This is a genomic window from Winslowiella sp. 2C04 (assembly GCF_050037805.1).
Lineage (GTDB): Bacteria > Pseudomonadota > Gammaproteobacteria > Enterobacterales > Enterobacteriaceae > Erwinia > Erwinia toletana_A.
In genome coordinates, this window is the sequence record NZ_CP188300.1 from 4,778,180 (window position 1) to 4,893,522 (window position 115,343).

97 protein-coding genes, 1 tRNA gene, 3 rRNA genes and 2 pseudogenes (2 of these 103 running past the window's edge) are annotated in these 115,343 nt (G+C 52.1%); 44 read left to right on the forward strand and 59 right to left on the reverse strand.

Features of this window, described 5'->3' with window-relative positions; genetic code table 11:
• Both ACP3TC_RS21735 and ACP3TC_RS21740 read right to left on the reverse strand, forming a co-directional pair.
• Positions 1 to 612, reverse strand: the 5' end (the start) of a protein-coding gene (locus ACP3TC_RS21735) for an NCS2 family permease (RefSeq protein WP_313854688.1). It extends 702 nt beyond the left edge of the window; only the first 612 of its 1,314 coding nucleotides appear in the window; it begins with the start codon at positions 610 to 612; its stop codon lies off the left edge, out of view.
• Positions 578 to 754: a hypothetical protein gene (locus tag ACP3TC_RS21740; protein WP_313854687.1), complete on the reverse strand. Its 177-nt coding sequence runs from the start codon at positions 752 to 754 to the stop codon at positions 578 to 580. The genes ACP3TC_RS21735 and ACP3TC_RS21740 overlap by 35 nt, the downstream gene beginning before the upstream one ends.
• Positions 755 to 822: 68 nt before the next feature.
• On the opposite strand from ACP3TC_RS21740, the gene yieH reads away from it, so the two are divergent.
• Positions 823 to 1,485 carry a 6-phosphogluconate phosphatase gene (gene yieH, locus ACP3TC_RS21745; RefSeq protein WP_313854685.1) on the forward strand — a complete coding sequence of 221 codons (663 nt, stop codon included), beginning with the start codon at positions 823 to 825 and terminating at the stop codon, positions 1,483 to 1,485.
• 42 nt (positions 1,486 to 1,527) lie between these two features.
• On the opposite strand, the gene ACP3TC_RS21750 is transcribed toward yieH, so the two are convergent.
• The 6 genes from ACP3TC_RS21750 to pstS form a co-directional block, all read right to left on the reverse strand.
• Positions 1,528 to 2,766 (reverse strand): MFS transporter, encoded by a 1,239-nt coding sequence (locus ACP3TC_RS21750; RefSeq protein WP_313854684.1) that lies wholly within the window; start codon positions 2,764 to 2,766, stop codon positions 1,528 to 1,530.
• Positions 2,767 to 2,921: 155 nt separating this feature from the next.
• Complete coding sequence (phoU, locus tag ACP3TC_RS21755; protein ID WP_313854683.1) at positions 2,922 to 3,656, reverse strand: phosphate signaling complex protein PhoU; 735 nt, start codon at positions 3,654 to 3,656, stop codon at positions 2,922 to 2,924.
• 16 nt (positions 3,657 to 3,672) lie between these two features.
• Positions 3,673 to 4,446: a phosphate ABC transporter ATP-binding protein PstB gene (pstB, locus tag ACP3TC_RS21760; protein WP_313854682.1), complete on the reverse strand. Its 774-nt coding sequence runs from the start codon at positions 4,444 to 4,446 to the stop codon at positions 3,673 to 3,675.
• Between the two features lie 44 nt (positions 4,447 to 4,490).
• Positions 4,491 to 5,378, reverse strand: a complete 888-nt coding sequence (gene pstA / locus ACP3TC_RS21765) for a phosphate ABC transporter permease PstA (RefSeq protein ID WP_313854680.1) — start codon at positions 5,376 to 5,378, stop codon at positions 4,491 to 4,493.
• The gene (pstC, locus tag ACP3TC_RS21770) at positions 5,375 to 6,337 is read right to left on the reverse strand and encodes a phosphate ABC transporter permease PstC (protein ID WP_313854679.1); all 963 of its coding nucleotides are present in this window, start codon (positions 6,335 to 6,337) and stop codon (positions 5,375 to 5,377) included. Before pstC ends, pstA begins: the two co-directional genes overlap by 4 nt.
• 91 nt (positions 6,338 to 6,428) lie before the next feature.
• A complete protein-coding gene (pstS, locus tag ACP3TC_RS21775; protein ID WP_313854678.1) occupies positions 6,429 to 7,469 on the reverse strand; it encodes a phosphate ABC transporter substrate-binding protein PstS in 1,041 nt (346 codons plus the stop codon).
• A 449-nt stretch (positions 7,470 to 7,918) separates the two neighbouring features.
• Between pstS and ACP3TC_RS21780 the strand changes: the two genes are divergently transcribed.
• Together ACP3TC_RS21780 and ACP3TC_RS21785 are read left to right on the forward strand one after the other, a co-directional pair.
• Complete coding sequence (locus ACP3TC_RS21780) at positions 7,919 to 9,571, forward strand: lytic polysaccharide monooxygenase (protein ID WP_426817247.1); 1,653 nt, start codon at positions 7,919 to 7,921, stop codon at positions 9,569 to 9,571.
• Positions 9,572 to 9,931: 360 nt separating this feature from the next.
• Positions 9,932 to 11,470, forward strand: coding sequence for a lytic polysaccharide monooxygenase (locus ACP3TC_RS21785; RefSeq protein ID WP_426817248.1), 1,539 nt, complete (start codon positions 9,932 to 9,934; stop codon positions 11,468 to 11,470).
• Between the two features lie 75 nt (positions 11,471 to 11,545).
• Here ACP3TC_RS21785 and glmS read toward each other — a convergent pair whose 3' ends face one another.
• From glmS to mioC, 14 genes are all read right to left on the reverse strand, one after another.
• On the reverse strand, positions 11,546 to 13,375 hold the full coding sequence (glmS, locus tag ACP3TC_RS21790; RefSeq protein ID WP_313854674.1) for a glutamine--fructose-6-phosphate transaminase (isomerizing): 1,830 nt from the start codon (positions 13,373 to 13,375) through the stop codon (positions 11,546 to 11,548).
• A 184-nt stretch (positions 13,376 to 13,559) separates the two neighbouring features.
• Positions 13,560 to 14,930, reverse strand: coding sequence for a bifunctional UDP-N-acetylglucosamine diphosphorylase/glucosamine-1-phosphate N-acetyltransferase GlmU (gene glmU / locus ACP3TC_RS21795; protein ID WP_426817249.1), 1,371 nt, complete (start codon positions 14,928 to 14,930; stop codon positions 13,560 to 13,562).
• 178 nt (positions 14,931 to 15,108) lie between these two features.
• Complete coding sequence (locus tag ACP3TC_RS21800; RefSeq protein WP_313854671.1) at positions 15,109 to 15,528, reverse strand: F0F1 ATP synthase subunit epsilon; 420 nt, start codon at positions 15,526 to 15,528, stop codon at positions 15,109 to 15,111.
• 24 nt (positions 15,529 to 15,552) lie between these two features.
• Complete coding sequence (atpD, locus tag ACP3TC_RS21805) at positions 15,553 to 16,935, reverse strand: F0F1 ATP synthase subunit beta (RefSeq protein WP_313854670.1); 1,383 nt, start codon at positions 16,933 to 16,935, stop codon at positions 15,553 to 15,555.
• Between the two features lie 119 nt (positions 16,936 to 17,054).
• Complete coding sequence (gene atpG, locus ACP3TC_RS21810) at positions 17,055 to 17,921, reverse strand: F0F1 ATP synthase subunit gamma (RefSeq protein WP_313854669.1); 867 nt, start codon at positions 17,919 to 17,921, stop codon at positions 17,055 to 17,057.
• Positions 17,922 to 17,974: 53 nt separating this feature from the next.
• The gene (gene atpA / locus ACP3TC_RS21815; protein ID WP_313854667.1) at positions 17,975 to 19,516 is read right to left on the reverse strand and encodes a F0F1 ATP synthase subunit alpha; all 1,542 of its coding nucleotides are present in this window, start codon (positions 19,514 to 19,516) and stop codon (positions 17,975 to 17,977) included.
• 14 nt (positions 19,517 to 19,530) lie between these two features.
• Positions 19,531 to 20,064 carry a F0F1 ATP synthase subunit delta gene (gene atpH, locus ACP3TC_RS21820; RefSeq protein WP_313854666.1) on the reverse strand — a complete coding sequence of 178 codons (534 nt, stop codon included), beginning with the start codon at positions 20,062 to 20,064 and terminating at the stop codon, positions 19,531 to 19,533.
• 14 nt (positions 20,065 to 20,078) lie between these two features.
• Entirely contained in the window at positions 20,079 to 20,549 is a 471-nt protein-coding gene (gene atpF, locus ACP3TC_RS21825; protein WP_313854665.1) for a F0F1 ATP synthase subunit B, read from the reverse strand.
• 107 nt (positions 20,550 to 20,656) lie between these two features.
• Positions 20,657 to 20,896: a F0F1 ATP synthase subunit C gene (gene atpE / locus ACP3TC_RS21830; protein WP_003849523.1), complete on the reverse strand. Its 240-nt coding sequence runs from the start codon at positions 20,894 to 20,896 to the stop codon at positions 20,657 to 20,659.
• A 49-nt stretch (positions 20,897 to 20,945) separates the two neighbouring features.
• A complete protein-coding gene (gene atpB / locus ACP3TC_RS21835; RefSeq protein WP_313854664.1) occupies positions 20,946 to 21,764 on the reverse strand; it encodes a F0F1 ATP synthase subunit A in 819 nt (272 codons plus the stop codon).
• A gap of 8 nt (positions 21,765 to 21,772) precedes the next feature.
• The gene (gene atpI, locus ACP3TC_RS21840) at positions 21,773 to 22,153 is read right to left on the reverse strand and encodes a F0F1 ATP synthase subunit I (protein ID WP_313854663.1); all 381 of its coding nucleotides are present in this window, start codon (positions 22,151 to 22,153) and stop codon (positions 21,773 to 21,775) included.
• 711 nt (positions 22,154 to 22,864) lie between these two features.
• Entirely contained in the window at positions 22,865 to 23,482 is a 618-nt protein-coding gene (gene rsmG / locus ACP3TC_RS21845; RefSeq protein ID WP_313854662.1) for a 16S rRNA (guanine(527)-N(7))-methyltransferase RsmG, read from the reverse strand.
• Positions 23,483 to 23,560: 78 nt separating this feature from the next.
• Complete coding sequence (gene mnmG, locus ACP3TC_RS21850; RefSeq protein ID WP_313854660.1) at positions 23,561 to 25,450, reverse strand: tRNA uridine-5-carboxymethylaminomethyl(34) synthesis enzyme MnmG; 1,890 nt, start codon at positions 25,448 to 25,450, stop codon at positions 23,561 to 23,563.
• A gap of 461 nt (positions 25,451 to 25,911) precedes the next feature.
• Positions 25,912 to 26,352, reverse strand: a complete 441-nt coding sequence (gene mioC, locus ACP3TC_RS21855; RefSeq protein WP_313854659.1) for an FMN-binding protein MioC — start codon at positions 26,350 to 26,352, stop codon at positions 25,912 to 25,914.
• A gap of 279 nt (positions 26,353 to 26,631) precedes the next feature.
• Here mioC and ACP3TC_RS21860 point away from each other — a divergent pair, with 279 nt between their 5' ends.
• Positions 26,632 to 28,272, forward strand: coding sequence for a glycosyl hydrolase family 18 protein (locus tag ACP3TC_RS21860; RefSeq protein WP_426817250.1), 1,641 nt, complete (start codon positions 26,632 to 26,634; stop codon positions 28,270 to 28,272).
• Positions 28,273 to 28,348: 76 nt separating this feature from the next.
• On the opposite strand, the gene asnC is transcribed toward ACP3TC_RS21860, so the two are convergent.
• The 4 genes from asnC to ravA all read right to left on the reverse strand — a co-directional run bounded on the left by asnC (position 28,349) and on the right by ravA (position 34,101).
• Entirely contained in the window at positions 28,349 to 28,810 is a 462-nt protein-coding gene (gene asnC, locus ACP3TC_RS21865) for a transcriptional regulator AsnC (protein ID WP_313854657.1), read from the reverse strand.
• A 124-nt stretch (positions 28,811 to 28,934) separates the two neighbouring features.
• Positions 28,935 to 31,076 (reverse strand): 5-histidylcysteine sulfoxide synthase, encoded by a 2,142-nt coding sequence (gene ovoA / locus ACP3TC_RS21870; RefSeq protein ID WP_426817251.1) that lies wholly within the window; start codon positions 31,074 to 31,076, stop codon positions 28,935 to 28,937.
• A gap of 74 nt (positions 31,077 to 31,150) precedes the next feature.
• Complete coding sequence (viaA, locus tag ACP3TC_RS21875) at positions 31,151 to 32,611, reverse strand: ATPase RavA stimulator ViaA (RefSeq protein WP_426817252.1); 1,461 nt, start codon at positions 32,609 to 32,611, stop codon at positions 31,151 to 31,153.
• Positions 32,608 to 34,101: an ATPase RavA gene (gene ravA, locus ACP3TC_RS21880; RefSeq protein WP_313854654.1), complete on the reverse strand. Its 1,494-nt coding sequence runs from the start codon at positions 34,099 to 34,101 to the stop codon at positions 32,608 to 32,610. The genes viaA and ravA overlap by 4 nt, the downstream gene beginning before the upstream one ends.
• Before the next feature lie 255 nt (positions 34,102 to 34,356).
• Between ravA and kup the strand changes: the two genes are divergently transcribed.
• Entirely contained in the window at positions 34,357 to 36,225 is a 1,869-nt protein-coding gene (gene kup, locus ACP3TC_RS21885; protein ID WP_313854653.1) for a low affinity potassium transporter Kup, read from the forward strand.
• 43 nt (positions 36,226 to 36,268) lie between these two features.
• Here kup and qseC read toward each other — a convergent pair whose 3' ends face one another.
• Both qseC and qseB read right to left on the reverse strand, forming a co-directional pair.
• Entirely contained in the window at positions 36,269 to 37,621 is a 1,353-nt protein-coding gene (gene qseC, locus ACP3TC_RS21890) for a quorum sensing histidine kinase QseC (RefSeq protein ID WP_426817253.1), read from the reverse strand.
• Positions 37,618 to 38,280: a quorum sensing response regulator transcription factor QseB gene (qseB, locus tag ACP3TC_RS21895; RefSeq protein WP_313854651.1), complete on the reverse strand. Its 663-nt coding sequence runs from the start codon at positions 38,278 to 38,280 to the stop codon at positions 37,618 to 37,620. Before qseB ends, qseC begins: the two co-directional genes overlap by 4 nt.
• 226 nt (positions 38,281 to 38,506) lie before the next feature.
• Between qseB and ACP3TC_RS21900 the strand changes: the two genes are divergently transcribed.
• The gene (locus tag ACP3TC_RS21900; protein WP_313854650.1) at positions 38,507 to 38,902 is read left to right on the forward strand and encodes a YgiW/YdeI family stress tolerance OB fold protein; all 396 of its coding nucleotides are present in this window, start codon (positions 38,507 to 38,509) and stop codon (positions 38,900 to 38,902) included.
• 25 nt (positions 38,903 to 38,927) lie between these two features.
• On the opposite strand, the gene ACP3TC_RS21905 is transcribed toward ACP3TC_RS21900, so the two are convergent.
• Entirely contained in the window at positions 38,928 to 39,821 is an 894-nt protein-coding gene (locus ACP3TC_RS21905) for a LysR family transcriptional regulator (RefSeq protein WP_426817254.1), read from the reverse strand.
• Positions 39,822 to 39,925: 104 nt separating this feature from the next.
• On the opposite strand from ACP3TC_RS21905, the gene budA reads away from it, so the two are divergent.
• The 8 genes from budA (at position 39,926) to rbsR (ending at position 48,386) form a co-directional block, all read left to right on the forward strand.
• Positions 39,926 to 40,708 carry an acetolactate decarboxylase gene (gene budA / locus ACP3TC_RS21910; protein ID WP_426817255.1) on the forward strand — a complete coding sequence of 261 codons (783 nt, stop codon included), beginning with the start codon at positions 39,926 to 39,928 and terminating at the stop codon, positions 40,706 to 40,708.
• 20 nt (positions 40,709 to 40,728) lie between these two features.
• A complete protein-coding gene (alsS, locus tag ACP3TC_RS21915; RefSeq protein WP_426817256.1) occupies positions 40,729 to 42,408 on the forward strand; it encodes an acetolactate synthase AlsS in 1,680 nt (559 codons plus the stop codon).
• Between the two features lie 160 nt (positions 42,409 to 42,568).
• Positions 42,569 to 42,988 (forward strand): D-ribose pyranase, encoded by a 420-nt coding sequence (gene rbsD / locus ACP3TC_RS21920; protein ID WP_313854642.1) that lies wholly within the window; start codon positions 42,569 to 42,571, stop codon positions 42,986 to 42,988.
• Between the two features lie 7 nt (positions 42,989 to 42,995).
• Positions 42,996 to 44,507 (forward strand): ribose ABC transporter ATP-binding protein RbsA, encoded by a 1,512-nt coding sequence (gene rbsA / locus ACP3TC_RS21925; protein WP_426817257.1) that lies wholly within the window; start codon positions 42,996 to 42,998, stop codon positions 44,505 to 44,507.
• Positions 44,504 to 45,475, forward strand: coding sequence for a ribose ABC transporter permease (gene rbsC / locus ACP3TC_RS21930; RefSeq protein ID WP_313854640.1), 972 nt, complete (start codon positions 44,504 to 44,506; stop codon positions 45,473 to 45,475). Before rbsA ends, rbsC begins: the two co-directional genes overlap by 4 nt.
• 29 nt (positions 45,476 to 45,504) lie before the next feature.
• Positions 45,505 to 46,386 carry a ribose ABC transporter substrate-binding protein RbsB gene (gene rbsB, locus ACP3TC_RS21935; RefSeq protein ID WP_313854639.1) on the forward strand — a complete coding sequence of 294 codons (882 nt, stop codon included), beginning with the start codon at positions 45,505 to 45,507 and terminating at the stop codon, positions 46,384 to 46,386.
• 63 nt (positions 46,387 to 46,449) lie between these two features.
• Positions 46,450 to 47,379, forward strand: coding sequence for a ribokinase (gene rbsK, locus ACP3TC_RS21940; protein ID WP_426817258.1), 930 nt, complete (start codon positions 46,450 to 46,452; stop codon positions 47,377 to 47,379).
• A 5-nt stretch (positions 47,380 to 47,384) separates the two neighbouring features.
• Positions 47,385 to 48,386 carry a ribose operon transcriptional repressor RbsR gene (gene rbsR, locus ACP3TC_RS21945; RefSeq protein ID WP_313854636.1) on the forward strand — a complete coding sequence of 334 codons (1,002 nt, stop codon included), beginning with the start codon at positions 47,385 to 47,387 and terminating at the stop codon, positions 48,384 to 48,386.
• Here rbsR and mdtD read toward each other — a convergent pair.
• Positions 48,383 to 49,786 (reverse strand): multidrug transporter subunit MdtD, encoded by a 1,404-nt coding sequence (gene mdtD / locus ACP3TC_RS21950; protein ID WP_313854633.1) that lies wholly within the window; start codon positions 49,784 to 49,786, stop codon positions 48,383 to 48,385. The two genes, rbsR and mdtD, sit on opposite strands and share 4 nt — an antisense overlap.
• Before the next feature lie 548 nt (positions 49,787 to 50,334).
• Here mdtD and ACP3TC_RS21955 point away from each other — a divergent pair.
• The 4 genes from ACP3TC_RS21955 (at position 50,335) to rrf (ending at position 55,385) form a co-directional block, all read left to right on the forward strand.
• A 16S ribosomal RNA gene (locus tag ACP3TC_RS21955) occupies positions 50,335 to 51,877 on the forward strand.
• An 89-nt stretch (positions 51,878 to 51,966) separates the two neighbouring features.
• A tRNA-Glu gene (locus tag ACP3TC_RS21960) sits at positions 51,967 to 52,041 on the forward strand.
• Positions 52,042 to 52,250: 209 nt separating this feature from the next.
• Positions 52,251 to 55,159, forward strand: a 23S ribosomal RNA gene (locus ACP3TC_RS21965).
• A 110-nt stretch (positions 55,160 to 55,269) separates the two neighbouring features.
• Positions 55,270 to 55,385 (forward strand): 5S ribosomal RNA (rrf, locus tag ACP3TC_RS21970).
• The 16S, 23S and 5S rRNA genes sit together here with 1 tRNA gene alongside, the layout of an rRNA operon.
• Positions 55,386 to 55,438: 53 nt before the next feature.
• Here the strand turns inward: rrf and mobB are convergent.
• Entirely contained in the window at positions 55,439 to 55,951 is a 513-nt protein-coding gene (mobB, locus tag ACP3TC_RS21975) for a molybdopterin-guanine dinucleotide biosynthesis protein MobB (RefSeq protein WP_313854631.1), read from the reverse strand.
• Between the two features lie 4 nt (positions 55,952 to 55,955).
• Positions 55,956 to 56,552 carry a molybdenum cofactor guanylyltransferase MobA gene (gene mobA, locus ACP3TC_RS21980; protein ID WP_426817259.1) on the reverse strand — a complete coding sequence of 199 codons (597 nt, stop codon included), beginning with the start codon at positions 56,550 to 56,552 and terminating at the stop codon, positions 55,956 to 55,958.
• 76 nt (positions 56,553 to 56,628) lie between these two features.
• Between mobA and ACP3TC_RS21985 the strand changes: the two genes are divergently transcribed.
• The 4 genes from ACP3TC_RS21985 (at position 56,629) to polA (ending at position 61,845) form a co-directional block, all read left to right on the forward strand.
• Positions 56,629 to 56,898, forward strand: a complete 270-nt coding sequence (locus ACP3TC_RS21985; protein ID WP_313854626.1) for a YihD family protein — start codon at positions 56,629 to 56,631, stop codon at positions 56,896 to 56,898.
• Positions 56,899 to 56,979: 81 nt separating this feature from the next.
• Positions 56,980 to 57,966 (forward strand): serine/threonine protein kinase, encoded by a 987-nt coding sequence (locus ACP3TC_RS21990; RefSeq protein WP_313854624.1) that lies wholly within the window; start codon positions 56,980 to 56,982, stop codon positions 57,964 to 57,966.
• A 26-nt stretch (positions 57,967 to 57,992) separates the two neighbouring features.
• Complete coding sequence (gene dsbA, locus ACP3TC_RS21995) at positions 57,993 to 58,622, forward strand: thiol:disulfide interchange protein DsbA (protein ID WP_313854622.1); 630 nt, start codon at positions 57,993 to 57,995, stop codon at positions 58,620 to 58,622.
• Positions 58,623 to 59,061: 439 nt separating this feature from the next.
• Entirely contained in the window at positions 59,062 to 61,845 is a 2,784-nt protein-coding gene (polA, locus tag ACP3TC_RS22000; protein WP_426817260.1) for a DNA polymerase I, read from the forward strand.
• A 435-nt stretch (positions 61,846 to 62,280) separates the two neighbouring features.
• Here the strand turns inward: polA and yihA are convergent, their stop codons facing one another.
• Complete coding sequence (gene yihA / locus ACP3TC_RS22005) at positions 62,281 to 62,916, reverse strand: ribosome biogenesis GTP-binding protein YihA/YsxC (RefSeq protein WP_313854618.1); 636 nt, start codon at positions 62,914 to 62,916, stop codon at positions 62,281 to 62,283.
• 553 nt (positions 62,917 to 63,469) lie between these two features.
• On the opposite strand from yihA, the gene yihI reads away from it, so the two are divergent.
• Together yihI and hemN are read left to right on the forward strand one after the other, a co-directional pair.
• The gene (gene yihI, locus ACP3TC_RS22010) at positions 63,470 to 63,997 is read left to right on the forward strand and encodes a Der GTPase-activating protein YihI (protein ID WP_313854616.1); all 528 of its coding nucleotides are present in this window, start codon (positions 63,470 to 63,472) and stop codon (positions 63,995 to 63,997) included.
• Positions 63,998 to 64,245: 248 nt separating this feature from the next.
• Complete coding sequence (hemN, locus tag ACP3TC_RS22015) at positions 64,246 to 65,619, forward strand: oxygen-independent coproporphyrinogen III oxidase (RefSeq protein ID WP_313854614.1); 1,374 nt, start codon at positions 64,246 to 64,248, stop codon at positions 65,617 to 65,619.
• A 33-nt stretch (positions 65,620 to 65,652) separates the two neighbouring features.
• Here the strand turns inward: hemN and glnG are convergent, their stop codons facing one another.
• From glnG to glnA, 3 genes are all read right to left on the reverse strand, one after another.
• Positions 65,653 to 67,062, reverse strand: a complete 1,410-nt coding sequence (gene glnG, locus ACP3TC_RS22020; RefSeq protein ID WP_313854612.1) for a nitrogen regulation protein NR(I) — start codon at positions 67,060 to 67,062, stop codon at positions 65,653 to 65,655.
• 7 nt (positions 67,063 to 67,069) lie between these two features.
• Entirely contained in the window at positions 67,070 to 68,119 is a 1,050-nt protein-coding gene (gene glnL, locus ACP3TC_RS22025; RefSeq protein WP_313854610.1) for a nitrogen regulation protein NR(II), read from the reverse strand.
• A 140-nt stretch (positions 68,120 to 68,259) separates the two neighbouring features.
• Positions 68,260 to 69,669, reverse strand: coding sequence for a glutamate--ammonia ligase (glnA, locus tag ACP3TC_RS22030; protein ID WP_052902242.1), 1,410 nt, complete (start codon positions 69,667 to 69,669; stop codon positions 68,260 to 68,262).
• Positions 69,670 to 70,103: 434 nt separating this feature from the next.
• On the opposite strand from glnA, the gene typA reads away from it, so the two are divergent.
• The 5 genes from typA (at position 70,104) to fabY (ending at position 75,031) form a co-directional block, all read left to right on the forward strand.
• Positions 70,104 to 71,927 carry a ribosome-dependent GTPase TypA gene (gene typA / locus ACP3TC_RS22035; RefSeq protein WP_313854606.1) on the forward strand — a complete coding sequence of 608 codons (1,824 nt, stop codon included), beginning with the start codon at positions 70,104 to 70,106 and terminating at the stop codon, positions 71,925 to 71,927.
• Between the two features lie 203 nt (positions 71,928 to 72,130).
• Positions 72,131 to 72,727, forward strand: coding sequence for a glucose-1-phosphatase (gene yihX / locus ACP3TC_RS22040; RefSeq protein ID WP_313854604.1), 597 nt, complete (start codon positions 72,131 to 72,133; stop codon positions 72,725 to 72,727).
• 8 nt (positions 72,728 to 72,735) lie between these two features.
• Positions 72,736 to 73,602 (forward strand): virulence factor BrkB family protein, encoded by an 867-nt coding sequence (locus ACP3TC_RS22045; RefSeq protein ID WP_426817261.1) that lies wholly within the window; start codon positions 72,736 to 72,738, stop codon positions 73,600 to 73,602.
• Positions 73,599 to 74,036, forward strand: a complete 438-nt coding sequence (dtd, locus tag ACP3TC_RS22050) for a D-aminoacyl-tRNA deacylase (RefSeq protein WP_313854603.1) — start codon at positions 73,599 to 73,601, stop codon at positions 74,034 to 74,036. Before ACP3TC_RS22045 ends, dtd begins: the two co-directional genes overlap by 4 nt.
• A gap of 56 nt (positions 74,037 to 74,092) precedes the next feature.
• Positions 74,093 to 75,031, forward strand: coding sequence for a fatty acid biosynthesis protein FabY (gene fabY, locus ACP3TC_RS22055; protein WP_313854602.1), 939 nt, complete (start codon positions 74,093 to 74,095; stop codon positions 75,029 to 75,031).
• A 43-nt stretch (positions 75,032 to 75,074) separates the two neighbouring features.
• On the opposite strand, the gene ACP3TC_RS22060 is transcribed toward fabY, so the two are convergent.
• A complete protein-coding gene (locus tag ACP3TC_RS22060; RefSeq protein WP_426817262.1) occupies positions 75,075 to 76,748 on the reverse strand; it encodes an AsmA family protein in 1,674 nt (557 codons plus the stop codon).
• 142 nt (positions 76,749 to 76,890) lie between these two features.
• A complete protein-coding gene (locus ACP3TC_RS22065) occupies positions 76,891 to 78,279 on the reverse strand; it encodes a nucleobase:cation symporter-2 family protein (RefSeq protein ID WP_313854598.1) in 1,389 nt (462 codons plus the stop codon).
• A 185-nt stretch (positions 78,280 to 78,464) separates the two neighbouring features.
• Between ACP3TC_RS22065 and ACP3TC_RS22070 the strand changes: the two are divergent.
• Positions 78,465 to 79,130, forward strand: a pseudogene (locus ACP3TC_RS22070) (SDR family oxidoreductase).
• Between the two features lie 4 nt (positions 79,131 to 79,134).
• Here the strand turns inward: ACP3TC_RS22070 and recG are convergent.
• From recG to gmk, 5 genes are read right to left on the reverse strand one after another with little or no spacing between them, the layout of a single operon-like run.
• Positions 79,135 to 81,216: an ATP-dependent DNA helicase RecG gene (gene recG / locus ACP3TC_RS22075; RefSeq protein WP_426817263.1), complete on the reverse strand. Its 2,082-nt coding sequence runs from the start codon at positions 81,214 to 81,216 to the stop codon at positions 79,135 to 79,137.
• Positions 81,213 to 81,908 carry a tRNA (guanosine(18)-2'-O)-methyltransferase TrmH gene (gene trmH, locus ACP3TC_RS22080; RefSeq protein ID WP_313854593.1) on the reverse strand — a complete coding sequence of 232 codons (696 nt, stop codon included), beginning with the start codon at positions 81,906 to 81,908 and terminating at the stop codon, positions 81,213 to 81,215. The genes recG and trmH overlap by 4 nt, the downstream gene beginning before the upstream one ends.
• Positions 81,909 to 81,910: 2 nt before the next feature.
• Positions 81,911 to 84,025 carry a bifunctional GTP diphosphokinase/guanosine-3',5'-bis pyrophosphate 3'-pyrophosphohydrolase gene (spoT, locus tag ACP3TC_RS22085; RefSeq protein ID WP_313854591.1) on the reverse strand — a complete coding sequence of 705 codons (2,115 nt, stop codon included), beginning with the start codon at positions 84,023 to 84,025 and terminating at the stop codon, positions 81,911 to 81,913.
• A 21-nt stretch (positions 84,026 to 84,046) separates the two neighbouring features.
• A complete protein-coding gene (rpoZ, locus tag ACP3TC_RS22090; protein ID WP_017801603.1) occupies positions 84,047 to 84,322 on the reverse strand; it encodes a DNA-directed RNA polymerase subunit omega in 276 nt (91 codons plus the stop codon).
• Positions 84,323 to 84,376: 54 nt separating this feature from the next.
• The gene (gene gmk, locus ACP3TC_RS22095) at positions 84,377 to 85,000 is read right to left on the reverse strand and encodes a guanylate kinase (RefSeq protein WP_313854587.1); all 624 of its coding nucleotides are present in this window, start codon (positions 84,998 to 85,000) and stop codon (positions 84,377 to 84,379) included.
• A 252-nt stretch (positions 85,001 to 85,252) separates the two neighbouring features.
• On the opposite strand from gmk, the pseudogene ligB reads away from it, so the two are divergent.
• A pseudogene (ligB, locus tag ACP3TC_RS22100) lies at positions 85,253 to 87,081 on the forward strand (NAD-dependent DNA ligase LigB).
• Here ligB and ACP3TC_RS22105 read toward each other — a convergent pair.
• Positions 86,968 to 87,585, reverse strand: a complete 618-nt coding sequence (locus ACP3TC_RS22105) for a trimeric intracellular cation channel family protein (RefSeq protein WP_313854584.1) — start codon at positions 87,583 to 87,585, stop codon at positions 86,968 to 86,970. The pseudogene ligB and the gene ACP3TC_RS22105 sit on opposite strands and share 114 nt — an antisense overlap.
• Before the next feature lie 480 nt (positions 87,586 to 88,065).
• Between ACP3TC_RS22105 and ACP3TC_RS22110 the strand changes: the two genes are divergently transcribed.
• Positions 88,066 to 88,785 carry a helix-turn-helix transcriptional regulator gene (locus ACP3TC_RS22110; protein WP_313854582.1) on the forward strand — a complete coding sequence of 240 codons (720 nt, stop codon included), beginning with the start codon at positions 88,066 to 88,068 and terminating at the stop codon, positions 88,783 to 88,785.
• A gap of 6 nt (positions 88,786 to 88,791) precedes the next feature.
• On the opposite strand, the gene ACP3TC_RS22115 is transcribed toward ACP3TC_RS22110, so the two are convergent.
• Positions 88,792 to 89,187, reverse strand: a complete 396-nt coding sequence (locus ACP3TC_RS22115) for a polyketide cyclase (protein ID WP_313854580.1) — start codon at positions 89,185 to 89,187, stop codon at positions 88,792 to 88,794.
• Between the two features lie 672 nt (positions 89,188 to 89,859).
• On the opposite strand from ACP3TC_RS22115, the gene ACP3TC_RS22120 reads away from it, so the two are divergent.
• Positions 89,860 to 90,384 (forward strand): hypothetical protein, encoded by a 525-nt coding sequence (locus tag ACP3TC_RS22120; RefSeq protein ID WP_313854579.1) that lies wholly within the window; start codon positions 89,860 to 89,862, stop codon positions 90,382 to 90,384.
• A gap of 54 nt (positions 90,385 to 90,438) precedes the next feature.
• Here ACP3TC_RS22120 and ACP3TC_RS22125 read toward each other — a convergent pair whose 3' ends face one another.
• The 3 genes from ACP3TC_RS22125 to ACP3TC_RS22135 all read right to left on the reverse strand — a co-directional run bounded on the left by ACP3TC_RS22125 (position 90,439) and on the right by ACP3TC_RS22135 (position 95,703).
• Positions 90,439 to 92,718, reverse strand: a complete 2,280-nt coding sequence (locus ACP3TC_RS22125) for an FdhF/YdeP family oxidoreductase (RefSeq protein ID WP_426817264.1) — start codon at positions 92,716 to 92,718, stop codon at positions 90,439 to 90,441.
• Between the two features lie 189 nt (positions 92,719 to 92,907).
• On the reverse strand, positions 92,908 to 94,281 hold the full coding sequence (locus tag ACP3TC_RS22130) for a glycoside hydrolase family 28 protein (protein WP_426817265.1): 1,374 nt from the start codon (positions 94,279 to 94,281) through the stop codon (positions 92,908 to 92,910).
• A 558-nt stretch (positions 94,282 to 94,839) separates the two neighbouring features.
• Positions 94,840 to 95,703, reverse strand: coding sequence for a YicC/YloC family endoribonuclease (locus ACP3TC_RS22135; RefSeq protein ID WP_426817266.1), 864 nt, complete (start codon positions 95,701 to 95,703; stop codon positions 94,840 to 94,842).
• 127 nt (positions 95,704 to 95,830) lie between these two features.
• Here ACP3TC_RS22135 and ACP3TC_RS22140 point away from each other — a divergent pair, with 127 nt between their 5' ends.
• On the forward strand, positions 95,831 to 96,268 hold the full coding sequence (locus ACP3TC_RS22140) for a DUF3574 domain-containing protein (RefSeq protein ID WP_313854569.1): 438 nt from the start codon (positions 95,831 to 95,833) through the stop codon (positions 96,266 to 96,268).
• A 36-nt stretch (positions 96,269 to 96,304) separates the two neighbouring features.
• On the opposite strand, the gene ACP3TC_RS22145 is transcribed toward ACP3TC_RS22140, so the two are convergent.
• Positions 96,305 to 97,489 carry a NupC/NupG family nucleoside CNT transporter gene (locus ACP3TC_RS22145; protein ID WP_313854568.1) on the reverse strand — a complete coding sequence of 395 codons (1,185 nt, stop codon included), beginning with the start codon at positions 97,487 to 97,489 and terminating at the stop codon, positions 96,305 to 96,307.
• A 166-nt stretch (positions 97,490 to 97,655) separates the two neighbouring features.
• Here ACP3TC_RS22145 and rph point away from each other — a divergent pair, with 166 nt between their 5' ends.
• Genes rph through ACP3TC_RS22165 form a run of 4 tightly spaced genes read left to right on the forward strand, consistent with a single transcriptional unit; the run spans position 97,656 to position 101,626 of the window.
• A complete protein-coding gene (rph, locus tag ACP3TC_RS22150) occupies positions 97,656 to 98,372 on the forward strand; it encodes a ribonuclease PH (RefSeq protein ID WP_313854567.1) in 717 nt (238 codons plus the stop codon).
• A 57-nt stretch (positions 98,373 to 98,429) separates the two neighbouring features.
• Entirely contained in the window at positions 98,430 to 99,071 is a 642-nt protein-coding gene (gene pyrE / locus ACP3TC_RS22155; RefSeq protein ID WP_313854565.1) for an orotate phosphoribosyltransferase, read from the forward strand.
• A gap of 31 nt (positions 99,072 to 99,102) precedes the next feature.
• The gene (locus ACP3TC_RS22160) at positions 99,103 to 101,151 is read left to right on the forward strand and encodes a DUF2157 domain-containing protein (RefSeq protein ID WP_426817267.1); all 2,049 of its coding nucleotides are present in this window, start codon (positions 99,103 to 99,105) and stop codon (positions 101,149 to 101,151) included.
• On the forward strand, positions 101,138 to 101,626 hold the full coding sequence (locus ACP3TC_RS22165; protein WP_426817268.1) for a GDYXXLXY domain-containing protein: 489 nt from the start codon (positions 101,138 to 101,140) through the stop codon (positions 101,624 to 101,626). The genes ACP3TC_RS22160 and ACP3TC_RS22165 overlap by 14 nt, the downstream gene beginning before the upstream one ends.
• A gap of 4 nt (positions 101,627 to 101,630) precedes the next feature.
• On the opposite strand, the gene slmA is transcribed toward ACP3TC_RS22165, so the two are convergent.
• The 3 genes from slmA to coaBC all read right to left on the reverse strand — a co-directional run bounded on the left by slmA (position 101,631) and on the right by coaBC (position 103,992).
• On the reverse strand, positions 101,631 to 102,227 hold the full coding sequence (slmA, locus tag ACP3TC_RS22170) for a nucleoid occlusion factor SlmA (protein WP_313854560.1): 597 nt from the start codon (positions 102,225 to 102,227) through the stop codon (positions 101,631 to 101,633).
• Between the two features lie 114 nt (positions 102,228 to 102,341).
• Complete coding sequence (gene dut, locus ACP3TC_RS22175) at positions 102,342 to 102,800, reverse strand: dUTP diphosphatase (RefSeq protein WP_313854558.1); 459 nt, start codon at positions 102,798 to 102,800, stop codon at positions 102,342 to 102,344.
• Entirely contained in the window at positions 102,778 to 103,992 is a 1,215-nt protein-coding gene (gene coaBC / locus ACP3TC_RS22180; RefSeq protein WP_313857838.1) for a bifunctional phosphopantothenoylcysteine decarboxylase/phosphopantothenate--cysteine ligase CoaBC, read from the reverse strand. The genes dut and coaBC overlap by 23 nt, the downstream gene beginning before the upstream one ends.
• Before the next feature lie 190 nt (positions 103,993 to 104,182).
• Between coaBC and radC the strand changes: the two genes are divergently transcribed.
• From radC to mutM, 4 genes are all read left to right on the forward strand, one after another.
• Positions 104,183 to 104,851, forward strand: a complete 669-nt coding sequence (radC, locus tag ACP3TC_RS22185) for a RadC family protein (RefSeq protein WP_313854555.1) — start codon at positions 104,183 to 104,185, stop codon at positions 104,849 to 104,851.
• A gap of 280 nt (positions 104,852 to 105,131) precedes the next feature.
• Positions 105,132 to 105,368, forward strand: coding sequence for a 50S ribosomal protein L28 (rpmB, locus tag ACP3TC_RS22190; RefSeq protein WP_052901820.1), 237 nt, complete (start codon positions 105,132 to 105,134; stop codon positions 105,366 to 105,368).
• 11 nt (positions 105,369 to 105,379) lie between these two features.
• Positions 105,380 to 105,547 carry a 50S ribosomal protein L33 gene (rpmG, locus tag ACP3TC_RS22195; protein ID WP_003024094.1) on the forward strand — a complete coding sequence of 56 codons (168 nt, stop codon included), beginning with the start codon at positions 105,380 to 105,382 and terminating at the stop codon, positions 105,545 to 105,547.
• 78 nt (positions 105,548 to 105,625) lie between these two features.
• Positions 105,626 to 106,435, forward strand: coding sequence for a bifunctional DNA-formamidopyrimidine glycosylase/DNA-(apurinic or apyrimidinic site) lyase (mutM, locus tag ACP3TC_RS22200; RefSeq protein ID WP_426817269.1), 810 nt, complete (start codon positions 105,626 to 105,628; stop codon positions 106,433 to 106,435).
• A gap of 30 nt (positions 106,436 to 106,465) precedes the next feature.
• On the opposite strand, the gene coaD is transcribed toward mutM, so the two are convergent.
• From coaD to ACP3TC_RS22235, 7 genes are all read right to left on the reverse strand, one after another.
• Entirely contained in the window at positions 106,466 to 106,945 is a 480-nt protein-coding gene (coaD, locus tag ACP3TC_RS22205) for a pantetheine-phosphate adenylyltransferase (protein ID WP_313854552.1), read from the reverse strand.
• A complete protein-coding gene (locus tag ACP3TC_RS22210; RefSeq protein ID WP_313854551.1) occupies positions 106,942 to 107,715 on the reverse strand; it encodes a glycosyltransferase family 2 protein in 774 nt (257 codons plus the stop codon). Before ACP3TC_RS22210 ends, coaD begins: the two co-directional genes overlap by 4 nt.
• A complete protein-coding gene (gene waaA / locus ACP3TC_RS22215) occupies positions 107,716 to 108,990 on the reverse strand; it encodes a lipid IV(A) 3-deoxy-D-manno-octulosonic acid transferase (RefSeq protein WP_426817270.1) in 1,275 nt (424 codons plus the stop codon).
• A 90-nt stretch (positions 108,991 to 109,080) separates the two neighbouring features.
• Positions 109,081 to 110,214: a glycosyltransferase family 4 protein gene (locus ACP3TC_RS22220; protein ID WP_426817271.1), complete on the reverse strand. Its 1,134-nt coding sequence runs from the start codon at positions 110,212 to 110,214 to the stop codon at positions 109,081 to 109,083.
• On the reverse strand, positions 110,207 to 111,283 hold the full coding sequence (gene rfaQ / locus ACP3TC_RS22225) for a putative lipopolysaccharide heptosyltransferase III (protein ID WP_313854547.1): 1,077 nt from the start codon (positions 111,281 to 111,283) through the stop codon (positions 110,207 to 110,209). Before rfaQ ends, ACP3TC_RS22220 begins: the two co-directional genes overlap by 8 nt.
• Before the next feature lie 132 nt (positions 111,284 to 111,415).
• A complete protein-coding gene (galE, locus tag ACP3TC_RS22230; protein ID WP_313854545.1) occupies positions 111,416 to 112,432 on the reverse strand; it encodes a UDP-glucose 4-epimerase GalE in 1,017 nt (338 codons plus the stop codon).
• A gap of 30 nt (positions 112,433 to 112,462) precedes the next feature.
• Positions 112,463 to 113,566, reverse strand: a complete 1,104-nt coding sequence (locus ACP3TC_RS22235; RefSeq protein ID WP_313854544.1) for a glycosyltransferase — start codon at positions 113,564 to 113,566, stop codon at positions 112,463 to 112,465.
• Between the two features lie 176 nt (positions 113,567 to 113,742).
• On the opposite strand from ACP3TC_RS22235, the gene ACP3TC_RS22240 reads away from it, so the two are divergent.
• Together ACP3TC_RS22240 and ACP3TC_RS22245 are read left to right on the forward strand one after the other, a co-directional pair.
• Positions 113,743 to 114,705, forward strand: a complete 963-nt coding sequence (locus ACP3TC_RS22240) for a polysaccharide deacetylase family protein (RefSeq protein WP_313854543.1) — start codon at positions 113,743 to 113,745, stop codon at positions 114,703 to 114,705.
• Positions 114,702 to 115,343 carry the 5' portion of a glycosyltransferase family 9 protein gene (locus ACP3TC_RS22245; protein WP_426817272.1) on the forward strand. It continues 459 nt past the right edge of the window, so only the first 642 of its 1,101 coding nucleotides appear in the window; the start codon lies at positions 114,702 to 114,704; the stop codon falls past the right edge of the window. The genes ACP3TC_RS22240 and ACP3TC_RS22245 overlap by 4 nt, the downstream gene beginning before the upstream one ends.

Below are 115,343 nucleotides of genomic sequence, written 5' to 3' on the forward strand. Positions count from 1 at the left end.
CACAATCGAAACCAGCACCGCCACGTGAATGTTACGCGAGGCGAGAATGGCGATGATAAAGAAGCCCAGCGCACCCAGCAGCACGCTGTGTGAAGTCAGATCGCCAACCGCCACCAGCGTATCCGCATTTGGTACCACGATACCGGCATTTTTCAGGCCGATCATCGCAATTAACAGGCCAATACCGCTGCTGATACCGACGCGCAGGCACAGCGGAATATTGGCAATCATCCAGTAGCGCACGCGGAAAATTGTCAGCAGCAACAGGCCAACCGCGCCCCAGAAGATGGCACCCATACCGGTCTGCCATGAAACGCCCATCGCGCCCACCACCACAAAGGCGAAGAAAGCGTTCAGCCCCATCGCCGGTGCCAGCGCCACCGGTAAGTTAGCCACCAGCCCCATCAGAATACTGCCGAACGCGGCAATCAGACAGGTGGTGACAAACACCGCTTGCGTATCCATGCCAGCAACACCAAGGATCTGCGGGTTCACAAAAACGATATACACCATAGTCAGAAAAGTGGTGCATCCCGCGATCACTTCGGTACGTACCGTGGTGCCATGCTCTTGCAGTTTAAACAGGCGCTGCAATATACCTTGTTTGCTCATTATCAGATTCCGAACGAATGGAAAAATGGTCGACGGCTATCCTATACCAAAACGTCGCTTTTTGATGCGGATCGCCGTGATTTTTCGCAACCGATTGCGCTGTTTTTACCGGTTTATCGCCGCCATTAACCGTAATTGACATTTCTGGTCGCATTCCTGACACAGTTAGTTAAAGTGGAGTGACATCTTCTGACAAAAAGGACAGGCGCGATGAGTATTGAATGTGTATTTTTTGATTGTGACGGCACGCTGGTCGACAGTGAGCTGATCTGCACCCAATCTTACGTTAATACCTTTGCGCAGTATGGCGTAACCCTATCCCTACAGACGATGTTTGAGAAATACAAAGGGGTAAAACTGTATGACATTATCGACGATGTCTGTGCTGAACATCAGCTGAATGCGCCGGTCGATGAACTTGAGACTGCCTATCGGCAGGAGGTCGCCAGACTATTTGATGCCGAACTCAAACCGATTACGGGCGCGCAGCAGCTGCTTAAGCAGATAACGGTTCCGATGTGTGTGGTGTCTAATGGTACGGTGAAAAAAATGCAGCATTCACTTGGTCTGACCGGGATGCTGTCGCATTTTGATGACCGGTTGTACAGCGGCTACGATATTGCGCGCTGGAAACCCGATCCTGATCTGATGTTCCACGCCGCAGATAAGATGCAGATACCGATTGAGCGATGCATTCTGGTGGATGATTCTGAAGCGGGTGCAAAAGCGGGAATTGCGGCGGGGATTCCGGTGTTTTATTACTGTGCTGATAGCCATAATCAGCCGCTCGATCATCCGCTGGTTACGGCGTTTGATGATATGGCACAGCTGCCGGCATTATGGCAGGCGCGCGGCTGGTCAATAACCGCATAACGCTGTCAGGGAGGCACAATCACTCCCTGACAATACAGAAAATTAACCAATCGCCCCTAACGCATCATCATTACCCTGACGCTTCGGTATCAAAAACAGCGTGGCGATAATATCCAGCAGATAGATCAGCGCTAACAGCGTTATCGCTGCAACAAATGACCACTGAGAGACCAGCAAGCCAATCACCAGCGGTCCAAAACCGCCGACGCCGCGGCCAAGATTAAATAACACATTTTGCGCCGTGGCGCGTGCCTGGACCGGATAAGTGTCGGAAATCAGCGCGCCGTAGCCGCCAATCATACCGTTAACGAACATTCCCATAATCGCACCGGTGAACAGCATAACCATCGGATCGCGCAGCTGGGCATATACCACCACCATAATCACCGCACCAAACTGGTAAATCAGGAAAATTTTCCAGCGGGCAAAGCGATCGGCCAATACGCCAAACAGCCAGATACCAAACGTCATCCCCACGACGGTAACGGCGGTCCATAAGCCGGATTTGGTCAGTGAAAAACCAAAGTTGGAAGAGAGATAGCTTGGCATCCAGATCATCAGGCCGTAATAACCGAAGTTTTGTACCGAGCAGAGAATCAGAATGCCGAGGCTGGCTTTGGTAGTTTGCGCGTCCCTGAACAGCAACTTAAGCCGCGTGATAAATGACAGCGAAGGGGTGTTATCAACCTGGCGCGTAAAGGCCTCGGGCTCGCCCATACCGCGACGAATGACAAACGACAATAACGCAGGGAGCAGGCCAACAAGAAACATGCCGCGCCAGCCAATAATATTCAGCAGCAGAGGAGTAATAAACGCCGCCAGCAATACGCCAAGCTGCCACCCCATTCCAACCCATGCCGACGCGCGGTTGCGCTTATTTGCTGGCCAGGCCTCAGCAATCAATGCCATACCAATACCAAATTCACCGCCAAGACCGACACCCGCCAACGTTCGGTAGATCAACAGATCCCAGTAACCCTGTGCTATCGCACACAGGCCGGTAAACAGCGAGAACATCAGAATCGTGAAGGTAAGCACGCGAATGCGGCCAAAACGATCGCTGAGATGACCAAAAATAATGCCACCTATCACCGCACCGATTAAGGTCCAGGTGACCAGCGAGCCCGCCTGGGACGGGCTGAGCGCCAGAGAAAAGCTGATAGCAGGTAGCATAAAGCCGAGGATAAGCAGATCAAAACCGTCCATGGCATAGCCACTTACGGCAGCGAGCATCGCTTTGCCAGGTGTGGCGCTGCGCTTCGCCTGAGGATTTGTCGACATCTTTCACAACCAGAAAGGGAAATTATGCGGCGAGTATATCGCACGAAAGAATCTGAAACACCGGGGAAGAGCCGTTTTCGGCCGCGGTGTTTCAACAGGCAGGATGCAAATTATCAGCACGGGCGGCGAGAAGCCGCCCGGACCGGTAGGGCCAATTATGCAGGGTTACTGCCGCCGTCTTCGCCAGCCAGCAGCTGATCAAGCCGATCGCCGCCAACATGACGGAAGTCCTGACCTTTAACGAAATAGAAGATAATTTCGCAAATATTCTGGCAGCGGTCGCCAATACGCTCGATGGCGCGGGCGCAGAACAACGCCGTCAGTACGCTTGGAATCGTGCGGGGATCTTCCATCATATAGGTCATCAGCTGGCGTACGATGCCTTCGTACTCCTGATCGACCTTCTTGTCTTCGCGATAGATCTGAATAGCCGCGTTCAGATCCATACGTGCGAAGGCATCCAGCACGTCATGCAGCATTTGCACGGTATGATGACCCAGTGACTCCAGGCTCACCAGCAGCGGCATATGCTGCTGGCCGAATTTCTCCAGCGCGGTGCGGCTGATTTTTTCCGCTACGTCGCCAATACGCTCCAGCTCAGAGATGGTCTTGATGATGGCCATCACCAGGCGTAAATCTATTGCGGTCGGCTGACGTTTGGCGATGATGCGCACGCAGGCTTCATCAATCTCCACTTCCATCATATTGACCTTGTGATCGCCCTCAATCACCTGTTTCGCCAGTTCGCCATCCTGGTTGTGCATCGCGGTAATGGCATCGGTGAGCTGTTTCTCAACCATGCCACCCATGATCATCACCTGAGTGCGAATATGCTCCAGCTCGGCATTGAACTGGCCGGAGATATGTTTGTTCAGATTTAAGTTATCCATGTTGTCTCCAGTCAAATCAGCCGTAACGCCCGGTAATATAGTCTTCAGTCTGTTTCTGATGCGGCTTCGTAAACAGCGTATCGGTATCACTGAATTCGATCAGCTCGCCGAGATACATAAACGCGGTGTGATCGGAGCAGCGTGCCGCCTGCTGCATATTGTGCGTTACGATCACCACGGTGTAATCCTGCTTCAGCTCAGTGATCAGCTCTTCGATACGTCCGGTTGAAATCGGGTCGAGTGCCGAGCAAGGCTCATCAAGCAGCAGCACTTCCGGACGAATGGCGATGCCACGCGCGATGCACAGACGCTGCTGCTGACCACCAGAGAGGCTGTAGCCACTCTGATGCAGTTTATCTTTGGTTTCATTCCACAGGGCCGCTTTCGTCAGCGCCCATTGTACGCGTTCATCCATGTCGGCACGCGACAGTTTTTCAAACAGGCGCACACCAAAAGCGATGTTGTCGTAAATAGACATCGGAAACGGCGTCGGCTTCTGAAACACCATGCCAACACGAGCACGCAGCAGGGCGATATCCTGATTAGCGGTCAAAATATTCTCGCCATCTAACAGGATTTCGCCTTCGGCGCGCTGCTCAGGATAGAGCGAGTACATCTTATTAAAGGTACGCAGCAGGGTGGATTTACCGCAGCCTGAGGGTCCGATAAATGCCGTTACCTGGTTTTTAGCGATATCCAGATTGATATTCTTCAGGGCATGGAATTTCCCGTAGTAGAAATTCAGATCGCGAACCTGCATTTTCCCGGGAGTGTTATTGACCATACTCATTCTCTTTCTCTCTTATTCAGCACCGCCGAAGCCGTGCTGTTCAATTAATGTTTGCTCTTAGCGAAGATGACACGTGCCAGAATGTTCAGTAACAGCACACAAAGCGTAATAATCAGCACGCCCGCCCAGGCCAGACTTTGCCACTCAGCAAACGGACTCATGGCGAACTTAAAGATGGTGACCGGCAGGTTAGCGATTGGCTGCATCATGTCGGTACTCCAGAACTGGTTCGACAATGAGGTAAACAGCAGCGGCGCGGTTTCACCGGCAATACGCGCAATCGCCAGCAGTACACCGGTAATAATGCCGGAGACTGACGCTTTCAGCGTAATAGCAGAAATCATTTTCCATTTTGGCGTACCGAGGGCATAGGCCGCTTCACGCAGGCTGTCCGGCACCAGCTTCAGCATGTTTTCGGTGGTGCGGATAACAATTGGCACCTGCAACAGCGCCAGCGCCAGCACACCAGCCCAGCCGGAGAAGTGCTGCATCTGGGCGACGACAATGGTGTAAACAAACAGACCGACCACAATCGACGGCGCTGAAAGCAGGATGTCGTTAATAAAGCGAATCACTTCGGCCAGCCACGATTTACGGCCATACTCAGCCAGATAGATACCCGCCATGATTCCTAACGGCGTACCAAACACCGTCGCCCACAGGATTAATAAGCCACTGCCGGCGAGGGCGTTAGCCAGACCGCCGCCCGGGGTGTTCGGTGGTGGCGTCATTTCAGTAAACAGCGCCAGCGACATGCCATCAATACCGCGGGTCACGGTGGAAAACAGAATCCACACCAGCCAGAACAGGCCGAAAGCCATGGTCAGCAAGGATAGCGTCAGCGCAATGCGGTTTTTCATCCGCCGCCACGCCTGCATCTTGCGACGGGAAGCGTCCAGTTCGGCGCGCGACTGCATTTCAAGAGTGGTCATGAGCGCGCTCCTTCACTTTTCGCCAAACGCATAACCATCAGTTTGGAACAGGCCAGTACGATAAAGGTAATCACAAACAGAATCAGTCCCAGCTCCATCAGTGCTGCGGTATGCAGGCCGGACTCAGCTTCAGCAAATTCGTTGGCCAGCGCCGAGGTAATACTGTTACCCGGTGCAAACAGCGAAACACTGTCGAGCTGGTAGGTGTTACCGATAATAAAGGTGACCGCCATGGTTTCACCCAGCGCACGTCCAAGCCCGAGCATCACGCCGCCAATCACGCCGTTTTTGGTGAAGGGCAACACAATGCGCCAGATAACTTCCCAGGTGGTGCAGCCAATACCGTAAGCAGACTCTTTCATCATCACCGGCGTCTGCTCAAACACATCACGCATTACCGAGGCAATATACGGAATAATCATGATGGCGAGGATCACACCGGCGGCAAGAATACCGATACCAAAGGCCGGCCCTTCAAACAGTGCGCCGACGATCGGTACACCCGAGAGCACATTGCCTACTGGCGTCTGGAAATATTCAGCAAACAGCGGAGCAAAGATAAACAGGCCCCACATGCCGTAAACGATGCTGGGGATCGCCGCCAGCAACTCAATCGCCACGCCGAGGGGGCGACGCAGCCAGCCAGGAGCCAGCTCGGTGAGGAACAGTGCGATGCCAAAGCTGACAGGTACGGCAATCAACAAGGCAATAAACGAAGTGACCAGCGTGCCATAAATCGGCACCAGCGCACCAAATTTCTCGTTTGGCGCATCCCACTCTTTTGTCCACAGGAAGGCGAAGCCGAATTTTTCAATGCTTGGCCATGAGGCGATAATCAATGAGACAATAATGCCGCCCAGCATCAATAACACTATCAGCGCAGCCAGTTTTACCAGCGCACTGAAGAGGATATCGCCCTGTTTGCCGGGGGCTTTGAATGTCGGCTTGGTAGCAGCCATAGAATTCTCGACGTTTTAAAATTTCAGGGGCGACAGCACTGCCGCCCGAAGTAAAGAGCGGAATAAATTTATCCGCCCCGGTTACATCTTGTTAGTACAGCGCTTTACCAGAACTGTCTTTAATGTTGGTCTTCCAGGCGGCACGAATCTGATCGGTAACTTCGGTTGGCAGTGGCGCATAATCCAGCGCGCTGGCTTCTTTTCCGCCATCTTTGTATGCCCAGTCAAAGAACTTCAGCACTTCAACTGCCTGTGCAGGCTTAGCCTGAGATTTGTGCAGCAGAATGAAGGTCGTTGAAGAGATTGGCCATGCATCATCACCTTTCTGGTTAGTCAGATCCTGAGCGAAAGTTTTGCTCCAGTCTGCGCCTTTTGCCGCATTGCTGAAACTTTCTTCGGTCGGGCTGACTGGCTTACCGTCGGCGCTAATCAGTTTGGTGTAGGCCAGGTTGTTCTGCTTGGCATAAGCGTACTCAACATAACCAATCGAGCCAGGCAGACGCTGAACAAAGGCGGCAATGCCGTCGTTACCTTTACCACCCAGACCGGTAGGCCAGTTTACGGTTGAACCCGCACCAACTTTCGATTTCCACTCTTCGTTAACTTTAGCCAGATAGCTGGTGAATACAAATGAGGTACCGGAACCATCAGCGCGGCGAACAACCGCAATATTGGTGTCAGGCAGTTTGACATCCGGGTTCAGCTTAACGATGGCGGCATCGTTCCACTTTTTAATTTTACCGAGATAGATATCACCGAGAGTTGCGCCGTCCAGCACCAGCTCGCCAGCTTTCAGACCCGGAATATTAACAGCCATAACCACGCCGCCGATCACCGTCGGAAACTGGAACAGGCCATCAGCATTTAATTTTTCGTCAGACAGCGGGGCATCAGAGGCACCAAAATCAACGGTTTTAGCAATAATCTGTTTTACACCACCCGATGAGCCGATACCTTGATAGTTGATTTTATTACCGGTTTCTTTCTGATAGGTATCTGCCCACTTGGCATACACCGGTGCCGGGAAGGTCGCACCCGCGCCAGTCAGGCTTGCTGCTGCCATGGCGGAAGCTGCACTCAGAGAAACGGTTGCTGCGACAATTCGAGCTAAGGTGCTATGCATCAGTGTCATATTCCCTCCGGGGGAGTAAAAGTCAGGCTTAACGCCGTTTTAATAAGATTATGTATAGCTGCAGGAGGGAAAATAGGACAGTTTGGTGACACTAAAATGTACGAATTATGACAGTTTTATGACAGAGAGCGCAGAAGCGAAAACAATGCCTTAATCAGGCTTTGATACGATTAATTCCCGAACAGACGAGTTTAGATAATGAATATGACATTTATGTTAACCACTTTATGCTAAATAATTATTTTTAATTATCAGGAAGTAACATATACCTACCGACAGATATCACATCGCTATAATAAAAGCCATCACCACAAATCTTAAATAGCGCTTAAACCTGATTTTAAAAAAGAGAACTCTGTAACTGCCCAAGAAATTTCCCATTTATTCTGACATTGATGACATTAAGAATATCCACTCTTCTGTATAATGTTATGGATGACTTAAAAATTATGATGAGTAGAAAGAAAATATTAGCCATTTTGATTAGCGGTTCCGGGCTTTCTGTATCCTCACTGGCCTTTGGTCATGGCGCGTTGGTCGATCCACCCGCTCGCCATGTTTCATGTATTCAGCAAGGTGCACAAAACACCGGAATTTGCGCAGAGGCCAGTAAGAATAGTAATGATGGCGGACACTCTTTTTATACATGGCAAGAGTTAACCGGATTTGTTGGCGGCAACCACAGCGCTGCTGAAGCAAAAAAAGCCATTCCAGGTAACAGGATTTGTAGCGGTACAACCCGGGGCTCTGGCTTTAATATGGCCAGTGACAAATGGAAAACGGCGTTGCTTAAGCCGGATGCCACCGGAAAAGTGAAAGTGCGCTATGGCTATACCCAACCCCATGTTAAATCCTTTACCGAGTTTTATATTACCAGGAAAGGCGTAGACCCTACGAAAAAGGTTATTGGCTGGGATGATGTAGAACTGCTGGGTACCTTTACCGCCTCTGAAAACACCTCACCGACCTCAGGCAAAACACCAGCCTATACCCGATACGAAGATTTTAACCTTGAAATTCCTGCCGACCGTACCGGCCGCGCGGTAATTTTCTCCCGCTGGCAGCGTAATGATGCAGGAAATGAAGGCTTTTATGGCTGCAGCGACGTGATGATCACCGAACGTGGTGGCGATATTATCCCTCCGGCACCGGTTCCCGATCCGATTGAAGATCCGGCCCCCGCAGACTGGTTTAAATACGCTAATTTTGCCGATAAGCATACCCCGATCGTCGGCAGTTCCGTTGAGTTCCGTGTTATGGGCGGCACCCGCGGCAGCGAGCTGGTTCAGATCCGCAAAGCCATTACCGCCGACAATGTTGGCGATAAATGGATTAGCGAACTGGCGGCTGAAATCAACCGCGATTATTCTAATTTGGTGCTAATTGGCCAACAGAGCCAGTCAGGTAATATCACCTTTAATCTGCAACAGCCGCGCGGTAACGGCATCTATCTGAACAACACCGATAATTCCGCAGTGCTGTCGGTGACAGCGCCGGCTAACACTCCTACGGCAGTCGTACCCGCCAACTTTACAGTGGTCAGCAACCCTGATTACTCTTTAGGCTTCACGATGGATGGCTCCAACAGCCTGAACGCAGAGTCTTACAGCTGGAAAGTGGTGAACGGCCAGGATGTTTTCCGGTTGCAGGAGCAGGAAGGTGGTGCATGGCTATCACAAAGCTCTAAACCGGTGGTCCGCGCACTGATTCCAGCCAAAAGCAGTGGCACGGCGATTTATGAACTGACGGTAAAATCTAAGAGCGGTGCAACTCATTCCAATCGCGTTAACATCACCGTTAAGAATCAGGACGATGGCGGCTCTGATGATTATCCTCAGTGGCAACAGGGCAAAACCTATGTCGCTGGCGATAAAGTTACCCGGAATGGGGTTAAGTATATTGCGGGTTACTGGACTCAGTCTCAGCCGGGTAACGGCGATGCCTGGAAACTGGCTGATCCTGGCCAGACTGTTGAATGGAGTGCATCAATGACCTATGTCAGCGGCAATAGCGTGACCTGGAAAGGTAAAAGCTATACCGCTAAACAGTGGACCGTTGGCAACCAGCCGGATCAATCGCCACAGATTTGGACCGTTAAATAAGTCTTATTCTTATATATGACAGAATAAACAATGCCGATCAGCGATCGGCATTGTTTTGTAAATGGAGCCAACAATACAGACAAATCAGAAAGCAGGTTAAACACTGCGTAAAAATAAGTAAGCGATTTTTTGAAAAACTCTATAATCAGACCTCTTTTTTGATTACTATTGAAAATAACCCACACAATGACAGCACGCAGATTTTATAATATAAATCATCAACTCAGAACTTAAACCACGTCTATATCATCATCGAAAACAGTCAAGTCTGTAACTCTCCGGGATTTTTCTCGTTTATTTCAATATCCACTCAATAAATAATGCCGCCATCTTTTATACCTTTTGGGTTATTCTAATATTATGTTTAGCAGAAAATTATTAGCCATCCTGGTTGGCGGTGCGGGGCTTTCAGTCACTTCTCTGGCTTTTGGCCATGGTTCATTAATCGATCCTCCTTCTCGTCAGGCAGCCTGCATACTGGAAGGCACACAAAATAGCGGCATTTGCTCTGAAGCCGATGCGAAAAGTGGGGGAGGTACTTTTGGTGACTGGCAATCCTTCAGTGACAATCTTGAAGGTAATCGCGATGCAGAAGATGCGATGGCAAATATTCCCGGCAATTTAATTTGTAGTGGCAAACATAAAGGCACCGGCTTTAATATGGCCAGTGACAAATGGAAAGTGTCATTAGTTAAGCCCGATGCCATGGGCAAAGTAAAAATGCGTTATGGCTTTACCGCACCACACGATTATTCATTTACTGAATTCTGGATTACTAAAGAAGGCTTCGACCCGACAAAAAAAGCGATTAGCTGGGGCGATCTGCAACTAATTGGTAAAATTGATAATTCCCATAATCCGTCGCCAATTGCGGCCGGTAAACTGGTTAACCTCAGAGCCTATGAGGACTTCAATGTCATCATCCCTGAAGGTCGTACCGGTCGGGCGGTAATTTTTAGCCGCTGGCAACGTATCGGACAGCAAGGGACTTTTGAAACCGAAGGTTTCTATAACTGTAGCGACGTCAATATCACCGCGCGCGGCAGCGATATTATCCCTCCCGTACCAGTACCCGATCCGGACCCCATTGAAGATCCGGCACCCACAGACTGGTATAAATACGCCAATTTCGCCGATCATCAGACTCCAGTGATCGGCAGCACGGTGATGTTCCGTGTGATTGGCGGCGCGCGTGGTATCGAGCTGGTTCAAATCCGTAAAACAATTACCGCTGACAATTTGGGTGATAAATGGATTAGCGAGCTGGCGACGGATATTAACCGCAATCACTCTAATCTGGTGCTGATTGGTCAGCAGAGTCAGTCGGGTAATATTGTATTTAACGAGCAGCAACTGCGCGGTAACAGCATCTTCCTCAATCATAAGAGCAACTCGGCAGTACTGTCGGTAGAAGCGCCGGTGAACGCCCCGATCGCTATCGTGCCAGCCAACTTTGAGGTGGTAAGCCCATCTGGTGCTGCAGCGGCCTATATTATGGATGGCTCCAACAGTCAGAATGCTGAAAGTTACAGCTGGAAAGTTGTCGGGGGTCAGGGGACGTTCTGGTTGCAGGAGCAGGAAGGGAGTCAGTGGGTATCGACGCTGAATAAACCCGTCGTTCACGCCCTGATTCCTGAGAACACCAAAGGTACTGCGATTTATGAACTGACGGTGACATCTAAAAATGGTGTAACCCATTCAAACCGCGTAGCCGTAACGGTAAAAGATAAAGAGAATCACCCGGACCCTTCAGTTAAGGAATGGGAAACCGGCATAGATTATAAAGCCGACGATACCGTGATCTACGAAGGTAAAAAATATCGCTGCCGCCAGGCCCACCCTTCAATGGCTCACTGGAGCCCGGCTGAGGTGCACTCTTTATGGCTTCCGGTTGACTGATCCTTGTTCAGTTACTGTCGCCAGCCAATAAAAAACGCCGGTCTGTGACCGGCGTTTTTTTGTCTGCTGCTTCAGTTACTCGACGGTAACCGATTTCGCCAGATTACGTGGCTGATCGACGTCAGTCCCTTTAATCAACGCGACATGATAAGACAACAGCTGCAACGGTACGGTGTAGAAGATCGGGGCAATCACATCTTCTACATGTGGCAGAGGAATAATCCTCATCCCTTCGCTGTCGCTGAAACCGGCATCCTGGTCGGCAAACACGTAGAGTAAACCACCACGCGCACGCACTTCTTCAATGTTCGACTTCAGTTTTTCCAGCAGCTCGTTATTAGGTGCCACCACGATGACCGGCATATCCGCATCGATCAATGCCAGCGGACCGTGCTTCAGTTCACCCGCCGCATAGGCTTCAGCATGAATATAGGAGATCTCTTTCAGCTTCAGCGCGCCCTCCATCGCGATCGGATACTGGTCGCCACGGCCAAGGAACAGTGCGTGATGCTTATCGGAGAAATCTTCAGCCAGCGATTCGATCAGCTTATCCTGAGACAGCATCTGCTCGATGCGGCTTGGCAATGCCTGCAAACCATGCACGATATCGTGTTCAATCTGCGCATCGACACCTTTCAGACGACCTAACTTCGCCACCAGCATCAGTAATACCGTCAGCTGAGTGGTAAAAGCCTTGGTAGAAGCGACGCCAATTTCGGTACCGGCTTTGGTCATCAATGCGAGGTCAGACTCACGCACCAGCGAAGAGCCAGCGACGTTACAGATGGCCAGTGAACCGAGGTAACCCAACTCTTTTGACAGACGCAGTGCCGCCAGCGTGTCAGCGGTTTCACCCGATTGCGACAGCGTAATCAGCAGGCTGTTTTTACGTACTGCTGATTTGCGGTAGCGGAACTCTGAGGCAATTTCCACATCACAGGGCACGTTAGCCAGCGCTTCGAACCAGTAACGTGACACCATTCCGGAGTTATACGAGGTGCCGCAGGCCACGATCTGGATGTGCTCAACCTGGCTTAACAGCGTATTGGCATTGTCACCCAGTTCGGAGAGATCAACTTCGCCATGGCTGAAACGACCGGCTAAGGTGTTTTTGATCGCCATTGGCTGTTCATAAATCTCTTTCTGCATATAGTGACGGTAGATGCCTTTATCACCGGCGTCATACTGCACTTTGGATTCAATTTCCTGACGCTGCACGGTTTCACCGTTGCGATCGACAATCGTCACATCACGGCGCGTCACTTCGGCAATATCACCTTCTTCGAGGTAGATAAAGCGACGAGTGACCGGCAGCAGTGCCAGCTGGTCAGAAGCAATAAAGTTTTCACCGACGCCACGGCCAATAACCAGTGGGCTTCCGGAGCGAGCGGCAATCACCAGCGACGGATCGCGGCTGTCCATGATGACCATGCCATAAGCGCCACGCAGCTGTGGAATCACTCGCAGCACCACATCACGCAGTGTGCCACCCTGTTTTTGCTCCCAGTGCACCAGATGCGCCACCACTTCGGTGTCGGTTTCTGACGCAAAGCGGTAGCCACGCTCAATCAATAAAGCGCGCAGTGGCTCATGGTTCTCAATAATGCCGTTGTGAACAATGATGATATGTTCTGAAATATGCGGGTGCGCATTGGCCTCGGAAGGTTCACCGTGCGTTGCCCAACGGGTATGAGCGATACCCGTACCGCCCACCAGCTGCGTTTCCTCAGCGGCCTCGGCCAGCTTTTGTACTTTACCCAGGCGACGCAAACGCGTTACATGGCCATGCTGATCGACGACTGCCAGGCCCGCAGAGTCATATCCACGGTATTCCAGGCGACGCAGACCTTCGAGAAGAATTTCTGCGATATCACGTTGCGCTACTGCGCCAACAATTCCACACATAGTTAATTTCCTGACTGGATGGCGTTTCAGCGCCATCTGCGTTGTCTTGTGACCTGATTTTCCGCAGATTTACGTGCTTGCGCATCGAACCTGCGGATTCCCCGAGCCTTGTAGAGTGGGGAGTTTTATATTTTGGTACTGCGGTGTTACGGACGGTGACAGCACCGCCCCGATAAATATGACGCTATTTTTTCTTAACCGGGCGTTGCCAGCCGGCTTTATGATTCTGTTCTTTGCGGTTATAAACCAGTTCGGCGGCGGTAATGTCTTTCATTACCGTCGTACCTGCCGCGATAGTTGCGCCACTGGCTACCGTTACCGGTGCCACCAGTTGGGTATCAGAGCCAACAAATACGTTATCGCCAATCACGGTTTTAAACTTATTCGCACCGTCGTAGTTACAGGTAATAGTTCCGGCACCGATATTAACGCCGGCACCAATTTCAGCGTCGCCAAGATAGCTCAGATGGCCGGCTTTTGAGCCTTTGCCCAGCCGCGCTTTTTTCATCTCAACGAAATTACCGACGTGAGCACCTTCTGCCAGTTCACTACCCGGACGCAAACGGGCAAATGGCCCGATGGTGCAGGCAGCAGCCAGTTCGGCATCTTCCACAACGCTGTAGGGACTGATTTCACAATCATCACCAATCACGCTGTTTTTAATGATGCAGCCCGCACCGATTTTGACGCGATTACCCAGCTGCACCTGACCTTCAATGATCACATTGGTATCAACGATCACATCACGACCGTGTTGCAGATTACCGCGTAAATCAAAGCGCGCCGGATCCAGCAACATAACGCCGGCCAGCAGCAATTTTTCTGCCTGTTCGGCCTGATACACCCGCTCAAGAGTAGAGAGCTGCAGACGATTATTCACGCCTTCGGTTTCGCTGATACGCGCCGGATGTACCGCTTCAATCTTACGGCCTTCCTGATGGGCGAGGGCGATAATATCGGTGATGTAGTACTCACCCTGCGCATTGTTGTTAGTCAGCTTGCCTAACCAGCGTTTCATATCACCACCGTTGGCAATCAGAATGCCGGTGTTGATTTCGTTGATCGCCAGCTGCTCAGCGGTGGCATCCTTCTGCTCGACAATCCCCACTACCGCGCCATTGGTACGCATAATGCGACCATAGCCGGTTGGGTTATCCAGTTTTACCGTCAGTAAACCAATGCCGCCCTGCGGTTTGGCACTGCGCAAACGCTCCAGCGTTTCAACCGAGATTAGCGGTACATCGCCATACAGCATCAGAATATCTTCATCATCAGCAAAGTGCGGCGCTGCCTGCTGCATCGCATGGCCGGTGCCCAGCTGTTCAGCCTGAAGTACCCAGGTCAGTGCATCATCTGACAGCGTGGATTTAAGCAGATCGCCACCATGGCCATAAACCAGGTTTACGTTGCGTGCGCCAAGATGTTTTGCAGCATCAATGACGTGTTGAACCATCGGTTTCCCTGCCAGCGTATGCAGGACTTTAGGAAGATCTGAATACATGCGTGTTCCCTTGCCAGCAGCAAGAATAACCACGCTCATCGCACTGTTTGACATACACATCCTGAGCATTCTTTTGATAGACGAAAGTAAAGCGGTTTAGGGATTAGATTACTACATTTTTCTCGCAACGAAATTAGCTGGCTAACTGAAAGTAACCCGCTAAGTCGCCGGAAGCAGATAAAAAAAATGCCAGTCAGAAAACTGACTGGCATCTTAAGACATAAAGCCTGGGTTACATCGCTTTCTTGGTCAATTCGATAACGCGCAGTTTGGCGATCGCTTTGGCCAGTTCAGCCGATGCCTGAGCGTAGTCGACATCGCCGTGAGAGCTGTTCATATGCTCTTCCGCTTTGCGTTTCGCTTCCAGCGCTCGCGCTTCGTCGAGATCTGTTCCGCGAATCGCCGTGTCAGCCAGCACGGTAGTCGAGCCTGGCTGCACTTCCAGTACGCCGCCGGAGAGGTAAATCACCTCTTCTTCGCCGTTCTGTTTAACGATACGAATCATACCAGGCTTAATGGCGGTGAGCAGCGGGGCGTGTCCCGGGAAAATACCCAGTTCACCTTCGCTACCTGACACCTGGATTTTTTGTACCAGACCAGAGAACATTTTTTCCTCTGCGCTGACCACATCCAGATGATAAGTCATAGCCATATCTAACCTCCTGGGAAACTGTTATTACAGTTTCTTCGCTTTTTCCACGGCTTCTTCGATGGAACCCACCATGTAGAAAGCCTGCTCTGGCAGATGGTCGAATTCACCTTCCATGATGCCTTTAAAGCCACGGATGGTGTCTTTCAGCGACACATACTTACCTGGAGAACCGGTGAAGACTTCTGCCACGAAGAACGGCTGGGACAGGAAGCGCTGCATCTTACGAGAGCGTGCTACCACCAGTTTGTCGTCTTCTGACAGCTCATCCATACCGAGGATGGCGATGATGTCTTTCAGTTCCTGATAACGCTGCAGCAGGGACTGTACGCCACGTGCGGTGTCGTAGTGTTCCTGACCAACAACCAGCGGATCCAGCTGACGGCTGGTGGAGTCCAGCGGGTCAACTGCCGGGTAGATACCCAGAGAAGCGATCTGACGGCTCAGTACCACGGTTGCGTCAAGGTGCGCAAAGGTGGTGGCTGGAGATGGGTCAGTCAAGTCATCCGCAGGAACGTAAACCGCCTGAACGGAAGTGATGGAACCGGTCTTCGTGGAGGTAATACGCTCCTGAAGCACGCCCATCTCTTCTGCCAGAGTCGGCTGGTAACCTACTGCAGATGGCATACGACCCAGCAGTGCAGATACTTCTGTACCGGCCAGGGTGTAACGATAGATGTTGTCGACGAACAGCAGAACGTCACGACCTTCGTCACGGAATTTCTCAGCCATGGTCAGGCCGGTCAGTGCAACGCGCAGACGGTTACCCGGCGGCTCGTTCATCTGGCCATACACCAGGGAAACTTTATCGATAACGTTGGAATCGGTCATTTCGTGGTAGAAGTCGTTACCTTCACGGGTACGCTCGCCCACACCAGCAAATACCGAGAAACCTGAGTGCTCGATCGCGATGTTACGGATCAGCTCCATCATGTTTACGGTTTTACCAACACCCGCACCACCGAACAGACCGACTTTACCGCCCTTAGCGAACGGACACATCAGGTCGATTACTTTGATACCGGTTTCCAGCAGTTCCTGAGAGCTGGACAGCTCTTCGTAGGAAGGAGCCGGACGGTGAATAGCCCAACGCTCTTCTTCACCGATGTCGCCTTTCATATCGATCGGCTCACCCAGCACGTTCATGATACGGCCGAGTGTTGCAGTACCTACTGGTACTTCGATTGGGTGCTCAAGGTCAACCGTTGCCAGACCGCGCTTCAGGCCGTCTGAGGAACCCATGGCGATGGTACGAACCACGCCACCACCCAGCTGCTGCTGAACTTCCAGCACCAGACGAGCATCACCATTTTGAACCTCAAGGGCGCTGTACACTTGTGGTACTGCGTCCTGAGGGAACTCGACGTCCACCACGGCGCCGATAACCTGGACAATCTTTCCAGTAGCCATCTTGAATCCTCTACCTAATTCGTTTATACCCAGCTTCACTTAAGTGACAGCGGCGTAACTCGCTGACTTTCATCAATTTTATAGCTCTGCTGCCACTTCAGCTACTTGGGTATACCTGGTTAAACCGCGGAGGCCCCCGAGACAATCTCGGTAAGTTCCTGGGTGATGCTGGCCTGACGAGCTTTGTTGTATACCAACTGCAGCTCTTTGATCAGGTTACCGCCGTTATCGGTTGCAGCTTTCATCGCCACCATACGCGCGGCCTGCTCGCTGGCCAGGTTTTCTACAACACCCTGGTAAACCTGAGACTCTACATAGCGACGCAGTAAAGTATCCAGCAGCCCTTTCGGATCCGGCTCATACAGGTAATCCCAGGTCTTTTTCTTCAGATCTTCTTCGTCTTCTGCCGGTGGTAATGGCAGCAGCTGAGTGATCTGAGGAGACTGAGACATGGTGTTGACAAATTTGTTGCTGACGATAAACAGCTTATCTAAGCGGCCTTCATCGTAAGCCTGCAGCATGACTTTTACCGGGCCAATCAGTTCAGATACGGAAGGTTTATCTCCCATACCGCTGACCTGAGCAACCACTTTAGTCCCTACAGAGCTGAAGAATGACAGACCTTTGGAACCGATAATCGCCAGATCGCTCTCGACGCCTTTATCAGACCAGGCTTTCATATCAGCCAGCAATTTTTTGAACAGGTTAATGTTCAAACCACCACAAAGCCCGCGGTCGGTAGAAACGACCAGGTAGCCGACGCGCTTAACGTCGCGCTCCTCGAGGTAAGGGTGCTTGTACTCCAGATTACCAAGCGCAATGTGACCAATCACTGTGCGCATAGTCTCTGCATAAGGACGGCTGGCTGCCATGCGTTCCTGCGATTTACGCATTTTGGAGGCGGCGACCATTTCCATCGCTTTGGTGATCTTTTGCGTATTCTGGACGCTTCCGATCTTACTACGTATCTCTTTTGCGCCGGCCATAAGCTTCTCCTCAAAGCCTTGCGGCCTGCCCTAAAAGGACAAGCCGCCAGACGTTACCAGGACTGGGTTGCTTTGAACGTTTCGAGGAGGCCTTTCAGCTTCTCTTCGATTTCGTTGTTATAGTTACCCGACTGGTTGATTTCAGCCATCAGCTCGACGTGATCGCGATCCGCGTAAGCCAGCAGCGCTGCTTCGAAGCTACCGATTTTCGCCAGTTCGACGTCATTCAGGAAGCCACGCTCAGCAGCGAACAGTACCAGACCCTGCTGTGCAACAGACATTGGTGCATACTGTTTCTGCTTCAGCAGCTCGGTCACTTTCTGACCATGGCTCAGCTGTTTACGGGTTGCTTCATCCAGATCGGAAGCGAACTGAGAGAACGCCGCCAGTTCACGATACTGTGCCAGAGCGGTACGGATACCACCGGACAGTTTCTTGATGATCTTGGTCTGAGCAGCACCACCAACACGCGATACCGAGATACCCGGGTTAACTGCCGGACGAATACCGGAGTTAAACAGGTTAGTTTCCAGGAAGATCTGACCATCGGTAATCGAGATTACGTTGGTTGGAACGAACGCAGAAACGTCACCCGCCTGGGTTTCAATGATTGGCAGAGCAGTCAGAGAACCGGTTTTACCTTTCACTTCACCTTTGGTGAATGCTTCAACGTACTCAGCGTTAACGCGTGATGCACGCTCCAGCAGACGGGAGTGGAGGTAGAACACGTCACCAGGGAATGCTTCACGACCCGGTGGACGACGCAGCAGCAGGGAAACCTGACGGTAAGCAACAGCCTGTTTAGACAGGTCATCGTATACGATCAGCGCATCTTCACCGCGGTCACGGAAATATTCGCCCATTGCACAACCGGCATACGGTGCCAGGTACTGCAGTGCAGCAGATTCTGATGCGGTAGCAACCACAACGATGGTGTTAGCCAGCGCGTTGTGTTCTTCCAGCTTACGAACCACGTTAGAAATGGTGGACGCTTTCTGGCCGATAGCCACGTACACGCATTTAATACCGGAATCACGCTGGTTGATGATCGCATCGATCGCCATCGCGGTTTTACCGGTCTGACGGTCACCGATGATCAGCTCACGCTGGCCACGGCCGATTGGAATCATTGCATCGACGGATTTGTAACCAGTCTGTACAGGCTGGTCAACACCCTGGCGCTCGATAACGCCTGGTGCAATCACTTCGATTGGCGAGAAGCCGTCGTTATCAATGGCGCCTTTGCCATCGATTGGCGCACCCAGGGTGTTCACCACGCGGCCCAGCAGGCCACGACCGACAGGAACTTCCAGAATACGGCCAGTACACTTAACCTTCATGCCTTCGGCGAGGTCAGAGTATGGGCCCATAACTACTGCACCTACCGAGTCGCGCTCGAGGTTCAGTGCGATAGCGTAACGGTTACCCGGCAGGGCAATCATCTCACCCTGCATCACATCGGCCAGGCCGTGTACGCGGATGATACCGTCACTTACAGAAACAATAGTACCTTCGTTGTGAGCTTCACTCACGACATTGAACTGAGCAATGCGCTGCTTGATCAGTTCGCTGATTTCGGTGGAATTCAGTTGCATATGCTCCAGTCCCCTTAAGACTGCAAGACGTCTGCCAGACGCTCAAGACGGCCGCGTACGCTGCCATCAATCACCATATCACCCGAGCGGATGATAACGCCTGCCATTACAGACTTATCAATTTTGCATTTCAGCTTAACTTTGCGTGACAGACGTTTTTCCATCGCGGTGCTGATTTTACTCAGCTGTTCGTCACTCAGAGTGCTGGCGGAGATGACTTCAACTTCAGCGGTCGCATCATATGCGGCACGCAGTTGAATATACTGAGCCAGAACATCCGGGAGCGCTTGTAAACGTCCGTTTTCTGCCATCACCTTAATCAGGTTCTGGCCTGCGTCATCGAGTTGATCACCACAGATTGCATTGAAAGATGCAGACGTAGCTTCCGGCGCCAATGCGCCGGAGAGAAGTTCTGTCATCTGTTCATTGCTTGCCACTTCAGCGGCAAACGCCAGCATCTGCTGCCAGCGATCGACACTTTGATGCTCAACAGCAAAGTCAAAAGCTGCTTTGGCGTAGGGGCGAGCTACAGTTACAAATTCAGACATCAGCCCCTCCCTCCTTACAGTTCAGCGACCAGTTTATCTACGATGTCGCTGTTAGCAGCTTCATCCACGGAACGTTCAATGATCTTCTCGGCGCCGGCAACAGCCAGCATCGCGACTTGCTTACGCAACTCTTCACGTGCACGTTTACGCTCAGCATCAATTTCTGCCTGCGCTTGGTTCACGATCTTGCTACGTTCCTGCTCAGCCTCAGCTTTAGCTTCGTCCAGGATCTGTGAACGGCGCTTATTAGCCTGTTCAATGATTACCTGAGCTTCTTCTTTCGCTTTTTTCAGCTGGTCGGTCGCATTAGCCTGCGCGAGATCCAAATCTTTTTTGGCACGTTCAGCGGAAGCAAGGCCTTCAGCAATTTCTTTCTGGCGCTTTTCGATGGCAGCCATAATCGGCGGCCATACGTACTTCATGCAGAACAGGACAAACAGGACGAACGCGATAGCCTGGCCGAGGATTGTTGCGTTAAGGTTCACAGCACAATGCCTCTTGTTAAGTTAACTTTATCTGCCGTCATCATAGACAACCTGCAGAATCCGTTCATCGCTCAACATTTACCGTGTTGCCGATGAACAATCTGTTACTACGCGACAGCAAACATCACGTACAGACCCAGACCAACAGCGATCATCGGGATTGCATCCACCAGACCCATGACAACAAAGAACTGCGTACGCAGCAGAGGAATCAGATCCGGTTGACGCGCAGCGCCTTCCAGGAATTTACCTCCGAGGATGCCGATACCGATCGCAGCACCGATTGCCGCCAGGCCCATCATCACAGCGGCAGCCATGTACAGCAGATCCATATTCAGGTTTTCCATGACAGTCTCCAGTTTGTTTCAGTTATAACGCAGTAGTGTTGAGAAAAAATCAATGTTCTTCAGATGCCATCGACAGATAGACAATCGTTAAGACCATGAAAATGAAAGCCTGCAGCGAAATGATCAGGATGTGGAAAATGGCCCAAGGCACACTCAGAACCCACTGTGACCACCACGGCAGCAGACCGGCAATCAGGATAAAAATCAATTCACCCGCATACATGTTGCCGAACAGTCGCAGACCAAGAGAAACCGGTTTGGACAGCAGGCTCACACCTTCAAGAATCAGGTTGATAGGGATGAAGATCGGGTGATTAAAGGGTTGCAGGGTCAGCTCTTTTGTAAAGCCGCCGATGCCTTTCATCTTGATGCTGTAGAACAGAATCAAAATAAATACGCCCAGTGCCATCGACAGGGTGACGTTAACGTCAGCTGTAGGGACAACGCGCAGTGCTGGCAGACCGAACACATGCTCACCGATGTACGGCAGCAGGTCGATAGGCAGCAGATCCATGAAGTTCATCAGGAACACCCAGACGAAAATCGTCAGGGCCAGCGGAGCGATAAGCTTGCTTTTACCGTGGTACATGTCGCGAACGTTACCGTCGACAAAACCTACCACCAGTTCAATAGCCGTCTGGAATTTCCCCGGAACGCCGCTGGTGGCTGCTTTCGCCACTTTACGGAACAGTACCAGGAACAGCAGGCCCAGCACCACGGAGAAAAACATGGAATCGATATTTAATACCCAGAAAGACGCGGGCGCGTCGTGCGGGTTCACTAACTCGAAAGTACGCAGGTCCAGCTGAAGGTTATTCAGGTGGTGACCTATGTAATCTTGCGGAGTAGAGATTTCTCCTGCAGCCATGATGCCTCTTACCCTTTGTTGTTAATTACAGCCGGTGCCAGTATCTGCACAACCAGCACCGATAACCACGTCAGCCCGAGCGGCATAAATACCGCGCCGAACACACCCAGCGCCACGATAATGAGAATAATCGTGGCAAACACCTTCAACACTTCGCCGATGACGAAGCTCCAGGCAACACGGCCTTTCGCGGGTGATTGCGCCTGAAGGCGCCAGGCTAAAATCATAAAAAACACGTTAGGCAGCCAGGCTGCCAGTCCACCGGCGATAGCAGATGCGCCCCACGTGATATCTTTCAGAGTAAACAGCAATCCGATTACGACAAAAGTCACCAGCTGAATAAGCAGCACGGTTCGGGCAAATTTCACACTGTAAAGAGACACTGACATGACGCTTAACTCTCCTGCCCCGTTCGGGGTATGTCCCGTGCCGTATAAAACTGCCTTTACTCATTTGAGTCAAGCAGCAAAAAACGAGCAAATTATACGGGGCGCACCTGCGATTTCAATCGATAAGTAGAGAAAAGGTGAACAATTATTTAAATTTCTTTCTGAGGGGCTATTTTTCAAAAGCGCAAAGAACGGTAAACCGAAGTAAATTTACCGTAATAAGCGCGATAGCTTGCTCATAAAGCGTGCTTCAGATCACAAATCAGTAATGTAATGGCGAAATATCATACTGAACCTTTACTGATTTCGTAGAAAAGTGAAAAATAAAACCATTAAAAAACATACACATACTAAAAATTAATGTGAAAATGACAATTAACATCAATTAAAAGTCTATATTGACATCGTCAGCAAACTTTTAATGGCAATAATTACATTACTCACGCCAACTTATAATGAAGATATATTTTCATCCGTGACTATTGAATCACTTTAACAACCCGGTAAAAGTGATAAGCATGATAATGGAATGTGACATTAACGTTAAATGTTACTAATCGTGTCCGATAATTTCCGCCTGACGATTTAACCTGAACAAAACATCATCATTGACAAAAACGTGCTGCCTAAAACGCATAACCGGCGATTTCTTGTACAGCATGCGCATTATGTGCAACAAGGCACAATGCAATGTCCTGACTATGAAAAGGGTTAATTTGCCTTGATAATCACCAGGTGACGCTCACCTTCCAGCTGCGGAACGCTGAGACGAATGGTCTCTTTCACGCTAAAACCGTCTGGCAGGGCCGCAATTTCATCGGCCGGCAGCACGCCTTTCAGCGCATAAAATGCGCCGTTTTTGCCCGGCAGATGATGACACCAGCTCAACATATCATTGAGTGAAGCAAATGCGCGGCTGATCACGCCATCAAAAGGCGGCTCGGAAGGGAACTCTTCCACCCGACTCTGTACCGGCTCAATGTTCTCCAGCTTCAGTTCATGCTGTACCTGACGAAGGAAACGTACACGCTTACCCAGACTATCCAGCAGGGTAAAATGAGCGTCAGGACGCACGATAGCCAGCGGCACGCCAGGCAGCCCAGGCCCGGTTCCGACATCAATAAACCGACTGCCCTGCAAATGCGGCTCAACCACGATGCTATCGAGAATATGGCGCACCAGCATCTGTTCAGGCTCACGCACTGAAGTCAGGTTATAGGCTTTGTTCCACTTGTGCAGCATTTCAACGTAGCCCACCAGCTGTTGCTTTTGCTGATCGGACAGAGAAATGTTGGCGGCTTTAAGCAGGGAAGAGAGTTGGTTAATCACAGCAGGTTCCGTAAATTTTGTGGTCTGTAACGGGTGGTGCAGGGGGAGCCGCTTACGGCTCCCGTTGATAACAGAGTATCAGGCGCTTTTACGTAACAGACCCTGTTTCTTGAGATAAATCAGCAGAATCGAGATCGCGGCCGGTGTGACACCAGAAATACGCGATGCCTGGCCAATCGAACCTGGTTTATGATCGTTAAGTTTGGCGATCACTTCGTTCGACAGACCGGTTACCTGATGATAGTCGAGCGTCGCAGGCAGCAGCGTGTTTTCATTGCGCTGCTGGCGATCGATCTCTTCCTGCTGGCGCGCGATGTAACCTTCATACTTCACCTGAATCTCAACCTGTTCGGCAGCCTGAGCATCGCTCAGTGCCGGTGCAAACAGGCTCAGGCTCATCAGTTTTTCGTAAGTCATTTCCGGACGGCGCAGTAAATCTTCACCACTGGCTTCCTTGGTCAGACCGGCGCTCAGCACGCTGTTAATCTCATCGACGCTGGCTGATTTCGGATGTACCCAGATATCACGCAGACGCTGACGCTCCAGTTCGATGCTCTCGAGTTTCTGGTTATAACGCGCCCAACGGGCATCATCGACCAGGCCGAGCTCGCGACCGGCTTCCGTCAGACGCAGATCGGCGTTGTCTTCACGTAGCATCAGACGATATTCGGCACGTGAAGTGAACATGCGGTACGGTTCTTTTGTACCAAGGGTGCAAAGATCGTCCACCAGCACGCCAAGGTATGCCTGATCGCGACGCGGCGCCCAGCTCTCTTTGTCGGCGGAAAGACGACCAGCATTCAGACCGGCCAGCAGTCCCTGAGCCGCAGCCTCTTCGTAACCGGTAGTACCGTTGATCTGACCGGCAAAGAACAAACCGTTGATATATTTACTTTCCAGCGTCGGTTTCAGATCGCGCGGATCGAAGAAATCATACTCGATCGCATAACCGGGACGGACGATACGCGCGTTTTCCATGCCCTGCATTGACCGGACGATCTGCATCTGGACGTCAAATGGCAGACTGGTGGAGATGCCGTTTGGATAGATCTCGTTGCTGGTTAAGCCTTCAGGCTCAAGGAAAATCTGGTGCGCGTTACGATCGGCAAAGCGCATCACTTTATCTTCGATCGACGGGCAGTAACGTGGGCCAATTCCTTCGATAACACCAGCATACATCGGGCTGCGATCGAGGTTGTTACGGATCACGTCATGGGTTTTTTCGTTGGTATAGGTGATGTAGCAAGGCACTTGTTGTGGATGCTGAGACACATTGCCCATAAACGAGAATACCGGCATGGGATTATCACCGTGTTGCGGTGCCAGTACGCTGAAATCGATAGTACGCGCGTCGATACGCGGTGGAGTACCGGTTTTCAGGCGGCTAACGCGCAGCGGTAACTCACGCAGACGGCGTGCCAGCGGAATGGATGGCGGATCGCCAGCACGGCCACCGCTGTAGTTATCCAGTCCGATATGAATTTTTCCGTCGAGGAAAGTGCCGACCGTCAGCACTACGGCTTTCGCACGGAATTTCAGACCCATTTGGGTCACAGCGCCGACCACCCGATCGTTTTCGACAATCAGATCTTCTACTGCCTGCTGGAAGATCATCAAATTAGGCTGGTTTTCCAGCGCGGTGCGAACCGCCTGGCGATACAGCACGCGGTCAGCCTGGGCACGGGTTGCACGCACCGCCGGGCCTTTGCTGGCGTTTAGTATCCTAAACTGAATGCCTGCCTGATCGATTGCGGTTGCCATCAGGCCACCCAGTGCATCCACTTCTTTAACCAGATGTCCCTTACCGATGCCACCGATCGCCGGATTACAGGACATTTGCCCCAGCGTGTCGATGTTGTGGGTTAACAACAGGGTTTGTTGACCCATTCGGGCAGCAGCCATCGCGGCTTCTGTTCCCGCATGACCACCACCGATTACGATGACGTCAAAAGGATCTGGATAGAACATGGTACTGCACCTCGCGATTGGACGGTCAGGGAGATTTCCCTGGGCCGTGGATTCTACTCAACTTTAGCCGATGGCGAAAGCACCGGGATCGTCAGGGTTTAAAAAGAAAGATCTTTTTTATTTAAGGATCTCTTTATTAGATCTCTTATTAGGATCGACGATCTCTGTGGATAAGCGTTTTTTGATCAAGGCGATCAACCAATTAGTGAGGATCCAATGCTGTGAATGATCGGTGATCCTTTTCAGTATAAGCTGGGATCTAAATGGCAGGTTATACACAGGCTCAAGGAGTGACCAGCTTTGTTCTTGGGATAACAACCGGTTATTAGGGGGTCAATACAGTAGTTATCCACAAACGATCGCGGTTAAATTGCACAAAATAAGTATAAAAAAACGCGGATCCGGTAAAAAAAAGTCTCTGCTGCGGTAAAAAGAGGCTCAGTCGAACCTCTTTATGGTGATTAAACCAGCGATTTCCAGCTCTCTACCCATACCTCTGCCGGATCTTCAGGGATCTCATGTTCCATCACGTCGATATCCAGACGATCACCGATTCGTTTTGCACCCCGTGCAGTTAATAAGCTGTCCATCTTATCTATAGCACCACAAAACAGATCGTATTCGCGATTGCCAATTCCAACGGCACCATAACGCAGCGCTGACAGATCGGGCTGCTGTTCAGTTATCTCATCAAACAGCGATTGCAGATTGTCAGGCAAGTCGCCTGCACCATGGGTTGACGTCACGACCAGCCAGACACCTTGCTGTGGCAGTTCTTCTAATTCCGGGCCGTGAAAGGTCTCGGTAGTGAAGCCTGCCTCTTCCAGCTTTTCTGCCAGATGCTCAGCAACGTACTCTGCGCTGCCTAAGGTGCTGCCACTGATTAAGGTAATGTCGGCCATGATGCGATCCCTGAACAATAAAGGAGAGCATTGTACGCTGTGATCACGCTGTGATCTACCTGTGGAAAAGTAAGGATATTGCAGCGAGATCTATCACTTTTCCCACTTTCAGATTTCAACCCAGGTTAAACGTGACGTTATTAAGATAGTTTGATTAGCCCTTAATTTAATTGCGTATTTTAATTGTTTTCCAGGCTTCTTATTTATTAACAGAAAATTCTTCAGTCAAAACTCAGTATGATATTCAGACATTATTATTGTTTATCATCTGGATATATTATGAAAAAGATACCTTTTTCTCTGATTATTGGTGCGACTCTGTTTGCTCAAACTGTATCGGCATCAGAACAAAATCGTACTATCAGTTATTTAACATCGTGGGGTCTTCATAATGATGACGCCAATGTTATTAAAAGCTCTAAGGTTGATACTTTCTTATTATCATTCGGTAAATGGGATAGTGAAGGTAATATCGAAACCTCCGATAATATCGCCTCGGTTCCCGCTTATGATGGGTACTGGATGCCTGTTGCTTATTCAACCTGGACTCAGGTTAAACTGGCACAGCCGCAAAAGAAAATGATGATCGCTTTTGGCGGTCAGACTTATGAAGAAATCTGGTCTCATCTTAATAGCGAAGCTGGCCGGGAAAAAGTAGCAAAAGGGCTGGTGAAGAAACTGAACACGCCGTTCCCGGTGTATAAAAAAAATCTCAAGCCTGAAGAGCTGGTTGGGGAGTGTCAGTCCCAGAACTGGGACGGCTCCTGTAATATGGGGGCTTATCAGCGTGCAGGAACGGTCTATCTGGACGGAATCGATTTTGATTTCGAGAAAGAGGCACGTCTGACCGAGGAAGAGAATGATAACCTGTTGAAGTTGTCGCAGCGTGTGCGTGAACTGTTGGGGCCTGATTCTAAAAAACTATTGAGCTTAACGACTTATCATGTGGGGGCCGATCCTGTCGAATGTATGAATAATACTGTCGAGAAGGATTGTTCTTACGTTGAAGATAAACGCTCTTCGCACCACGGTGAAGTCTTATCACTGTTAGCAAAAAGTAAGGATGTTTACGACTTTTTCAATGTCATGACTTATGACGCTGGTCGTAACTTCAGATATAAAGTTGCCATGGCAAACTATGCCAGAGCGGTTGGCGATGCGTCTAAAATTGTTGTTGGTGCCACTATCAATAAACAATGGGCCGCGGAAGGTAACTTTGTTGAAAGCAGGCAGAATAATATTGCGCGTGCTGAATGGCAGGCGGAAAACAATTATGGCGGCTTCTTTGTCTGGACGCTTGGTGCCAGCACTGAGCAGATGAATATGGAAGATCAGGTCGATTATATCAACGAAATGAAAACCGCAGCGGATAATGCGATGGGTGAGCCGGGCAAACCTGGAGAGGACGATATTGCGCCTTCTGCGCCAGCGGATCTGAATGCCAGTGTGCAGGGTGAGAATATTCGTCTCAGCTGGCAGCGTTCAGAAGATAATGTCGGCGTCACTGGTTACTGGATCTATCGAAATAGCATCCGTGTTGATGTGACCACCACGACCGGCTGGCTGGATCGTACGGCGCAACCAGAGGTTGAATACAGCTACTACGTTATGGCGGTAGACGCGGCCGGCAATGTTTCACCGGCCAGTAATACGGTAGAGGCAAAAATTCCGCAGGAAGTAATTGATCCCATCGACCCCGTTGTTCCTGTTGAACCCGTTGACCCGGTTATCCCTGTCGACCCAGTGGAGCCAGTAGACCCAACGGATCCGTCTGTTAAGGAGTGGCAAGTTGGTGTGAATTATAAAGCAGGCGATACGGTAAAATATCAGGGCAAAGAATATCGCTGCCTGCAGGCACACTCAGCGATGCAGCACTGGAGTCCGGCTGCTGTTCAGGCGCTGTGGAATCCAATTAAATAATTATAAAGCTGCTGAATAATGGTGACCGGTCACTCGGTCACCGGGTTTATTTTTAGTGAATAACTTTATCCACAGATCACGGTTTAATGGTGCGCATAATTGGGTTTTGCAACGAGATCAGGGTTTCGGTGGACTGTATCTCATCGATGGTCTGGATCTTATTGATCAACACCTGTTGCAGTGCATCAATCGACCGGCACATCACCTTAATAAAGATGCTGTAGTGGCCGGTGGTATAGTAGGCTTCCACCACTTCATCAAGACTCTCCAGCCGGGCCAGCGCGGACGGATAATCCTTAGCGCTTTTCAGGATGATGCCAATAAAGCAGCAGACGTCGTATCCCAGATGCTTAGGGTCGATCTCCAGCCGCGTGCCTTTGATAATTCCCGCTTGCTTCATCTTCTCTACCCGCACGTGGATAGTGCCTGGACTGACGTTAAATTGTTTTGCCAGCTCGGCATAGGCAGAACGCGCATTATCCATCAGCGCATTGAGAATGCCGCGATCGAGGTTGTCTATTTGCAGATTGTCCGCCACGTTCTACTCCGGTGAGGGTGACACAAAGGCCCGTTAATGAATTAGCGGCCATTTAATCACAGGTTAGTTGCTGTCGCGAAGGGGAAGGGGTCACAGCCCGCAGTTGCAGGCCGTGACCGGGGGATTAACGTTTACGCCAGACGCTTAACTGCGCCACGCTGTGCTGGTATTTACGTGCGGTTTCACGAATAACAAACGGTACATCCTGCGCCGGGGCGATCTCTTCAAAATCAGCGGCCAGCAGGCGTTGCAGCGCCTGATAAGTGGTGAGCGCCTCACCGTTTTCGCGAATGCCTCCCAGCCAGTTCTCTTTCGGCGTGAACTCTTCCAGCCAGGTGTAAGGCGATGACAGCATTAGCACCCCACCGGAACGCAGCATGGTGGTGACGTCCTGCAGAAAACGTGCAGGCTGGCGCAGGCGGTCGATCAGATTGGATGCCAGTACCAGATCGTAATGCTCCGGCTGCGGCTTAAGATTGCAGGCATCGCCCTGCACAAACTGAATGCGGGCAGCCTGCTCAGCGCCGAGATCGAAATCTTTTAACCGAACCTGACGGTATTCCACCAGTTCACCCTCTTCCTGAGTGACGTAACGGAAATCTTCTCCGCTGGTGAGCTGTAACGCCACGTCGATAAAGCGCGCAGAGTAATCCATGCAGACCTGATCGAAGTGACGAGCCAGTTCGAAGCTGGCGCGGCCGGTAGCGCAGCCAATATCCAACGCCCGGCCGCGTTTGTCGGTCAGCTGACAGGCAATATCCACCAGCGCTTTGCCATAGTTCTCTACGCCAAAGTATTGCGGACCGTACTGAAAATCGAGGTACTGCGACACCATGCTGTCGGTTTCATAAGGATTCAGCGTCATTTTTTCCTGATGCGAGGAAACCACGTAGCGGAAACCGGCGTGCTGGAAGAAATGGCGACGGAAGGCATAACGTGATGACTTCAGCGCTTCGTTGCCGGTAGAAATCCAGCTGCCACCTTTAATCAGTGAGTGTTTACCATCAAAGGTTGGCGTCGAGAAGTCGTCGTAAAGCGGATGGACTTTAAAGCCTTCCAGACCGTTAGTCGGAGTGGTGGTCCATTGCCAGACATTACCAATCAGGTCGAAGAATTCACCCTGGGCAAAACAATCCACCGGGCAGGAGGAGGCCCAGTACTCAAGATTGATATTGCCCGGTGCCTGTTGCCAGTCCGGCTGATCGCCTGCCAGTTGCTCACGCAGCAGATACCATTCCGCTTCGCTGGGCAGCTGAATGGATTTGCCGGTTTCACCAGCCTTCCAGCGGCAAAACGCCGCGGCTTCCAGCTGGTTAACTTCAGCTGGCCAGTCCCATGGCATTGCCACTTCTTCAGCCATCAGGCGCAGTTTTAGCCGATCGGGTTGCGTAATATCACCGACCCAGAAAGTGGGTTTATCCGCCGTGGCAAACTCACGCCAGCCCCAGCCTTCGTCATCCCACCACTGCTGCTGCTGATAACCGCCAGCAGCGATAAATTCAAAAAATTCAGCATTACTGACCAGCATCTGACTGGCTTTAAACGCGTTGACTTCACTGTGCAGCGTGCCGTACTCGTTATCCCAGCCGTAGGTATCATCGCGCTTACCCTGGGTAACCGAACCCGCCGCTACCGACAGCAGACTGTTTTGCGGCACTTCGTGGCGATTATGGCGTGCCTGCTGGCACACCGGCCAGTGTGGCTGCGGCGTGACCCATTCCACCGGCAGCTGACGTATCAGCACGCTGGAGGTTTCCAGATGGATTCGCTCGTGTTCGATGCCCATTAAAATCACCCACGCCGGGCTGTTCCAGTCTATTGGCAAAGTGAGCGGCATGGTTTTGATAAATTCGCTGACCGTGGTTTTGACTTTACCGCGATAGTCGCGCAGCTCTTCCACTGACGGCCACTGATAGTGGCTGGTATCAAGATCGTCCCAGCTCATTTCGTCGACGCCGATCGCCATCATCGCTTCGATACCGTCATCAACACGCTGATTAAGGTACTGACCGGCCATCAGTTTATTGATGTAAAAGGTGGCGGTATGGCCAAAATAGAAGATTAACGGATGGCGTAATGAGATTGCTTTAGTAAACCAGGCGCGCCGATCGGCGAGGCAGTCGAAAAGATCCTCATACAGCTGCCAGGTCTGACTGAAGTAATCAAGGATCTCCTGACGCTTCTGTTCGGGATTGCTGCCGCTCAAAAGTAATGTGCGGGTGGGTAACGGTAAGCCTGCATTGTTGTTGTGTTGTTGCTGAGTCACTTTTTGCTCCCGGGCTGCCAACTGGCACAAGGATAATTTATGACTATAGCAAATAAGCTTTGCCGGAATGTTTCTTAACGTTTCCAGCGGCGCAGCAGGCGGCTCTTTAGCCCGGTATCGAAACGCCAGATATGGTCGAAAATACGCAGAATACCCGGCTTGCCATGGGCTGACATCGCTACCGCATGGAAGCGCTGTTGCTGCTGTACCTGCCGCTGTTTGATGGTTTTGATTAGCGTATCCGGCAATCGCTGGGCGATAAAGTCTGACACGATCACCGCATCGGCTTCCTGCCAGATGCTGCCTTCCATTCGTTTAACCACTGCGTCGAGGCACGCCGCCAGATCGGTACCGCCGCGAAAGCGCTGACTGAGAAAACGAATCGCCTGCGCGATGCCATCATCGCCGGTCAGTTCATAGCCCACCACGTCGTGGGCAAACAGCATTATGTAGCAGCGGCGTTTATCGGCCAGCGCCACCTTCAACAGCGCCAGGCAGAACGCTTTAGCACAACGCTCATTAAATCCACCCATTGAGCCGGAGGTATCGACACAAACGATAAACGGCCCGCGCGGCTGATCTTCATGCTGCTGGTGGATGACCGGACGCTGGGTAATTTTTTCATGCCAGGCATCGCCCTGCAGGCGATAAGTCATCAGGCGTTTTTCTACCAGCCGACGATAAAACTCGATCTCCAGTTCGCTGATGCCGAGCGTCGCCAGCTCCGGTGGCAGCAGACGCAGCACGTCGTCACTCTGATGCAGGCCGCTGACCTCTTCCGGCACGTTATCAGGCTGATGCACCAGCTGATGAAAGGTTTCCATTGGAGCATCCTGCGACGGCACCGATTTGGCTTCACGGCTGCGGCCCAGCTGTTCGGCCAGCTTCAATAATTCCGGCTGCTGAGCGAGAAAGTCACCATATTGCACGATCAGTTTATAGTCACCGTACTGCAACTTGCTGGCGCTCATATCCCATAAACGCCCGGCGGCGGCTTCATCATCATCCGCCAGTACCGGAGCCAGCTGGCCGCTGATCGCCAGCCGCTGTTGCAGCTCCGCCAGCAGTTTCTCGCGCTCCTGTTCCAGCAGTTGCTGATTCAGCGTCAGGGTTTGCAGGGTGAGGTTTAAGCGCCAGCGTTGTAAAAACAGCGTATGCTGCGCCTGGCTGAGATTACCGATTTCACTGTGGGAAATCAGTTCATTCGCCTGTTCGGTAAAGGGAGACTGTAAGCTGTCCAGTTCCGCCAGCAGTGCTGCCAACTGCTGGCTGAAAATTGAGTTACTGAAGGTCTGATACTGCTGAAACAGCGCGAACTCTTTCGCCAGCGCTTCCGGCACCGGCGTGGTTTTCAGGTTTTCCAGAATCTCTGCCTTCCAGCGCGGCAGATCGCGCAGCAGCGCTTTTTTCATCCGTGGAAATTTTTCGAAAAACAGCGCCAGCTGTGGCGACGCCAGCAGAACCAGGATTAGCTCTTCAATCAGTTCACCTTCACCGATCGACAGCAGGGTGCTGAGCGTCTCCAGCGAGATCATTTACGCGCCTGTTTCAGCTGTTCCGCCACGTCCTGCAGGCTGGTTTCGATGCGCGCCAGCCAGTCGTCGCTGATAAACAGGCAGCGCTGATGCTGGCTGAACAGCGTGCGCTGTCCGCGCAGCTGGTTATCCAGCTCATCCAGCGCTTGCGCGATTTCTTCCGGCATCGCGGTCTGTTGTTTACCGGGCAGCATCAGGCGGGAGGCTTGCAGACTGACGTCGCGCAGTGTCAGGCAGTCATTACCATCCACCTGCATATCCAGCGTCTGGGCAAAGCCGATACCGTTGAGTTTGCCGCGAATCTCACCCGATTTTTGCAACCAGTGATGCAGCGCTTCTCGGGCGATAACCACGTGGGTGACTTGCATATCGTGCAGCATCAGCGGTTTTTGCAGCATCAGGGTTAACTGATCGTCGCTGAGCGTGGCGGGTAGCTCGTAGTGTGGCTTGCGGCTGAACATACCGCCGTGTTTTTCCAGTTTGATCGCCTGCTCAATACTTTGCTGCTGTTGCAACGCCAGTCGGCGGGCGGCAATTTGCTGTAATTTGATCAGTAGCGGCTGCTGCTGCCAGGCATATTGCGTGATCAGCGTATCGATTTCGCGATCGAGTAATTTCATTGATTCAACGTCATGCCACAGACAGTCTTTCAGCAAAATCAGATCGATAGGGGCAATCGAGTTACGTCCGCTGTAAAAAGCGCAGGCCTGCAACAGATGAATCGCTTTTTTCCAGCGACGGTCGGAGATGTAAGGTGCATCCGGCAGGTTTTCCAGCTGCTGACGTAGCTGATAGATCAACTCAAACACATTGTCAGGCAGCGACACCTGGCTGATACCTTGCAGCCATTCGCGGTATTCCTCATCGCTGATGCAGAGGTTTTCGGCCACCGGGTTGGCGTTTTCATCCTGCTGGTGGGTCAGCATGCTGCGGAAGTTCTGTTTTTCGTGCACGTTATCCAGCCACAGGCGAATCAGCATGCGGTCGTACAGCGCTTCCAGGCCGCTGTCCGCTTCCGGCAATTCGTTAGATGCGGTGACCAGCAGACGCATCGGGATGGCATCTTCTTTGTCGCCGTTACGGAAACGTCGTTCGTTTATTGCGGTTAACAGCGTGTTGAGGATTGCCGGTCCGGCCTTCCAGATCTCATCAAGAAAGACAATTTCAGCATCGGGCAGATAGCCTTTAGTCAGACGCTGGTAGCGTCCTTCATCTTTCAGTGCCTGAATCGACAGCGGACCAAACACCTCTTCCGGAGTGGAAAAGCGCGTCATCAGATATTCGAAGGCGCGGGCATGCTGAAAGGCGTATTTTAGCCGCCGGGCAATCAGGCTTTTGGCAATGCCGGGCGGCCCGAGCAGAAACACACTTTCACCGCTTAATGCGGCCAGCAGGCAGAGACGTATGGCGTGGTGACGCTCATACAATCCTTTCTCTAACGCATTGCTGAGGCGTGAAATTCTCTCTGCCAGTAAATGAGGTTGAGCCATAATCAGTAAATCATCCTTTATGTCCGGGCTGTGCGTCGTCTTTAAGACGAGTGCAAACACTACTGGCTATCATGCTTGAAAGAATTGATAGCAGTCAGCTTTTTTATCGTGAAAGGGTGAAGATGCACATTATTTGAAATTTAAAGACTGATACCAGAGGTAGGTTTTTATGGTATTTCGTGCATACTGTGCGGTTTTTGATGGTTTGGGCCGTGCGCATTCCCGCGTCACTCCGCTTCAACAAAAGATGAAACTATGAGTTCTGACAAGAAGCAGTCCCTTGGTGCCGTAACGCTGGCGGCGATTGGTGTTGTGTATGGCGATATTGGTACCAGTCCGCTGTATACCTTGCGTGAATGCCTGTCCGGCCAGTTTGGATTTGGCGTTGAACGCGATGCGGTATTTGGTTTTCTCTCGCTGATTTTCTGGCTGCTGGTGCTGGTGGTTTCACTGAAGTATCTCAGCTATGTGATGCGTGCCGATAACGCCGGTGAAGGGGGGATTTTGACCCTTATGTCGCTGGCGGGCCGTAATACCGGTGGCCGTGCTACCGCATTTCTGGTGATTATCGGGCTGATTGGCGGCAGTTTTTTCTATGGCGAGGTGGTGATCACCCCGGCAATCTCGGTGATGTCGGCGATTGAAGGGCTGGAAATCGCGGCGCCTTCACTTGATCCCTATATTGTGCCGCTGTCGATTGCGGTACTGACGCTGCTGTTTGTGATCCAGAAACACGGCACCGGCATTGTCGGTAAGCTGTTCGCTCCGGTGATGCTGCTGTGGTTTATCGTGCTGGCGGTTCTGGGTGTACGCGGAATTCTCGGTAATCCCGAGGTGTTGCAGGCGCTGAATCCCTCATGGGCGATTCACTTCTTTGTTGAATATAAACAGGTTTCGTTTTTTGCTCTTGGCGCAGTGGTACTGGCGATCACCGGGGTGGAAGCGCTGTATGCCGATATGGGCCACTTCGGCAAATTCCCGATTCGCCTGGCGTGGTTTACCGTGGTGGTGCCGTCGCTGGCGCTGAACTACTTTGGTCAGGGCGCGTTGCTGCTGAAGCATCCTGAGGCGATTAAAAATCCCTTTTTCCTGCTGGCTCCCGAATGGGCGCTAATCCCGATGCTGATTCTCGCGACGCTGGCAACGGTGATTGCCTCGCAGGCGGTGATTTCCGGGGTGTTCTCACTGACGCGCCAGGCGGTTCGTTTAGGCTATCTGCCGCCGATGCGTATTATTCACACTTCTGAGAACGAATCCGGCCAGATCTATATTCCGGTGATTAACTGGCTGCTGTTCTTTGCCGTAGTGATTGTAATTATCAGCTTTGAGCACTCCAGCAACCTGGCGGCGGCTTATGGTATTGCGGTGACCGGCACCATGGTACTGACCTCCATTCTCAGCTGTACGGTGGCGATCAAAAACTGGCACTGGAACCGTTATGTTGTGGGGCTGATCCTGGTGGCGATGCTGTGCATTGATGTGCCACTGTTCACGGCCAACCTGGTGAAAATTTTCTCCGGCGGCTGGTTGCCGCTCTGCCTGGCACTGGTAATGTTTGTGATTATGACCACCTGGAAAAGCGAGCGCTTCCGCCTGCTGCGTCGGATGCATGAGCATGGAAATTCGCTGGAAGCGTTGATTGCCTCGCTGGAAAAATCACCACCGGTGCGCGTGCCGGGCACCGCAGTGTATATGTCGCGTGCGCTGAATGTGATTCCGTTTGCCATGCTGCATAATCTCAAGCATAACAAGGTGTTGCACGAAAGGGTTGTGTTACTGACGTTACGTAACGAAGATGCGCCATACGTGCACAATATTCGCCGTGTAACGATTGAACAGCTTTCGCCGACTTTCTGGCGGGTGGTGGCAAGCTACGGCTGGCGTGAAACGCCAAATGTCGAAGAGATTTTCCACCGTTGCGGGCTGGAAGGGCTGAGCTGCAGGATGATGGAAACGTCGTTCTTTATGTCACATGAGTCGCTGATTATCGGTGATCGTCCATGGTATTTGCGTTTGCGCGGCAAACTGTTCCTCGCCCTGCAACGCAATGCGCTGCGAGCGCCGGATCAGTTTGAGATTCCGCCTAACCGGGTGATTGAACTGGGGACGCAGGTCGAGATTTAGCATTTTTTTATGGGCGGCGAAATGCCGCCCATAAACTATGTCTTTAACGCCAGCTAATTACCGCGACAAATCCCCCCTCAGCACGATTAGCAAATCGCACCTGCATGCCGTGCAGCTGAGCAATATTATCGACAATGGATAATCCGAGACCGCTGCCGGATTTCTCCTGTCCCGGTGGTCGCCAGAAACGTTCGCCAATCCGTGCCAGATCCTCTTCACTGACTCCCGGACCGTTATCGGCCACCTCAAATCCGTTTCTGCGCAGGGTGATATCCACCGTACTGCCGGTGCGGCTGTAACGAATGGCGTTATCCAGCAAATTGCGAGTCATCAGCGTAAGCAGCAACAGATGGCCGTCACGTTCCACCGCTTCAGACGGCAGATGCAGTTTTAACTCGACGCCAGATTGCTGCGCTTTAGCGTAGTGATCAATAACCGCCTGTTGTAATAACTGCTGAAAGTCGATGCGCTGACTGTTTTCCAGCGTCGCTTCAGCATCCAGACGCGATAAGGTCAGTAACTGATCCACCAGCCGGGTAGCGCGATCGATGCCGGCATCCAGGTTTTGCAGCGCGTGATGACGCATCTGTAGATCATCATGCGCCAATTGCACCACTTCGGTTTGGACTTTCAGCGCCGCCAGCGGGCTGCGCAACTCATGTGCGGCATCCGAGGTGAAACGACGCTCGCGCAGCAGCATCTGATTGATGCGCGCAAACAGAGCATTCAGCGCATCGACAATTGGCCTGACTTCCTGCGGCAGGTGCGGGGTGGTAAGGGGCGAGCCGTCATCCGGTGAGCGTTGCTGTAACTGCGACGCGATGCGCTTCAGCGGCGCCAGTTCGCGCGTCACCAGCCAGAACAGCAGGACCAGCATCACTGGCAGCGCAAACAGCCACGGCGTCAGGTTCGCCTGCACAATATCGCGCGTCATATCATCGCGGTATTCCCACTCCTGGCCGACCACAACCACATATCGCTGATCGGGCGTTGCCAGCCACACCATGCGCCATAAATCATCATCGCCGCGCAGCTGGCCGTCGGTAAAACCGTTTTGCTGATAGTTAAACAGGAAATCCTTGCCGTTATCGCCGTCGTTCAGCACCATTTTGCCGTCACGGGTAAATACTGCAAAAGCCAGCGCATCATCTTCCTGTTCGCCGCGATGGTGACGTACCATATTTTTGGTTTTCGGCAGTGAGTGCGATTGCTGGCTGAGATCTTCCGGATTCATGGTGGCAAGCCGCTTGGCAAACAGCATCTGCTGCGTATCAAACAACTCATTGATTTTATGCCGGGTCTGATACCAGGATTCAACACTGGCTGCACCCCAGCACAGTAGCGTCAGCAGTATAAAGCCGAGGATTAAGCGTAAACGCAGGCTGATGCGACTCATGTCGCGGCTCCCAGCGTGTAGCCTACGCCGTGCACGGTACGAATAAATTCGCTACCCAACTTTTTACGCAGATGATGAATATGGACTTCAACCGCGTTACTGGAGACATCTTCATCCCAGCTGTATAACTTCTCTTCCAGCTGGGCGCGCGTCAGCACCCGGCCTGGATTCAGCAGAAATAACTCAAGGATCGCCAGCTCGCGGGATTTCAGTACCAGCGGCTCACCGTGCAGCGTCACGCTGCGTGCGCCGGGCTCCAGCGTCACGCCGCCGTGCTGCAATGTCGGTTGCAGCTGACCGTGGCGACGTCGAATCAGCGCCTGCAATCGTGCCGCCACTTCACTCAGGGCGAAAGGCTTACACAGATAGTCATCCGCGCCTTGCTGCAAACCGGCCACCCGCTGTTCCAGCGCGTCGCGCGCGGTAAGAATAAGTACCGGCACATCCTGCCCGTTTTTACGCCACTGGCGCAAAATATCCAGCCCGTCCATTTGTGGCAGACTGAGATCCAGTATCACCGCATCATAGGGGGCGGCATCCAGCGCCTGTAGTCCGTCGTTGCCGGATAAAAACCAGTCGACGCTAAACCCCATTTTGACCAGGCCGGCTTTAATACCGTCGCCAATCAGGCGATCATCCTCGATTAATAAAATTCTCATCGGCATCTCTTTGCATCGCGTTATTAAGGGCTTTATACGTAAATGCAGGGCGGCTTGTACAGGCAGGATCGCCTAAAATCGGCTATTTACTTCAATATGAAAAAATTTAGTGTCGAGGTCAGGGTTCTTAAGATCCTGTTAAGAACCTTTTGCTTTAATAGCTTCCGAAGACAACTTACCGCGCAGCAAAACGCTGCAAACTCAAAATGGATTAGAGGTGAATAATATGAAAAAGTCAGCCGCTTTATTAGCTATCGCCGCTCTGGTTTCCACTCCGGTTCTTGCTGCGCAAAGTGGGGGTTTTGTTGACCCTAATGCGCCAACCGCTTCCGTACAGAAAGGTGGCTTTAGCGGCCCGAACGGTAGCGTAGTAACGGTAAAACAAGCGCAGGATATGAAGGATGACAGCTGGATAACCTTGCGCGGTAATATCGAAAAACGTGTGGGCAACGAAGATTACATCTTCCGTGATGCCACCGGCACGATGAAAGTTGAGATCGACGATAAGCGCTGGAATGGACTGACCGTCGCACCGGGCGATAAAGTCGAAATCCAGGGCGAACTGGACAAAGATTTCAACTCCGTTGATCTGGACGTGAAGCAGATTCGTAAAATTCAGTAATCACCCTGAATGCGCCGGGCTGGCATTAGCCCGCCCGGTTTTGCGCGTCCAGCGTTTGCACCAGATGCAGTACCGATGCTGAGCGATCCCATTTACGCCACGCCAGCGCGATATCGGTCGTCAGCGCCGGATCGTCGCAGTGATGAAAGGTGACGCCTGGAAAATTGATGCAGCACAGTGACGCCGGTACCACGGCGAAGCCAAAACCTGCGGCCACCATTCCGATGGCGGAAGATATTTGTGGCGACTGCGGCCCGGTTTGCGGCTGAAAACCGCTGCGCAGACAGGCACTGATGATCGATTCATACAGACTGGGTGCCAGTTCGCGAGGAAAGGTTACCATTGGCGTATCCGTCAGCTGCGCCAGAGAGAGCGTGGCCTGCTGATTTAGCGGATGCGACGCGGGCAGCACAATGCGCATTGCCTCACTGGCGATAATCTTCAGATTAAACGCTTTGCTGCTTTCACACGGCAGGCGTACAAAGGCTGCATCCAGCAAACCTTCCTGTAAATCATGCATCAGCGTCGACATATTGGCTTCACGTGGCAGCAGCGTCATGGCCGGATAGCGCGTCTGAAATTGCTGTAACAGATTAAAGATTGCCGAGTGAAAGGCGATTGAACAGGCAAATCCAAGCGAAAGCTGTCCCGACTCGCCACGGGCGATACCTTTTGCTTTCTCCAGCGCATTGCCGGTCAGTTCCAGGATCTGACAGGCATCCTCGTAAAATACCTCACCCGCTTCGGTTAACTCCACGCCACGCGTCAGTCGCTTCAGCAACGGCGTACCAATTTCACGCTCCAGACGTAATATTTGCTGACTCAACGGAGGCTGTGAAATACCTAACATTTCAGCGGCTCGGGTGAAGTTGCGCGTTTGCGCTACCGCTACAAAATAACGCAGATATCGTAGTTCCATATCGAAAACGTCTCAAAGTCACGGGGGTTCTATATTGGAATGTAGCGCTGAATCGAGTCAAGATTCAGTTAACGTTTGCTAATATTTAATGCGGGAGAGAAACAATGGAGCATCATCTAACTGATTGTTTCTGTGCTGATGAGCTGAGTTCAACCGTCACAGCGCTACAACAACAAAGGCCAGAAAGTGTTATCTATCAGACTTCATTGATGAGCGCTCTGCTCAGTGGCGTGTATGAAGGCAGTACAACGATTGGCGATTTACTGAAAAAGGGTGATTTTGGCCTCGGTACTTTTAATCGTCTCGATGGTGAACTGATTGCCTTCGATCGTGAAGTCTATCAGCTACGGGCTGACGGGTCGGCCAGTGAGGCCGGTCACCATCAAAAAACACCGTTTGCGGTGATGACCTTCTTCCGTCCGCAGTATCGCCATCAGTTTTCGCAGCCCGCCGATCGCGAAGCGGTGCATCAGGTCATTAATCAGCAGGTTAAGTCTGATAACCAATTCTGTGCGCTGCGTCTTGAAGGCCACTTTTCGCAAGTGGATACCCGTACCGTGCCCTGCCAGCATCGCCCCTACAAGCCGATGATGCAGGCAGTTGAGCAGCAACCTACCTTTCATTTTAATCAGCGCAGCGGGGTGCTGATCGGTTTTCGCACGCCGCAATATATGCAGGGTATCAATGTCGCGGGTTACCACGAGCACTTTATTACTGACGATCGCCAGGGCGGCGGCCACGTGCTTGATTATCAGCTGCAGCAGGGCGTTCTGACCTTTGGCGAGATCAGCAAGCTGGTGATTGACCTGCCTGAGGATGCTGATTTCCTGCAAGCCAACCTTAATCCCGACGACCTTGACGATGCTATCCGCAGCGTTGAGAGCTAATGACCAGAAACGGAGAGCATATGAAAACGGCGAATGATATCCGGCAGTGGGCCCACGGCGCGGATCTGGTGGTGGCGCAGCTTGAGGCACAAGGGGTAAAGCAGGTATTCGGCATTCCGGGTGCGAAAATCGATAAAGTATTTGATTCGCTGGTGGATTCCAGCATTGAAACCATTCCGGTACGCCACGAAGCCAATGCCGCCTTTATGGCCGCAGCGGTGGGGCGTCTGACCGGTAAAGCCGGTGTGGCGCTGGTTACTTCTGGCCCGGGCTGTTCCAATCTGATTACCGGAATGGCGACCGCCACGTCGGAGGGCGACCCGCTGGTGGCCATCGGCGGCGCGGTAAAACGGGCGGACAGCGCCAAGCAGGTGCACCAAAGTATGGATACCGTCGGCATGTTCCAGCCGGTGACCAAATATGCGGTTGAGGTCACCTCGCCGGATGCGCTGGGCGAAGTGATCTCTAATGCCTTTCGCCGTGCCGAACTGGGGCGTCCTGGCGGTGCCTTTATCAGTCTGCCGCAGGATATTGTTAATCAGCCGGTGCGCGGCAATGTGCTTAATCATCGCGGCAACGTGTTGGCTGGCCCGGCGCCGGACCACGCCATTGAAGCGGTAGCCCGTAAGATCGCAGAAGCCAAAAATCCGGTCATTCTGTTGGGATTAATGGCCAGCCAGCCTGATAACGCCGCGGCGCTGCATCGCTTGCTTGAGCGCAGCCATATTCCGGTGACCAGCACCTATCAGGCGGCTGGCGCGGTAAGCCAGTCACACTTTTCACGCTTTGCCGGTCGGGTCGGTTTATTTAATAACCAGGCGGGTGATCGTTTACTGCGCCAGGCGGATCTGATTATTACCGTCGGCTACAGCCCGGTAGAGTACGAGCCGGCGATGTGGAACAGCGGCACTGCCACGCTGGTGCATATTGATGTGATGCCAGCAGAAACGGACAACTGCTATTTGCCCGATGCTGAGCTGGTGGGTGATATTGCCGCGACGCTTGATAAGCTGGCGCGGCTTATCAGCGCACCGTTGCAACTGAGCAGTGCATCGGCGGAAATCCTGCAGGATCGACAAACTCAGCGTCAGCTTCTCGCGCTGCGTGGTCATCAACTCAATCAGTTTGCCCTGCATCCACTGCGTATCGTGCGGGCGATGCAGGATATTATTAACAGTGATGTCACGCTGACCGTCGATATGGGCAGTTTTCATATCTGGATAGCGCGTTATCTGTATAGCTTCCGCGCGCGGCAGATCATGATCTCTAACGGGCAGCAAACGATGGGCGTGGCGTTGCCGTGGGCGATTGGCGCCTGGCTGGTCGATCCGAGCCGCAAAGTGGTGTCGGTTTCGGGCGATGGCGGCTTTATGCAGTCCAGCATGGAGCTGGAAACCGCAGTACGACTGAAAGCCAATATTCTGCATATTATCTGGGTCGATGATGCCTACAATATGGTGGCGATGCAGGAAGAGCAGAAATATCAGCGGGTTTCTGGAGTGAAGTTTGGTGCCATTGATTTCAAAGCCTATGCCGAAGCGTTTGGTGCCGCAGGCTTTGCGGTAGAAAGTGCTGATGCGCTGGAGCCGACGTTGCGTAAAGCAATGGATGTCGCCGGCCCGGCGGTAGTCGCAATACCGGTCGACTATGCCGACAATCACCTGTTAATGGGGCAGTTGCACCTGAGTCAAATTCTGTAATCACCACTGTTGATGCCTTAGGTTTACTGCCTAAGGCAAATTTTTCCCGCCGCCAGCGAAACGTTTCGATGGCGATCACACTTCTATTATCTCCCCGTTGTTTTCCGCTGTGCTTTTTTTAAACTCCCGATCAGCGAAACGTTTCGCTCTGGAGTGAAAAATGAAAAAAGGCAGCTTACTGAATTCTGATATTTCTTACGTGGTGTCCCGGATGGGGCATACCGATAGCCTGGTAATCTGTGATGCCGGTCTGCCTGTTCCGGCTGGCCCGCAACGCATCGATCTGGCGCTGACGCACGGTATTCCCGGTTTTATCCAGGTCACGGAAGCCGTAACGAAAGAGATGCAGGTAGAAAGCGCCATCATCGCGGAAGAGATTAAGCAGCATAATCCGCAGCTTCATAGCGAACTGATCGCACTGCTCGAATCCTTGCAACAACTTCAGGGAAATATCATCACCGTTAGTTACACCAGTCATGAACAGTTCAAACAACAGACTCAGCGTAGTCAGGCGGTCATTCGCACTGGGGAGTGTTCTCCCTATGCGAATGTCATCCTGTGCGCTGGCGTGACCTTCTGAGGCTGGCATGCAACCGTTATTGCAACTGAAAGGAATTGATAAATCTTTCCCCGGCGTGAAGGCACTCTCCGGTGCTGCGCTGTCGGTCTACGCTGGCCGCGTGATGGCGCTGGTCGGTGAAAACGGCGCCGGGAAATCCACCATGATGAAAGTGCTGACCGGAATTTATGCCCGTGATGCCGGTTCGCTGCAATGGCTGGGGAAAGAGACCAGTTTCAGCGGGCCGAAGGCATCGCAGGAAGCCGGGATTGGCATTATACATCAGGAACTTAACCTGATACCTCAGCTTAGCATCGCGGAGAATATTTTCCTCGGTCGCGAATTCGTTAACCGCTTTGGCGGCATTCAGTGGAAGAAAATGTACGCCGCTGCCGATGCGCTACTGCAACGCCTGAATCTGCGCTTTGACAGCCATAAGCTGGTCGGTGATTTATCGATTGGCGATCAGCAGATGGTGGAGATCGCCAAAGTTCTCAGTTTTGAGTCGAAAGTTATCGTGATGGACGAACCGACCGATGCGCTGACTGATACCGAAACCGTCTCGCTGTTCCGCGTGATTAACGAACTGAAAGCGCAGGGCTGCGGCATTGTCTATATCTCGCATCGCATGAAAGAGATCTTTGAGATTTGCGATGACGTAACGGTATTTCGCGACGGCCAGTTTATTGCTGAACGCACGGTTGAAAGCCTGAGTGAAGAGTCGATGATCGAGATGATGGTAGGCCGCAAGCTGGAAGATCAATATCCACGTCTTGATAAGGCACCCGGCGAAGTGCGTCTCAAGGTGGAAAATCTTAGCGGGCCGGGAGTTGATGACGTCAGCTTTTCCCTGCGTAAGGGCGAAATTCTGGGAATCGCCGGCCTGATGGGCGCGGGCCGGACTGAACTGATGAAAGTGCTTTACGGCGCGCTGCCGCGTACCGGCGGTAAGGTGATGCTGGATGGTCGCGACGTGCAAACGCGCTCGCCGCAACAGGGCCTGGCCAATGGCATTGTCTATATATCGGAAGATCGTAAACGCGATGGGCTGGTGTTGGGCATGTCAGTGAAAGAGAACATGTCGCTGACGGCGCTGCGCTATTTCAGCCATGCCGGTGGACGTCTTAAGCACGCGGAAGAGGAACTGGCGGTGGGTGATTTTATTCGCCTGTTTAAGGTGAAAACGCCGTCGATGGAACAGCCGATTGGCCTGCTTTCCGGCGGTAACCAGCAGAAAGTGGCGATTGCCCGTGGCCTGATGACCCGCCCGGATGTGTTAATTCTCGACGAGCCAACGCGTGGCGTTGATGTCGGGGCGAAGAAAGAGATTTATCAGCTTATCAACCAGTTTAAAGACGAAGGGCTGAGCATCATTCTGGTGTCGTCCGAAATGCCGGAAGTTCTTGGCATGAGCGACCGGATTCTGGTGATGCATGAAGGCCGCCTCAGCGGCAATTTCCCGATTGAACAAGCCACGCAGGAAGCCCTTATGGCGGCCGCTGTGGGCAAGCAACACAGCGAGGAGTTAGCACATCTATGAGTACTCAAACGTTATCGGCACGTCGCCGCTTTTTCAGCAAAGCGTGGCTGCTTGAGCAGAAGTCGCTGATTGCTCTGCTGGTGCTGATTGCTATCGTTTCCAGCCTCAGCCCGAACTTTTTTACCGTAAATAATCTGTTTAACATTCTGCAACAGACTTCCGTCAACGCCATTATGGCGGTTGGTATGACGCTGGTGATCCTGACTTCCGGTATCGATCTGTCGGTCGGCTCGCTGCTGGCGCTGACTGGTGCGGTTGCCGCTTCGCTGGTCGGGCTGGAAGTGAATGCGCTGGTGGCCGTGGCGGCTTCGCTGGCGCTGGGGGCTTTTATTGGCGCAATTACCGGCACCATTGTTGCTATAGGCAAAGTGCAGGCGTTTATTGCCACGCTGGTGATGATGCTACTGCTGCGCGGCGTCACTATGGTTTATACCAACGGCAGCCCGGTAAATACTGGTTTTAATGATAACGCCGATCTGTTTGGCTGGTTTGGTATTGGCCGCCCGCTGGGCATCCCAACACCAATCTGGCTGATGGCTGGCGTATTTTTGCTGGCGTGGTACATGCTGCATCACACCCGTTTAGGTCGCTACATCTATGCCTTAGGCGGGAATGAAGCCGCGACTCAGCTCTCCGGCATTAATGTTAAACGGGTGAAAATCATCGTTTATTCGCTGTGCGGCATGCTGGCGGCACTGGCGGGCAGCATTGAAGTCGCGCGCCTCTCTTCCGCACAACCCACCGCCGGTACTGGTTACGAGCTGGATGCGATTGCGGCAGTGGTGCTGGGCGGTACCAGTCTGGCAGGCGGCAAAGGAAGAATTATCGGTACGCTGATTGGCGCACTGATCCTTGGCTTCCTGAACAACGGGCTGAATCTATTAGGTGTTTCTTCCTACTACCAGATGATCGTTAAAGCAGCGGTAATTTTGCTGGCGGTGCTGGTGGATAACAAAAGCAGCAAATAACCCTCTCTACCTGGACAGGAAATAACATAATGAAAATGAAAAAACTGACTGCACTTGCCGTACTGCTCAGCGCCACCCTCAGTGCCAACGCGCTGGCAAAAGACACCATTGCGCTGGTGGTTTCCACCTTAAATAATCCGTTCTTTGTTTCATTAAAAGATGGTGCGCAGAAAGAAGCCGATAAACTGGGCTATAACCTGGTGGTGCTGGATTCACAGAATAACCCGGCAAAAGAGCTGGCTAACGTGCAGGATCTCACCGTGCGTGGCACCAAACTGCTGCTGATCAACCCAACCGATTCTGATGCCGTGGGTAACGCCGTCAAAATGGCAAATCAGGCTAATATCCCGGTGATCACGCTTGACCGCGTAGCGTCGCAGGGCAAGGTTGTCAGTCACGTCGCTTCTGATAACCGCTTCGGTGGCAAAATGGCCGGTGACTTTATCGCGAAGAAAGTGGGTGAAAGCGCCAAAATTATTGAACTGCAAGGTATTGCCGGCACTTCTGCGGCGCGTGAGCGCGGCGAGGGCTTTAAACAGGCCGCCGATGCGCACAAATTTGCCATCCTTGCCAGCCAGCCTGCTGACTTCGACAGAACCAAAGGTCTGAACGTGATGCAGAACCTGCTGACAGCCCATCCGGATGTGCAGGCAGTCTTCGCACAGAATGATGAAATGGCACTGGGTGCATTACGTGCATTGCAAACTGCCGGTAAATCTGATGTGGTGGTAGTGGGCTTCGACGGCACCGATGACGGTGTAAAAGCCGTTGAAGGCGGTAAACTGGCCGCAACCGTTGCTCAGATGCCGGAGCAGATTGGCGTTATTGGCGTGCAAACTGCCGATAAAGTGCTGAAAGGCGAGAAAGTACAGGCGATCAATCCGGTAGACCTGAAGCTGGTTACCAAATAAATCAAAGAAAAGCAGGGCACTGCGCCACCTTTAAAGGTGGCGCACTTTTGGGACGATTGAGTTATGACGAAAACCGGTAAACTGGCTGTTCTTGGCAGCATCAATGCGGATCACATCCTTAATCTGGCGCAGTTTCCTCGTCCGGGTGAAACGGTTGTCGGTACGCAGTATCAGGTCGCTTTTGGCGGTAAAGGCGCGAATCAGGCGGTTGCTGCCGGTCGCAGCGGCGCGGATATCGTTTTTATTGCCTGCGTTGGCGAAGATGATATTGGTGAGCGTGTGCGAAAGCAGCTTGAAGATGACCGCATTGATATCACGCCGGTTGAAGCGGTAGCAGGGACGGCTACCGGGGTGGCGCTGATTTTCGTTAATGGTGAAGGTGAAAACTCGATTGCCATTCATGCTGGCGCCAATGCCGCGTTAACTCCTGAATATGTCACGCGCCATCAGCAAACCATTGCCGATGCATCGGCTTTGCTGATGCAGCTGGAGTCGCCGCTGGAAAGCGTGCTGGCGGCAGCCCGTATTGCGCGACAGCATCAGACGCAGGTTATTCTGAATCCTGCGCCGGCTACTCAGCTTTCGGATGAGCTGTTGTCGCTGGTCGATATGATCACGCCGAATGAAACTGAAGCCGAGATTCTTACTGGTATTCATATCAGCACTGACGATGATGCCGCGCGTGCCGCTGCGGTACTGCATGATAAAGGTATCAGTAACGTGCTGATTACGCTGGGAAGTCGCGGAGTCTGGTTAAGTGATAACCGGCAGGGTCAGCGTATTGAAGGCTTCCGGGTAAAAGCCGTGGATACCATTGCCGCAGGCGATACCTTTAATGGCGCGTTGATTACCGCGCTACTGGAACAGCAGCCGATGGCAAAAGCCGTGCGTTTTGCCCATGCAGCGGCAGCGATTGCGGTTACGCGTCATGGCGCACAGCCTTCCGTTCCATGGCGTGAAGAGATCGACAGCTTCTTGCAGCAGCAGGGGTAAGCTCGTTGGCCACGATGAAAGATGTCGCTCGCTTAGCGGGCGTTTCTACCTCCACGGTATCTCACGTCATTAATAACAATCGTTTTGTTAGTGACGCGGTTCGCGAAAAAATTGATGCCGCTATCAGGCAACTGAACTATGCGCCTTCGGCGCTGGCGCGCAGCCTGAAGCTCAATCAAACCCGTACCATCGGCATGTTACTGACCGCCAGTAGTAACCCTTTTTATGCCGAAGTGGTGCGAGGGGTAGAAAATAGTTGCTACGAGCGCGGCTATAGCCTGGTGCTGTGTAATACCGCGGGCGACGAAGAGCGGATGAACCGTAGCCTGGAAACATTGCTGCAAAAGCGCGTCGATGGCCTGCTGATTATGTGTACAGAAAGTCATCTCCCTTCCGCTGAGATCCTGAATCGCTATCCGACCATACCCTCTGTGATGATGGACTGGGCACCGTTTGAAGGCAGCAGCGATATTATTCAGGATAACTCGCTGTTGGGCGGCGAAATGGCCACCGACTATCTGATCTCACGCGGCTATACCCGTATTGCCTGCATTGTGGGTCCACTGGACAAAACCCCGGCGCGATTGCGTCTTGAAGGCTATAAGCGGGCAATGGCGGCCGCAGGGCTACCGATTCTGCCGGGTTATATCGTCGACAGTGATTTTGAGTTTCAGGGCGGCTATAACGCCATGAATCAGTTACTGACGCTGAATGAAGTGCCACAGGCGGTATTTACCAGCAACGATGCGATGGCCGTCGGGGTTTATCATGCGTTGTATCAGGCTGGATTATCAGTGCCGCAAGATGTGGCAGTCATCGGTTACGATGATATTGAACTGGCGCGCTATCTGACGCCGCCGCTAACGACAATTCATCAGCCTAAAGATGAATTGGGTGAACTGGCTATTGATACGCTGATTCACCGGCTTGCCGATCCCGACGCCAGTCAGCAAATGCTGGTGCTGACGCCGGAACTGGTTGAGCGTGCCTCGGTTGCTGAGCGTTAAGCTTTTTTGCTGCGTTTTTCACGATCGGCAATCAGATGGCGGCCATCGCCGGGCTTCAGCAACATAAAGACCAGCGCCGACAGTACGGTCACCACACCCATAGTCACGAAGGTATAATGGAAGTTTTGCACGGTGGAATCGCCAAAACTTTCATACATCCGCAATACCGCAGCGCTGACTGCAACGCCAAAGCCGATCGCCAGCTGCTGAGTTACCGCCAGCATGCTGTTGCCGCTACTGGCATTCTCATCGGTCAGATCTGCCAGGGTGATGGTGTTCATTGCGGTGAACTGTGTCGACATCGCCATACCTAAGACAAACAGTGGTATGACTAACATCAGTATCCCCATTCCCGGAGTCTGCAGCGAGAAAGTGGTAATCAGCAGGCCAATGATAACGGTGATGGTAACCAACGTCTTGCGATAGCCAAACCAGCGCAAGACTTGGGTAACGGTAGATTTCGCTATTATTGAGCCGATCGCGGTGGGGGCCATCATGCAACCCGCCAGAATAGCCGAATAGCCAAAACCGACTTGCAGCATCAGTGGCATCAGAAACGGGATACAGCCGGTCCCCAGCCGCGAGGCGATGTTGCCGATGATACCGACCGAGAAAGTGCGGGTTTTAAACATCGGCAGACCAATCAGCGGCATCGGATGGCGACGCGCATGCTGTATATAGAAGAGAAGCAGTAAAATACCACTCACCAGCACCAATGCCGCAATCCATCCGGCGACAATCCTCTCACCCAGTAGCTCGATTCCGCTGGTGATCAGCACCAGACCTAAACCGAACAGGAAGAAACCGAGCAGGTCGAAACGACGGCGGGGGGTGGTGAAGTCCGGCATATATTTGCGAGCACAGATAATGCCGGCGATACCAATCGGAATATTAATCAGGAAAATCCAGTGCCAGGTGGCGTAAGTCACCAGCAAGCCGCCAAGTAACGGCCCAAGAATTGGCCCGACCAGACCCGGCATCGTAACAAAGTTGAGCACTGGCAGCAGTTCACTACGCGGATAAGCCCGTAACAGTGCGAGTCGGGCGACTGGCATCATCATCGCCCCGCCGATGCCCTGCACCACGCGGGAAACCACCAACATACTCAACGAGCCTGACAGCGCGCAGGACAGCGACCCTAAAGTAAACAGAGAGACCGCGACGATAAATACTTTGCGCGTACCGTAACGGTCGGCAAGCCAGCCGCTGACCGGGATTAACATGGCTACCGTCAGCGTATAGCTGATAACGGCAGACTGCATTGCCAGCGGAGAACGATTAAGGCTCCGCGCGATATCCGGTAGGGCAGTGTTCAGGATAGTGGCATCCAGTGCCTGCATAAAGAATGCCATTGCGGCAATCCAGGGAAGGCCGGCCATACTGCGCGCGGATTTGATCATTGATCATCCTTATTCTTTCTATATAAAGCATCAGGGGCTGGGATATCAGTCATATTATTAAGAATAGCATCTTACTTTTCGGCATTATTGTCCGTAATTCTCTGCATCAAACAGTATATTGGTTGATTATTAGTTTGGAATAGCGCGTTTTTACAGCGTTTGATGGAAATTAAATCAGTCAGAATGTTTTTTTCAATAAACACTTGTCACCCGTCAGAAACTCCCTATAATGCGCCTCCACTGACACGGAACAACGGCTTACAGGCCACCGGGTCAGAAGGTTCGGTAAGATGAACCGCCGGAGAAAAACTTCTGAAAAAGAGGTTGACTCTGAAGGAGGAAAGCGTAATATACGCCACCTCGCAACAGCAAGCCAAATCGCTGATTGCACTGCTCTTTAACAATTTATCAGACAATCTGTGTGGGCACTCGCAGGGTTGATATCGCAAACCATCCTCGGATGGAAAAAATTTGAAATATCAAGTCTCAAGAGTGACTACTATATTCATTACGAATAACAGTTTTAATTCTTTGAGCATCAAGCTTTTTAATTGAAGAGTTTGATCATGGCTCAGATTGAACGCTGGCGGCAGGCCTAACACATGCAAGTCGAACGGTAGCACAGGGGAGCTTGCTCCCTGGGTGACGAGTGGCGGACGGGTGAGTAATGTCTGGGGATCTGCCCGATGGAGGGGGATAACTACTGGAAACGGTAGCTAATACCGCATAACGTCGCAAGACCAAAGTGGGGGACCTTCGGGCCTCACACCATCGGATGAACCCAGATGGGATTAGCTAGTAGGTGGGGTAACGGCTCACCTAGGCGACGATCCCTAGCTGGTCTGAGAGGATGACCAGCCACACTGGAACTGAGACACGGTCCAGACTCCTACGGGAGGCAGCAGTGGGGAATATTGCACAATGGGCGCAAGCCTGATGCAGCCATGCCGCGTGTATGAAGAAGGCCTTCGGGTTGTAAAGTACTTTCAGCGGGGAGGAAGGGATGAGGGTTAATAACCTTCGTCATTGACGTTACCCGCAGAAGAAGCACCGGCTAACTCCGTGCCAGCAGCCGCGGTAATACGGAGGGTGCAAGCGTTAATCGGAATTACTGGGCGTAAAGCGCACGCAGGCGGTTTGTTAAGTCAGATGTGAAATCCCCGGGCTCAACCTGGGAACTGCATTTGAAACTGGCAAGCTTGAGTCTCGTAGAGGGGGGTAGAATTCCAGGTGTAGCGGTGAAATGCGTAGAGATCTGGAGGAATACCGGTGGCGAAGGCGGCCCCCTGGACGAAGACTGACGCTCAGGTGCGAAAGCGTGGGGAGCAAACAGGATTAGATACCCTGGTAGTCCACGCCGTAAACGATGTCGACTTGGAGGTTGTGCCCTTGAGGCGTGGCTTCCGGAGCTAACGCGTTAAGTCGACCGCCTGGGGAGTACGGCCGCAAGGTTAAAACTCAAATGAATTGACGGGGGCCCGCACAAGCGGTGGAGCATGTGGTTTAATTCGATGCAACGCGAAGAACCTTACCTGGCCTTGACATCCACGGAATTTGGCAGAGATGCCTTAGTGCCTTCGGGAACCGTGAGACAGGTGCTGCATGGCTGTCGTCAGCTCGTGTTGTGAAATGTTGGGTTAAGTCCCGCAACGAGCGCAACCCTTATCCTTTGTTGCCAGCGAGTAATGTCGGGAACTCAAAGGAGACTGCCGGTGATAAACCGGAGGAAGGTGGGGATGACGTCAAGTCATCATGGCCCTTACGGCCAGGGCTACACACGTGCTACAATGGCGCATACAAAGAGAAGCGACCTCGCGAGAGCAAGCGGACCTCATAAAGTGCGTCGTAGTCCGGATCGGAGTCTGCAACTCGACTCCGTGAAGTCGGAATCGCTAGTAATCGTAGATCAGAATGCTACGGTGAATACGTTCCCGGGCCTTGTACACACCGCCCGTCACACCATGGGAGTGGGTTGCAAAAGAAGTAGGTAGCTTAACCTTCGGGAGGGCGCTTACCACTTTGTGATTCATGACTGGGGTGAAGTCGTAACAAGGTAACCGTAGGGGAACCTGCGGTTGGATCACCTCCTTACCTATGTGAAGATACCCGCGCAGTGCCCACACAGATTGTCTGATAGAAAACGTAATGAGCAAGGCGCCTGCGAAGTCGCGACACCCCGTGTCCCCTTCGTCTAGCGGTTAGGACTCCGCCCTTTCACGGCGGCAACAGGGGTTCGAATCCCCTAGGGGACGCCACTTGCTTGGTGACAGGTGAAAGGTGTCGCTGAAAATATCTTAAAGCTGACTTTCGAGTCAGGTTTTAAGATATTGCTCTTTAACAATCCGGAACAAGCTGAAAATTGAAACGACGCGTCGTCTCATTTCTCCGTAATAAGAAATGAATCGCGATGTGTTCGAGTCTCTCAAATGCTTACAACCGCAGTGGAAACACTTGTGGGTTGTGAGGTTAAGCGACTAAGCGTACACGGTGGATGCCCTGGCAGTCAGAGGCGATGAAGGGCGTGCTAATCTGCGATAAGCGACGGTAAGCCGATATGAGGCGCTACAACCGTCGATACCCGAATGGGGAAACCCAATGCAATTCGTTGCATTATCATTAAGTGAATACATAGCTTAATGAGGCGAACCTGGGGAACTGAAACATCTAAGTACCCAGAGGAAAAGAAATCAACCGAGATTCCCCCAGTAGCGGCGAGCGAACGGGGAACAGCCCAGAACCTGAATCAGTTTGTGCAGCAGTGGAAGCCTCTGGAAAGTGGCGCGATACAGGGTGATAGCCCCGTACACGAAGCTGCACTTGCTGTGAGTTCGATGAGTAGGGCGGGACACGTGACATCCTGTCTGAATATGGGGGGACCATCCTCCAAGGCTAAATACTCCTGACTGACCGATAGTGAACCAGTACCGTGAGGGAAAGGCGAAAAGAACCCCGGCGAGGGGAGTGAAACAGAACCTGAAACCGTGTACGTACAAGCAGTGGGAGCCTTGATTTATCAGGGTGACTGCGTACCTTTTGTATAATGGGTCAGCGACTTATATTCTGTAGCAAGGTTAACCGTATAGGGGAGCCGCAGGGAAACCGAGTCTTAACTGGGCGTTAAGTTGCAGGGTATAGACCCGAAACCCGGTGATCTAGCCATGGGCAGGTTGAAGGTTGGGTAACACTAACTGGAGGACCGAACCGACTAATGTTGAAAAATTAGCGGATGACTTGTGGCTGGGGGTGAAAGGCCAATCAAACCGGGAGATAGCTGGTTCTCCCCGAAAGCTATTTAGGTAGCGCCTCGTGAACTCATCTCCGGGGGTAGAGCACTGTTTCGGCTAGGGGGCCATCCCGGCTTACCAACCCGATGCAAACTGCGAATACCGGAGAATGTTATCACGGGAGACACACGGCGGGTGCTAACGTCCGTCGTGAAGAGGGAAACAACCCAGACCGCCAGCTAAGGTCCCAAAGTCATGGTTAAGTGGGAAACGATGTGGGAAGGCACAGACAGCCAGGATGTTGGCTTAGAAGCAGCCATCATTTAAAGAAAGCGTAATAGCTCACTGGTCGAGTCGGCCTGCGCGGAAGATGTAACGGGGCTAAACCATGCACCGAAGCTGCGGCAGCGACACTATGTGTTGTTGGGTAGGGGAGCGTTCTGTAAGCCGTCGAAGGTGGACTGTGAGGTCTGCTGGAGGTATCAGAAGTGCGAATGCTGACATAAGTAACGATAAAGCGGGTGAAAAGCCCGCTCGCCGGAAGACCAAGGGTTCCTGTCCAACGTTAATCGGGGCAGGGTGAGTCGACCCCTAAGGCGAGGCTGAAAAGCGTAGTCGATGGGAAACAGGTTAATATTCCTGTACTTGGTGTTACTGCGAAGGGGGGACGGAGAAGGCTAGGTTATCCGGGCGACGGTTGTCCCGGTTTAAGCGTGTAGGCTTGCATTCCAGGCAAATCCGGAATGCTCTAAGGCTGAGGCGTGATGACGAGCCACCACGGTGGTGAAGTAACTGATGCCATGCTTCCAGGAAAAGCCTCTAAGCTCCAGGTAACACGAAATCGTACCCCAAACCGACACAGGTGGTCAGGTAGAGAATACCAAGGCGCTTGAGAGAACTCGGGTGAAGGAACTAGGCAAAATGGTGCCGTAACTTCGGGAGAAGGCACGCTGGCGCGTAGGTGAAGGGACTTGCTCCCGGAGCTGAAGCCAGTCGAAGATACCAGCTGGCTGCAACTGTTTATTAAAAACACAGCACTGTGCAAACACGAAAGTGGACGTATACGGTGTGACGCCTGCCCGGTGCCGGAAGGTTAATTGATGGGGTTATCCGCAAGGAGAAGCTCTTGATCGAAGCCCCGGTAAACGGCGGCCGTAACTATAACGGTCCTAAGGTAGCGAAATTCCTTGTCGGGTAAGTTCCGACCTGCACGAATGGCGTAATGATGGCCAGGCTGTCTCCACCCGAGACTCAGTGAAATTGAACTCGCTGTGAAGATGCAGTGTACCCGCGGCAAGACGGAAAGACCCCGTGAACCTTTACTACAGCTTGACACTGAACATTGAGCCTTGATGTGTAGGATAGGTGGGAGGCTTTGAAGCGTGGACGCTAGTCTGCGTGGAGCCAACCTTGAAATACCACCCTTTAATGTTTGATGTTCTAACCTGGCGCCGTAATCCGGCGTGGGGACAGTGTCTGGTGGGTAGTTTGACTGGGGCGGTCTCCTCCTAAAGAGTAACGGAGGAGCACGAAGGTCAGCTAATCACGGTCGGACATCGTGAGGTTAGTGCAATGGCATAAGCTGGCTTGACTGCGAGAGTGACGGCTCGAGCAGGTGCGAAAGCAGGTCATAGTGATCCGGTGGTTCTGAATGGAAGGGCCATCGCTCAACGGATAAAAGGTACTCCGGGGATAACAGGCTGATACCGCCCAAGAGTTCATATCGACGGCGGTGTTTGGCACCTCGATGTCGGCTCATCACATCCTGGGGCTGAAGTAGGTCCCAAGGGTACGGCTGTTCGCCGTTTAAAGTGGTACGCGAGCTGGGTTTAGAACGTCGTGAGACAGTTCGGTCCCTATCTGCCGTGGGCGCTGGAGAATTGAGAGGGGCTGCTCCTAGTACGAGAGGACCGGAGTGGACGCATCACTGGTGTTCGGGTTGTCATGCCAATGGCATTGCCCGGTAGCTAAATGCGGAAAAGATAAGCGCTGAAAGCATCTAAGCGCGAAACTTGCCTCGAGATGAATTCTCCCTGACTCCTTGAGGGTCCTGAAGGGACGTTGAAGACTACGACGTTGATAGGCCGGGTGTGTAAGCGCAGCGATGCGTTGAGCTAACCGGTACTAATGACCCGTGAGGCTTAACCTTACAACGCCAGAAGTGTTTTGGTGGTTGTGTGTGAGAGAACCATCAATATTCAGCTTGTTCATACGGATTGATTCGCGTGGCCTGCAGGGCGGCGCGGATAACAGAATTTGCCTGGCGGCTTTAGCGCGGTGGTCCCACCTGACCCCATGCCGAACTCAGAAGTGAAACGCCGTAGCGCCGATGGTAGTGTGGGGTCTCCCCATGCGAGAGTAGGGAACTGCCAGGCATCAAATTGCGATAACCCCCAGCGTAAGCTGGGGGTTTTTTGCGTTAAGGCTATTATATTTTTCCATTCTTCAGCCAGTCGATTACAAAATCTGCGATTTGCTCCGGCTGATTTAAATCCAGGCAAGGCATTTCCACCGCTAAGGGCCTGTCACTGGCCACCGCAATTACATCTTTATCGAGTAACTCGCTAAGTTTTCCACCAGTTGCCTCGCGCCAGACAATTATTTTCGGCACGGATTCGTCTTTAAAGCCTTCAACCAGAATGACATCCAGTGAAGATGCGTCCATCCGGCTGGCGAGAAAATAAAGATCGGGGCTGGCAGCATTATCCGGCGTCTCGGTCATTAGTGCCCAGCGCTGCTGACTGGCTACCAATACCTGATCCGCGCCGGCTTTGCGCAGTTGATAACTGTCTTTGCCGGGCGTGTCGATATCCATACGGTGATGAGTATGCTTGATCAGCCCGGGCCGTATATTTCGCTGCTTCAGCAACGGAATAAGCTGCTTAAGCAGCGTAGTTTTACCGGTACCGCTCCAGGCGGCAAAGGCGATAAGTGGAAGCATATGACTAAACCTCATGCCAGTTGCGCAGATCTTCTGGTGTATTTATATTGATAAAAAATGGCCGATCCTCTGTAAAAGTGACGGAATGTGAGTCTATCTCCTGCATAAATAGCATCAGTTTGCGATCGCCACGATTTAAAAACTTTTCAAGTCGATCGGCAACGCGCCGATGAATCAAAGCAAGGGTGGGATGATCTCGTTCTCCGCTACGTACCCAAACGGCGTCATCTGTCCCACGGTTTTGCCATAAATGAGCAACCAGATTGGACGGGATAAAAGGCGTGTCGCATGAGACGAAAGCCGCCCACGGGCTATCAATTGCACGGAGCGCAGCCAGCATACCCGCCAGTGGACCTGCAAAATTGCTAAAGGTATCGCTGATTACCGGATAGCCGCTATGCTGATAGCGTGCGAGGTTGCGATTAGCGCTAATGCAAAGATCCGAAACCTGTGGCTGCAAGCGCTGCAGAACGTGCTGATAAAGTGGAAGATCGTTGAGTACCATCAGCCCTTTATCTTCGCCCCCCATACGGCTGCCGCGTCCTCCGGCAAGAACGACTCCGGTGACCTCAGCGCGCGGTATGGTCATTTGCTGCTGCATCGGTTTTGACCTCTCTTTTATTGTGGGAATAACCCTGTTAACGTAGCGGAATACAAACCGTTAAGGACAAACTGCTATGAAATGTCATCGTGTTAATGAACTGATTTCACTATTACAGCCTGCATGGCAACAGGAACCCGATCTGAATCTACTGCAATTCTTGCAGAAACTGGCCGAGGAGTCAGGTTTCACTGGGCCAATTGAGCAGCTCACTGACGATATTCTGATTTATCACCTGAAAATGCGCGATACAGATAAAAGTGCAGTGATTCCCGGCATTAAAAAAGATTATGAAGTGGATTTTAAGACCGCATTACTGCGCGCTCGTGGTGTGATTAAAGATTAAAATCTGAACCTTTGGCCAAAGTGCCTGTCTTTTAATGATATTCTTTGCCGCTTACTCACAGCGAAATAGCGAATCTGCACTATGAACCAGGCAGCCTTTAACTTCCAGACGTTAAATCCCGATTCAATAGTTGATGCGCTTTGGGATACCGGCTTGCGTGTAGAGTCCGGCCTGACGGCTTTAAACAGTTACGAGAACCGGGTGTATCAGTTCTCAGACGAAGACAAAAAGCGTTATGTGGTGAAGTTCTATCGCCCTCAGCGCTGGACGGCGGCGCAAATAGATGAAGAGCATCAGTTTGCTGTCGAACTGCTGTCTGATGAAGTACCGATAGCTGCGCCGCTGGTGTTGCAGAATAAGATGTTACATCAGCATGATGGCTTTTATTTTGCGGTATTCCCGAGTCTCGGTGGTCGCCAGTACGAAACTGATAATTACGATCATATGGAGTGGGTGGGGCGGTTTCTTGGCCGTATTCATCAGACCGGCAAAAAAAAGCTGTTTACCGAGCGTCCGACCATTGGCCTGCAGGAATATATCGTAGAGCCACGGCAGGTGCTGGAAGAGACTAACCTGATCCCGGCAAAGCTTAAGATCAGATTGTTGCAAAGCCTCGATCGGATGAGCAATACCTTACAAGGGCGCTGGCACAATGACTGGACCAGTTTGCGTCTGCATGGTGATTGCCATCCGGGTAATATTCTGTGGCGTGACGGCCCACTGTTTGTCGATCTCGATGACGCGCGCAATGGCCCGGCGGTACAGGATTTATGGATGCTGGTAAACGGCGATCGTCAGGAACAGCGCATCCAGTGGGATATTCTGTTGGAAGCCTATAGTGAGTTCAGCGACTTTGATTCACACGAATTGTCACTGATTGAACCTTTACGCGCTATGCGGATGGTTTATTATCTGGCATGGATTGTTCGCCGTTGGCAGGATCCTGCTTTTCCGAGAAGTTTTCCGTGGATGACGGATGAAGATTTCTGGCACAGACAGATATCGATTTTTGATGAGCAGGACAAGCTGTTGCAGGAGCCACCGCTGCAGTTAATGCCTGCGTTTTGAGGTTGTATTCAGGAGAAATAGTTAACATGAAAAAGATTTGGTTCGCGCTCGTCGGCCTGGTTATGGCATTCAGCGCATCCGCTGCGCAGTTTACTGATGGTCAGCAGTATGTCACGCTTGATAAGCCGGCTGCCGGTGAGCCTCAGGTTCTTGAGTTTTTCTCATTCTACTGCCCACACTGCTATCAGTTTGAACGTGTTTATCACGTTAGCGAAGCGGTTAAGAAAAACCTGCCAGAAAACGTTAAAGTCACCAAATATCACGTCGAGTTTTTAGGCGGCGAGATGGGTAAAGCGGTCACTCAGGCATGGGCAGTGGCAATGGCGCTGGGCGTTGAAGATAAAGTCACCGCACCGATTTTTGAAGGTATTCAGAAAACTCAGACCATCAATACTCCGGCCAATCTGAAAGACGTTTTTGTTAAAGCAGCGGGCATCACTCCAGATGAGTATGATGCTGCCTGGAACAGCTTTGTGGTCAAATCGCTGGTAGCACAGCAGGAAAAAGCCGCAGCTGATTTAGATTTGCGCGGTGTTCCGGCGATATTTGTTAACGGCAAATATATGGTTAACAACGGCGGTCTGGATACCAGCTCAATGGAAAACTTCGTACAGCAATACGCTAACGTCGTTAAATTCCTCGTCAGCAAAAAGTAACTTACGCTAATCTTAAACGCCGGTTTCTCCGGCGTTTTTTTATTTTCCCGCCACCGATCCTTGTTTAAATCTCCCCTTTTTCCGCAAAGAATAATTAGCTTTGATTACTCCCACAATCTGGCCACCGAGTAAGGATTAATGACGAAGCGGAAATATTTGTATCCACACTAAATATTTTTTCGATATTTAAAAAGATTATCGATGATTAACTGTTAACTGACTGAAATATATGTCTTTTATACTGTATTTTATTGTCGTTTATTGTAAATAACAATAAGTTAGCAAACTTACACACAAACTTATCCACAGCTTGTTTGCTGGAAGCGACTCCTCAATTCAGAAATCTTTACTGCTTTATCGGCTGAGTTATTTCAACTTTATGCCCGAGCTGTGGCATCCTTAAGCCCATTCAAATGACTAACGAAGAATGTGACAACCTATGGCACAAATTGCAGAAAATCCGCTGATTCTGGTAGATGGTTCCTCTTATCTCTATCGCGCTTATCACGCATTTCCCCCGCTGACCAATAGCGTCGGTGAACCGACCGGTGCGATGTATGGCGTGCTCAATATGCTGCGCAGCCTGCTGCTGCAATATAAGCCGAGCCATGTTGCGGTGGTTTTCGATGCCAAAGGTAAAACCTTCCGCGACGAGTTATTTGAACACTACAAATCTCATCGTCCACCGATGCCGGACGATCTGCGTGCGCAGATCGAACCGCTGCATCAAATGGTGAAAGCCATGGGTTTACCGCTGTTGGCAGTCAGTGGCGTAGAGGCTGATGACGTGATTGGCACGCTGGCATTGCAGGCGGAGAAAGTCGGCCGCCCGGTGTTGATCAGCACCGGCGACAAAGATATGGCCCAGCTGGTGACGCCTAACGTAACGTTAATCAATACCATGAATAACGCCATCCTTGGGCCGGAAGAGGTCAATGACAAGTATGGTATTCCGCCCGAGCTGATTATCGATTTCCTTGCGCTGATGGGCGATTCGTCGGACAACATTCCCGGCGTGCCGGGTGTCGGTGAGAAAACCGCGCAGGCGTTGCTGCAGGGGCTGGGTGGCATAAAGACCATCTATGACAATCTGGATAAAGTGGCTGACCTGTCATTCCGCGGTGCCAAAACCATGTCGGCCAAGCTGGAGCAAAATAAAGAGGTGGCCTTCCTCTCTTATCAGCTGGCAACGATTAAAACCGACGTTGAGCTGGAAGTGACTTACGACCAGTTGAACGTCAATGAACCACAAGTGGAAGAGTTGCTTGGCCTGTTCAGGCATTACGAATTTAAGCGCTGGATTAGCGATCTGGAAGAAGGCGTCTGGTTGCAGGGTAAAAAAAGTCATCCTGCGGCACAGAAAGCAGTGGTTGAAAAAACGGAACAGCCGGACGTCGCCAGTGTGCTGTCAGCCGATGGCTACGTCACTATTCTGGATGAAGAAACCTTCGAACAGTGGCTGAAGAAATTGCAGGCCAGTGACGTTTTTGCCTTTGATCTGGAAACCGACGCGCTGGATACCCTCAGTGCCAATATTATCGGCCTCTCATTTGCGGTATCAGCGGGCGATGCGGCTTATCTGCCGGTTGCTCATGATTATCTTGATGCGCCGCCACAGCTTGACCGTGATGCGGTTCTGGCGCGCCTGAAGCCGCTGCTGGAAGACGAAAAAGCGCTGAAAGTAGGGCAAAACCTTAAGTTCGATCGCGGCGTGCTGAAGAACTATGGTATCGAGCTACAGGGCATCAAGTTCGACACGATGCTCGAGTCTTACATGCTGAACAGCGTGGCTGGCAAGCATGATATGGATACGCTGGCATCGCGCTGGCTGAATCATAAAACGGTGACCTTTACCGAAATTGCCGGTAAAGGTAAAAATCAGCTGACCTTTAACCAGATTGCGCTGGAGCAGGCGGCTCATTATGCCGCTGAAGATGCGGATGTGACTCTGCAACTGCATCAGAAGATGTGGCCTGAGCTGGAACAACAGGCCGGGCCGAAAAACGTCTTCGAAACTATCGAAATGCCGCTGGTTACGGTGATTTCCCGCGTGGAGCGTAACGGCGTACTTATCGATCAGAGCATTCTGGCAGCCCACTCGAAAGAGCTGACTTCCCGCCTGGCCGAACTGGAGCTGAAAGCGCATGAGCTGGCAGGCGAACCGTTTAACCTCTCGTCGACCAAACAGCTACAAACCATCTTGTTTGAAAAGCAGGGTATCAAACCGACCAAGAAGACACCGGGCGGTGCGCCGTCGACCAGTGAAGAAGTGCTGGCAGAACTGGCACTCGACTACCCATTGCCGAAGATTATTCTTGAGCATCGTGGTCTGTCGAAGCTGAAATCAACTTACACCGATAAGTTACCGCTGATGATCAATCCGCACAGCGGGCGCGTTCATACCTCCTATCATCAGGCGGTGACCGCAACCGGGCGTCTGTCTTCCAGCGATCCAAACCTGCAAAATATTCCGGTGCGTAATGAGGAGGGGCGTCGAATCCGTCAGGCATTTGTCGCGCCTGCGGGCCATCGCATCGTCGCCGCTGACTATTCTCAAATCGAGCTGCGCATTATGGCGCACCTGTCGCAGGATAAAGGGCTACTGAAAGCGTTTGCTGAAGGTCAGGATATTCACCGAGCCACCGCAGCAGAAGTATTCAGTACGCCGCTGGACAAAGTGACCAGCGAGCAGCGCCGCAGCGCCAAAGCGATAAACTTTGGTCTGATCTATGGCATGAGCGCATTTGGTCTGTCGCGACAGCTGAATATCGGTGCCGGCGAAGCGAGGAAGTATATGGATCTCTACTTTGAGCGTTATCCTGGCGTGCTGCAATATATGGAAAGTACCCGTCAGCAGGCTTCAGAACAAGGCTATATTTCGACGCTGGATGGCCGTCGTCTCTATCTGCCGGATATCCAGTCCAGCAACGCAATACGCCGTAAAGCTGCCGAACGTGCGGCTATCAACGCCCCGATGCAGGGTACGGCTGCGGATATCATTAAGCGTGCAATGATTGCGGTAGACGAGTGGTTGCTGGCGCAAAACTCTCCAGACGTGAAGATGATTATGCAGGTACACGATGAACTGGTGTTTGAGGTGCAGGAAGATGCCGTTGAGAGCGCCAGCAAAAAGATCCGTGAGCTGATGGAAAACAGCATGGCGCTGGACGTGCCATTGCGTGTTGATGTTGGGGTTGGCGATAACTGGGATCAGGCTCACTAACCCTTACTCAGTGGTCCGATAGTGTAGCGATTAATGAAAATCTTGGGTTAATCGCTTCAGCACCTGAACTGACAAGGATGTCAGTGAGATATTCAGCTAAGTTTCTATCGGCTAAGCATTTTCTTTGTAATTAAGCTACAGAGTTGGCCTTTTTTTGTGACGAGTGTTGGCAAATCAATGTAGATTTATGAAAATTAACTACAAAAAACGCTTTTTTGGTCAGAAAAAATCATGTAGAGTTCAAGACGTAGGGTACAGAGGTAAGATGTTCTATCTTTCAGACCTTTTACTTCACGTAATCGGATTTGGCTGAATATTTAGCCGCCCCAGTCATTTATGACTGGGGCGTTTTTTATTGGGCGCGAGTCAGGATTTTGCCGGATTTTTCGCCCATCCTGCAGGTGCGGCGAGAACGCCGCCCTTACGGCCGGTGGTTTATTCTTCCGCGATATCGTCTTCAGTCGCGGGTGGAATCTCGCTGTACCAGTAATCCAGTTTCTGACGTAGCTTATCGACGCCAATCTTTTTCAGCGATGAGAACATCTCAACCTGGACATCGCCCATAAATGCCATCGAGGCTTCGCGCACCATATTCAGCTGGGCTTTACGCGCACCGGAGGCCAGTTTATCGGCTTTAGTCAGCAGGATAAGCACCGGAATCGAGCTTTCAACTGCCCACTGCACCATCGACTGATCGAGATCTTTCAGCGGGTGGCGAATATCCATCAGTACCACCAGTCCTTTCAGACACTGGCGCATGCGCAGATACTCTGCCAGCGAGCGCTGCCATTTCTTCTTCATCTCTTCCGGAACCTGGGCATAGCCATAGCCCGGTAAGTCGACGAGGCGAATGCCTTCTTCAACTTCAAACAGGTTAATCAGCTGCGTACGCCCGGGCGTCTTACTGGTACGGGCAAGGCTTTTCTGATTGGTGAGAGTATTCAGCGCGCTGGACTTACCGGCGTTAGAACGGCCAGCAAACGCAACTTCAATGCCGGTATCGGCAGGAAGGTGACGAATGTCGGGGGCGCTGGTGACAAAATGCGTTACGTGATAATTCCAGCCAGACAAAATAGAAACTCCGAAGGACAATGTGGCGATGGCGTGATTATACCTGTAAAACGTCCAAAGCGCCCGACAGCTGATTTTGTAAGATATCTGCCATAATTACTGGCAGCGATTAACGATTTTTGCAAAAAACAGAAAATTTTATTGTCATTTAAATCAATCTGTTAAATATGCACCCCTGAACAAAAGTATAACTATTTTTTCCCTTACCTTGTCAGTTTGACGATTTAGTCTAAAGTAGTGCACAGAGTCTGGATGACTTACTTCAGGATGAAGCGCTCAGGGAATGTCAGGATGACAAAGAGTGAGGGAATGAAGGAATCAGGTTCAGTGGACCAGAACCCTAATGGAAAGGGAAGCACTCGGGATGAGTGGACGGCACAAGGAAAAACCGGGATGTTGATTGCATAAATGGATGTAAAGGAAGACTGTCCTTCTACGGAAGGTGCGAAAAAAGGCGACAGGGTGACCTGCCGCCTTTTTTCTTTGTCCGCTTTCTGCTAGATTTCGCCGCAATTCTATACTGAATAGATAATTCCAGAGAGCAGACACTATTATGAAGCAACCTGCACGTGCGCCGCAGAGTAAAACCAAAGCGCCAAAAGACAAACGTAAGTCACGCGAAGATCTGAACCAAAAAGCGCGCGACCGCAAAAACGAGAAAAAACATCGTGGCAATGCTTCCGGCAGCCGCGCCAATCCCGTCGCGCCAAATCAGAACAAAGGCAATGACAATCAGGCTAAAGACCCGCGTATCGGCAGCAAAAAACCGATTCCGCTGGGTGTTGAAGGCCAGCAGAGCCAACCCAAACCGGCGAAAGTGAAGAAAGTTGCGGCTGAGAAACAGCCGAAGCTTAGCCCGCAAGAAGAGCTGTCGGCGTTGGAAAACAATGAGCGTCTCGATGCGCTGCTGGATCGCCTGGAAAATGGTGAAGTGTTGTCTGCTGAAGAGCAGGCATGGCTTGATCAAACGCTTGATCGCATCGACGTGCTGATGGAGCAACTGGGCATTGAGCTTGGTGACGATGAAGACGGTGATGAAGCAGAAGAAGATATGTATCGCCTGCTGAAAGGCGGCAATTGATCGCTTTTTGCTGATGTCTGCTCCGGCATTCCCTTTGCGGAGTGCCGGGTTAAGAGGTTTAAGCCGATGCTTTGGCCTGGATCAATTTTCGCCTTTCTTCTTACATGTTATCTGATCTGGTTATTCGTTAAACTACGGCGTCTGACGCGACTGAAATCCCGGTTGCGCCGCGATACCGTCAAACGGCAGCTGAGACAGCGTCCTCCCTCGCGACGGTCAACCAACCGACGTAACTGGAAGGAGTGATCATGTCCACGCCAACGATTGAATGGGATCTGGCCCTGATTGAGAAATATAACTATTCCGGGCCACGCTATACCTCCTATCCGACCGCGCTTGAGTTTAATCAGAACTATACCGAGGCCTCCTTTCAGCTGGCGGCGCAACGTTATCCCGAACGCCCGCTGTCGCTCTATATCCACATCCCTTTCTGTCATCGCCTGTGCTACTTCTGCGGCTGCAATAAAATCGTCACGCGCCAGCAGCACAAAGCCGATCACTACCTCGATGTGCTGGAGCAGGAGATTCGGGCGCGTGCGCCGCTATTCTCTGGCCGCATCGTAGGGCAAATGCACTGGGGCGGCGGTACGCCAACCTTCCTTGATAAACAGCAAATTACCCGGCTGAACGATCTGCTGCGCGCCAGTTTTAACTTTAGCGCTGATGCTGAGCAGTCGATAGAAGTTGATCCGCGCGAAATTGAGCTGGACGTGCTGGACCATCTGCGCGCCGCCGGGTTTAACCGCCTGAGTATGGGCGTGCAGGATTTTAATAAGCAGGTTCAGGAGAAGGTAAACCGCGTACAGGATGAAGCGTTTATCTTTTCGCTGATGCAACGTGCGCGTGAACTGGGTTTTACCTCCACCAATATTGATTTGATCTATGGTCTGCCGCTGCAGACGCCAGAAAGCTTTGCGTTCACCTTAGAGCGGGTGGCGGAGCTGAATCCCGACCGACTTAGCGTATTTAACTATGCGCATCTGCCGACGCTGTTTGCCGCTCAGCGTAAAATCAAACAGCAGGAACTGCCGGATGCGCGGCAAAAACTTGAGATATTGCAGCAAACCATCAATACCCTGACCCGCGCAGGCTATCAGTTTATTGGTATGGACCACTTTGCCCGGCCAGGCGATGAACTGGCGATAGCTCAGCGGGACGGCAAACTGCACCGCAATTTCCAGGGCTATACCACGCAGGGCGACAGCGATCTACTGGGAATGGGCGTTTCGGCGATTAGTATGATCGGCGACAGTTATGCTCAGAATCAGAAAGTGATGAAGGATTACACTGACAGCGTCAGTCAGCAGGGGCATGCGCTATGGCGCGGGCTGGCGTTAACTGCGGATGACTGCCTGCGTCGTGACGTTATCAAAACGCTGATTTGTCATTTTGCTCTCGATTTTGAACCGATTGAACAGGCCTGGCAGATCGATTTTGAGCACTACTTTGCGCAGGATTTAGCATTATTGCAGCCGCTGATTAACGACGGGCTGGTGGATCGCCATCAGAAGGGCCTTCAGGTCACCGCTAAAGGACGATTACTGATCAGGAATATCTGCATGTGCTTTGACAGCTATCTGCGTCAGAAGGCGCGTATGCAGCAATTTTCACGGGTAATCTGAAATATCGGGCGGCAAGACGCCGCCCGCGGCGTATTATTCCATTCCCAGCTCTTTCAACTTACGCGTCAGGGTATTCCGGCCCCAACCGAGCAATCGTGCGGCTTCCTGCTTGTGCCCCTGCGTATGGCGCAGGGCAGTGGTCAGCAGCGTTCTTTCCATTTCCGGTTGCGCTTCGGATAACAGGTTTTGATGACCGGAACGCAAGGCACGATCGGCCCACTGCGCTAACAGTGTTGCCCAGCTGTCCGGTAGCGAGTGCACCGGGCTGTCCGGCGTCGAGGTTTCAAACAGCTCCGGCGGCAAGTCCTGAATCAATACTTCCTGGCCTGCGGCCATCACCGTTAACCAGCGGCAGGTATTTTCCAGCTGGCGCACGTTACCTGACCAGTGCAGGCGGGTTAATGCGGTTTCGGTTTCCGGATGCAGAATTTTCGCTTCAACGCCTAACTCACGCGCCGCAACCTGCAGGAAGTAGCGTGCCAGACGCGGAATATCTTCACGACGTTCACGTAGCGGCGGCAGATGAACGCGGATAACATTCAGGCGGTGGAACAGATCCTCACGGAACTTACCTTCCTGCACGCGCAGCTCAAGATTCTGGTGGGTAGCGGCAATGATGCGCACATCCACTTTAACCGGCGCATAGCCGCCGACGCGGTAGAACTGACCATCAGCCAGTACGCGCAGCAGGCGGGTTTGCACGTCGAGTGGCATATCGCCAATTTCGTCGAGGAACAGCGTGCCGCCATCGGCCTGTTCAAAGCGGCCCTGGCGGATCTGATTCGCGCCGGTAAAAGCCCCTTTCTCATGGCCAAACAGTTCTGACTCAATCAAATCCTTGGGAATTGCCGCCATATTCAGCGCGATAAACGGCGATTTGGCGCGTGGGCTGTGGCGATGCAGGGCATGCGCTACCAGCTCTTTACCGGTGCCGGATTCGCCGTTAATCAGCACGCTAATCGAGGAGCGCGACAGGCGGCCAATAATACGAAACACATCCTGCATGGCTGGCGCTTCACCGATAATATCGGTAGTCGGGCCATTAACCGGCTGATTACGCGGTTGCTGTTGTTCCTGATAGTGGCTGATAGCGCGCTCAACCAGCGCGACCGCTTCGTCGATATCAAACGGTTTCGGCAGATAGTCAAATGCACCCTGTTGGTAGGCGCTGACGGCGGCATCCAGATCGGAGTGCGCGGTCATTATGATGACCGGAAGCATCGGGTGGCGCTGTTTGATCTGCTTAAGTAGCGCCAGGCCATCCATGCCTGGCATGCGAATATCAGATAATAAAACGTCCGGGGTTTTGGTTGCGAGCGCATCCAGCACCTCGTTGCCGCTTTCAAACGTCGCGCAGCTTAAACCGGCTCCAGTGAGCGCACGTTCAAGCACCCAGCGGATGGAGCTATCGTCATCGACGATCCAGACTATCCCTCGTTGCATAGAAACCTCACTGGCGAATAGGCAGATAAACCGAAAATTCGGTATGACCAGGCCAACTGTTAAATTCGATTTTTCCTGAGTGCTGATCGATCAGGCTACGGGCAATGGATAATCCTAAACCGGTGCCACCCTCGCGCCCGCTGACCATCGGATAGAACAGCGTATCCTGTAGTTGTGCCGGAATGCCGGGGCCGTCATCCTGAATATCGATGCGTGCCACCAGGCGATAACGTACGCCATGCAGTGTCAGCTGAAAGGCTGTGCGCGTACGTAAAGTGATGGTTCCACCAGTTTCACCCAGCGCCTGTAGCGCGTTGCGCACCACATTCAGCAGCACCTGCTCAAGCTGATCGGGGTCATGCGCTAATTCAGGTAAACTTGGGTCGTAATCACGCACCAGCGTCACGTTGTCCGGCAATTCCATTGATACCAGGTTCACCACCCGTTCGGAAACCTGATGAATGCTTTGCGTCACATGCATTCCGGGCTGTTGCGGCCCTAACAGGCGATCAACTAAATTGCGCAGCCGGTCAGCCTGCTCAATGATCACTTTGGTGTATTCGGTTAATGCCGGGTCGGGCAGGGCTTTCGCCAGTAGCTGCGCCGCACCGCGTAATCCACCCAGCGGATTTTTTATTTCATGTGCCAGACCGCGTACTAAATCACGCGCGGCAACCTGCTGAGCGTGTTGAATCTGTTCCTGACTGAGGCGGCGTTGATTATCCATCGGCGCCATCTCCAGCAGGATTAAACCTTCTGGCAGACGTTGTGCCGTCAGCGACATAATATGCGCGCGGCTGTCGACCACCAGCGTCACTTCACTGTCGGTAAACCCCTGACCCGCATCAAGGCTTTCCCGCATCACGTCGATATTCAGCGAGAAATAGCCCATTAAGTCCGGCAGCGGTGTGCCAAATAACTTGCGAGAGCTTTGCGCCAGTAGCTGCTGTGCTGCCGGATTGGCGTAATGCACCACCAATTCGTCATCGACCAGCAAAATACTGTTAATCAGAGAGTTGAGAATCTGCCCAGCATCGGGCAGCGTGCCAGTTACCATACAGCGTTCCCCTGCACTATTTTAGTGCATTATAGTCCCGGAGCCGGTTACGCGTCAGTCCGCACGGTGAATGAGTGGAGAAAAAAGCCCATCCGAAGATGGGCTGAAAGTTTCCACGGCAACAAAAAACGTCAAACTTATTAAACGCTGTAGTACAGCTCGAACTCTACCGGATGCGGAGTCATACGAACGCGGTCCATTTCAGACTTACGCAGTTCGATGTAAGCATCGATAGTGTCGTCGGTGAATACGCCGCCACGAGTCAGGAACTCACGGTCTTCGTTCAGTGCATTCAGCGCTTCTTCCAGAGAGCCCGCTACTTTTGGAATCTCAGCTTCTTCTTCCGGCGGCAGGTCATACAGGTTCTTATCCATCGCATCGCCAGGATGGATCTTGTTGATGATGCCGTCGAGGCCAGCCATCAGCAGCGCAGAGAACGCCAGGTATGGGTTAGCCGCTGGATCCGGGAAGCGAGCTTCGATACGACGTGCTTTCGGGCTGGCAACAACTGGGATACGGATTGAAGCAGAGCGGTTACGCGCAGAGTAAGCCAGCATAACTGGAGCTTCATAACCCGGAACCAGACGCTTGTAAGAGTTGGTGGTTGGGTTCGCCAGGGCGTTAATCGCTTTAGCGTGCTTGATAACACCGCCGATGTAGTACAGAGCTATATCGGACAGGCCGCCGTATTTGTCGCCAGCGAACAGGTTGGTGCCGCCTTTGGACAGGGACATATGGCAGTGCATACCTGAACCGTTGTCACCGAACATTGGTTTTGGCATAAAGGTGGCAGTTTTGCCCCAGGCGTGAGCAATGTTGTGCACGACGTATTTGTAGATCTGAATTTCGTCAGCTTTTTTGGTCATGGTGTTGAAGCGGGTAGCCACTTCGTTCTGACCAGCGGTAGCCACTTCGTGGTGATGCGCTTCGACGACCAGGCCCATCTGCTCCATGGTCAGACACATGGCAGAACGAATGTCCTGTGCTGAATCGACTGGTGGCACCGGGAAGTAACCGCCTTTCAGACCTGGACGATGGCCTTTGTTACCGCCTTCGTATTCTTTACCGGTGTTCCACGCTGCTTCGATATCGTCGATAGCAACATGCGAGCCGGAAGTGCTGCTGCCGAAACGGATGTCGTCAAACAGGAAGAATTCTGGTTCTGGTCCAAACAGCACGGTATCTGCGATACCGGAAGAGCGCAGGAAATCTTCTGCACGCTTGGCGATTGAACGTGGGTCACGGTCATAGCCCTGCATGGTGCCTGGCTCAAGGATGTCACAACGGATGATCAGAGTTGGGTCTGCGAAGAATGGGTCCAGAACAGCAGTGCTGACATCTGGCATCAGAACCATATCTGATTCATTGATACCTTTCCATCCGCCGATGGAGGAGCCATCGAACATTTTGCCTTCTTCGAAGAAGTCAGCATTTACCTGGTGAGCTGGGATAGTGATGTGTTGTTCTTTACCTTTGGTATCGGTAAAACGCAGATCAACAAATTTCACTTCATGCTCGTTAATCATCGACAGAACGTGTTCAGCGGACATACTTAACTCTCCTGGAATTTTCATTGTTGTCGTGGTTCGAGAACTTCATCGTTCGGTACGCGTAAATTGTCGCGTACACCTGATAATAAAGATCTCAGACAAGCTATCAACCGTTGTGGAAACTGCCGTTTTCGCTTAGTCAGACTAAAGCGAAATCTATGCCAACTTTTTTATTTGGGTAAAAAGGCGCTATTATGCGCTCTCTCGTGAGACGAGAGATGCACCATGATGGATGTCGCGCACCATTTTGGTGCTTTTGAATGATTAATGGGCACTATTTTGGTGCAAATTCTCGACGGAGTGCAATCTTTGCACTGTAAATGCCTGCAAAAGCAATCCTGACAGTAATCTTTATATGAAATTTGTGATCCTGTTCAGTCCTTCGATTAATCCGTGTACAATAGCGCGCTATTTCTAATGCCTGAGGCAAAGCTGTGATCGAAAATTTGCGTAACATCGCCATTATTGCCCACGTTGACCACGGTAAAACTACCCTGGTTGATAAGTTGCTGCAGCAGTCCGGGACCTTTGATGCCCGCACCGAAGCAACCGAACGCGTAATGGACTCCAACGATTTGGAGAAAGAGCGTGGGATTACCATCCTCGCCAAAAACACCGCCATTAACTGGAAAGACTACCGCATCAACATCGTGGATACCCCAGGACACGCCGATTTCGGCGGCGAGGTTGAGCGTGTGATGTCAATGGTTGACTCAGTTCTGCTGGTTGTCGACGCAATGGATGGCCCGATGCCGCAAACTCGTTTCGTGACCAAGAAAGCTTTTGCTAATGGTCTGAAGCCAATTGTTGTTATCAACAAAGTTGACCGTCCGGGCGCACGTCCAGATTGGGTTGTCGACCAGGTATTTGACCTGTTCGTTAACCTCGACGCGACCGACGAGCAGCTGGATTTCCCAATTATTTATGCATCAGCCCTGAACGGTATTGCCGGTGTTGACCATACCGATATGGCTGATGACATGACCCCGCTGTATCAGGCTATCGTTGACCACGTTTCTCCTCCACAGGTAGAAATGGAAGCGCCATTCCAGATGCAGATTTCTCAGCTGGACTACAACAACTACGTTGGCGTTATCGGCATCGGTCGTATCAAGCGCGGTGTGGTTAAACCTAACCAGCAAGTCACTATCATTGATAGCGAAGGCAAAACCCGTAACGGTAAAGTCGGTAAAGTACTGACCCACATGGGTCTGGAGCGTATCGAAGCGACCGTTGCTGAAGCTGGCGATATCATTGCTATCACCGGTCTGGGTGAGCTGAACATCTCTGACACCATCTGCGACCCGCAGAATGTGGAAGCGCTGCCAGCCCTGAGCGTTGATGAGCCAACCGTTACCATGTTCTTCAACGTCAACACCTCGCCATTCTGTGGTAAAGAAGGTAAGTATGTGACTTCACGTCAGATCCTTGACCGTCTGAACAAAGAGCTGGTGCACAACGTGGCACTGCGCGTTGACGAAACTGAAGATGCGGATGCATTCCGTGTTTCTGGTCGTGGTGAGCTGCACCTGTCTGTACTGATCGAAAACATGCGTCGTGAAGGCTTCGAGCTGGCAGTATCGCGCCCGAAAGTTATCAACCGTGTTATCGACGGTCGCAACCAGGAACCGTTCGAGAACGTGACGCTGGACATCGAAGAACAGCACCAGGGTGCTGTGATGCAGGCGATGGGTGAGCGTAAAGGTGACGTTAAAGACATGGTGCCAGATGGCAAAGGTCGTATTCGTCTCGATTACCTGATCCCGGCACGTGGCCTGATCGGCTTCCGTACCGAATTCATGACCATGACTTCCGGTACCGGTCTGCTGTACTCCACCTTCAGCCACTACGACGACGTGCGTCCGGGCGAAATCGGCCAGCGTCAGAACGGCGTGCTGATCTCTAACGGCCAGGGTAAAGCAGTGGCATTTGCCCTGTTCAGCCTGCAGGACCGCGGTAAGCTGTTCCTGGGTCACGGTGCAGAAGTTTACGAAGGCCAGATCATCGGTATTCACAGTCGTTCTAACGACCTGACTGTTAACTGTCTGACCGGTAAGAAACTGACCAACATGCGTGCTTCTGGTACGGATGAAGCCACCACCCTGGTTCCACCAGTGAAAATGTCACTGGAGCAGGCGCTGGAGTTTATCGATGACGACGAACTGGTAGAAGTTACCCCTACCTCCGTACGTATCCGTAAACGTCACCTGACTGAGAACGATCGTAAGCGTGCTTCTCGTGGAAGCAAAGACGTTTAATTCTCGCTTAGCGTGAACAATAAATGGCTCCGTTACCGGGGCCATTTTTTTATCTGCTTATCTTCCACCTCTAAGTTCGCCCCACTGCGCGCGCAAATTTTTTGCTGCCGATACCGATTTTGCACTTCCTGTCTCATGCTGGCTGTTCAGTGTCGATTTTTACCGCTAGAGTGAATAGCTCACCGGAACAAAAGGAGATGGCCATGCTGTATATCTTTGATTTAGGTAACGTCATTGTTGATATTGATTTCAACCGTGTGCTGGGCGTATGGAGTGATCTCGGGCGTGTGCCGCTGGCGACATTGCAGAGCCGCTTCCGTATGGGCGAAAGCTTTGAACAGCATGAACGCGGGGAAATCAGTGATGAGCAGTTCGCTGAAGCTATCTGTGATGAGCTGGATATCGCGCTGAGTTTCGAACAGTTTGCAGCTGGCTGGCAGGCGGTATTTGTCAGTGTTCGCCCTGAGGTATTGACGCTGATGCATCAGCTGCGTCAGCAGGGGCATCGGGTAGTAATCCTGTCGAATACTAACCGTTTACATTGTCTCTACTGGCCGGGGCAGTATCCGCAGGTGCAGCAGGCTGCCGATCGTCTCTATCTGTCGCAAGAGATGGGTGCGCGCAAGCCAGAGGCGGCTATCTATCAGCAGTTGCTGCAACAGGAAGGTATTCCCGCTGACCAGGCGATATTCTTCGATGATAATCTGCCAAATATTGAAGCGGCGCGCGCGCTGGGGATTACCAGCATCCATGTGACGGATGCGAGCATAATTCCTGCCTACTTTGCTCAGCAGCGCTGAGGTCGGTTGTGACTAAACGCACGCGTTATGGCGCACGGGTGATGATGGCCTGGCTGAAACTCTTGTGGCGGCGCATAGAGAATGATGGCATGACAACCCACGCCGGTAATCTTGCCTACGTTTCGCTGCTGGCGCTGGTGCCGCTGATTGCGGTGATATTTGCGCTGTTCGCCGCTTTCCCTGTGTTCTCTGATATCAGCATTCAGTTAAAGAATTTTATCTTCTCTAACTTTGTGCCGGCGGCCGGGAACACCATTCAGCGCTATCTTGAGCAGTTTGTTGCTAACGTCAATAAAATGACGGCGATTGGTGCGGTAGGGCTGATCGTTACCGCGTTGCTGTTAATGTATTCGGTCGATACCGCGCTTAACGCCATCTGGCGCAGCAGCAAAAAGCGCTCGCTGGTTTACTCTTTTGCCGTGTACTGGATGATTCTGACGCTCGGACCGCTGCTGGCGGGAGCCAGTCTGGCGATCAGCTCTTATCTGCTGTCGATGCGCTGGGTAGAGGTGACCGGCGTGACAACGCTGGTAGATCAACTGCTGCGTATTTTCCCACTGTTACTGTCGTGGCTGGCGTTCTGGCTGCTTTACAGCACGGTGCCGACCACCAGGGTGCCGCCACGTGATGCGCTAATTGGTGCACTGGTCGCCGGGCTACTTTTTGAGCTGGGTAAAAAAGGCTTCGCGCTCTATGTTACGATGTTTCCATCGTACCAATTGATTTACGGTGTGCTGGCGGTTATTCCCATTCTTTTTTTATGGGTTTACTGGACCTGGTGTATCGTGCTTTTGGGGGCAGAGATTACCGTATCGCTGGATGAATACCGCCAGCTGCGACGGAAAGAACAAGAACAGGCAGGCGAGGAACCATGATTGCGTTAATACAGCGGGCGTTGAGCGCCAGCGTCACGGTGGCGGGAGAGACCACCGGTGAAATCGGACCGGGACTGCTGATCTTACTGGGTGTGGAAAAAGGCGATACCGAACAGCAAGCTGTGCGTCTGTGTGAACGCGTTTTAGGCTATCGCATCTTCGGCGATGAAAACGACAAGATGAATCTTAACGTTCAGCAGGCGGGTGGCAGTGTGCTGGTGGTTTCGCAATTCACCCTCGCCGCCGACACTAACAAAGGTATGCGCCCCAGCTTTTCCGGCGGAGCCGATCCCGCTGAGGCTGAGCGGCTGTACAACTATTTCGTCGGATGCTGCCGGGAAAAAGGCATCGCAACGGAAACTGGCCGCTTCGCGGCGGATATGAAAGTCTCGCTGGTGAATGACGGCCCGGTCACCTTTTGGTTACAGGTGTGAAGCAATTAGCCGAGCGGCAATGGACAGCGGCGAGCTCTGAAAGAGAGAATCACTTTATGTATCACCTCCGTGTACCTGAAACAGCAGAAGAGCTGGATATCTATTATCAGTTTCGTTGGGAGATGCTGCGCAAGCCACTGCACCAGCCGCAGGGGTCTGAACGCGATGCATGGGACGCGATGGCGCACCATCAGATGGTGGTCGATGAGCAGGGAAAACCGGTAGCCATTGGTCGCCTCTATATCAATGGCGATAACGAAGCAGCGATACGCTTTATGGCGGTGCATCCTTCAGTGCAAGGGAAGGGACTCGGCACGCTGGTGGCGATGACGCTGGAGTCGGTGGCGCGGCAGGAAGGCGTTAAGCGCGTGGTATGCAGCGCGCGTGAGGATGCGGTGGAGTTCTTCGCCAAGCTGGGTTACATCAATCAGGGTGAAATTACTGCGCCACAGACCACACCGGTGCGCCACTTTCTGATGATCAAACCGGTTGTGACACTGGATGATATTTTGCATCGCGCCGACTGGTGCGGTCAGTTGCAGCAAGCGTGGTACGAACATATTCCGTTAAGCGAAAAAATGGGTGTGCGTATTACCCAGTACACCGGGCAGAAATTTATCACTACCATGCCGGAGACCGGCAACCAGAATCCACACCACACGCTGTTTGCCGGCAGCCTGTTCTCGCTGGCGACGCTGACCGGATGGGGCTTGATCTGGTTGCTGCTGCGCGAACGCCATCTGGGGGGAACGATTATCCTTGCCGATGCGCATATTCGTTACAGCCACGCGATTACCGGTAAACCGGGAGCGGTGGCAAATCTTGGATCGCTAAGTGGCGATCTCGATCGACTGGCGCGTGGACGTAAAGCACGCGTGCAGCTTGAAGTTGAACTGTTCGGTAACGATCTGCTGGGGGCGGTTTTTGAAGGGGTGTTTATCGTGCTGCCCGCCGATCCTGACGGGCCGCTGGAAGAGGGTGGCTCCGGCTCCTGAGCTTATCTCTGCGGGCGGTGTCAACACCGCCCGGCACTAAGGATTAATCAACCTCGCCATGTACCATCGTCTGCTGCACATTTTGCTCATTAGCCGTTACTGAAAGGGTGCCGCTGGCGCTCTGTCGCAATGGCGTACCGGCAGCCAGGCTGGCATTCAGTTTCAGCTGCATATTGCCTTTGCCTTCCAGCGGAACCGCTGGCCAGCCCCAGTTATGCAGCATATCCGTGTCAACCGAGCGCGCATTCAGAGTCAACGACAGCGCACGCGCTGGCTGCTGCGATACTGTGGCAGTGCCTTCCACCATACCTTCACCGGCAAAGGCACTCATTTCAGTGACGTTAATCTGCTTATCATCGGCGGTTAACGCCAGTGAAGGGTGACGCACATCGCTGCGGTTAAAGGTGGCTTCTGCCGCATTAAGATTAAGTTTTCCGGACCAGACGCCCCATTGATGATTGCGCGCCAGCATCAGGTCACTGCCGTTGCCATCCAGCGAGGTCATCTGGAAAGGGAAGGCAGGATTGATATCAATAATCAGATTACGGCTGGCGGAAAGGCGATCAACCGTAACGCTACTTAACCAGTCGGGAAGCTGCTGCATCCAGCGGTCGCGCCAGTTGTCTGGCAAGGTATACTCCAGCCCGGCAATCACCAGTTCATCCAGCGCCAGCCGTTTCTGGCTGCGATCCCACTCGCCCTGCGTGCGGATTAAACCTTTTGCCCAGCGGGAGCTGAACTGGGAAATGCGGATGCCCTGCGGTGAAAATTCTAGGTTAGCAATCGGATCATCGAATTGCAGCTGACCATTGATAAAGCTGCTGGCGTTCATCGACAGCGAACCACCATTGCTCTCCCAGTCGCCGTCGCGCAGAGTCAGGTTTTTCAGCGACAGGCCGAGATCGGTAACCGCCCAGTCTGGCCCCTGCACCCGAGCATTGGTGATATCAACCCGCTCAAAATGCACCGACGGCAGAGCGAGCAGCGGGGCGAGAAACGCAGTTAACGACTGGCTGGATTGCAGACGAATATCATTCAGCCGCAGATTGGCGATGCGCCAGTTACCTTGCTCATCGCGCTCGGCGTTTCCGGTCATTGAACCGCGCGACAGGTCTGCACCGATATTGCTGAACACCAGACGCTTATTGTCGATGCGGCCCTGTAGTAAAACGTTATTACCGGTAACGCCATTGAGCGCCATCGAGCCGGCGCTCAGCTGGAAGCTGGTGGTATCGCCCAGCACATTACCGACTTTTGGCTGCCACGGCATTACGCCGCCGTTAACCCGCTCTGCGCTGACTGGCAGCACGCTATGTGGGCTGGCGATCGCCATATTGTTTAGCTGCAGACGGTTAGCCTGCATTGGCCATGCGACGCTGCTGTCGGAAACGTTCATGGTGCCATCGTTAAGCTCAACGCTATCAAAATGCAGCGGCTCGCTAAACTGGCGCAGTGCAAAGCCGAGATCTACGCGTTCGGCTACCAGTACCGCAGGCTGGCCATCATGGCCAAAGGTAACGTTATTCAGTATCAGATGCGAAGGCGAAGATAACTGATAATCAACTTTAGCCACAGACAAGTGATAGTCGGTACGATCGCTTATCCAGCGACTGGTCCAGTCAGCACCCCAACGGGTCTGCAGCAGTAAAAACAGTGTTATCAGCACTAACAGCACCAGTAACAGCAGCGTCAGAAAAAATTTTCCGATAAATTTCATCGCACCTTTCCCTATGAATTTCCGGTATCCGTTTGTTATGCCTGAATTACTCACCCAGCTCAACATCCTGGGTGTAAAGTCAGACAAACTCAATGAAAAGTCGATAAGAATTGTGGGCGAGGTCAGCCTCGCCCGGGCGGGGTTACTTCTCTTGCGGGAAAATCAGATTCAGCATAATGGCGGTAATACCGCCTGCGGCGATACCGGAAGAGAGCAGGGTTTTCAGCCAGTCAGGGGCGAATTGCAGAATCAGCGGTTGTTGCGAAACGCCAAGGCCCACTGCCAGAGATAAGGCAATAATCATAATCGCGCGGCGGTTTAACGGTTCGCGCGAAACGATGCGTATGCCGGATGCGGCGATGGTACCAAACATCACGATAGTCGCGCCGCCCAGTACCGGTTCCGGGATATGCTGTACGAAACCGCTCACCGCCGGAAACAGACCGAGTACGATCAGCATCAGTGCGACGACAAATCCGACATAGCGACTGGCGACGCCGGTAAGCTGGATTACACCGTTGTTCTGACCAAAGCAGGAGTTGGGAAAGGTATTAAACAGTGCCGAGACAAAGGAGTTGAGGCCATTTGCCAGCACGCCACCTTTCAGACGCTTCATATACAGCGGGCCGCTTACCGGCTGCTCGGACACATCGGAGGTAGCGGTAATATCGCCGATGGTTTCCAGCGAGGTCACCATAAACACCAGAATTAACGGAATCAGCAGATTCCAGTCAAAGCCGAGGCCGTAATAAAGCGGAGTCGGTATCGCCACCACCGGACTTTCGGTTGCCGCAATATTCTGCGGCAACATGCCGAGCGCCCAGGCCAGCAGATAGCCGACCGCCATGGCGATTACCAGTGAGGCGACGCGCAGATAAGCATTGCGCTGGCGATTCAGCAGGATAATAACCGCCAGCACCGCACCGGCCAGCAGCAGATTTTTAGGCGCGCCGAAAGTGTGATCGTTCATCGCGGCAAAGCCACCGCCGATAGACGTCAGGCCAACCTGAATCAGTGACAGGCCAATAATCATCACCACAATGCCGGATACCAGCGGCGTGATAATGCGTCTGGCGAGATGTAATACGCGTGACAGCAGCATCTCAGTGCAGGAGGCAACCATCAGAGTGCCAAACAGCGCTGCCATCATCGTCGGAACATCGGCTCCGCCATTTTTCAGCGTCAGCCCACCCATAATCAGCGGCGTAACAAAGTTAAAACTGGTGCCCTGAATTGACAGCAAGCCCGAGCCGACCGGCCCCCAGGTTTTGATCTGCAGAATCGACGCTACGCCAGAGGCAAACAGTGACATGCTGATAATGTGCTGAGTATCCTGCGCTGGTAATCCCAGAGCCTGACAAATCAGTAGTGCCGGAGTAATCACGGCGACAAACATCGCCAGCAGATGCTGACCGGCGGCAAACAGCGTTTGCGGCAGCGGCGGTCGGTCTTCCAGACGGTAAATCAGCTCACTTTTAGTGTTTGGTATTGGGTTACGATTCGCTGCAACAGCATCAGTATCGGCGGACATTTTCACGGTTCCCTGGCAACAAAGTGGCGATTTTAATCATCTGCCAGTCAAAAGCAATCGTTTGCCAATGCTGTGTTGATAATCAGCCAGAGAAACTACCGCACATCAGGCTTAATCTGACTGCCAGAATGGCACTACGCTTAAATCAGTCCGTGATATTGCGGGTAACAAAATATGAGGCAGCGATGAGTCAGGTTTTTATTATTGGAGCAACTGGCGGCGTGGGTCGCCGACTGAGAAAACAACTGAGTGCGTCTGGCCATCAGGTGACCGGGCTGCACCGTAAACCGGAGCAGGCCGCCGAGCTGGCGGAGGATAAGGTCAGGCCGGTTGAGCTTGATCTGCTGACCACGAATGCTTAGAGCCTCGCACAGGCAATGCAGGGCAGTGATGTGGTGGTGTTTTCCGCCGGTGCGGCCGGTGCAGGCGTTGAGTTAACCGACGGTATTGATGGTCGTGGCGCGCAGATCGCGGCAGAAGCGGCGCGTATCGCGGGTGTTAAACGCTTTATACTGGTTTCTGCGTTTCCGGATGCCGGACGCGGCAAACAGATTTCGCCCACTTTTGAGCACTATATGAAGGTTAAGCGCCAGGCGGATGTAATGCTGGCTGCGACCGATCTGGACTGGGTAATTTTACGTCCCGGCACTCTGACCAATGAAGCGGGCAGCGGTAAAGTGAATGTCGGGCTGGCTATCGCCTATGGTGAAATCCCGCGCGAAGATGTGGCGGCGGTATTACATAGCCTGGTCGAGCACCCTGAAGTGAAGCGAGTGATTATTGAGCTGACGCAAGGGCAGCAGCCGATCGACAGCGCAGTGCAGCAGATCGGCGCGTACAGCGGTCGCTAAACACTCAGGCGTTGGTATAACGCTCGGTTTCTGGCAGCCAGCGCTCAATCAACGCCTGTGCCTGTTGCGGATAATGCTGGTGGATATGGCGCGCCACGCGCTGAACTTCCGGGATCATCGCCTGATCGCGCAGCAGATCGGCGACTTTAAACTCGGCATTACCGGTCTGCCGGGTGCCGAGCATTTCACCCGGGCCACGGATTTCCAGGTCGCACTGAGCAATAACAAAGCCATCATTGCTGTCGCGCAGTACCTGCAAACGTTTCTGCGCGGTTTTACTCAGGGGCGCTTTATACAGCAGCACACAGTGTGATGCGACAGCGCCACGACCAACGCGGCCACGCAGCTGATGCAACTGCGCCAGACCCAGTCGTTCCGGGTTTTCAATAATCATCAGGCTGGCGTTCGGTACATCTACCCCCACTTCGATAACCGTGGTGGCAATTAGCAGCTGGATCTCGCCCTGTTTAAATGACTGCATTACTGCCTGTTTTTCCTGTGACTTCATGCGGCCATGTACCAGTCCAACATTGAGATCCGGCAGTGCAATTTTCAGCTCTTCCCAGCTCGCTTCGGCGGCCTGTGCTTCCAGCAATTCTGACTCTTCAATCAGTGTGCAGACCCAGTAAGCCTGACGCCCCTCTTCGCCACAGGCACTTTTCACCCGGGCGATAATATCGGCGCGACGGGTGTCGGGAATCGCCACGGTGGTTACCGGTGTACGTCCCGGCGGCAGCTCATCGATGGTTGAGGTATCGAGATCGGCATAGGCAGTCATTGCCAGGGTTCGCGGAATAGGTGTCGCGGTCATAATCAGCTGATGCGGATGGAAACCCTGTTCCTCGCCTTTCTCCCACAGCGCCAGACGCTGGTGAACGCCGAAGCGGTGCTGCTCATCAATGATCACCAGCGCCAGGCCATTAAACTGCACTTGCTCCTGGAAAATCGCATGGGTGCCGACAATCATCGACACCTGACCACTGGCAATCGCTTCCTGCTGTGCCTGACGCGCTTTACCTTTCTGCTTACCTGCCAACCAGCCGACTTCAATCCCTAAGGGAGCAAACCACTGGCGAAAATTATTGGCGTGCTGTTCTGCCAGCAGTTCGGTTGGCGCCATCAGCGCCACCTGCTTGCCATAAGCAATGACATTGAGAGCTGCCAGCGCGGCGACGAGAGTTTTGCCTGAACCGACATCCCCCTGGACCAGACGCATCATCGGATAGTCATGCGCCAGGTCACGTTCTATCTCTGTAACTACCCGTTGTTGTGCGCCGGTTGGTTTAAACGGCAATGCGGCCAGCAGCTTATCACTGAGCTCATGCCTGGCAGGCATTGGCAGCGCATGGTAGCGCTGGGCGCCGGCGCGTACCGCCAGCATACTGAGATTGTGCGCCAGCAGCTCTTCCATAATCAGCCGGCGCTGCGCCGGATGTTTACCGCTTTCCAGATCGGCCAGAGCCATATCCGGCGGAGGGCGGTGCAGCGTGCGCAACGCATTGAGCAGGCTAATCATGCCCTGGCTTAGATCGGGTGGCAGCAATTCTGCAATGGCGCAGGTTTCCAGCAGCGTTAACGCCTGCTCGGTAAGATTACGCAGCGTTGCCTGGCGTACGCCTTCAGTGGTGGAATAAACCGGCGTCAGCGTCTCCTGTAACTCGGTCACGCTGTTTTCACCCTGTACGCGATACTCAGGATGAATAATCTCGGCACCGCGCTGCCCGCGTTTTATCTCGCCGTAGGCGGTGACGCGCTTGCCCGTTGCCAGGCTATTTTTCATTCCGGCATTGAAGTTGAAGAAACGCAGGGTGAGTACGCCGCTGCCGTCGCTAATCTGGCAGGTCAGCATCCGGCGGCGACCAAAACTGATATCGGTGTGCAGCACTTCACCTTCTACCGTGGCATAAATGCCCGGCAGCAGATCGTTGATGGAATAGAGTTGGGTGCGATCTTCATAACGCAGCGGGAGATGCAGCAGTATATCCTGCACGGTGTGCAAGCCGAGTTTAGCCAGCTTGCCAGCCTGACTGGCACCGACGCCAGAGAGTGTACTCAGCGGGACGGCATCCAGCAGACGGCCTGTCATTTTTTCACCGAAGCCTGCATGGTTGCCCACCATGCATCATCAGCCACCACTTCGCCACTGTCATTGATCAGCGGATAAGGCAGGCCTTTATGTTTGGCAACGCGCGCCAGCACCGGATAGCCGCCTTCAAACAGCAGGCGCTGTTGTTCCGCATAATCAAGAGTACTGCTGGTGCGATTGTACATGCCGGCATTCTGGCGCTGGCGTTGTGCTTCGTACAGAATCAGCGCGGAGGCGACGGAGACGTTCAGTGACTGCACCATACCGATCATCGGAATAATGATATCCTGGTCTGCCAGATCAAGCGCTTCCTGCGTAATGCCGGTTTTCTCTTGTCCCATCAGAATACAGGTAGGGCGGGTGTAATCAATCTCGCGGAAATCTACTGCTTTATCAGAAAGATGCGTCGCCAGAATCTGCATGCCCTGGCCTTTAAGATGGCCGACGGCATCGGCGATGGTACGGTGCGTTTTCACCTGTACCCAGCTGTTACTGCCTGCCGCTGATGACACCATAGTGCGCATGCGGTTACCGGGCCAGACGGCGTGAACTTCGTGAACGCCAACCGCGTCTGCCGTGCGAATCACAGCAGACACATTATGTGGCTTATGCACTTGTTCCATGCAGACGGTCAGATCATGCTGACGTGCGGCAAGCATCTCTTGAATACGGGCAAAGCGTTGGGCATTCATGCTTAATTTCGGTTACGGTGAACTTTGATCACATCCGGCATAACGCGAATCTTGCGCATGATGTTGGCCAGATGCACGCGGTCACGTGCGGTCAGGCGAATAAACGCGCTATACACACGACCATCTTTCTCTTCGGTATTCAGGCTCTGAATATTCGACGCGGCGGTGTTAATGGCGGCGGTCAGGTTTGCCAGCGCGCCCTGGTGGTTAAACATATCCACCTTAATTTCGGCGACAAACTCCTGCTCGGTCTCTTTATCCCACTCAACCGCCATAAATTTCTCTGGCTCTTTCTGATAGCCACGAATATTACGGCAGGATTCATGGTGAACCACCAGTCCTTTACCTGGGCTGACGTGCGCGACTATCGGATCGCCAGGAATCGGTCGGCAGCATTTGGCGAAGGTAATCAGCACGCCATCGGCACCCTTGATCGGCAGCTTACTGCGTGAGTGATTCGCTGACTGAACCGGCGGAACCTGCTCATTCTGCTGCAGATTCTTCGCCACGACCACGCTCATTGCGTTACCCAGACCGATCTCTGCCAGCAAATCGTCCAGCGAGGCGAGCTTCATACGCTCAAGCTCTTGCTGAAGATTTTCCGCAGGGATCTCGGCCAGTTTACGGCTGCCGCCCAGCGCATGATTCAGCAGACGACGTCCAAGGCTGACGGAGTCATCGCGTTTCAGGTTCTTCAACAGCTGACGGATTTTGGCACGCGCTTTCGAGCTGACGACGAAGTTAAGCCATGCGGCATTCGGACGCGCACCCGGAGCGGTAATAATTTCCACCGTCTGGCCACTGGTAAGCGGTTGCGACAGCGGATAAGGCTGGCGATCGACTCGTGCGCCAACGCAGGCATGACCGATATCGGTATGCACGGCATAGGCAAAATCGACCGGAGTGGCATCCGCTGGCAGTTCGACGATGCGGCCTTCAGGGGTGAAAACGTAAATCTCATCGGGGAACAGATCGGATTTTACGCTTTCGATAAATTCAAAGGAGCTACCGGCGCTCTGCTGCAGTTCCAGCAAGCTTTGCAACCAGCGCTGGGCGCGAATCTGCGCCGTAGTGCTGCTTTCGCCCTGTTCTTTATAAGCCCAGTGTGCGGCAACACCCATTTCTGCCATCTGATCCATATCTTCAGTACGAATCTGCACTTCAACCGGCACGCCGTGCGGCCCAATCATTGAGGTATGCAGCGACTGATAGCCGTTGGCCTTCGGGATGGCAATATAATCTTTTACTCGTCCTGGGCGCGGCTTATACAAGCTATGCATCTGGCCCAGCACGCGATAACAGGTGTCCACATCGCGGACGATTACGCGGAAGGCGTAAATATCCATGATTGAGTGAAAACGCTGCTCTTTCAGGTGCATCTTGCAGTAAATCGAGTAGAGATGCTTTTCGCGACCGCTGACGCGACAGGAAATACCGGCTTCCTGCAGGCGACCGTCAATTTCAGAGAGGATCTTCTGAATCATCTCTTTACGGTTACCACGCGCCGCTTTCACGACCTCTTTGATAACGCGATAGCGGTTAGGATAAAGCGCCTCAAAGCCCAGCTCTTCCAGCTCGGTTTTCAGGTGATGAATACCGAGACGGTGAGCCAGCGGACTGTAAATCTCCAGCGTTTCCAGCGCGATGCGGCGACGCTTGTCCGGGCGCAACGACCCGAGGGTACGCATGTTGTGTGTGCGGTCGGCCAGCTTGATCAGAATGACGCGGATATCCTGCACCATCGCCATGATCATCTTGCGAAAGTTTTCTGCCTGCGCCTCTTTCTTATCGCGGAATTTCAGCTTATCCAGTTTGGATACGCCTTCAACCAGTTCGGCAACGCTTTTGCCAAACAGCTGTTCCATATCCTGATAAGTCGCGGGAGTGTCTTCAATCACATCATGCAGAAGCGCGGCCATGAGTGTTTCATGGTCGAGCTTCATTTCAGCGAGAATACAGGCGACAGCAACCGGGTGAGTGATATAAGGCTCACCGCTGGAGCGTGTCTGTCCCTCGTGGGCATCACGTGCGACAAGGTAAGCTTGCTTGAGGCGCTTAATTTGGTCCTCAGGCAAGTATTTTTCAATCAGCTGATTGAGGCTTTCAAACAGATACAAGGCGAGCCTTCCGGCAACTAATTAACGACGACCTTCAGCGATAGCGGTAACTGCCTGTAATTCAGCGGCTTCCTGCTCTTGCTGTTCCTGACGATCACGTACGTCCAGAATCTGGTTAGTGATCAGACCTTCTTCGATTTCACGAAGAGCGATAACGGTAGATTTATCGTTTTCTTCAGGAACCAGTGCATCTTTACCGCCAACCTGCATCTGACGTGCGCGACGTGCAGCGACCAGAACCAGGTCAAAACGGTTACCAATTTTCTCTACTGCGTCCTGTACGGTTACGCGTGCCATAAGTGTGATACTCCACGGGTGACGAAATGACTCGGCATCATACTGAAAGTGTCTTCAGTCTGCCAATAGTTTGCTGATTAAAGCATCATGTCGGGCTTTTTGACGGCCCATTCGCAGACGCTCGGCACGAATGATGTGTTTAAGATCTGAGACTGCCAGATCAAAATCATCATTCACAATTAAATAGTCGTACTCAGCGTAATGGCTCATTTCCGCGACGGCCTGTGCCATACGCTTCGCGATCACCTCTTCGCTGTCCTGCCCACGACCGCGTAAACGGCGATCGAGTTCATCTTTGGACGGTGGCAACACAAAAATGCTGCGAGCCTGTGGCATTCTCTGCCGAATCTGCTGGGCGCCTTGCCAGTCGATATCGAGAAAAACATCCACCCCGGTGGAGAGCACTTGCTCAATCGCCTTGCGGGATGTGCCGTAATAATTACCAAAAACTTCAGCATGCTCAAGGAAAGCATCTTCCTGAATCATCGTTTCAAACGCGTGTTTGGAAACGAAGAAGTAATGCTCACCGTGATTCTCACCTGGACGAACGCTACGCGTGGTGTGTGAAACGGACACCTGGGTATCGTACAGCGGTTGCGTTTTCAACAGTGCCTGAATCAGACTGGATTTACCCGCGCCGCTAGGGGCGGAAACAATAAAAAGCGTGCCTTGAGCCATGATTTTTCTTGAAGTGTCTTAAAATGCGGAGTCTGTTTCCTGCACAGTATACACAGCTTCAGCCCGCCATGCAGCGTTTGCACTCTTCCGCGACGTTTTTTCTTCTTTTCCTCGGCAAACTACGCAGTTTTATCGGTCATTTTTCGCCTTGCAGAAAATCTTTTGGACGTGCTTTCCAGCGTTTGCAGCTGCCGATGGTGTTTTTAACCGCAGCCCTCTTTACTGGTAGCAGGTCAATAAAGGAGAAACACCATGGCAGGGATGCGCTGGCTGGCACTAACGGCGTTGTTGTTCAGTCCGATCGGGCAGGCTATCTGTCCGGTATGGGCGCCGGTAACCGCACGCGAGGAGATCGCGCAATTACAACATCAGCTTAATCAATGGGATGAAGCTTACTACCAGCAAGGCGAAAGCCCGATCGATGACGCACTGTATGACAGCCTGCACCTGCGTTTGCAGCAGTGGCAGCGCTGTTTTCAGCCCGCGCAGGCACCTCGCGAGCCGCAAACCGGTCAGGGCAATCATTACCATCCGGTCGCTCACACCGGGGTAAAAAAGCTGGCGAACCAGCAGGCGGTTGCGCACTGGATGCAGGACAAAGATGCGCTGTGGATTCAACCCAAAGTGGATGGCGTGGCGGTTACGCTGGTGTATCAGCAGGGAAAGCTGGTTGATGCCATCAGCCGTGGCAACGGAAAGCAGGGAGCATCATGGCTTGAAAAAGTGAAAAAAATCACAGCAGTACCGCAGAAAATCTCTACCGACCGCCAACAAGTTGTATTGCAAGGCGAACTGTATCTGCCGATGACCGATCATCAACAGGCAATCGCAGGCGGCGCGAATGCGCGTGCTCAGGTGGCGGGGGCGCTGATGCGCCACAGCGATTCTCCGTTACTTAGCAAACTGGGAATATTTATCTGGGCCTGGCCCGATGGCCCTTTATCGCTGTCGGAGCGATTAGCTCAGCTCAGTGCCTTTGGTTTTGGTGTGGAATCGCACTGGACAGAACGCATTGAAACCGTTGATCAGGCCGCGCACTGGCGCGAGCAGTGGTTCAGGCAGCCGCTTCCTTTTGTCACTGATGGCGTGGTGTTACAACGTGAGCAGCGTTCGGCCGGCAAACACTGGTTGCCGGGGCAGAGTGATGAAGTTGCCGCATGGAAATATCCACCGCCGGTGGTTGCTACGGAAGTGATATCGATTGATTTTCCGATTGGCCGTACCGGAAAAATTGCCGTGGTGCTGAATGTAGTGCCGGTACAGCTGGATGATAAAAACGTGCGGCGGGTCAGTCTGGGCTCAGTTCAACGCTGGCAAGAAGCGGATATCGTTGCCGGTGACCAGGTGACGATCGGTCTGGCAGGGCAAGGGATACCGCGCTTCGAGGGGGTAGTGTGGCGTGTAAAGCAGCGGCAAAAAGCGATCGCGCCCGATCCGCAGGATCATCATTATCTGAGTTGTCTGCAAAACACGCCGGTGTGTCGTGAGCAGTTCCTCGCGCGATTAGCTTGGCTCAGTCAGAAACCGGTGCTGGATATGCCGGGCATCCAGCGCCGTAGCTGGCAGCGATTAATGCAGATGGACAGCTTCAGTCATCTGTTTTCATGGCTCACGGTTAGCGTTGGACAACTGCATGCCCTGCCGGGGATCAGTGAAGCCAGAGCGCAGCACCTTTGGCACAGCTTCCAATTGAGCCGTCAGCAACCTTTTAAACGCTGGGTTAAGGGGCTTGGCGTCCCGCTACCGGAAGCGGCCCTGAATGCCATGCCGGATAACAGCTGGCAGCAATTGCTGGATCGGGATGAGCAAAGCTGGCAAACGCTGCCAGGCGTTGGTGAGACGCTGGCGAAGCGCATCACCGTTTTTCTTGCTGATGAAAGCGTCAGAAGCCTGATCGCTTTTCTGCAGCAGGAGCTTGAAATGCCTTAGCCCGCACAGGTGCAGATGTTGCAGTTTTTCCAGGCGCCTTAATGTTCGGGGTGCGGATAGTTAAAGATTGGCAGTCCCAGCTTGAAGCGCAGCGCCAGCAATCGGGCAATAAAGCCAGCCAGCAGAGTAATAATGATGATGAACTCATGTGACAGAGGAGTCTTCAGCAGCAAGATGTAAAGCCAGCTGGAGGCGAAGGCAATACCGGCGTAAAGCTCTTTCTGAAACACCAACGGTATGCGGTTACAGAACATATCGCGTAATACGCCACCAAATACGCCGGTGATAACCGCGCTGATAGCCGCAATGATCGATGCATGCCCCATATCCAGCGCCACTTTAGTACCAATAATTGAAAACACCACCAGACCTAACGCATCAAGCACCAGAAAGACTTTGCGCAGGTGTGTCATCAGTGGAGCAACCACGGTAGTGACTACCGCGGCAGCAGCAACAATCATGATGTATTCCGGATGTTTAACCCAGCCAAGGGGGTAATGGCCAAGCAGCATATCGCGCACCGATCCACCACCAATAGCGGTAACAGACGCGATGATAATTACGCCAAACATATCCATTTTACGACGTCCTGCAGCCAATGCGCCGGTCATCGCTTCTGCAGTAATACCAATGATATAGAGGACGGTAAGTAACATGGGCAACTCCTGAAAAATCGCCGGCAAGACTAAGTGCTTAATGCACGGAAGACCACTGAGATTTTCTAAGGGTAATCGGTCAGGATTAATTTAACTGATGATGATGTGCTGTTTATAGCATATTTAACAACAGGTTATATAAAAATCTTTGCAGTGGCACTATTAGTTTAATTTATTAGCAGATCGCTTAAATCCGGATGTCTGTGTCTCTGCAAGCTGATCATCGGCAAGAGATAATATGCCACTGATGGCGAGGGTATCGCTGCATAAATTTATAAAATATTTATGAAACCATTTAGATTCTGTTGAAAAGTGTCGCGTTAATTATATAGCACATAACGTGCGGTATTTATCATCGCTTGCAGATGAGAAAGATAAATACGTAATTATTTTATCTGTTGATAATAAATATTTGATCTGGGGCCAATTGCAAAGTGGCTTTTTTTTCTTGCGTCTAATCAAGATGATACACAGGTATTAATGAGCGGAATGAAAACACACAAGCATGATATCATCTTTTTTTCTTCAGATGCCCTGGCAGCAGCAGGGTTATGTGAAGTTTTGAATCATTTACCGGTAAAGTTGAAAGTGTTGGCAGTGGAAGATATGCATGACATTGTTTTCCATTGTGAAAAATATCGGCCAAAGCTGGTTGTCTATTTATTTCATGAAAATATGCCGTTAGGCGGAGTTCTTCAACGCATCTTTACCCATCAGCGAAATTATCCGGATGTTCGCCAGTTAATTATTACCTGCAAACTCCTTCCGATTTTTTCTGCATTTATGCAGTATTTTACCACCGTTAATGTCATATCCCTCAAGACGCCGCTGGTTGAGTTATCCTGGCTGCTTACCACTGAACTGATGGGGTTACGCGGGCAGCTGCAGAATGATCATTGTGCAGATGTGATGCTTTCCGATCGTCAGTTGAAAATATTATTAATGCTTTCATGGTCATACAGTGCAGAGCAGGTGGGGCAACGGCTGGGTATTACCGATAAAACGGTATACGCACATAAACTGAACGCACTGACGCGTTTGCAGATTCATAGCAGGCATGACATCGCCGATCTGTTTGCGGTAATTGATGAGTTAAGAATGATCGTAACCATGCTGCGCTGTCGGCCTAAAGAGAAAGAGGTGGCAGAGATTCGTACTGACAAAATCATGCCACCTTTGGTATGGAAGAATACCAGATAGGCGCTGTCAGGAAGTCATTAGCGCATGTAAGGTTTGCAGGTCGCGTTTTATCCACGCAATATCGTGTTCAAATTTCTCATCTGACATCAAAGGTTGGCGGAAAATGGTGACGACAACTTCAGCCCCTTCCTGATTGGCGATAATGCGCATCGGTATATAAATCTCTTTACCAAAGCCGGTATCTACGTAGTGATCCATCACACCTAATGCATTGTATCCGGTAAAGCGAATTTTTATCGTGCCTTCCGGACCTTTAGCTTTCCAGTAATGTCCTTCCTGAACTAATGGTGCGTGGCTCAGGCCAGAGGCCCACTTTGAGAAATATTCAGGTTTCCAGATGGTTTCATAAAGATCCATCCAGTTGCGTGGAATGGTCAGGCTGATCGAGCGTGATGGCAGCATGCTATCTCCTGAAATAGGGTCGATAAATGATTTAAGCACTGAACCTGACAGAAGGAAACGGAACGAACAGAATTAGCCACCAGTAGTGAGCTGGCGCAGGTTTTTCCATCGCTGACAGGTACACAGAGCGCTGCCGATCCTGCCAGATTGAAAGGAAAAGCTACTATGCGGGATTAAACACGTTGCACAGATGTCGATAGATTAATAATTTCATATTTCAGATGCAGTATTACTGCATAAAACTCCATTTGATTATGAAATTTAAGGCTTTTTTTGGTATTCTCATTTCAGACCAGGAATGATAATTAAGATTTAATGAACAGTCATTTTAAGGATTGTCTTATTTATGCCTGAGAACCTGGCAAACCAATCATTTAGGGTTGAACAATGGTTAATAATTAAATATATTTCTCTCTCTGGCCATATCGGGGGAAAGTATCATGAGTACACCGGGCTTAATATTGATCGTTTTTTTATTGTTGTTTGTGATTATTTTTTGTTTTTATAAGCATTTGAGTCGCTCATCAAGAACTAAAATTATCTACAAAAAGAAGAAATAATTATCTTCTGAAATTAATATCGATTGATTTTTGGCGATTAATTAAGAATCTTAACTTCCGGAAAGTTATCAATATCCGGAATGGATCAGCTTACGTTATTCGGGGTACTGAAATGTATAGCGTCCATTCGAACGACAGCTTGCTGAAATTTTCTATTTCTTCAGTCGTGTCTTATTTAAAAAATGACAGGGGTAAGTCAGGCTTTTCAAAAAGGATATGTTTTACTGACCAATATTATGAGCAACTGGAATCATTAGTCAGTAAGTCTCTCGAAGATGAGAGTGAAATTATTGTCATTTTTACACATCAGCATCACAGTCCCATCAATATTGGTGGTCGTATTATTCTGATTAGTCTTCATACCTCACTGTCCGGTATTTATCAGCTGTTCTTTAATTTATCGGCTAAGCAAGGTTTGTTTCTTAGAGAAGTGATGCTGTCTCAGACTGAAAAGTTGTTTTTATTTTTGTATTATAAGAAATGGAGCGCGAGCATGATTTCTGCATTTCTTGGTGTGCAGGAAAAGACAGTCATTAACACCAAGTATTTTTTAAAGAAAAAATATGGAATCAAAGACGATATTATGTTCGTAACACTGTCGAAGGTTTCCTTTGTCTATTTTAATAGTTTTAGCTAACTGAGCATAAAAAAAAGCCCGTAATGACTCGGGCTTGGTTTTATTGGCTGTCAGCTAAACGGATGCGGAATGCATCACTCGTACCGGGACTGATTTATATGATGGTGTTCCGCTTTCTTTGTCAATATAGTCAAGCGGAACCAGAATGTTGGCTTCAGGATAGTAAGCGCCAACCGAGCCGGGGGCGATGTTGTAAGCAATAACCGTGATATTTTCCAGGCGCAACTTTCTTCCGGATGCCACGGTCTCTATATCCACTAAATCGCCATGCTCCAGCCCGCGTTTATCGAGATCGAGATCGTTCATAAACAGGATATCGCGCCGACCAAATACGCCACGATAACGATCGTCCATCGCATACACCGTGGTGTTGTACTGGTCGTGGCTGCGCAGCGTAATAAGGCGTAGCACGTCGTCACCCTGCACATCGGCATCCTCATGAACCCCGTTGAACACTGAGAACATGGCTTTGCCTGAGGCGGTTGGCCACTTAAGTTCGGTAGGAGGCAGTGGCATGCGAAATCCACCCGGGATAGCGATGCGCTGGTTATAGTTGTCAAAACCCGGAATGGTTTTCTCAATCAGGTCGCGAATCTTGCTGTAATCCGCTATCAGTTCCGCCCAGGGTACTTTAGTGTCTGGTAACACCGCGCTGGCCATGCCGGCGACAATTGCCGGTTCCGAGCGCAACAGCGGCGAAGCCGGCTTAAGTTTGCCTGAGGAAGCATGCACCATCGACATCGAGTCTTCCACGGTTATTGCCTGCCGACCAGTGGCCTGCGTATCAAGCTCAGTGCGGCCCAGACAAGGCAGAATATAGCTCTCTTTGGCAACCAGTAAATGCGAACGATTAAGCTTGGTACCGATATGGACACTTAAATCCAGCGCTTTCATTGCCGGAAAACATTTTTCGGGGTCGGGTAAGGCGACGGCGAAATTGCCGCCAAGACAAATCAGCGCCTTCGACGTGCCGTCGACCATTGACTGCATCGCTCTGACCGCGTCGTGCCCATGCTGCTCTGGAGGAGCAAATCCAAATACCTTTTCCAGCTGTGCCAAAAAGGCTTTTGAAGGTTTCTCGGTAATGCCGACGGTTCTGTTGCCCTGCACATTGGAATGGCCGCGCAGCGGACAAATCCCGGCACCCGGCTTGCCAAAATTCCCACGCATTAACAGCAGGTCGGCAATTAAGCGCACGGTTGCAGTGCCTTTATTATGTTGGGTTACGCCCATGCCATATGTCACGATGGTTGCATTGGATTTAGCATAGGCGACCGCGACTTGTGTAAGCTGCTGGCGCGTCAGCCCGGACTCATTCTCGATATCCTGCCAGTCAGTAGCAGACATATCGGCAACTGAGAGATCAAAGCCTTGCGTATGTTCCGCGATAAAATCACGATCGATAACATTGCCCTGTTCATCATCAAGTACCAACAGCGCCTTCATTATTCCTTTCAGAGCGGCGGCGTCGCCACCGGCTTTGACCTGAAAGTAGGTCGAGGCGATATCCGTTGAACTGTAGGTTGCCATCTCAATCACGTTCTGCGGATCGGCAAAACGTTCGAGTGCGCGTTCGCGCAGCGGATTAAACACGATGATGGGCACGTTGCGTCGGGCCAGTTCATGCAGGGTGCCCATCATACGTGGATGATTGGTGCCCGGATTATGCCCGATTGAGATAACCAGCTCTGCATCGTCGAAGTCATCCAGCGATACGGTGCCTTTGCCAATGCCAATCGACTGCGGTAGTCCAACACTGGTGGCTTCGTGGCACATATTGGAGCAGTCGGGAAAGTTATTGGTGCCGTATTCGCGGGCGAACAGCTGAAACAGCCACGCAGCTTCATTGGATGCACGGCCAGAGGTATAAAACTCCACCTGGTCCGGCGACGGCATATTACGCAGAATTTCACCGATACGGTTGAAAGCCTCGTCCCACTCGACCACGCGCAGGGTATCGGTATCAGGATCATAGGCCAGTGGATGCGTCAGGCGGCCATAACCCTCTAATTCATAATCTGTTTTCTGCAACAGTGAGCTGACGGTGTTCTGCGCCAGAAACTCCGGCGTGACGCGTTTGCTGGTCGCTTCCCAGGTCACCGCTTTCGCACCGTTTTCACAAAACTGGAATGTCGAGTGGTGCTCTTTGTCTGGCCAGGCACAACCGGGGCAGTCGAAGCCGTCTGGTTGATTGGTGCGTAACAGCGTTCCCGGCGCTTCCAGCGCATCCATTTGTGTGCGCACGGAGATTGCCGTCGCTTTCAGCGCGCCCCAGCCACCGGCGGGGCCGTCATACGAGTGAATTCCCGGAACTGCGCGTCTTTTTTTTATCATATGTACTCCTGCACGACTTGCTTTAGGGTAAAGGTTGCTGGCAACCAACTGAAACCAGTTAATGGGTTTAGCTTAGACGGCGATAAATCTTTACGCCAAAAGGGCTATCAGGGCAGGGGGGTGAGGTGATTTCAGCAAAGATGGGACCGTGGTCCCACCGAAAAAAACCGTTAGTTCTGTATCCAGTCGTTAATCAATCACTGCGCCCTTATCGAGAATCATATCCGGGCCTTGTTTGATATTAAGAGTTAACCCGCTGGTAGTTAATTCAGCATTGCGCACCCGCACGCCTTCGTTGGCATCAATACGGACATTTTCAAAAGTAAAACCACTCAGTGGCGCTTCCGGCACACCGATAATAAAGGCCGCCGCTTTACTGTTACCGGTGGAGGTCAGATTTGATACGGTAATATTGCTGAAGTGAGGCGTTTTAACCGCATCAAATGGCTGTTTTGCATCATTGTCCGGTGGATAGATTTGCTCACCGAGGGTAAATCCACCCTCGGCCACCATTTTGTCTACTTCGGCTTGCACGATAGGCGCCGCCTTATAATAGCCAGAAAAGACCAGCGGCACTTCGACATCAACCATGGTGGTATTGCGGTAGACGATATTCTTTACTTCACCGCCTTTACCGCGCGGCGTTTTAATGCGGATGCCATACATCGAGCCAATAAACCGATTATTTTCCACCAGCACGTTATTGACGCCACCGGAAGTCTCACTGCCGATGGAGATGCCCCGCCCCTGTAATAAGGTGTTATTGGCGATATAAATATTATCTACCGCGCCATCAGGGTAACGCGCTGAGGGTTTCTCTGCTTTGATCGCAATATGGTCATCGTTGCAGTCAATGTAGTTATTAGTGATGCGGATATTTCGGCTGTCAATCGGATCAATGGCATCGGTGTTAGGTGCATGCCAGGGTGAAGTGATTCTGGTGTTATTGATATCGATATTACTGGAATTACGCATCACAACGTGAAAACTTGGCGAATGAGTCAGGTGAACGCCGTCTACCAGTACGTTATCAGCGCGGGTCATATAAATCAGGCGCGGACGATCGGTACCGCCTTTTTTGCCGGTTGCGCGGATGTTCTCACGCCATCTTTCCCACCATACGGCACCCTGGCCATCAATGGTGCCTTCACCGGTAATGGCGACGTTGCTGACGTCGGCAATACTGATAAATGGCAGCCACTTATTTTCGGCTTCGCCATGCTTATTTTTTTGACTGGCCCGATAAGCGCTAACCTCAGTGGAGGCGACAATAGTGGCATTTTTTGCCAGATTCAGTCGGATATTACTCTTCAAAAATAGCGGATTAACCAGATAGTTCCCGGCAGGAACCTGCACCGTACCACCGCCGGCAGCTGCACAATCATCTATCGCTTTCTGGAAAGAATCGGTATTTAACGCAATTTGTAATCGATGGCCTTCAGCACCGTATTGCGTGACATCACAGACCTTATCCGGAAATTTGACGGACGAGGCGGCAGAAGCGACGCCAGCAGTGGCGAACAGGCAGGAAGCCATTACAGGTAACACAAGACGAGTATACATGCTGATCCTTTGCTGGGTAGATTAATGAAACACTGTTTCATTAATCTACAGAGTTCGGTAAACCGGCATAACTCTGGCGATCGCAAATCGTGATGACAGTCGGTTATTCGCGCAAAATTATAGGCAAATGCCTGAATGATGATGGGCGATTACAAAGAATGGCTGCATTGATCCAAAAGGAACATATGACAATTATCGGCAAGATAATAACGATAAATAAAAGGCACTGTGGCGCCACCGCTTCCATACTCGATGACATAAAGCCAGGTATGCTCATTGAGTTGGCGTGATGAAATGAGCTTGTCATTATCATGACTCTCTGTATGCACGCTGATAAGAAAAAAGGCAGGCAGATCATCATCATAGAGTGAGTAGGGGGTATTAGCACGATGCTGCGAATACCCGAATTATTTCCGTCTGACCAGGCTGATAGTTTCCTGCCGAGGGTTAAATTTAGGGCTGGAGCAGCTCGCTTGCTTAAAATCGGCTGAGTCAAATCGTGAAATTAAAAAGCCCTGAAAACAGGGCTTTATTTGTAATATAACTGGCGTGCAAGGTTTATTCGATATTCTGAATCTGCTCACGCATCTGCTCGATCAACACTTTTAGCTCAATGGCGGAAGTGGTGATATCAGCATTAATCGATTTTGACGCCAGCGTGTTAGATTCGCGGTTAAATTCCTGCATCATAAAGTCGAGACGACGACCTACCGCCTCTTTCTTCTTCAGAATGTTATAGGTCTCTTTAACGTGCGCATCGAGGCGATCCAGCTCTTCAGCGACATCTATACGCTGGGCCATCATCACCAGCTCCTGCTCAAGCCGGTTATTCTCCAGCTGAACTTCCGCTTCTTCCAGTTTGGTGACCAGACGCTCACGCTGCCATTTCACGACTTCCGGCATCTGTGCACGGACTTTGGTGACTTCGCTACTGACACCTTCCAGACGCTGTTCAATCAGTGATTTCAGCGCAGCACCTTCGCTTTCACGCGCAGCAATGAAATCATCAATCGCACCGTCGAGCGCCTTCATCAGCTCGACAGTAATGGCATCAAGATCCTGATCCTGTGCTGACATCACGCCAGGCCAGCGCAGGATATCGACCGGATTAATCTCACCCTCGTCGCTCTGCATTTTGACCCAGTTGGCCGCCTGCACCAGCTGCTTAGCCAGCGCTTCATTCAGAATCAGTGAACTTTGTGCGCTGGGATCGGCATCGAAACGCAGGTTACACTCGATTTTTCCGCGCGTCAGGCGGTTACGCAGGCGCTCACGAATCACCGGTTCCAGGCTGCGGAACTGTTCCGGCAGGCGGATATAGGTTTCCAGGTAGCGTTGATTAACGGAACGGAGTTCCCAGGCTGCGCTGCCCCATTCGCCTTTGGTTTCACGCCGTGCGTAGGCTGTCATGCTGCGGATCATTTTGCGTACCTGTATGCTGAGAAAGATAAATGAATTATAGCGATGGCAGGCCGGTCATGATAGGCATTCCCGTCAAAACCCATTATTTTGGCTGATGCAGTTCTCTTCAATTCAATAAGGATTAACGATGGCAATAATAATAAATCCGCGGCGCGTAAAACTGATGATGGTGGCCGCGACGTTAGTTCTCAGCGGTTGTGTTGCTCCGCAGAAAACCACGACCGCGCCGGTTTGCGCTATCGGCGATGCCATGATGCAAACCACACTCTACTTTGGAATGAACCGCCCGAACGGGCCAGTGATTAGCCCTGCGGAGTGGCAAGCGTTTATCGATAAAGACGTGACGCCACGCTTTAAAGACGGGCTGTCGGTGTTTGAGGCCAGGGGGCAGTGGTTGGGCAATGATGGCAAGCTGGCACGGGAAGACAGCAAAGCGCTGTTGCTGATTCATGGTACGGACAATGAAAGTGGTCAGCGGATTGAAGCGCTGCGCACTCTTTACCAACAGCGTTTTAATCAGGATTCGGTGATGCGGGTTGATGCCCCGGTGTGTGTGGCATTCTGAATGAATTTCCGGCGGCTGGCACCGCCGGAAACCGTTTTACAGCATCAGTCCGGCAAAGGCTGCCGACAGCAGGCTGACCAGCGTCGCGCCATACACCAGCTTCAACCCAAAGCGGGAAACCACATTTCCCTGCTGCTCGTTCAGCCCTTTAATCGCACCAGCAACAATGCCGATGGACGCGAAGTTGGCAAATGAAACCAGGAACACCGACAGAATGCCCAGCCCGCGCGGCGTCATTTCTGCGGCGATTTTCTTCAGCTCGATCATCGCAACAAATTCATTGGCGACCAGTTTGGTAGCCATAATGCTGCCGGCGCGCAATGCGTCCTGTGCAGGAATGCCGATCAGCCAGGCAAACGGCCAGAAAACATAGCCAAGAATCTGCTGGAAGCTGATGCCAAATACCGCGGCAAACAGTGCGTTGACCGCCGCAATCAGTGCAATAAAGCCAATTAGCATCGCCAGAATAATCATCGCGACTTTAAAACCGGCCAGAATGTATTCGCCGAGCATTTCAAAGAAACTCTGATCTTCATGCAGCTTATCCAGCTTAATCTCTGGCTCATCACCTGCCGGTGTCGGATTGATAATCGACAGAATGATAAAGGTGCTGAACATATTGAGAATCAGCGCCGCAACAACATACTTCGCATCGATCATCGTCATATACGCACCAACAATCGACAGTGAAACGGTCGACATGGCGGTTGCTGCCATCGAATAGAGGCGACGCGGCGAGATATCAGCCAGAATGCCCTTATAGGCGATAAAGTTCTCCGACTGGCCGAGGATCAGGGTACTGACGGCGTTAAATGACTCCAGTTTGCCCATGCCGTTAACTTTCGACAGCAGCGTGCCAACCAGACGAATCAGCAGCGGCAGAATGCGCCAGTGTTGCAGAATACCAATCAGTGCCGAAATAAAGATGATTGGGCAGAGTACGCCAAGGAAGATAAATGCCAGACCTTGTGAGCTCATGCCGCCAAATACAAAGTCGGAACCTTGCGCGGCGAAGGTGAGCAACGTTTCGAAGAAGCCGGAAACATGCTTAATCACCCATAAACCGCTGGCCGCGTGCAGGAAGAAGTAAGCCAGTACCGCTTCAATTACCAACAGTTGCACGATATAACGCAGACGAATTTTCTTGCGGTCATGACTGACCAGCAACGCAAGGGCAAAAACAACCACCAGCGCCAGTAAAAAATGTAGAAGGTTAGACATAAAAGTTTAGCTTACGGGGGAAAAGACGCATTTATACACAGTTCACGGCATTTTTCATTAACTCTCTGTTTTCGGAATTAAAAAATATTGCGCTCAGGCGTCGGTAGGCAGCAGCGCCCTAAGTCCGTATAATGCGCAGCCATTATTCGCAAGCCGGAGAGAAACCATGCGTCCAGCAGGCCGTAGCGCACAACAGGTGCGTCCCGTCACATTGACCCGTCACTACACCAAACATGCAGAAGGTTCTGTGCTGGTTGAATTCGGCGATACTAAAGTATTGTGCACCGCTACCATCGAAGAAGGCGTGCCGCGCTTTCTGAAAGGGCAGGGGCAAGGCTGGGTGACCGCCGAGTACGGCATGTTGCCACGCGCCACTCATAGCCGTAACGCGCGTGAAGCGGCGAAAGGCAAGCAGGGCGGCCGTACTCTGGAAATTCAGCGTCTGATTGCACGTTCACTGCGTGCAGCGCTGGATCTGAAAGCGTTGGGCGAGTTTACCATCACTCTTGATTGCGATGTGTTGCAAGCCGATGGCGGCACCCGTACGGCGTCCATCACCGGTGCCTGTGTGGCGCTGGCCGATGCGCTGAATCATTTGGTGGCGCAGGGCAAACTCAAAGCGAACCCAATGAAAGGGATGGTCGCGGCAATTTCGGTCGGCATTGTGGGCGGTGAAGCGCTATGCGATCTTGAGTATGTGGAAGATTCCGCGGCCGAAACTGATATGAACGTGGTAATGACTGAAGACGGTCGGATGATCGAAGTGCAGGGAACGGCTGAAGGCGAGCCGTTCAGCCACGACGAGCTGTTGAAGCTGCTGGCGCTGGCGCGAGGTGGCATCGACAGCTTAATTCAGGCGCAGAAAGCGGCGTTAGCAAACTGATTTTTACAGGCGACCAGAGAGTCGCCTTTTTTATGATTAAAATTTGAGGAGAGACCTATGAAACCCTGGCAGCGCCAGTTTATCGAGTTCGCACTGAACAAGCAGGTATTAAAATTTGGTGAGTTCACGCTGAAGTCAGGCCGTAAGAGTCCCTATTTCTTTAACGCTGGTCTGTTTAATACCGGACGCGACCTGGCACTGCTGGGCCGTTTCTATGCCCAGGCGCTGGTGGATTCATCTATCGATTTTGATTTGCTGTTTGGGCCGGCTTACAAAGGTATCCCGATTGCGACCACCACGGCGGTTGCGTTGGCCGATCATCATGAGCGTGATGTGCCATACTGCTTTAATCGTAAAGAAGCAAAAGATCATGGCGAAGGCGGGATGCTGGTCGGTAGTCCGTTACAGGGCCGTATTATGCTGGTCGATGATGTGATTACCGCCGGAACGGCAATTCGCGAATCGATGGAGATCATTGCGGCACAGGGTGCGACGCTGGCCGGAGTACTGATTTCACTGGATCGCCAGGAGCGTGGACGTGCGGATATTTCTGCGATTCAGGAAGTGGAGCGCGATTATCACTGCAAAGTGACTTCCATCATCACTCTGCAAGATCTGATCGCTTATCTCGAAGAGAAGCCGGAAATGGCCGACCACCTGGCGGCAGTTCGTGCTTATCGTAAAGAGTACGGCATCTGACAAAACGCCCTGACTGGCGCGGAGAAAACGCGTGGAAAACCATCTATATGCAGGAAAATCCGCAACCGCAGTGGGTCGTGCGGTGCGGCGGTTACAGTCTCAGGGCTTTATTTCATCAGCAACTCATCACGCTATTCTGCAATTAATTGGTGCGCGTCCGGATGCGCAGGGATGGCTGCTGTTTCTGCGCGCGACCTTTGCGTTGATCGGCACACTGGCCATGGTATGCGGCGTGATGTTCTTTTTCGCATGGAACTGGGCGGCGTTACCACGGATGGTTAAATTTGCCCTGGTTGAAGGGGCGATCGTCGCGCTGGCGATAGTGGTCTGGTGGCGCTGGGCACAGCTGAGCGGGCGACTGGCGTTAGTCGCCATTGGCATACTGATTGGCGTGCTGTTTGCAGTATATGGTCAGATTTATCAGACCGGTGCCGAAAGCTGGACCTTATTCCGTGCCTGGGCGATGGCTTTGTTTGCCTTAGCCTGCTTTGCCCGCCTGACGGCGCTGTGGTTTCTCTGTTATTTAGTTGCCAATATCGCTTTTGTGCTGTGGCTCGGTGGCTGGCAGGACTTTCCCTTTCTGCAGAATTTCAGCCTGATTTATCAGCTGGCGCTGGTTGTCGCGCTGATTGCCTGGTTTACGGCGACCCGCCGCACCGACTGGCTGTTTCGGATAATGGCGTTCTGGACGCTGGTGACGCTGACAATAGCCACCGCCAGCGCGCTGTTTGATGATCGTTCACTCTCCGGTGCTGTCAGCGCACTGTTGTGGCTGGCGTTACTGATCGGCGGCTGGCGATTGTTTTATCATCATCAACGCGATCTGTTTAGTCTTACCTGTGGTTTATTCAGCATCAGCAGTCTGCTGGTGGCTGGCGCGATGCGGCTGTTTATCGGCATCGATATTATTCTCACCCTGGTGGTAGCGCTGGTAGTACTCGCTCTGTGTGCGGTGCAGGCCAGCAGCTGGATAATGAAGTGGCGGGCAGAAGAGCCGCAATCGCCGGCCGAAGAGCGGCACGAGCAGCAAAATCTCTGGTTGCGTTTACAGCAGCAGTCGCTCTTAACCGCGCAGCAGATCAGCCAGCTGCAGCAAGAAAGAGATGATGAACTGCCGTGGTACGTGCGCGCCGCGCTGGTAATCAGCGGCTGGTTTGCCGGGCTGCTGGCTTTTGCGCTGCTGGTGCTGGCCTGTTTTCTTTACGGATTGTTCGATCGGTTTGATGCCGGCACTTTTTTACTGATGGCGCTGGTTTGTGGCATCCCCGGCGGGCTATTGCTGCGCAAATCGGGGCTTGCTCAGCAGCAGATTGGTTTGTCCTGGGCGATAGCCTGTACGCTTAGTGTCTGTACGGCAGTGGCGCTATGGACAGATGAACGTAGCTGGATCAGCGGGCAGATGTGGCTGATGTTTGTGCCTGCGCTGGCGCTACTGTTTCTTCTGTTTCGCAATAACTTTTATCGCTTCCTTAACAGCGCAGCGCTGATCTTTTTCCTGATTGGTGGACTGACCTGGTACACCAGCAGTCTGCCAGTGGTGGCTACGGCGGTGGTTACCGTCGGTATCATTCTTGCCGGTATTGACGATCGCTACAGCTGGCGTTTTCGACCGGTATTATCGGGGATGAGCTGCGGGCTGTTGCTGCTGTGTTTCTATGGTTCTGTGCCGCTGGATGGCCTGGCGTTAATAGAGGAGTTTGCTCCGCGTGATAGCGATTTCTCCACGCTTAACGAGGGCATTGCCGCTGGTCTGCTGATCGCGGCTTTGATTCTCGGCCGACGCGAAGGTATGCCGGGTGCCTGGCAACTGCTGTTGATTGCCACGGTGCTGGCCGCGATGAGCCTGTTTGCACCGGGTATCGCGCTGACCTGGCTGTTACTGCTGCTGGCGCGTTACCAGAACAGCAAAGTCCTGATGCTGACGGCAGCGGTGCTGATGGGGCTGTATACGCTCGACTGGTATTACTTCCTCGGCATTTCCCTGCTGGATAAAGCGTTAATGCTGTTCGCCGCCGGAGCATTGTTAATTGCGATATCTGTGCTGGCACATCGTCGTTTACAGGAAGGTGAGGATGCGTAAAGGCTTGCTGTTCGTGGTTTTAGCGCTGATTCTGCTGGCGGCTAACCTGGCGATATACCAGAAGCAGCAGCTGCTGGGCAGTGGCAGTGTGATGCGGCTGGAGCTGGCACCGGTAGATCCGCGTGCGCTGATGCAGGGAGATTATATGGCGCTGAACTATGCGCTGAACAGTCATTTGCGCAGCACTGAGATACCCGGCAATCACCGGCTGATTGTTACGCTGAATCCGCAGCGGATTGCCACCGAGGCCGGCTGGGATCGCGGACAGCCGTTAAAGGAGAATCAGTATTATCTGCAGGCGCATCGTGGTAATCAGGGAATAGCGGTTGCCAGTGATGTGTGGTTCTTCGAGGAAGGTCATGCGAAAGATTATATTGATGCGCGTTACGGTGAACTGCGTGTCGCGGAGGATGGCACGGCGCTGCTGGTGGCTTTACTCGACGAACAACTTAAGCCTTTACCTGCAACGCCTTAGCCCTTTATACCAGCTGAGCAGCCAGTAGTGGCCAGCGCGCTTCGAAATCGGCGGTTGGACGGTAGCGAAATTCGGACCGGACAAAGCGTGACAGCATACCTTCGCAGAAGGCCATCAGCTGGCTGGCCAGCAGAGTTTCATCGGTGGTGAAACCTTCGCCTTCCCGCATTTTGCGCTCGCGCATCACCTGGCGTAACTGGACTTCAATTCGCTCGAACAGCTGATTAATACGGCCTTGCAGGCGATCCTGTTCAAACATTAACGCATGACCAGTCAGAATTCGCGTCAGGCCCGGATTACGCTCACCAAAGCCGAGAATAAGCTGAACGATCAGGCGCAGGCGTGGCAGCGTCTCTTTTTCATCACTTAATATCAGGTTGATACGGGTTATCAGGCTGTCTTCAATAAACTCGATCAGACTATCAAACATCCGCGTTTTACTGGGAAAGTGCCGGTAAAGCGCCGCTTCGGACACGCCAACATTGGCCGCAAGTTTGGCGGTAGTGATACGCTGGCTACCATCACTGGACTCCAGCATCTGCGCCAGAGCCTGCAATATCTCCTCGCGACGATTCCTTTTCGCACTCTTTTTTTCTGCCATGACTTAAAAGACCCCTGAAAATTCACCATAAACGGGCAAATACCCACGTAACATCCGTGAGAGGGCGTCTCACGGCGTTAAAATTATATCGTTACGGGGATGGTTCGTTATGTGTTACTGGCGACCGGAGTGGCCAAAGCCACCTTCACCACGCGCGCTGGCATCAAAATCCTCGACCAGATTAAACTCGGCCTGAACCACAGGCACGAAAACCATCTGTGCGATGCGCTCACCGGGTTGAATAGTGAAGCTGTCTTGCCCACGGTTCCAGACGGATACCATCAGCTGGCCCTGATAGTCAGAGTCAATCAGCCCCACCAGGTTGCCCAGTACGACGCCATGTTTATGGCCCAGCCCGGAGCGTGGCAGGATCACTGCCGCCAGTGAGGGATCGGCGATGTGAATCGCTAAACCGGTCGGAACCAGCGTGGTAACGCCAGGTGCCAGATTGATGGCATCATCAAGGCAGGCGCGCAGGTCAAGGCCTGCCGATCCCGAGGTTGCGTAGGTTGGCAGCGGGAATTCGTTGCCGACACGCGGATCCATAATCTTAACGTCGATTTTTTTCATCATAACGGCTGACAATCTCGTCTATTAACTGTTGGCCAAGGAGTGACTTATCGCTGAGCGGTAAGACTTTTTCTCCCTCCTGCCAAAAAAGGTGAAGAGCATTGGTGTCGCTGTTGAAACCCTGCCCGGCTTTTGAAACATCATTGGCGCAGATTAAATCCAGCTTTTTCCGCGCACGTTTTTGTTGGGCGTATTCTTCCACATTCTGGGTTTCAGCGGCAAATCCTACAACATACGGGCGGCTTTCGCTCATTGCGCCAACGTCCGCCACAATATCGGGGTTTTTTACCATGGTGAGGGTAACTTCATCACCCTGTTTTTTGATTTTTTCTTCGGCAATCGTCGCCGCGCGGTAGTCTGCCACGGCTGCGCTACCAATGAAAATATGCTGACGCGTAATGTGTTCCATCACCGCTTTTTGCATTTCCAGTGCGGTGGTGACATCAATGCGTTTCACCCATGCTGGCGTCGGTAAATCAACCGGCCCGGCGACCAGCGTGACGTTGGCACCGCGCGCGGCAGCGGCTTTAGCAATGGCAAAACCCATTTTTCCCGAGCTGTGGTTGCTGATATAGCGTACCGGATCGAGCGCTTCACGTGTTGGTCCTGCGGTAATCATAATATTGAGATGTTGCAGGTCGTTGACCGGGGAAGACCATTTAATGGCTTCATCAACCAGCGCTAACGGATCGAGCATGCGGCCTGGGCCAACATCGCCACAGGCCTGGCTGCCGCTGTCCGGGCCCCAGATCATCACACCGCGTTCGGCCAGCAGTTTCAGGTTATGCTGGGTCGGAATCGCGCGATACATCTGCTGATTCATCGCTGGCGCGATGGCAATTGGCGCGGCGGTTGCCAGGCAAATGGTAGTGACCAGATCGTTTGCCATGCCCGCAGCGACGCGCGCAATCAGATCGGCGGTGGCCGGTGCCAGAATCACTAAGTCAGCCCACTTACCCAGCTCGATATGGCCCATGGCGGCTTCTGCTGCCGGGTCGAGCAGATGATCGGATACCGGATAACCGGACACCGCCTGCAGGCTCATTGGAGTGATAAAAGCTTTGGCAGCGTCGGTCATCACTACCCGCACTTCCGCCCCGCGATCGCGCAGGCGACGCACCAGCTCTGGCGCTTTATAAGCCGCGATACCGCCGCTAACGCCCAATACGATGTGTTTACCGGTTAATCCCATCATAATGTTATCCGCCATCTCTACATTCAGATTGACGCCCTGATTGCGTCACGATTTGTGTATTTTATCACACTCCTGCTGTTCGTCCCTTCCGCTTACTGCCAGCTTTGCGAGCCAGCGCGAAAGCTGACAATTTGCCGCTGTCCATCGACGAGGGTGCGGGGCATTGTGCGTTTATTTCGGGAGAGCACAGATGAACGTATCATGGCAGCAGTTAATGCCGCGGGAGAAGTTGCAGCAGATGGGAGCGGGGGCGTTAACCGATGCGGAGTTGTTAGCGATATTTTTGCGTACCGGTTCCGTCGGACAGGATGTCATGTCGTTGGCTGCTCAGCTACTGCTGCAATTTGGTTCGCTGTATCATGTAATGACCGCCGATAAGCAGGCAATGGCGGAGGTAACGGGTATTGGCGCGGCCAAATTAGCGCAGTTGCATGCGGTGGCTGAGCTGGGGCGGCGTTTTTTTCGTGCCAGTATGGCGCGCGAAGATGCACTGGCGAATCCGCAGGCGACGCATCAGTATCTGTTGAGCATGCTGGCGCACCAGGAACGCGAAATTTTTATCGTTATTTTTCTCGATAATCAGCACCGGGTACTCGCTTCGCAGGAGATGTTTGCCGGCAGTATCAACAGCGTTGAGGTTCATCCGCGAGAAATTGTGCGGGAAGCGTTAAAAATCAATGCAGCGGCGCTAATTCTGGCGCACAATCACCCCTCGGGGATGGCTGAGCCCAGTGCCGCCGATCGTGATATTACTCGCCAGATAGTCAGTGCGGGTTTATTACTAAATATCAGAATATTAGATCACCTTGTCATTGGTCAGGGTCAGTATGTTTCGTTCGCTGAACGCGGCTGGCTGTAACGCTGACAACTGGACAACAAGGCTGCGTATTGCGCATTTTCTCGCCGGATTTGTTCCCGGATGCCGCTATTTTGCGCGATCCAGCGGGATCTTTATCTGTTCGGGACTTGAGCACTGGCGCTACAGGGCGTATACTACGCCACCTTTGAGAATCTCGGGTTTGGCGTATGGGCCTGCCAGTGGGTTCACACAGAACTCGCTTGGGTGGGCTACTAGCCTGACGAGGCGGCCAAGACCTTATTTTTAAAGCTCGAGCTGATTTGATTTTTGGAGAATAGACATGTCACGAGTCTGCCAAGTAACTGGCAAGCGCCCGGTGAGCGGTAACAACCGTTCCCACGCGATGAACGCGACGAAACGCCGTTTCCTGCCGAACCTGCACTCTCACCGTTTTTGGGTTGAGAGCGAAAAGCGCTTCGTTACGCTGCGTGTATCTGCTAAAGGTATGCGTGTAATTGATAAGAAGGGTATTGATACGGTTCTGGCCGATATGCGTACCCGTGGTGAGAAGTACTAAGGAACTGAATCATGGCTAAAGGTATTCGTGAGAAAATCAAGCTTGTTTCTTCTGCTGGTACAGGTCATTTTTATACCACCACGAAGAACAAGCGTACTAAGCCGGAAAAACTGGAACTGAAAAAGTTCGATCCAGTTGTCCGTCAACATGTACTCTACAAAGAAGCTAAAATTAAATAATTTTGGCGACTTAAGAAAAAACCCGGCTTCGGCCGGGTTTTTTTGTTTTTATGAGACCACAAAATACGAGGAGTTGGCATGCCTGAATTACCTGAGGTAGAAACCAGTCGGCGCGGTATTGAGCCTCATCTGGTCGGTGAAACCATTTTGCATGCGGTAGTGCGTAACGGTCGCCTGCGCTGGCCGGTGTCCCAGGAAATTCAGGCGCTGAGCGATCAGCCGGTGCTGAGCGTACAGCGGCGTGCCAAATACCTGCTGTTAGAGCTGCCGGACGGCTGGATTATTATTCATCTGGGAATGTCCGGCAGCTTGCGCGTGCTACCGGAAGAGATTCCACCGGCAAAGCACGATCACGTCGATTTAGTCATGAGCAACGGCAAAGTGTTGCGCTATACCGACCCGCGCCGCTTTGGTGCCTGGTTGTGGTGTGCCGATTTGCAGGCCAGTAATGTACTGGCGCATTTAGGGCCAGAGCCGTTAAGTGACAGCTTCAATGGTGACTATCTGTTTGAAAAGTCTCGCGGAAAGCGTACGGCGATTAAGCCGTGGTTGATGGATAATAAGCTGGTGGTGGGCGTCGGGAATATCTATGCCAGTGAATCACTGTTTACTGCCGGGATCCTGCCCGATCATCCGGCAATGGCGCTGACGCAGTCGCAGGCAGCGCTGCTGGTCTCAACCATTAAAGCGGTGTTGCTGCGCTCAATAGAGCAGGGCGGGACCACGCTGCGTGACTTTTTACAGACTGACGGTAAACCGGGCTATTTTGCCCAGCAATTGCAGGTTTACGGGCGTGCAGGTGAGCCGTGTCGGGTTTGTGGCAGCTTAATTGAAAGCGCCAGGCATGGTCAGCGCAGCACCTTCTTCTGCCGTACCTGCCAAAAGTGATGGGTGAGAGTGACGGCAGTGATGCCGTCCTTACGCCAGTTTAGCCATCAGCGCGCTGTATACCGGCGCTGGCAGAAAGGCTTGCACATCGCCCTGATGGCGAGCTACCTCTTTAACCAGCGAGGAAGAGATAAATGAATACTCTTCCGACGGCATCATAAATACGCTTTCCAGCGTGGGTAACAGATGGCGGTTCATATGCGCCAGCTGCATTTCGTACTCAAAATCAGACACTGCGCGCAGGCCTCGCACCAGCACATTTGCCTGCTGCGCTTTGGCAAAGTTTGCCATCAGATCGCTGAAACCGACTACTTCAACATTGCCAAGATGTGCGGTCACCTGCTGCGCCAGCGCCACACGTTCATCCAGCGTAAACATCGGCTTTTTACTCGGGCTGGCTGCTATCGCCAGCACGATATGATCGAACATTAGCGCGGCACGCGTGACGATATCGAGATGACCGTTAGTCATCGGGTCGAAAGTACCGGGATAGATCGCCTTGGTGCTCATACGCTACCTTTATTGGCCTGATTCAGCGCCCACAGCGCTGCATATTTGTTAAAGGTGTACTGTGCATTCACCACTGACAGTAACCAACCCTGTTTGCCATCGAGAAAACCGGCTCGCAGCACCAGCGTTTTCAGAAATGCACTGATGGTATGGCTGAACACCGAAAACATACTGCAACTTTTACCCTGCTGATAACGCTGCTTCGCCCAGGCTTCCGCATAGGCAAATTGCTTGCGCTGAAAAGCAGAGAAGTCGCGACAGGTCAGATGCTTGAGATCACCACGTAACGGAACGACATGCGCTTCGCGGGTATCAAGCGACTCATGAACCTGATTATCATTATAGTGATAGTCGCGCGGATAGAGGCGGGTGACGCGATCCGGATACCAGCCGCTGTGACGCATAAAGCGCCCGAGAAACAGATTGCGGCGCGCGATGCTGTAGACGGTGTGCGGTTCCGGGCAGTGAAGCACGCGCTCAATCGAGGCGCGCAGTTCATCAGTGACCCGCTCGTCAGCATCGATCATCAGAATCATATCGCCAGTGGCATAACTTTGTGCATGCTGACGTTGCAGCCCATAGCCAGGCCACTGTTCAGAATGATAAACCGTAACGTTATGCTGGCGGGCAATCTCTGGTGTTTGATCGCTACTGCCGGAGTCGAGCAGAATGATTTCATCGGCCCAGCTGACGGAAGCCAGGCAGTCTGGTAACAGCCCGGCCTCGTTTTTGGCGATCATCACCACCGAAAGTCGTTGGCGAGAACTCATTTAATGATTCCGTGGTGGCAAGTGAGGTTCGAGTAACTGTAGCAGACGCTGAAGCGCGCCCTGATTCTGATGCAGCACTTCTACCGCATGACGTCCGTAGTAACGGCGATAGTCATCGTCAGTCAGCAGGGTGCCGATCTCTTTATCCAGCGAATCAGCATCGGTAACGGTGATCAGACCGTCTGCCTGCTGCAGTTTGCTACAGATATCTTTGAAGTTGAAGATATGGGGGCCCATCAGTACTGGCAGGGCATGTGCTGCCGGTTCCAGCGGATTATGGCCGCCGCGCTCAACCAGGCTGCCGCCAACAAAGGCGAGATCGGCAATGCCGTACAGCAGCATCAGCTCACCCATGGTGTCACCAATAACCACCTGCGTACTGCCGGAAGGGATTTCACCGCTGCTGCGCATAATATAGCTTAGACCCGCTTTTTGCGTCATATCACGTGCGACCGTAAAGCGTTCCGGGTGGCGGGGCACCAGGATCAGCAGCAGATCCGGAAAGCGTGCCAGCAATTTACGATGGGCATCAAGAATAATGCTCTCTTCGCCTTCATGAGTACTGGTGGCTATCCACACCGGGCGTCGTGGCGCCCACTGACGACGCAGCGTCACCGCGCGTGCTGCCAGTTCTGGCGTGACTGAAATATCAAATTTCAGGCTGCCGGTAACCGTCAGATGTGAACGCTTCAGCCCAAGGCTGACAAAGCGCTCACCGTCTTCCTGATTCTGCGCGGCAATCAGTGTGATGCGTTGCAGTAACTGGCGCATAAACTTGCCAAGCTTTTTATAACCGGCCGCTGAACGTTCTGAAAGGCGCGCGTTGGCAATCACCAGCGGGATTTTTCGATCGTGCAGGGCTTTGATAATGTTGGGCCACAGCTCGGTTTCCATGATGATCACCAATTTTGGCCGGGTGGTATCAAGAAAACGATTAATTGCGCCGGGCAGATCGTAAGGCAGGTAAACGTGATGCACGTCTTTACCAAAAGCAGATTGTGCCCGTTCTGAACCGGTTGGCGTCATGGTGGTGACGGTAATCGGCAGCGTCGGGTAGCGATGGCGCAGCGCACGAACCAGTGGTACGGCAGCAAGGGTTTCACCTACCGAAACAGAGTGCAGCAAAATTCCATCTGGTTTGACTTTACCTGCACAAAAGCCATAGCGTTCCGCCCACCGTTTACGATAGGCAGGGGCTTTTCGACCACGCAACCAGAGGCGAAGCCAAATCAGTGGCTGAATGAGATAGAGCAAGGCGGTGTAAATTGTCGTCATACCGATTTTTACGACACGTGTGCGTCAAACATTATCCAGTGAACAATCCGGCATGGTAGCAGATAACTTGCCTGTGCTCATCTTACTTCATCATGACGTGAGTAATACTTGTTGATAAAGAGAATGCAACTCTGCGGCAAGGCGTTGCGGCGTGTAAGGCAGAATTCTGCTGCGTGCGGCCTCACTCATCGCTGAATCAACGGCTTTCGACGGAATGGCATTAACAGCATCGTTTAAGGCTTTGATATCTAATGCATCGCAAACGAAGCCTTCCTGACCCTCAGTAATAAACTCTGCTCCGCCACAGCCGAAGCTGGTAATCACCGGCAGACCGCACGCCATCGCTTCCAGTACCACGTTCGGGAAGGGATCGTACAATGTGGGTAAAATTAAGGCGTCGGCTGCGTGATAGAAAGAGATCACATCCTGCTGTACGCCGACAAAACGGATACGGTCGAGGCAGTTAAGCTGATTTGCCAGCTGCTGATAGCGACTCAACTGCTTATCCTGGCCGACGACGATCAGATAGCGATCGCTGTTGGCCAGCGCCTCAATTGCCGCACGTAAACCTTTACGTTCAAAGCCGGAGCCAACATAGATTAGCGCGCAGGCATCAGCGGGAATATTCAGCTGCTTACGGGTTGCATGGCGCGTGGCTTCGGTTGCCGGCTGGAAACGCTGTGAGTCGATGGCGTTATAGATTACCGCAAATTTTTCTTCCGGTACCTGGAAGCAGCGGATGATGTCACGCTTCACCATCTCCGAGTTACAGATGATTTTCTTCAAAGAGTCGGAGCGGAACATCTGTTCTTCAGCCTGCATTACGTAGTGGTGATAAGGGATGAAGCGGGTAGCGAAGCGCTGTAGCGGCGAAACAATGCGCGCGCGTTGCTCCAGCCAGACGCGGTGCACGCCATCACCAGCACGGAAAATATCACAGCCTTCAATACGTTCGTGGCTCTGCACGATATCAAACTTTTCCCGCTGCCAGCAGGCGCGTGCGGCCTCGGCGAATCCGCGTTCGCGTGATATGCGACCCCACTTTTTTGGATTGCAGATATGCAGGTGCCAGTCAGGATTTGGCGTGCCTTGCCAGCTGCGGGTGATAATGTTCAGGTCGAGCCGATCGCTCTCCAGCGCTTCCAGCGCGCGGGAGATAAAGCGTTCTGCACCACCGTCAGGGCGATACTTCTGTCTGACAATGGCGAGGCGGACTTTATGCATCCAGATAGCTCCTTGCTGCTGTTACCACCTCTTCCACCGGAATGGCGGCGAGATAGCGCTGTTGAGTGTTGGTGTTAATCGCGTCCGGGTCGGGCAGCGGCGCATAGTCACCGGCCCAGATAACCCGGTTTCTTTCGCCCCACGGACGCCAGTGCTGCAGTTTAGTCGGGCCAAAAAGCGCGATGCAGGGCGTACTCAGCGCGGCGGCCATATGCATAGGTGCAGAGTCCACGCCGATAAACAGTTCAGCATCATCGATCAGCGCGGCCAGTTGTGGCAGCGTGAGTTTACCGGCCACTGAGACCACATCGGCGTTCTTACACAGTGACAGAATATTATCGATCATCGCCTGCTCCCGGGCATCCGGTGCGGCGGTCAGCACCACCTTCAGATTGGGATGTGCCAGCTGATCGATCACCGCGGCCACTTTCTCATCTTCCCAGCACTTAAATATCCAGCGTGAAGTTGGCTGAATCACCAGATAGCGGCCGTTGATGTGCTGCTGTTGTAACACCTGACGGGTTTGCTGCAGATCGCTTTCGCTGTAGTGCATTGAGGCGCTGATGCCTTCAATTGGCACATCAAGCGGTTGCAGGGCAGATAAATTTTGCTCCACGGTATGCAGCAGGTGGTGATTATCGGTAGAGACAAGATAGTTATGGCAAAACTGCCACAGGCGATTACGACGCTTTTTGAAGGCAAAACCAATACGCACTGGTGCGCCGGAGAAGCGGGTAATCATGGCACTTTGCCACTGGTCGGCAAGATTAATCACGACGTCGTAATGGCGGGAGCGAATGGTCGCTTTGAGCGCGCTTTCATGCTTGAAACGCTGCCATCCGCCCTCTTTTTTCCAGTTACGATCGATAACGTGAATGTCGCTAATGGCCGGATGAGCTTGCAGCATCGGACGCGTTTCCGCATATAGCAACACGTCAATCCGTGCATCAGGATAACGCTGATGCAGGGCATTAATCACCGGTGTTGTCAGCAGCATGTCACCATGGTGGCGTAATTTGATCAGCAGAATATTACGTGGCGTAAACGTTGAGGGAATCGGGCTTGCCATACTTATGGTTTCTCAAAGTTAAGTGAAACGATTGTAGGGGAAACCTTTGGCCGGTTAAAGCCATTAACGCACCGGCGTAACGCAAAGCCAAATCGGGGCAGAAGGTAGCCTCCTGCCCCGGTTAACGCAGTGTCAGGACTGAAAACCTTGCGGATTACTGGACTGCCAGCGCCAGGCGTCCTCCATCATCACATCAAGATTGCGCGTCGCCTGCCAGTCCAGCCCGGTTTTGGCGAGCGACGGATCTGACCAGCATTCGGCGATATCGCCAGGGCGGCGCGGCACCACCTCATAAGGTATTTTCCGTCCGGAAGCCTGTTCAAACGCGTGCAGCATCTCCAGTACCGAGTAGCCAACACCGGTTCCGAGATTATAAACAGCAACGCCCTGATGCCTGTCGATATGTTCAATCGCTTTCAGATGGCCTTCAGCCAAATCCATCACATGAATATAATCGCGCACGCCGGTACCGTCTTTGGTCGGATAGTCATCACCAAATATCGCCACTTTTTCCAGTTTGCCAATTGCGACCTGTGCAATGTAAGGCATCAGATTGTTAGGAATGCCGTTCGGATCTTCGCCAATCATTCCGGATGGATGAGCGCCCACCGGATTGAAATAGCGCAGAATGATAATAGTGAAGTCCGGTTCGGCCAGCGCGAAGTCTTGCAGAACCTGCTCGACCATTAACTTGGACGTCCCATAGGGATTGGTGGTGCCGCCGGTGCGCGACGTTTCAACCAGCGGAATCTGTTCCGGCTGGCCGTAGACGGTAGCGGATGAGCTGAAGATCAGCTTAGTGACGCCTGCGCGGCGCATTTCCGCCAGCAGCACCAGGCTACCGGTAAGATTATTATGATAATAATCCAGCGGCTTACGCACCGACTCGCCGACTGATTTCAGTCCGGCAAAATGAATGACCGCTGAAATGCTGTGCCGGGCAAAAATTTCTCTGAGTGTTCCGGCATCGCAGACATCACCCTGACAGAACGTCACCGTTTTACCGGTCAGGGTCTCCACCCGATCTAAAGCCACAGCGGAGGCATTGACCAGATTATCCAGTACCACTACATCTTCGCCTTTTTCCAGCAGCGTGAGCACGGTATGTGAACCGATGTAGCCTGCTCCGCCGGTAACCAGAATCGCCATAAAAATCCTTTCTGTCAGGAAGTGATAATGCTATCTGACCGCGAGTTCGAGATAACGGTCAATAATTAAATTAATATCGAATTTAGCATACATTGCTGGGGTAATGTGCGGTGGTGACTGCCAGCAAAGTTGAAGTTTCTCTGCCAGTGAGCTGGCGTTGAGATCCGCCTGAAATGCTGCCAGTTCACCGACCATTATTTCACCAACGCCGCCGGGGCAAGCGGTGCTGACAATTGGCGTGCCGCAAATTAGCGATTCGATTAATACCGTAGGCAGGCCTTCACTGTCAGAGCTGAGCGCAAACAGCCGCGCACCCTTCAGCATTGGCAGCGGATTTTTGCAAAAGCCAGCTAGGATGACCTGCTGTTGCAAATTAAGCTGCTCGATTTTTGCCTGCAGCTGTTGGGTTACTGCCGCATCCCCCTGGCCGACGATCACCAGTTTGGTTGGCAGTTTTGCCTGCGCAAAGGCTTCCAGCAGGCGATCCTGACGCTTCACCTGATGGAAGCGACCGACGTGCAAAATATACTCTTCACCGGCAAACGGATTCTCTGCCTGCGCGCGTTGCTGTATCTGCGCCACATCGAACGGGTTATAGATGGTTAACATTCTGAGCGGTACAATGCCCATGGCGTTGACCAGATCTTCGCCAACGGCATCCGACACGGTAATAATGTTGCGCCCGCGATAAACCTGCTGAATTTTGGCTTTTTTCAAATAGCGAGCCAGCGGCTTCTTATTACCGAGGTAGGAACGCGAATAAATGCCGTGAATGCAGTGCCAGACATTACAGCGTTTTAGCAACTGCGATCGCACCACAATCCGATCGGTTTTATGCAGGCTGGAAATCACCAGTGCCGGTTCCCCTTTCTCGGAGAACAGCTGTTCCAGCTGGCGATCAAGGGAGCGCGCCCGTCGTGGCAGCTCGGTCAGTTTACGCAGTGGGCCGCGTCCGCTGTCGTGATCAACCCGGTAATCGACATTTGGCGGAATATCGTAATCCAGTCGTTTGCTCAGAGACAGCAGGGTGACCTGATGGCCGCGATCGGCAATGCCTTTTGCCAGCGTGAGCGTGACGTTTTCAGCGCCGCCACCGGGCAGGCCATCAATAATGAAAAGAATATGCTTTGTCATGGCGTCCGCAGTTCAGGCTGATTCTGATAAGTTGATTAGGGCTAAATTCTAATGGACTGGCTATGCGATGGCTACTTTTGCGGATTTTTCCTGCTCAATGTCCGGTTAAATTACTTTGCGCTGATAAGTCCCGCTGCGTAACATAACTGCTCAGTTTTTATGAGGTCAGAAAGATTATGGCAAGGCCCGCATTTCTCATCACGATTGATACTGAAGGTGACAACCTCTGGGAAAATCATGACAAAATCGATACGCGAAACGCTGCTTTTTTGCCGCGGTTCCAGTCCCTGTGTGAGAAATTTGGTTTTAAACCGACCTGGTTAACCAACTATGAAATGGCCATCGATCCGGTTTACGTGGAATTCGCCAAAGATGTTATTGCACGCAATCAGGGCGAAGTAGGGATGCATCTGCATGCGTGGAACAGTCCTCCTTTAGTTGACCTGACCGGCGATGACTGGCGATATAAGCCTTATCTTATTGAATATCCTCAGGATGTCATTAAAGATAAAGTTGAGTTTATGACACAGCTGCTGGAAGAGACCTTTCAGACCAAGATGCTTAGCCACCGCGCCGGGCGTTGGGCGTTTAATGAATACTACGCCTCGCTGTTAATTGAGCAGGGTTATCTGGTCGATTGCTCGGTCACGCCTCGCGTCGACTGGCGTAATTCACCAGGCGATCCGAAAGGCAATGGCGGCACTGATTACCGTGATTTTCCGCATCACGCTTATTTCATCGATCGGCAGGATATTGCCAAAGCGGGCAACTCGCCGCTGCTTGAAGTGCCGATGAGCATTCAACACAAATACTCTCCGTTAATGAATAGCGTTAAGCAGGGTGTGGCGCGTTTACGCGGTAAAAAGCGTAGTCCGTCGGTAAACTGGCTACGCCCGGTGGGGGGAAACCTCGAGAAAATGAAGCGGGTGGCTGAACAGTCGCTGGCTGAAGGTGCTGATTACGTAGAATTTATGCTGCATTCATCAGAATTTATGCCGGGCGGAAGTCCAACATTCAAAAATGAAGCAGATATTGAACAGCTTTATGACGATCTGGAACAGCTGTTTAGCTGGTTACAGTCGCGCACTTTGGGAATGACATTAGCCGAGTATTACCGGCACGCTAAGGAAGTCAGATGAGAAAACCCTGGAAAGCTAAAGCAGTCGATCTGATTTTGCGACTGTATACCAAACGCAAAGGATTGTTAGCTTCACGCGATACCTTTCCTCAGGAAAAGCAGTTTGCCAATATCGTAATTTACTCCACTACCGCGTTGGGTGATTTTATGATGAATACACCCGCGATTCACGCGGTGCGGCAGCGTTTTCCCGAGGCTTTTATCACGCTGGTGGCGCACCAGAAATTTCGTGATTTTATGGCCGACGGTGAAGACTGGGATCGGGTGGTTTACTGGAACAATAAAGTAAACTCGCTGCGGGCTCTGTTAAACCAGTTGAAAGAAAAAGGTCAACCTGATCTGGCGATCATTTTGCACGCCCACGATCCCTATGATTACCTCAGCGCGGTCATGTCCGGGGCAAAATATATCTTCCGCGACAATTATGCCGACGATTTTCCGTGGCGCGACCGCTGGCTGACCAATTATACCTATGGATTCAAAGGTCATTTAGTCCAGCGCAAGCTGGAGTTAGTTGCGCCATTAGGGTGTGACATCAGTAATGTGGCAATGAGAGTTCCGCGTGCTCCAGCTGAGAAAATAGTTAAGCCAGATAATCAACGAGTTATAGGTTTTCAGATGGGCGCATCTTCTGCTGAG

What these genes read in the sequence shown, in the direction of transcription:
- ACP3TC_RS21740 (WP_313854687.1), bottom strand. Translation starts at nt 754, where the DNA reads ATGTCAATTACGGTTAATGGCGGCGATAAACCGGTAAAAACAGCGCAA.
- yieH (WP_313854685.1), top strand. Translation starts at nt 823, where the DNA reads ATGAGTATTGAATGTGTATTTTTTGATTGTGACGGCACGCTGGTCGAC.
- ACP3TC_RS21750 (WP_313854684.1), bottom strand. Translation starts at nt 2,766, where the DNA reads ATGTCGACAAATCCTCAGGCGAAGCGCAGCGCCACACCTGGCAAAGCG.
- phoU (WP_313854683.1), bottom strand. Translation starts at nt 3,656, where the DNA reads ATGGATAACTTAAATCTGAACAAACATATCTCCGGCCAGTTCAATGCC.
- pstB (WP_313854682.1), bottom strand. Translation starts at nt 4,446, where the DNA reads ATGAGTATGGTCAATAACACTCCCGGGAAAATGCAGGTTCGCGATCTG.
- pstA (WP_313854680.1), bottom strand. Translation starts at nt 5,378, where the DNA reads ATGACCACTCTTGAAATGCAGTCGCGCGCCGAACTGGACGCTTCCCGT.
- pstC (WP_313854679.1), bottom strand. Translation starts at nt 6,337, where the DNA reads ATGGCTGCTACCAAGCCGACATTCAAAGCCCCCGGCAAACAGGGCGAT.
- pstS (WP_313854678.1), bottom strand. Translation starts at nt 7,469, where the DNA reads ATGACACTGATGCATAGCACCTTAGCTCGAATTGTCGCAGCAACCGTT.
- ACP3TC_RS21780 (WP_426817247.1), top strand. Translation starts at nt 7,919, where the DNA reads ATGATGAGTAGAAAGAAAATATTAGCCATTTTGATTAGCGGTTCCGGG.
- ACP3TC_RS21785 (WP_426817248.1), top strand. Translation starts at nt 9,932, where the DNA reads ATGTTTAGCAGAAAATTATTAGCCATCCTGGTTGGCGGTGCGGGGCTT.
- glmS (WP_313854674.1), bottom strand. Translation starts at nt 13,375, where the DNA reads ATGTGTGGAATTGTTGGCGCAGTAGCGCAACGTGATATCGCAGAAATT.
- glmU (WP_426817249.1), bottom strand. Translation starts at nt 14,930, where the DNA reads ATGTCAAACAGTGCGATGAGCGTGGTTATTCTTGCTGCTGGCAAGGGA.
- ACP3TC_RS21800 (WP_313854671.1), bottom strand. Translation starts at nt 15,528, where the DNA reads ATGGCTATGACTTATCATCTGGATGTGGTCAGCGCAGAGGAAAAAATG.
- atpD (WP_313854670.1), bottom strand. Translation starts at nt 16,935, where the DNA reads ATGGCTACTGGAAAGATTGTCCAGGTTATCGGCGCCGTGGTGGACGTC.
- atpG (WP_313854669.1), bottom strand. Translation starts at nt 17,921, where the DNA reads ATGGCCGGCGCAAAAGAGATACGTAGTAAGATCGGAAGCGTCCAGAAT.
- atpA (WP_313854667.1), bottom strand. Translation starts at nt 19,516, where the DNA reads ATGCAACTGAATTCCACCGAAATCAGCGAACTGATCAAGCAGCGCATT.
- atpH (WP_313854666.1), bottom strand. Translation starts at nt 20,064, where the DNA reads ATGTCTGAATTTGTAACTGTAGCTCGCCCCTACGCCAAAGCAGCTTTT.
- atpE (WP_003849523.1), bottom strand. Translation starts at nt 20,896, where the DNA reads ATGGAAAACCTGAATATGGATCTGCTGTACATGGCTGCCGCTGTGATG.
- atpB (WP_313854664.1), bottom strand. Translation starts at nt 21,764, where the DNA reads ATGGCTGCAGGAGAAATCTCTACTCCGCAAGATTACATAGGTCACCAC.
- atpI (WP_313854663.1), bottom strand. Translation starts at nt 22,153, where the DNA reads ATGTCAGTGTCTCTTTACAGTGTGAAATTTGCCCGAACCGTGCTGCTT.
- mnmG (WP_313854660.1), bottom strand. Translation starts at nt 25,450, where the DNA reads ATGTTCTATCCAGATCCTTTTGACGTCATCGTAATCGGTGGTGGTCAT.
- mioC (WP_313854659.1), bottom strand. Translation starts at nt 26,352, where the DNA reads ATGGCCGACATTACCTTAATCAGTGGCAGCACCTTAGGCAGCGCAGAG.
- ACP3TC_RS21860 (WP_426817250.1), top strand. Translation starts at nt 26,632, where the DNA reads ATGAAAAAGATACCTTTTTCTCTGATTATTGGTGCGACTCTGTTTGCT.
- viaA (WP_426817252.1), bottom strand. Translation starts at nt 32,611, where the DNA reads ATGATCTCGCTGGAGACGCTCAGCACCCTGCTGTCGATCGGTGAAGGT.
- ravA (WP_313854654.1), bottom strand. Translation starts at nt 34,101, where the DNA reads ATGGCTCAACCTCATTTACTGGCAGAGAGAATTTCACGCCTCAGCAAT.
- kup (WP_313854653.1), top strand. Translation starts at nt 34,357, where the DNA reads ATGAGTTCTGACAAGAAGCAGTCCCTTGGTGCCGTAACGCTGGCGGCG.
- qseC (WP_426817253.1), bottom strand. Translation starts at nt 37,621, where the DNA reads ATGAGTCGCATCAGCCTGCGTTTACGCTTAATCCTCGGCTTTATACTG.
- qseB (WP_313854651.1), bottom strand. Translation starts at nt 38,280, where the DNA reads ATGAGAATTTTATTAATCGAGGATGATCGCCTGATTGGCGACGGTATT.
- ACP3TC_RS21900 (WP_313854650.1), top strand. Translation starts at nt 38,507, where the DNA reads ATGAAAAAGTCAGCCGCTTTATTAGCTATCGCCGCTCTGGTTTCCACT.
- ACP3TC_RS21905 (WP_426817254.1), bottom strand. Translation starts at nt 39,821, where the DNA reads ATGGAACTACGATATCTGCGTTATTTTGTAGCGGTAGCGCAAACGCGC.
- budA (WP_426817255.1), top strand. Translation starts at nt 39,926, where the DNA reads ATGGAGCATCATCTAACTGATTGTTTCTGTGCTGATGAGCTGAGTTCA.
- alsS (WP_426817256.1), top strand. Translation starts at nt 40,729, where the DNA reads ATGAAAACGGCGAATGATATCCGGCAGTGGGCCCACGGCGCGGATCTG.
- rbsD (WP_313854642.1), top strand. Translation starts at nt 42,569, where the DNA reads ATGAAAAAAGGCAGCTTACTGAATTCTGATATTTCTTACGTGGTGTCC.
- rbsA (WP_426817257.1), top strand. Translation starts at nt 42,996, where the DNA reads ATGCAACCGTTATTGCAACTGAAAGGAATTGATAAATCTTTCCCCGGC.
- rbsC (WP_313854640.1), top strand. Translation starts at nt 44,504, where the DNA reads ATGAGTACTCAAACGTTATCGGCACGTCGCCGCTTTTTCAGCAAAGCG.
- rbsB (WP_313854639.1), top strand. Translation starts at nt 45,505, where the DNA reads ATGAAAATGAAAAAACTGACTGCACTTGCCGTACTGCTCAGCGCCACC.
- rbsK (WP_426817258.1), top strand. Translation starts at nt 46,450, where the DNA reads ATGACGAAAACCGGTAAACTGGCTGTTCTTGGCAGCATCAATGCGGAT.
- mdtD (WP_313854633.1), bottom strand. Translation starts at nt 49,786, where the DNA reads ATGATCAAATCCGCGCGCAGTATGGCCGGCCTTCCCTGGATTGCCGCA.
- mobB (WP_313854631.1), bottom strand. Translation starts at nt 55,951, where the DNA reads ATGCTTCCACTTATCGCCTTTGCCGCCTGGAGCGGTACCGGTAAAACT.
- mobA (WP_426817259.1), bottom strand. Translation starts at nt 56,552, where the DNA reads ATGCAGCAGCAAATGACCATACCGCGCGCTGAGGTCACCGGAGTCGTT.
- ACP3TC_RS21985 (WP_313854626.1), top strand. Translation starts at nt 56,629, where the DNA reads ATGAAATGTCATCGTGTTAATGAACTGATTTCACTATTACAGCCTGCA.
- ACP3TC_RS21990 (WP_313854624.1), top strand. Translation starts at nt 56,980, where the DNA reads ATGAACCAGGCAGCCTTTAACTTCCAGACGTTAAATCCCGATTCAATA.
- dsbA (WP_313854622.1), top strand. Translation starts at nt 57,993, where the DNA reads ATGAAAAAGATTTGGTTCGCGCTCGTCGGCCTGGTTATGGCATTCAGC.
- polA (WP_426817260.1), top strand. Translation starts at nt 59,062, where the DNA reads ATGGCACAAATTGCAGAAAATCCGCTGATTCTGGTAGATGGTTCCTCT.
- yihI (WP_313854616.1), top strand. Translation starts at nt 63,470, where the DNA reads ATGAAGCAACCTGCACGTGCGCCGCAGAGTAAAACCAAAGCGCCAAAA.
- hemN (WP_313854614.1), top strand. Translation starts at nt 64,246, where the DNA reads ATGTCCACGCCAACGATTGAATGGGATCTGGCCCTGATTGAGAAATAT.
- glnG (WP_313854612.1), bottom strand. Translation starts at nt 67,062, where the DNA reads ATGCAACGAGGGATAGTCTGGATCGTCGATGACGATAGCTCCATCCGC.
- glnL (WP_313854610.1), bottom strand. Translation starts at nt 68,119, where the DNA reads ATGGTAACTGGCACGCTGCCCGATGCTGGGCAGATTCTCAACTCTCTG.
- glnA (WP_052902242.1), bottom strand. Translation starts at nt 69,669, where the DNA reads ATGTCCGCTGAACACGTTCTGTCGATGATTAACGAGCATGAAGTGAAA.
- yihX (WP_313854604.1), top strand. Translation starts at nt 72,131, where the DNA reads ATGCTGTATATCTTTGATTTAGGTAACGTCATTGTTGATATTGATTTC.
- dtd (WP_313854603.1), top strand. Translation starts at nt 73,599, where the DNA reads ATGATTGCGTTAATACAGCGGGCGTTGAGCGCCAGCGTCACGGTGGCG.
- fabY (WP_313854602.1), top strand. Translation starts at nt 74,093, where the DNA reads ATGTATCACCTCCGTGTACCTGAAACAGCAGAAGAGCTGGATATCTAT.
- ACP3TC_RS22060 (WP_426817262.1), bottom strand. Translation starts at nt 76,748, where the DNA reads ATGAAATTTATCGGAAAATTTTTTCTGACGCTGCTGTTACTGGTGCTG.
- ACP3TC_RS22065 (WP_313854598.1), bottom strand. Translation starts at nt 78,279, where the DNA reads ATGTCCGCCGATACTGATGCTGTTGCAGCGAATCGTAACCCAATACCA.
- recG (WP_426817263.1), bottom strand. Translation starts at nt 81,216, where the DNA reads ATGACAGGCCGTCTGCTGGATGCCGTCCCGCTGAGTACACTCTCTGGC.
- trmH (WP_313854593.1), bottom strand. Translation starts at nt 81,908, where the DNA reads ATGAATGCCCAACGCTTTGCCCGTATTCAAGAGATGCTTGCCGCACGT.
- rpoZ (WP_017801603.1), bottom strand. Translation starts at nt 84,322, where the DNA reads ATGGCACGCGTAACCGTACAGGACGCAGTAGAGAAAATTGGTAACCGT.
- gmk (WP_313854587.1), bottom strand. Translation starts at nt 85,000, where the DNA reads ATGGCTCAAGGCACGCTTTTTATTGTTTCCGCCCCTAGCGGCGCGGGT.
- ACP3TC_RS22105 (WP_313854584.1), bottom strand. Translation starts at nt 87,585, where the DNA reads ATGTTACTTACCGTCCTCTATATCATTGGTATTACTGCAGAAGCGATG.
- ACP3TC_RS22110 (WP_313854582.1), top strand. Translation starts at nt 88,066, where the DNA reads ATGAGCGGAATGAAAACACACAAGCATGATATCATCTTTTTTTCTTCA.
- ACP3TC_RS22115 (WP_313854580.1), bottom strand. Translation starts at nt 89,187, where the DNA reads ATGCTGCCATCACGCTCGATCAGCCTGACCATTCCACGCAACTGGATG.
- ACP3TC_RS22120 (WP_313854579.1), top strand. Translation starts at nt 89,860, where the DNA reads ATGTATAGCGTCCATTCGAACGACAGCTTGCTGAAATTTTCTATTTCT.
- ACP3TC_RS22125 (WP_426817264.1), bottom strand. Translation starts at nt 92,718, where the DNA reads ATGATAAAAAAAAGACGCGCAGTTCCGGGAATTCACTCGTATGACGGC.
- ACP3TC_RS22130 (WP_426817265.1), bottom strand. Translation starts at nt 94,281, where the DNA reads ATGTATACTCGTCTTGTGTTACCTGTAATGGCTTCCTGCCTGTTCGCC.
- ACP3TC_RS22135 (WP_426817266.1), bottom strand. Translation starts at nt 95,703, where the DNA reads ATGATCCGCAGCATGACAGCCTACGCACGGCGTGAAACCAAAGGCGAA.
- ACP3TC_RS22140 (WP_313854569.1), top strand. Translation starts at nt 95,831, where the DNA reads ATGGCAATAATAATAAATCCGCGGCGCGTAAAACTGATGATGGTGGCC.
- ACP3TC_RS22145 (WP_313854568.1), bottom strand. Translation starts at nt 97,489, where the DNA reads ATGTCTAACCTTCTACATTTTTTACTGGCGCTGGTGGTTGTTTTTGCC.
- rph (WP_313854567.1), top strand. Translation starts at nt 97,656, where the DNA reads ATGCGTCCAGCAGGCCGTAGCGCACAACAGGTGCGTCCCGTCACATTG.
- pyrE (WP_313854565.1), top strand. Translation starts at nt 98,430, where the DNA reads ATGAAACCCTGGCAGCGCCAGTTTATCGAGTTCGCACTGAACAAGCAG.
- slmA (WP_313854560.1), bottom strand. Translation starts at nt 102,227, where the DNA reads ATGGCAGAAAAAAAGAGTGCGAAAAGGAATCGTCGCGAGGAGATATTG.
- dut (WP_313854558.1), bottom strand. Translation starts at nt 102,800, where the DNA reads ATGATGAAAAAAATCGACGTTAAGATTATGGATCCGCGTGTCGGCAAC.
- coaBC (WP_313857838.1), bottom strand. Translation starts at nt 103,992, where the DNA reads ATGATGGGATTAACCGGTAAACACATCGTATTGGGCGTTAGCGGCGGT.
- radC (WP_313854555.1), top strand. Translation starts at nt 104,183, where the DNA reads ATGAACGTATCATGGCAGCAGTTAATGCCGCGGGAGAAGTTGCAGCAG.
- rpmB (WP_052901820.1), top strand. Translation starts at nt 105,132, where the DNA reads ATGTCACGAGTCTGCCAAGTAACTGGCAAGCGCCCGGTGAGCGGTAAC.
- rpmG (WP_003024094.1), top strand. Translation starts at nt 105,380, where the DNA reads ATGGCTAAAGGTATTCGTGAGAAAATCAAGCTTGTTTCTTCTGCTGGT.
- mutM (WP_426817269.1), top strand. Translation starts at nt 105,626, where the DNA reads ATGCCTGAATTACCTGAGGTAGAAACCAGTCGGCGCGGTATTGAGCCT.
- coaD (WP_313854552.1), bottom strand. Translation starts at nt 106,945, where the DNA reads ATGAGCACCAAGGCGATCTATCCCGGTACTTTCGACCCGATGACTAAC.
- ACP3TC_RS22210 (WP_313854551.1), bottom strand. Translation starts at nt 107,715, where the DNA reads ATGAGTTCTCGCCAACGACTTTCGGTGGTGATGATCGCCAAAAACGAG.
- waaA (WP_426817270.1), bottom strand. Translation starts at nt 108,990, where the DNA reads ATGACGACAATTTACACCGCCTTGCTCTATCTCATTCAGCCACTGATT.
- ACP3TC_RS22220 (WP_426817271.1), bottom strand. Translation starts at nt 110,214, where the DNA reads ATGCATAAAGTCCGCCTCGCCATTGTCAGACAGAAGTATCGCCCTGAC.
- rfaQ (WP_313854547.1), bottom strand. Translation starts at nt 111,283, where the DNA reads ATGGCAAGCCCGATTCCCTCAACGTTTACGCCACGTAATATTCTGCTG.
- galE (WP_313854545.1), bottom strand. Translation starts at nt 112,432, where the DNA reads ATGGCGATTCTGGTTACCGGCGGAGCAGGCTACATCGGTTCACATACC.
- ACP3TC_RS22235 (WP_313854544.1), bottom strand. Translation starts at nt 113,566, where the DNA reads ATGACAAAGCATATTCTTTTCATTATTGATGGCCTGCCCGGTGGCGGC.
- ACP3TC_RS22240 (WP_313854543.1), top strand. Translation starts at nt 113,743, where the DNA reads ATGGCAAGGCCCGCATTTCTCATCACGATTGATACTGAAGGTGACAAC.